The sequence below is a fragment of the Legionella sp. km535 genome (genome assembly GCF_003990085.1).
Classification (GTDB): Bacteria; Pseudomonadota; Gammaproteobacteria; order Legionellales; family Legionellaceae; genus Legionella; species Legionella moravica.
On record NZ_RZGU01000006.1, the window covers coordinates 1 to 115,343 of the forward strand.

A 115,343-nucleotide genomic window follows, 5' to 3' on the forward strand; every position below is an offset into this window, starting at 1 on the left:
ACATATTCAGTCTGATCCATGTTAATCTCCGATAGCGTTAAATACTTGGCGATTATTTATCAATGACCATGCTTGTTCATGCAGGCTTACTTTGAAGGGTGGCCTAAGATACTGTTCGGTCTATAGATAATTGGGGAGAAGGTCCTATTCTACGCCACAGGCTTTATGCCTTGCCTGGATTCAAGATCTCTTCTCCCATCCCAAGTGCCCTTGAGATTAAGCTTTCTTGCTTACAATTTAAAGATACAAGCCTGGGAGTACGCCCAAAGGGCCGTATCCCAGGTTTTCATTTTACTTCCAAAGCCCAATAAATCCCTATAAAATTCCCTTCACAGGAAATCCAACTTCACAAACAATTATGGTTAATTTTCGCAGAGACTATACGCCGGGCGGTACTTATTTTTTTACTCTTGTTTTGAACAATCGTAAATCTCAATTATTAACCAGCCAAATTAACCTATTGGGTGAGGCATTCCGGAAAGTTAAACAAAAATATCCTTTTTGTACGGAGGCTATAGTCGTATTGCCTGATCATATACATACAGTGTGGAAATTGCCTGACAATGATTTTAATTACTCTTTACGTTGGCATCAAATTAAATCGAATTTTACAAAAAGTTTAATAAAGGAACACGTAAAAATAATAAAAGATCAACGAGGAGAGTATTCTCTTTGGCAACGTCGTTTTTGGGAACATCGAATACGTGATGAATCAGATTTACAATCACATATCGATTATATTCACTTTAACCCAGTTAAACATGGATATGTCACCTCAGCAAAAGAATGGCCATACTCCAGTTTTCATCGATATGTTCAGAATGGAACATTGGCAGAAAATTGGGGATCTGATGGGGTTCATGGGGAGTTTGGAGAGTGAATGCATGAGAATGTAAACCTGGGATTCGGCCCTTTGGGCCTACTCCCAGGCTACGTTGATAATAGTACTCATTGGCGACGGCTCTTCGCTGAGGAAATATGCTTGCACTTTAATCAATACAGAATGTAAACCTGGGATTCGGCCCTTTGGGCTTACTCCCAGGCTACGTTGATAATAGTACTCATTGGCGACGGCTCTTCGCTGAGGAAATATGCTTGCACTTTAATCAATACAGAATGTAAACCTGGGATTCGGCCCTTTGGGCCTACTCCCAGGCTACGTTGATAATAGTACTCATTAGCGACGGCTCTTCATTGAGGAAATATGCTTGCACTTTAATCAATACAGTTTATGACAAGAGAATAGAATCTATGTTTAATGAAGAAAAATCAAAACTCATCAGAAATACCGAACTTGCTGCCTTGGGAATGGATGAAATTAATAAAAGATTCCCTCTGGGCGCACTAAACAGAAAAGATGTAGTCGCTAGATTGCCTGCAGAAGTGTATAAGGAGCAACTGCTCTTGTTGTTTACCATTCGGAACATGATAAGAGATAAAGATTTTAAGGCAGATCATTTATTTCAGTTTTTACAAGCCGCTCAATGTGGTGAAATGACGTTTTTTGCAGTTTGTAAAATTGAGGAGGCTTGCCCGGAAGCAAAGGTCGAAGCGGTAAGCCTGAAGCATCATGAAATGGTCGTTATTGGTCGAAAAAAGAATTCAGATCCTAAAAATATTCTTACCTGGGGTAAGAACGCAGTCATTTGTGACCCTTGGGCTAAAATGTCTTATATGGCGACATCATTTTTTAAAGTTCGTGACGAAACGCCTCACATTCCTTTTTTTGTGAAGGAGGACGAGGAAATTCAGGAACATTTTCTTGCAGGTAATCCGAGTATCATTTGACTGAATAGCTTTTATTATTCTTTGATTTTTATTGAATAATTCATTATTTAGTATAGAATCGCCGACCGCACGGAAAAATAAATAAGTCCATCTACTTTGTTATAATTAAGGATGTATTATGGAAAAAATAATAAAATCAGGAATTCAATCTCTTGTCTGTGGTTTAACTTTACTCTCATTAACTGCTTGTTCATCCTTGGGCAGAGTTCCATTAGATGTCAATCAACGCCAAACAATTCATCAGTCAAAACAAATCCTGGCTACCAATCAAAAAAATCTGGAACTCGAGCTACTAAAACCAACCAATCTAGCGACTACTGGAGGGACTACTAGTATCGTAGTTGGTGGGGTATTGGGAAGTATGTATGCATCCCATGAAAATGGTCAAGCGGAACAATTATTTAAACCTTTGCGCCAGAATCTTTCTAATGTTCATTTTGAGCAGCTAGTGAATCAACAAGTATCTCAAAAGCTAAAGTCAATTAAATGGCTGCATCTTAACCAACACGACCTGATGTCAGAATTGTCTAATAAACAAAAAATAACTTTTGCTGATAACGCAACAACTATTGGTGATGCGATCATTTATGTTGATTTATCTTATAAATTCTCCAATCGTTTAGCTGCACTGAAGGTAGTAGCTGACGTAGCTATTTATAAAAAGGAATTACCCAAAGCTGTATTGATTTATAAAAATCAATTTCAATATATGGATCTGTTGAAGTTTTCAAAAACACGACAAGAGAATATTCGCACCTGGTCAAAACATAATGCAGCAAGAATGCGACAATCAATGAACACTGCAGCCTTGATGTTATCCAATGAAATAGCAGAGGACATTCAAGATCCAGTACAACACCACCAATCAAATCGTCCGACTAATGTGTGGTATACCGATGCGATATCTGGCGGTGGCGGATCGGCATATCTTAAAGAACAATCAGGTAATAAAAATATTATCCGACTTAAAGACGGTGAAATAGTTGTGCTTAACACTTTTTTGGTGGAAAGAAAATACAATTGGCGTGAATGATTTTTTATTTTTAATAGTTGTAGAAAAGCCCCCGCTTCTGTAACTAATTATGTTTCACCTTAAAAAGAAAAGGGTATTATGTACCCTTTTTTTCTTGGACGCTCCGAGTGTCTGCTCTAAATCAAATCCAATAACTAATAGCGATCACGATATTATTGGTATTGAGAGCAATTCGAGAAGTACCGTCAGTATCTATCAAGCCATAAACACTGGGTATTTTCAGGTTGATAGAGTTTCCATAATGTACGTAATTATATTCTGCGCGTAGTGTCCAGCTTTTTATCATCTCCCACTCGATACCTGCTCCGATAAGTGAACCAGTGGTGTTCTTTTTTTGTGAATAATAATCATTTCCTTCATTAGTGTAGGTCAAGTGTAGCTTTGCAAAGCTGGCTCCAGCTGTTAAGTAGGGAAGAAACTGATTTTGATTCCAATTTAGTATTTGTCCTAGTCGAGCCTTGATAGAAGGTTGTATCTGATTCTTTAAAACGAATCGATCAGAAACCTCAGGGTTATTTGGGCAGTTACAGTCTAGTGTATTATTTTTTCTTGTGTTAAAGATGAGATTTGCTTCCAAACCGGATACAAGAGTATTTGAGAACTGGTGCATAAACCCCAATTGTAACCCAGGAGAATAGGTAGTAAATCCTTCATTGGTATTACAGGTTCCATCCGGGTTAGAAAAACCCAATTGCTGTGATCTTAATTGAACATCGCTAAAAACAAATCCTTCATTCACACCTACATAAAATCCAGTCCATTTGTTTAGCAATGAGCTTGGGGATGTCAGGCTCTTTGCATAGGTCATATCAATCAAGACCGTTGCAAGCATAACACTCTTTGCTATTATCAAGAGTTTACTCATGGGGCTATCACCTTTAAGGGATTAGAAACGATACCATCTTTTGTGCCTATGATGGTGCAGGAACCGTTTTTGCCATTCATCTTCAGATACGTTTGAGATGTGGTTTGTCCAATATGACATGTGACATTACCCGTCTGATTGATAATGGAATAGGTAGTAGGCCCTGATCCAGGAACTGGTAATGGCCCGAGAATAACGGGTCTTCCACAACAAACAACAGCAGGATTTAGTATTGGCGAGCCATTTACTGTAGCCGGAATATCAACAGATGAAGGAGGAAGGGGATAGCCTAAGAAATTAAATTGCACATAGGTTGGCGCTCCGACAGGCAGGTAGGAGAGGGTATAAAGTGGGGTTTGACCTGCAAATCCGGAGGAATTACCTGTGACGGTGACGGTATCAAAAGTACCTGTGATTCCTGATGAGGTGAGTACAGTGTATTGGCCTGGCTGTGCGTTTGAGTCCAGATTGATTTCTAAAGTACCTGCCAGCGTTGCCGGTCCATTAACGGCAACCAAAGAGGTGCCATTGGAGTTGATTTCGATATGAACAAGGCTTCCTATGCCGCCTCCAGATGTCGAATTTAGAGATAAGCTCCCGAGGCTGAGCGTTGCGCCTGTGTCTGGAGAAATTGTTCCCGAGTTGGCAAAGACATTTCCAGTCAGTGTTCCACTGCCGCTAAGCTTGCCCCTTTGCGTACTGACGCTACTGTTTCTACAGACAAAAACGGGTGCCTGATTGATCTGACCATTGACTTTGAAATTCGCATTATCGACTTTAACAGTTCCTTGATAATCTGATGTTCCGTTGTAAACAACGGTTCCTTTTCCTCTTATTAAAACATTGGTTCCACCGGTGCCAAAAACAGTATCATCTGTGAATGCAACCTGAGCTCCGAGTGTCAAGAGATCCTGGGTATCTTGGGCCATGAACGTGAGAGAAGATCCTGTTCTTAGAAAAATACTGTTCCCTAATGCGGAGCCATCGAAGCCATCAGAACCTCCTGGTCCTCCTGTACCATGAATTCCCGCTTGTACTGAGTTGTTTGGAGTATCGAAGATGGTTGGAATCCCCGATTGTGCTTGTACCGTTAAATTCAAATTGCTGTCCACAAAGACAGCAGCACCGAGACCGCTGCCTCCTCCGCCGCCTCCGCCACCGAAGCCCAGTCCAATGGAATTGGCACCAAATCCTCCAGATCCACCTCCCAGATTTCCTATATCCACACCACCTGAAGCAGTTAGGCCATTGGAGGGACCGCCGCCACCCCCTCCACCACCGCCAAGAGAGTTGCCTCCTTCCGAAGGTGTCGTACTTGATTGATTGACTCCGCCACCACCGCCGCCACCGCCAATACCTCCCGTACCGCCTTGCAACGTATACCCGACATCGTACGCCCCAATGCCAGCAGCACCGCCACCGCCACCGCCATAACCACCAGTTCCGGCGCGTCCATCAAAATCATTAGTTATGGGCCCCAAGGTAACGACTCCACCACCGCCGCTTCCCGCACCATCTCCTCCACTACCCCCGGAAGGTTCTACAGTTTGTCTGCGTAACGGAGGAATTGTTCCTTGAGGTTGCTGCCCATTCATCCCGGCGCTCCCCCCTCCGCCGCCCCCTGAGGGCATGCCGCTGCCTCCACCACCGCCGCCGGCATTTGCTCCTCCGGCGTTACCTCCTCCTCCGGAACCAGCGAGAACATTGAGACCATAACCATTCCCATCCAGCCCTGGGCTCTGATCCGAACCTCCATCTCCCAGGTTTGTTGGAATACCTAAAGTGGCACGAGATCCTATGCCGCCGCCGCCAGCACCGCCGCCACCTGATGGATCGCTGGTTGAGAGAGTGACGTCACCTCCGTTACCTCCAAATCCTCCACCGCCAGCCCCACCAGTGCTTCCTGTGGTTGTTATAGAACCACCATTTCCACCAAAACCACCCCCTCCACCGCCACCTTCACTACCCGTTGACATTAGGCTGAAATAATTTCCTCCATTACCGCCAACCGCAGAACAATTGCGGATTAAGACATTTACTAAGGTGATTGCTGGATTTGAGCCATTTAAAAAAGTTTGAGGTGCGTAAATAGCTCCTCCGGCACCCATGCCACCGCCACCACCAGAAATACCGCTTCCTCCATCGCCTCCTTTTGCGGTCAGATTCTGAAAGATCATATTTTGGATCGTAACATTTCCCATCGGAATGAAAAATCCGCTGTAAGCACCGCTGTTGCCATCTATTGTCACTATAGACGAAGGATCAGAATTACCAATTGTAATGTTTACAGGATTTGATGAGTTGTTAATAATCGGCAGAATTCCATTGAGTTGTATTGTCATCGGATGATCAAAAATAATGGCATAATCATCAGGTATCGTATTTAAATCCTGATTCATTGTATTCAGCCAATACCTTAGTTCCCCAACTGCTCCGAAGCCCCCCGGATTAGAATCAGTGGTTTCTGTAACAATGAGTGTTGTTAAGGCGTATAAAGAAGGTGAGGCGAAAAGAAAGAAACAATAAACCCAATCCTTTAATTTAAGCATGAAAATCCCTGTATTTTTTTGGAGAGCATCGTAATATGTAAAAAAAAATAATTCAATGCTAACTGTCCCAGTGGGAAAAAGTATTTGATTTTCCTTGAATAATTGATTCATACGATAGAGTATAGCCGCGGGGAACAATAAATAATTCCAGTTTAAAAGTTACAAAAAATATTGTTCAGCAGCATGATTCAGTGAGGGTATGTGCTGTTGGTAATTTCTTTTGATTTAAGATACATTGGGCCCTCAGTCATAAAAGACAGTTGGTTTGCTTTTCTTACTTGAATTAAGGATTGGCAGAGTTCATTGGCACAGGATGGTCATTCATGTACAAATCAATAAAGCTTCTCACAGGATGTTTGTTGCTGGTTATTTCAGGAACTTCTTTATTGGCAGCTCACTCTCCGAACATCCCAATGTTGTTTTTTGAGCACGGTGTGCTGTTTGATATGGGGGTGTGCAGCAATATCGAGAGTAAGCCCATTTCAGCCGCCATGATTGACGAGCTGGATTCTTTGTTCCCCAAGATTGCAATAGCCTGGGAGCAGGACGGTGAAAGCTTGTTAACTGCCACCACTCAATTATTTAATATCCCGTTTTCCCGAAAGGAGTTGTCCGTAAATTTTATTTTGTGTGATACTCGTTTTACTGGAATGAGCTATCCGCTTTTGATTAAAATTCGTAATTTTTTAAAATCTGGGAATGACAAGCCATTGTCTGGCAGTTATTTAAATATGGTGATCTATCACGAATTACTGCATCGCTACATTTACAAGGATATTCCAGACCGTTTAGATACTTCAAAATTATTGATTAAATACGAATCTGAAAGTAACGCAGTGAAAGCACATTTGCACTTGTTGGCTATACAAAAATACGTATACCATGAGTTGAATCGTGATAATGAATTTGAAGAAAACATTAAAACGATGTTGGACAACTCCTTGAGTCCTGCCTATCAACGAGCCTGGGATATTGTCAATGAAGAGGGCCACATGGCTTTTATTAATGAGTTGCTGGATTTGAACACGTAACAATAATATCAGACATCCATGTTGTTTATAGTCTGATTTGCCTGAATAAAATTCAAAACAAAGGAGGTTGAAAATGAAAAAATCAATTGCGTTCTGTATGTTTGTTGCACTTAATGTGCAAGCTGCACCGCTTGCAAGTTATGAACAAATTGTGGAGGCAGTGCATAATGGTTTGGGTATACGCTATGTAGTTGACTGGGATCTTTGTAAAACTTCTGTACCTGAAATTCCCCCTGAATTTTCTTCCAGTTATACACCTGATAATGTGATTATCAGTAAAAAAGGCATGCTGGCCTCCCGTGGTATGACCTATACTCATGAAATTCGACAGGCACCAGGGTTGGGTCCTGTGAATCAGGCCTACGTGTATATGCTGGATAATAATAATGTACTCAAGGTCATTAATCGGTTCCTCGATCCTGTTACCAATATTGAAAAAATGAAAGCTGTTGAGGCAACTTGTGTGCTGGGCGAGGGAGTAAAAGTATTTTCGATAGCTTAATGACTGTGGGATGTAATTCTTTGAGCGATTAACAGTCGTTTCGAAATTTAAAAGTGATTCTCTCTTATCTCTTCCTCAATGTTCTTTCGTTCAGAGTATTTCCCATGACTAGGGAGCTATTTTTATATTGATAGTTCCTTACATTGTATGTTTTTTCTTTGATTTTTTTTTATATTTTGATATTCTTCGCCTGTTTTAAAAGAACTAACCTCCGATGGAACTGGTACACATTATGGAAATTAAAATAAGAATTCTAAGCATTTTCTTTTTATCGGCTTGCACTTTAAATACTGCACATTCAACTGCGGAGTCTTTAAACCCTCGTTATAAAAAATGGATCAATCCAATTCTAAAAGTCATTCATCAGCGCGATCTCTCTTTATATGAATTTAGTTTTTGTACACATGGAGTATGCCCCAGTTTTTATTTGAATTTTAAACACTCTCCTATTGGTTTGCTCAATAAGTTATCGATTACCCTTAAGTGTATTTGAACCTGAAAAGCTCAATTCATTTTTAGGTTTGCTCTGTTAGATGTAAAAGATAACTTAAAAATTAATGTTGGTTGGTATGGCGAACTAAGAAGTTTCGAATGTTCGCTCTGAGCATGATTTTTAGATTAATGCACAACCAATATTACATAGAAAATGGAATCGTCAGAACACACTCTGACTAATAAAATCAAGTTCATAGTCAAGGAATATAATATGTTAAAGCAGCGTTTTTTTCTTAGCTTTTTAGTTTTGTTCAATTTGATGCATGCATCAAACTGTTTGGCTGAATCTTTAAAAGCGAATCCTTCGGGCACTAAGTCCCAAACCTATGTGACAAGTTTCAATTGCAATAAAGCCAGAACCAAAACAGAACATGCCATCTGTCATTCAGAAAAACTGGCTGATGCCGATCGGCACCTTTCAAAACTATATTATCATCTGGAGAGTAAACAGCCTGCTGATTTTGTTAATAAGCAAAAAATGTGGTTAAAAGAGCGAGATTATTGCGCTTTTTCGCTGAATATAGAGCATTGTTTGCTGAGTAAATATCAAGACAGGATTTTGCAGCTTAAAATATTACAATCATCTGTTTTATTAAAAGAATTGCACGATGAGGATCCTAAGGTAGTGAATCATCCTGTTTTCCCTATTTTGCAAAAACATAGCATTCTATTAAAAAAGGTAGTGTATTCAAGTGATGGTAAATGTCCTACATTTCATGTGAAATTTAAAATCTACCCTCTAAGCACCCAACTTAATGAATATTCTAAAAAAGCTTACACTGAACTATTGGATGCTAACTCATCTTTGCCTTATGCGCTGGTCGATGAGGATAATGATTTTAAAGTCAACGTTGGATTTAGTGATAAAGCAAAAACTCGGATTATTATTCGCTCAGCAGAGGTTTCTTCTCCTACTACGTGCCTGGATGGAACTGTAAGTCCTGATGCGGAACATTATACGGTAATTGCTCAAATGAAAAAGCAGATTTTAAATTCACCATTTAAAGCAAGAATACACCAGAAGAATGGCGGAGAGCTTATTGCTTATCTTTATGCAATAGACGAAAAAACTATTCCATATGAATATTATGGCTGCACTAATGGCATCAAACTTAGAACTAATGCAAAAACAGGCAATTATTACATCTATTTATACGATGAACTTACAGACTATTTTTATCCTACTCGAATTCCTGTTTGGAAAGGTGACAAGCCAGCGATAATGGGCATTGAAGGAGCAACATTTGGTAACGTTGTTGCGAGTAATGATTTGAAGCCGGGTACATTGGTTCTGAGTCAACGAGATACATGCCAAAAAAGTTATTATGAAACCTTCAGGCTTTGGGACGATCAACTGTCATTGCAGAAAATTGCTTCCTTTCAAAGTGACACAGATTGGGATTTTTATCAGCGAAATAAAAATGTTTAAGATGCCGACTATTTTTTTCAAATAGCCCCTTAATTTCCAAAACACATATGGCAAATCCATGGTGAGTCGATCCCACTCAGCATGGATTTTCTGGTTGAATTTCATGGTGACCTTGGATCTTGTGCTGGCGAAATGAGTTAAATTGGTAGTCGCCAAGTAGGGTAACACTCTGGGCAATGCGTGCACAAATGCGATCAACTTGTTACACTAGCTGTTGGATTGAGCTTTCGCAGGTTATTCATTTATTAAATGAGATGAGATTTTATGACGTATTCTTTTCAATGGGCGCTTGTTGATATAGAAACCACTGGATTACACGTTACTCGAGACGAAATTACAGAAATAGCGGTACGAATTGTGACAGAGCGGGGTGTCGTCAGGACCTGGCATCGTTTAATTAAACCCACACGTACAATTTCAGAGGCCATCACTCGCTTAACCGGGATTACCAATGAAATGGTAGACAATGCCCCGTCCTTTGATGAAATTGCGAGTGAGTTGTTGGATGAGTTACAGGGCTGTGTTTTTGTGGCGCATAATGCTCGTTTTGATTATGGTTTTATTAAAAATGCATTCAAGCGAGTAGGAATTACTTATCAGGCTTCCGTATTGTGTTCCATAAAACTGTTAAAACAACTTTATCCTCATCAGAACTCTTATAATCTGGCGTATATTGCCCAATCTTTAAATGTCTCATTAGCACAGCATCATCGAGCAGAAGCTGATGTTGCGGCTTTACATGATGTGATTCAAACGATAGCGGAGCGACACTCCTGGCCAATGGTACTGGCTGCTGCTAAAACGATTTATCAAACGTCCAGTATTCCATCCAAATTAACTACCGATATCTCGCAACTACCCGATAGCCCGGGTGTCTATATTTTTTATGGGGAAAAAAATACCCTTCCTTTATACATAGGAAAAAGTATTCATTTGAAACAGAGGGTGCTATCTCATTTTTCGGGTGATTATACTCATGCAAAGGAATTTGCATTATGTCAACAAGTAGTGCGTATAGAATTTATTCCTACGGCAGGTGAGCTGAGCGCTTTATTGCTGGAGTCGGAGCTGATTAAAAAACACATGCCGCTCTATAATCGCATGCTCAGACGAAAAAAGACTTTGGTAGGATTTAAATTAAGTGAATCTCGAGGATATTTAACTATTTCTATAGTTCGGGAGCAGATCGAAGAGGAGGGGGAAATTCTGCAGCATGGAATTTATGGCGCATTTCGTAGCGTTGCCGCAGCCAGACGCACCTTGCTGAAGTTAATAAAAAATCATGATTTGTGTCCGAAGCTGTGTGGAGTAGAGCAGGGGAGCCCTTGTTTTTCTTATCAGCTTAAACGTTGCAATGGAGCGTGTTTAGAGGAAGAGGATGTTAAAGACTATAACATGCGCTTATTAGAATCATTAAAGGAGTATGAGGGAGCGGTATGGCCGTATAAAGGAGCTATAGCGATAAAGGAGCATTGCCCCATAAACAAAATAACCCAGTTTAATGTGTTTCATTTCTGGCGACATCTCGGGGCTGTGGCGCATGAAGCTTCCTTAACTCAATGGAGAACGTGTTTTAATTCTGAAACCCAATCACGCTCTACTTATGATGCTTACAAAATTTTACTGGCTTATTTGAAGGATAAAAATGGCAAGGCTCAGATCATTGAGTTGTTCTGATTGAATGAACACAGCATTTTTCAATGTTTACCCGGTAAAGAATTTTTAATTTTTGAAAAATGAAAAATAATGCTCGTCAAGACTGTTTTTTTATTTTTTTTATTGCTAATATCGTTTTCGCGATTACTACGTGCCTCCCTTTCTTCCTGTGGATATTTTTCAACACTCTTTGATTGTTCTACTGAATTTAAAATCAATTTTTTTGAAAAGCCTACACCATGTAAGGATTATTCGTGGCTTATTGTGCCATTCAGAAGGATTACTTATCCACATTTTCTGTGGATATCTCTGTGAATAGGCTCTTGGTTATCGTTTGTGTTGAGCCAGTTTGTTAGATGTATTGATAGTTATTTCTACCTTCTGACTTTACCCGATAGAGTGCTTTATCGGCTAGTTTGATAAGTGTGCTCAATTCTTGGCCATCCTTTGGGTAAATGCTGATACCAATACTGACGGTAATGACAAACCGATGTTTTTTTATTTTTATTGGCTTACTTATCTCGGTTAAAATTTTCTTGGCAACGGCGTTAATTTGATTATTATCAGAAATCTCAGTGAGCGTGATTATAAATTCATCTCCTCCTTGTCGGGTAAGAATATCCGTTTCACGTATGATTTTTTTTAATCGAGATCCTATTTCTATTAGCAAGAGATCTCCAACATCATGCCCCAGGGTATCATTGATCCCTTTAAAATTATCCAGATCCATGAACAGAATTGCCAGTTGATTTTGATGCCGTTTTGCAAAAGACATTGCCTGATGAAAGGATGATTCCAACTGTTTTCTATTAGCTAATCCTGTTAATACATCGTGATATGCGATGTATTTTAGCTCTTGTTCCGCTTTTTTTTGGGCATCGATGTTTTGAACCTGCGCGATAAAATAGAGTGGCTTATTCTCCGCATTTCGTATTAGGGAACCGCTGAGTAATATCCAAATGATCGTACCGTCTTTTTTGATGTAGCGTTTTTCCAGGTTGTAGGAACTGATTTCACCATCTAACAATTGATGGGCATAATTTAAATCGAGATCCAGATCTTCTGGATGGGTGATAGTCTGAAAGTCAATCCTTAGTAATTCTTCTTCAGTGTATCCCACAATTTGGCACATTGATTGATTGACCTTTAACCACCTACCTTCCAGAGAAACTAACGCCATACCTATTGCAGCAAAATTAAATGCAGAACGAAATCGAGATTCACTTTCTTCTAAAATGGCATTGTTGCTTATGAGTCTATTGATTAAATCCAGATTTTCATACCGTAAATTAAGGTTACTATTTAAAAGTTGATTACCTCTCCACGATACCATGATAATGAAAAATAAATAGATGGCCAAAGCCATTCCAAGCGACAAATAGATTGAGCTATGCTGGATGAATAGCCAGAAATTTATTGGTGTAATCAAAAATATTAAAAATAAAAAACTTGCGGTCAAATTAGGCTGAAAAGTAAGCAGACCCCCAGCAGAAACCCCTAAGGCAACAATCATGATCAGCATTTGAGATTGTTGGTTGTCATCAGGCATGAGTATTGAACCGGATATTCCCCAGAGTGTTCCATAAACGGCAGCCATTATAATCAAAAATTTTAAATATCCTTGTGAAGGTAACGCATGAATTCGATTAATGAGGTAGGCGCTGCCATGCACAATAAAAGTTAATAAAGCGCATACAAACCACATCAAAGGATAGATGTGGTTCATTTGGGCATAGAGTTCTTTAAAAACGATGAGGCAACAGACAAAGTTGGGAGGGATGCTAATCAGTGAGTTGTCATTGAGTAACATTAGTTTGTCGGCACGAATTTTTTGCCTTATTATATTTTCTAATTTATTCCTTTCATCTGTCATGCAAATCTCTTTAGAGAGTATCACTTCCTGGCTTTGGTTGATTTTACGGTCTAAAAAGTAACCCAACTACTTTATCTTATCCCACAGTCTCTATAATATTCAGTATATTCTCGAGTAATGAAAAATGCCAAAATATAAGCATTGTTTGCTGTAAAATCATCTTCAGATTATTCAAGAACAACATGCATTCAGGTGTTTTTTGTCTGTAGACACAGCAACGGAACGTTCTGGTTTTTAAGGGAGTAAAATGAAATTATTCTTTGCACAACATAAAACAACTCAATCAGTTCAAGCCCCTGAGTATCCCAAAATTAGTGATGTTAGTGCCTCATTTCTCCTTAAAACTATTACATCTGTATTAACGAAAGCAGTTACGACAAACTCCTCTAAATCTCATGCAAAAGATGTATTTACTGGAGCATGTGTGCCTCAAATATCAATTGAAAAGTATTTATTACGATTTTATGAATTTCTTGACGACGACCCAACTATCTATGTTTCATCTTTGATTTATATAAGTATGTATCTTGAACTGACTCCTGATTCTTCACTAAACGAATTGAATGTACACCGATTAATAGCCTGTTCTATACTTTTGGCTTATAAGCAATTAATGGATTTCCGACATAAGAATAAGCGGTTTGCAGCGATTGCAGGCGTTAATTTATCTGAACTTAATTCCCTGGAAATAAAATTTCTGACGATTTTTGATTTTGCCACACATGTTTCACCAGAACATTTTGAAGAATGTTATCATTGCTTATTAGATTCGGTAACTTTGGAATATGAAATAAATAGTTCTCCAGGTTAATCATTCAAAAAAGGGAAGTGAACGTGTAAAACAGGACTGCATTGCTTGAAGTTTAAATTCTATAATGAACTGAAAATGCCCTATGATTAAAAAAGAAAAAATTGTTAAATTGACTGATAGGATGAATGCCTTGCGCATTCAAGAACAGGATCTTATCGAAAAATTCATACTGGGCAGCGGTAATGGCGGGCAAAAACTGCAAAAAACTGCTTCAACAGTTTATTTAAAGCATATACCGACGGGTTTGGAAATAAAGTGCCAGGAATCCAGAAGTCGAGAAGACAACCGATATTTTGCACGAATGAGGCTTTGTGAACAATTTCAAGCCGCCTACAGTAATGAAAAAACCAAAGAACAACTTCGTATGGAACAAATAAGGCGGCAAAAAAAACGACGTGCGAGAAAATCCAGTAAAAGTCGCTGTCTTTCTCGCACTTCAACCCCTGAATAAGTCCCTTCAAACCATTTAAAATCCGCCTGGGTTCCAAGCGATGTTATCCACAAACATGAGCAAATATTTGAATTGCCCAGTAGGCACATTTTTACTGTTGATGGGTTGCAGATCGTAAGTCAACAGTTCTTTCGATAATTGCGGATTGGTCATGATGGCCACAAAATCCTGGCGATTACCTTGTGCATCAACTAAAACTATTGCGGCATTGGGGGGATTGCTTTTGAAATCATTTTTAATATTTTTGTTCGTCCAGAATGAATTAAATTCATTAAGATTAATGATGCCGGTTGTTCTAGCTGGTCGTTCTGAAAAATAATTCACATATTTGGGGGCCTGTTTTATTGTTAAAACATAATGGTTATTATTCATTTTTTCGAGGCTTCCATCTGTAGCTGTCTGAAAAAACAGATAGCTTTTATCAGCAGAAAATGCAACGCCACAAAAAATCATCAATGCAAGCAAAAGCAGTCTGTTCATAGTCGTTTCCTTTAGTGTGACTTTGAATCTTGTTGTGATTACATAACGCACTTTCATTATAGTTCAATGAAAATAAATTGTACCAAGGAATAAAAGAGTTGATTGCTTATAAATACTTGAACTTAGTATTGCTCTCCTTCATAGTAAGCCTTTTATTATTAAGGTATACAATTTTATGGCTCGGTATTTAATTATTGCAGCAAGTAGTGCGATTGGTCAGTCAGTGGTTGAGCTTCTTAAAAAACAGGGTGATGAAGTGGTGACTACAGCGCAAACCAAAGACAAAATCATCCCCGATTTTTTACTTGATGCATCGGACTTTAACGCTGTTGATAGTGTATTTGAACAAGCAGGTCCTCTTGATGGAGTGGTTAATTGTGCCGGCTCTTTATTACTTAAGAGTGCTCATGCGACACATTTTGAAGAGTTTCAAAAGACCATTAATGCGTCTTTGACCACTTCATTTGCGACTGTACGTGCGGCAGGGAAGAGAATGACTCAAGGAGGATCGGTAGTTCTTATTTCTTCGGCAGCAGCGTTGACTGGATTGGCAAACCATGAGGCCATAGCTGCGGCCAAAGCCGGAGTTATTGGTCTGGCGCAATCCGCTGCGGCGACTTATGCCTCTTCTCGTTTGCGTGTTAACGTTGTAGCGCCTGGAATGGTTAAATCCTCTCTGACTCATTCTTTACTCAGTAATGAATTAGTCGCCAAGGCCTCTGTTGCAATGCATGCATTAGGGCGTGTTGGTGAACCTGAGGATGTAGCACGAGCTATATTGTTTTTTCTAAATCCAGAGAACAGTTGGATAACAGGACAGGTGCTTGCAGTAGATGGTGGTTTAAGTACCATACGCCCCAAGCTTAAGATGTAATTTTTTATCTATTGGGGAAAATGATGACGAGATTGTGCTTTATTTTGGGCGATCAACTGAGTGAATCTCTTTCCTCACTAACTGCTATCGACAAGCAGCGTGATGTGGTTTTGCTTTGTGAGGTGATGGAGGAAGCGACTTATGTCAGACATCATCCTAAAAAAATCGCATTTATATTTTCTGCCATGCGTCATTTTGCAGAACGCTTAAAATCGCAGGGTTATCGAGTCCGCTACATTCAATACGACGATGCTGATAATACCGGCTGTTTTGAGACGGAGTTGTGCCGGGCTATAGATAAAGAAAATATCTCAGAGATACATGTAACTCATCCCGGTGAGTGGCGTGTTTTGCAAAAATTAGTTTCATTGAACGACAAATTGTTGGTACCTTTGAATATTCATGAGGACACTCGGTTTTTATGTTCTCTTGATGAGTTTAAATCTTGGGCAAAAGATAAAAAACAATGGCGAATGGAGTATTTTTATCGAATGATGCGTCAACGGCATCATATTCTTATGGATAATCAAGGCAGGCCGGTTGGCGGAGAGTGGAACTATGATGAGCAAAATAGAAAAAATGCAAATCACATTAAATCATTTCCTGTTCGTTTAGAGCATCCTTCAGATAAAGTAACTTTGGATGTTTTAAGATTGGTAGAACGAGAGTTTTCCCATCACTTTGGGCAATTAAGACCGTTCAATTTTGCAGTGACTCGAGAACAAGCCCTCTCTGAAAGCCAATATTTTATGCAGCATTGCCTGGTTAATTTTGGCGATTTTCAGGATGCCATGCGTTCTAATGAAGCCAGTTTATATCATTCAAAATTATCGTTTTATTTGAATACCGGGCTTTTATTACCTTTAGAATTGTGCCACATGGCAGAGGATGCCTGGAAACAGCAGTTGGCTCCTTTAAATGCGGTGGAAGGATTTATTCGTCAAATATTAGGATGGCGTGAATACGTACGTGGTATTTACTGGCTGTTAATGCCCGATTATGCCAATAGAAATTATTTAAATGCCGCAAGATCTTTGCCTGCGCTTTATTGGGGTGGCGAAACTAAAATGTCATGCATGAAAGAGGTGGTGCGACAAACCCAGGTCGAAGCCTACTCTCATCACATTCAGCGTTTGATGATTACAGGTAATTTTGCTCTGCTTGCGGGCCTCAATCCCCAGGAAGTATGCGAGTGGTATCTGGCGGTTTATGCGGATGCATTTGAGTGGGTGGAGTTACCTAATACCCTGGGTATGGCGTTGTATGCCGATGGGGGAGTGATGGCAAGCAAACCTTATGCTGCAAGTGGAAAATACATTCAAAAAATGAGTGATTTTTGTAAGTCTTGCGCTTATAACCCTGCTGATGTGGTGGGGGAAAAAGCCTGTCCCTTCAATTCCCTCTACTGGAATTTTATAGAGCAAAATCAGGTACGGCTCAACAAGAATCTCCGTCTGCGCTATGCCTATCTCAATTGGGATAAAATGACTCAGGAAAAGAAAGCAGCCATCCGATCCAGGGCCGGTCAAGTTCTGGCGGATCTGGAGTCAGGGCAATTATGATCCGAGAGTAGTTTAGCGGATTTATAGAGTATCCTCTGTCGTTTAGACGGCCACGGAATGCAACATTGTTCTTATGATTGGCACCAGAGTATTGCCATTCATTTCCAAGGCATTAAGCCCTTTTTTATGCTAAACTATGCCTATACCTCAGTGAATTATAGGCCGTCTATGCTTGTAGAACTTCTGTCTCGTATTCAATTTGGTTTTAGTATCGGTTTTCATATTTTGTTTCCAACCTTAAATTTGGGACTTGCCGTCTTTCTTGTGATTATGGAAGCAGCCTGGTTGAAAACGAAAAACCCGATTTACCTGGAAATATGCAAGCTTTGGACAAAAATTTTCGCTTTGACTTTTGGAATGGGGGTCGTGTCCGGAATTGTCCTGGCTTATCAAATAGGTACTAATTTTGGGCCTTTTATCACCCAATTCGGAAATGTTTTAGGCGCCTTATTTGCCTACGAAACGCTGACTGCATTTTTTCTTGAAGCCGGATTTTTAGGCGTCATGCTTTTCGGTTGGAAAAAAGTTCCCCCACCACTGCATTTTATTGCTACTCTTCTGGTGACAATCGGTACGACGGTGTCCGCATTTTGGATTATGTCAGCCAATTCCTGGATGCAGGCTCCAAGTGGCTATCAATTAGTCGATGGCAAATACATTGTCGATAGCTGGTGGGCTGTAGTGTTTAATCCTACCTTTATTCCTCGTTTCATACACATGCTGCTTGCATCCTATGTGACCACTTGTTTTGTTGTAATGGCTGTTTCTGGATATTATCTATTAAAAGATAAATTCAAAGCCACGGCCAAAATAACATTAACCTTTAGCTTATGGGCTGCCTTGATTCTAGTTCCTTTACAAATTGGTGTCGGTGATGTCGTGGGTATTAACGTACACCATTATCAACCCCTAAAAACTGCTGCCATGGAAGGGGTTTGGCAAACCCAGAAAGGGGCGCCTTTGGTACTGTTTGCTCTTCCTTCTCAAGAAGAACAGAAAAATTTTTATGAACTTTCCATACCGAAACTTGCAAGCTTCATCAATACTCATGAATGGGATGGTGAGCTGGTTGGTCTTAGTTCAGTGCCTCCTGCTGACCAGCCCCGTATGCTTCCTGTTTTCTTAACCTTTCGCATTATGGTAGGTATTGGTATTTTGATGCTCATCACCGCCATTGTAGGCATTTATTTACGATTTAAAGGGACGCTTTTTCAAAGTCCATGGTTTTATAAGTGGATTTTTGCGATGGCTCCAGCGGGATTTATTGCCAGTATTGCCGGGTGGTTAACTGCGGAAATCGGCAGACAGCCCTGGGTAGTCTACTCACTCTTAAAAACCAAAGATGCCGTATCTTCTATAGGTTATGAAGAGGTGCTTATTTCCTTCATATTACTGATTGTTGTTTACGGAATTGTTTTTGGATTTTACCTTTATTATCTCTTCAAACTTATTGCTCATGGACCGGATAAATTAAAAGAAGATGACATTGAATATCATGCATTCCAGTACATGACCGACATTCCCGAGGAGAAGAAATAATGCTACCCCTTATTTTTGCAGTACTTCTTGGATTTATTATTATCATGTACGTCATCCTGGATGGGTTTGATTTGGGTGTTGGTATTCTTTTTCCTTTTACTTCCAATGAAAAAGAACGCGATGTCATGATGAACTCCATCGCACCGGTTTGGGATGGTAACGAAACCTGGCTTGTTTTTGGTGGAGCCATGCTTTATGGTGCATTCCCCAAAATCTACGGTTTGTTGCTCCCCATACTCTATATGCCTATTATGCTTATGTTGATAGGACTTGTCTTTCGTGGTGTAAGTTTTGAGTTTCGCTTTAAGGCTAAAAAATCTAAAGCAATCTGGAACTGGGCCTTTTCAATCAGCTCTGTGGCTGTTGCTTTTTTTCAGGGCGTTATCCTGGGAGCTTTTGTTCAGGGCTTTTCTATTGATGAATCCTCTATGACCATCAATAATCCTGATTGGTTAACTCCGTTTAGTTTGTGCACGGGAATTGCTCTGGTGTGTGGCTATGCTCTTTTGGGAGCAACCTGGATGATCATCAAAAGCTCTGGAAGAATTCAGCGTAAAATGATTCATCAATCCAGAGGTTTATTAGTCCTTGTCAGTTTGTTCCTGGTATTTGTCAGCATCTGGACCCCGTTACACAGCGATGAAATTTTTCATCGTTGGTACAGTATTCCTAATGTGTTTTTACTAAGCCCATTACCTTTGTTGGCGCTGTTTTCCGTCTATCAAATATGGCAAAACCTCAACAGCGGTAATGAATACAAGCCTTTTCTGTACAGTATTGTTCTGTTTTTGTGTTCTTATATTGGAATAGGAATCAGTGTTTATCCCTATTTAATTCCACATCAGGTAACGCTTTGGGAAGCTGCAGCACCAGACTCAACTTTAGTGTTTATTTTAGTTGGCGTGGTCATCATGCTTCCCATACTCTTGGCTTATACACTCTATGCCTATTATCTGTTTCGAGGAAAGTCAGCAGAAAATTATCACTAATTTAACCATGCAATAACCCCATTGAGATAACAAGCAAACATCAGCCAAATCAGGTAAGGAATTAATAACCAGGCAACCATTGGGGCCTTATTTCTCGCTTGAATGATTAAGATCCCATTCAAAGCGGTTAGGCCAACAAGCCAAATGGCACTTAACATGATCCAGTGCAAGCCAAAAAACAGAGGGGTCCACGCCCAGTTCATCAGCATTTGCAATACAAACAGCATCATCAGTTTGTTATTAGAAGATTCTTTATCCCGGTGAAACAGTATCACAGCAACCAGAGAAAGAAGGGCATACAACAAACTCCAGACCACTGAAAAAACGAATCCTGGAGGGGTTAGGGAAGACTTATTAAGGCTCTCATACCAGGGATATATATTAGCCTGGGTCAGCATGCCAAGTAAAAAACCAATGCTTTCAAAAAGTAAGAACCAGAACATTAGTTTCAATAATTGATTCAGGCGCATGGTCAGCTCTCCAAATTAAATTTAATCTATTCTTGTGTATGAGTTGTTTATCAGAATATCGAGTATATTAATTTAATGTTCTTTTTTTAATTGACTGTAATACTCCAAAGCTTTGGCTCGTGCTTCGCTGTGATTGATGATGGGTTTCGGATAATTGATTTTGCGGTACAACAATGCCGCATGAGCAGACTCCCAGGGCGCATGAATGATGTCGTTATTCAACGAGGCCAGCTCAGGGACCCAACGACGTATATAAACCCCATTAGGATCAAATTTTTGGCTTTGTAAAACGGGGTTAAAAATACGAAAATAAGGAGCTGCATCAGCTCCACAGCCAGCGACCCATTGCCAACTGGCACTATTATTAGCTAAATCAGCATCCACTAAAGTATCCAGAAACCAATCTGCCCCTAAACGCCAATCAATGAATAAGCCTTTGGTGAGAAAAGAGGCAACGATCATCCTTACTCGATTATGCATGTATCCGGTAGCCCATAGTTCTCTCATTCCTGCATCGACTATGGGATAACCTGTTGTTCCCTGTTGCCATCGTTTTAATAAAGATTCATCGTTATGCCACGGAAAGGCGTCAAATTCGGATTTAAAATTTTTATAGGGCAGGGTGGGTACATGGTAGAGCAGATAATAGGAAAATTCCCGCCAGCCCAGCTCGGATAAAAAGTGTTCGGCTCCTGCTAAATCACAGTGAGGATTGATTTTTGCGTTTTCAACTGCTCTTAAAATAGTCCAGGGACTGATTTCACCGAAGTGTAAATGGGGGGATAAAGAGGACGTGGCTTGTTTTTCAGGAAAATCCCTATTTGTTTTGTACCCATTAAGATGGTGCGAGATGAATTCTTTAAGCCGCAGTAAAGCCCCATCTTCGCCTGGTGTCCAAAAATCAGGAAATTGAGACGCCCAATTCAAGTGGGGCAGAAGACTCCAGTCTTGAAGGTCGTCACTGGCCACATCAACTGCTTTGGGCTTATAGGTTATTAACGGTGCAGGTTTAGAGATAAGTCCTTGGCGACAGGTTTTCCAATAAGGGGTAAACACTTTGAAAAAATCGCCGTTTTTATTTTTTATTGTCCAAGGCTCATTGAGTAAGCTTCCATTAAAACTAAATACATCAAGTCCAGTTTCTTGAAATGCTGCTTTAATTTTTTTATCCCGCTCGATACTCGTGGGTTCATAGCAACGATTCCAATAAATTGCATTGAATCCTGTATGACCTTGCAAATCAGACAGAATATCCAAAGGATTCCCCTTACGCAGAATAAGCTTTAACCCAAATTGTGTGGTGAGTGAATTGCTGAGTGCCTGCAGGCTGTGATGCAGCCACCAAGCCTGTGCTTCGCCCAGAATACTGTTTTTTTCATCCAGGATATAGATTGGTATCACTTGGTTATGTTGGGTGATGGCTTCAAAAAAAGCAGGATTATCATTCAATCGTAAATCCTGTCTGAACCAAACTAATGCAGTGCTCATACTGTCCTTATTTCATTTGTTTTATAACGGTGTTTGTTGTCAGGGTTGAGGCGAAAAAGCGTGCCCTGGCCTTTAATTCTTCTAATTGAACTTGCGCATGCAAGCTATTGAGCTGCACTTGAGTGGTCGATTGTTCGCGCTGATTGACCAAAAACAAAGTACTGTCTCCTTGATAAAACTTTTTTGTTTCACCCTGTTGTACCTGTAATGCCAAACTGAGTTCCTTTTTTAACAGACTGACTTGCCGTATTCCTCTGTTAATGCCAATGAGAATATTGGCGAACTCATTATTTAACTGTTCGAGTAAAAATCTCTTTTCAACGCGGATCTGGCGTAATTCACTCTCTGCCTGGATGAGATTTCCTTTGGCCTGTCTTTGAAATAATGGAAATTTAAATGAAACCCCTACCATTGCTGCCTGGGGAATCATTAAGGGGTAGCCTCCTGTTCCATTTTGTTTAAACGTGTAGGCGGTTGCATCTAATTGGGGTAGAAGTTCATTGCGAGCCTGATTGCGTTTTAGTTTCATCATATTGGCATAAAAATTTAACTTTTTAATTCCTGGGTGCTCTATAAGTGGCACGCTGGAACCTGCATGGGGTACTGCGGGTTTAGCTAAAGCAGGTAAGGAACGTTGATCCGGGATTTGTGGTTTGCCTTTTGGATCTCGAAAATAAAGGGATAAATTAATAGCTGCTTGCTCGAATATCATGTGACCTTGGTTGAGTAATTGCTCTCGTTGGATGATTTGTTGCAGGTTTTCACTGATCGCAAGTCTGGGTAAGTCACCTTGTTTTGCTTGTTGTTCAATTGCAATTTGTCGCTTTTGAGCCAATTGCAGCAATTGTTTAAATGTTTTTAATTGAAGTCCTGCTTCAACCCATTGCCAATAGGCTTTGATGGCTTCCTGATAAATTTTAATTTTAATTGCTTCAGAATCCTGTTGTTTCATCAGGATTAGTTGGGCTGAGGACAGTAAGCCAGTTCGTTCTTTATCAATGAGTCGGTCGCGAGCCAGGGGCAGGGATAAACCGGCTCGATATTCTCCACCAGAGTTAGTCAAATAGTTTTGATAGTAAATGGGCCAGTTCCCTTCACCATTTCTGTATCCAGCAAAAAGTTTGACACCATTGTAGAGTGTAGGAACAGTTAATTGAGTATCTCCGTAATTATTAATATATCCACCAGCAGGTTGTGATCGCGTAGTCGCTTCCAGGGTAGGGTCAAATTGTCCCTTCGCATTGGTTAGCGCTCCACTGGCTTTTACTACTTCAAGATGAGCAATTTTTACCTGAGGATAGTGGTTGTCTATGCTTTTGAGTACGTCGATTAAATTTAATTGTTGTGTTTTTTCTGAAGCATAGACGGACGCCGAAGTGCATAGTAAAACGCTCAGTCCAATAAGAACAAATAATGGCTTACTGAATTGTGCTGTACTCATGAGCTTTCCTTGTCTGTCACGCTTTCAGGAGGAAAACCATTAAATTGACGCCATAACTCATACCATAAAGGGACTTCTCCGAGTTGTACCCAACCATGGACGCGCACGCCTTGTCTTAAAAATGTGGGTTGGGGCCAAGGCTCATCAGGAACAATTACGGCTCGAAACTGTCCCATGCCATTATCAGTAGGATCTATAAAGGCCACTTTCCCACCAAAAGTACCTACCGCAATTTGCGGCCAGCCTCTGAATTGAATTGCAGGCCAGCCCTCAAATTGAAGGCGTGCTTTTTGATTCAGGCGGACGAATGGAATGTCATTCCCATCAATCCAAAGTGCTACTGCTCTTGATTGAGTTTCTGGAATAATTTGAGCTAATATTTCGCCCTCTTTAACGACAACGCTTTCTTGTCCTGTCAAACGTTTAAAGATGATTCCTGGTACATGAGCCTTAATCAATTGGGTCTGCTGTCTGGCAATACGTACATCGATATTGACTTTATCAATATTGGCCTGTGCTAATTCATTTTGATATTTTGCATATTCAATTTGGGCTAATTCGTATTGTCGTTTTGAATTGATCCCTTGCTGGTATAAGTTCTTTTGGCGATCAACGTTGGCTTTTCCTGCACTTAATGATTGTTTTGAAGCCTCTATGCGAAGTAATATTGCCTTTTTTTCCAACTCCAATCTTTTGAGTAATTCAGGATCATTATCAGAAATCTCTACAATGGGATCGCCCGCTTTTACTCGGACTCCTTCATCAACGTACCATTTTTTAATTCTGCCATAAACGGGCGAATTGACCGTATGTAAACGTTCATTAGGCGAAAAGGCAATGACTTTTCCGCTTCCGAGTGCAAATTGCTGCCAAGGAGTAAAACTCAGAAATACAATTAAAATCAGCAGTACTAAAAAAATGATCTTGGCGATTTTTCGTGGATTGGGTAATTTGCCAATCATTTGATAGGCGTGGAGTTTCATGAGAGCACCAGACAGTTAGACAATGGAATAATATCGGGGTATTGCGTCACAATAATGAGTAGCGTTTGATTCAGGGTTCTTAAATGGTAAAGCAGCAATTCAATATCCTGTCTGGTCAGTCTATCAAAGAGATGATCGACGATAATGAGTTGCGGCTTTGCAAGTACAGCTCGAATCACCATGAGTTGGATGAGCTCGAGTTCAGTAAACACGCTTTCCCAGTCGTAAATGGTACTTTTTAAGCCATCAGGTTGGTTCATTATTTTGTCCATAAGTCCAAAAGCTTTTAAAAGTTCTTTTAATTGATGTATAGAAAAAGACGGTTGATTAAGACGTAAATTGTCATAGATGCTGCCAGCAAACCAGTCTTTATCTTTAAGTAACAGAGTATGCTCACGAAGGGAGCGTCTGTACTCTTCGTTGCAGAGGGTCTCGTTGATGTATACTCGAAATCCGCTATTCGGTTTAAAGCCCAAAAGAAATTCGGTGAATGAGGTTTGTTTTTGCATTTCGTTGACGCAAACAACTAAAGGGTTGTCAGGAGTTGCTGATGCTTTGTTTTGCTGTTTAGTGAGTACTGTGATGGTGTGAATAGGGATAATAAGTTCACTTAATTCTGTTTTGATGGGTTCTATTGGCAGATTTAAAACCGCGTCAATTTTGTGTTCCGAAGCAACCAGATCGTAATAATTTTCCAAAAGAACACCAAAACGCTTAAATGCATAGATTAAAGCACCGAGCACAATCTCGGCAGCCACAAGCTGGCCTAAACTTAATTGGTTTTGAATCACCAGATAACCACCTAAGCCGAGTAAAAGACTGCTGGCCATTGCCGAAAGGAGATAAAATCCAATTTGATGTTTGATGAGTTGTTTAAAATGCATATTACGTGCTTTTAAAAATGCAACAAGCCGTTTATCGGTTTGCTGGGTAGAGTAGTGATGATAACGATTAAAGCGAAATAAAAAACGATTGGTAAGCAACTCTTCCAACCAGGCACCAATTCGATGTTTTTCAGCGCACTCATCTTCGGCACTCGCTAATCCTTTGCGATAAGGCAAAAACACTATCAAAAGAATACTTAATATAATGAATCCATCAAATACAAGAAAGAGCGGATGGTAAAACAGAAGCAAAATCAGACCAAAAATAAGTTGTAAACTTAAATTCACTCCATACAGCAACAGGCTTGCTAATGCTTTGTTGATGGTGACCACTTCGAAGAATCGATTAACGAGTTCTGGTCCATGATGCGATGAAAAATTATCTAGTGACAAATGAGTAAACTGACGAGACAGGTTAAGGCTTATTTTTACCATTAATTTTTGCTGGATGACTTCGATGATAATTATTTGCCAAATGTTGAGTGCTCCCAGAGCCATCATTAAGACAAGCACCATAATGCTTAAGGTGACGACTGGTTGCAGTAATTTTCCGAAGGCAATCAGATTAACTAAAGTTTGAGCTGCTATGGGGATACTTAAGGTAAGCAGGCTTACTATCACGCTTATCATAATAATCGATAAAATAGTCGCTTTATCTAATACCTCAAAAATTGAGTTCATTTCTTGCTTCATCAACCGCCTCATATCCTTTGCTTAATGTTTCAATTTGTCCATGATAAAAAATTCCAGGGAGTCAATTGCCTTATTTGCCGCTTCCTTTTTTATTAAGGATACATGGATGTCCTTTAAAGAGGGTAAAAAATAATCGTCCAATCGATCCAGATAGTTAGGAATCATACTGCGTTGAATCGCAGTGATCCCTAGGCCTGCCCGCACTGCTGCCATTTTTCCCGCATAGCTGGTGCTGCTAAATGCAAGGCGCCATTTGAGGTGATGTTGATTGAGTGATTCAATAACGTTTCCTCTATAGACACACGGAGTAGGAGAAAGTATTAATGGAATGATTGCTTTTTCATTCAATTCTGGAAGCAGTTCCTTTTTACCAATCCATTCAACTGGTTCATTCCAAAAATTGATGCCTTCAGTAATTTGATCTTTTTCATTGGTTTTTATCAAAATTAAATCGAAATCCCCCTGATGAAACCGCTCGATTAAATTCAGGGTTAAATCGCACTCTACATTAAGCATCACTCTGGGATGGAGTCTTGAAAATTCAACCAGAACATCGGAGAGCATCATCGATGCGAAGTCTTCAGGTAAACCAAAACGAAGCTCACCCTGTAGTTCTGGTGTTTTGAAGCGGTCGAGCGATTCACGGTGCAATTCATAGATTCGCTTGGCATAGCCTAAAAAAAGCTCACCATCAGGGGTTAGGGATAACTCTCTTCCTCGGTTAATCAGTTGTTTTTCAATTAGATTTTCCAGCTTGGCAATTTGCTGACTTATTGCTGATTGAGTTCGTCCCACTCGAATAGCCGCCTTGGTGAAACTTTGCGTTTCAGCCACTGCTAAAAAACATTGTAAGGTTACCGTATCCAGCGACATTAGAATTCCTTATGGGAAGTGTAAATATTTTTAATTTCACTTATATCAGTATATCTAATATATTTTCATTGTAGCAAAACAATTTCTAATGGGGAATGATGTGAATACCATGTTTCTATTTTTTTTAAGTTTAATGTTAACCTGCCCAATTATCGCGCTTGCCATTAACTGCATTTTAATTTCCCGGCTTGTATTTGCAGCACGCTGTGCCGGATATTTGATGGGAGCAGGGTTTTTGATCGGAGTTGGCTTGCTCACATGTTCATCCTTATCAATATATCCTGAGACAAGTTCATTAATCAATCCTGATGCACTGAGTTTGTTGTTATGCAGCCTGGTGTTATTGGTCAGTTTCGTCGTGCATCGATTTTCCTTAAGGTACATGCATGGTGACAGACTCTACAGACGTTTTTTTCTTCTTTTATCAGCACTCACTTTAACAGTACAGTTGATGATTCTTGCCGATAATTTGTATCTATTCTGGAGCGCATGGTTTATTTCCAATTTGCTTCTTGTGGTCCTGATGGTACATAAAAATGAATGGAGTGCAGCAAAAAATTCAGGCCTTTTAGCCTTTTACACGCTCGGATCAGGAAGTCTGTTTTTATTAGCTGCTTTCGTTTTGTTGACAATAAATTATTCGACGAGCTCTATTGCCTTATTGAGCCAGACGCCCGCTTTTGGCGACTTATCGATGCTCTCTCTCTCTATTGGTTTTATTCTGCTTGCCGCACTTACCCAATCTGGTTTATTTCCTTTTCATCGCTGGCTTATCAGCTCTTTGAATTCTCCAACTCCAGTCTCTGCTTTAATGCATGCAGGATTGGTCAATGGGGGAGGAATTCTTGTTGTTAAATTTGCGCCCCTGATGATGTTGCATCCAGGATTGTTAAATCTTCTTTTTATAGTAGGGGCTTTTTCTGCACTACTTGGCACTGTCTGGAAGTTGATGCAGCATGATGTTAAAAGGATGTTAGCGTGCTCCACCATGGCGCAAATGGGTTTTATGATGATGCAATGTGGTGTGGGCTTATTTGCCGCGGCTATAGCACACTTGTGCTGGCATGGATTATTCAAGGCCTATCTGTTTTTAAGCTCAGGATCTGCGGTCAAACAGAACCAATCAGAACTTAAGCCTGTGCACCCTTCGTTCATGATGATCTTTTACTCACTGCTTGGCGGGATGATTGCGATGTCTTCATTTGCTTTCGTTACCAATAAGCCCGTTTCATTCTCTGAGGCCAGTGCCTTTGTCTTATTTTTTGCCTTTATAGCTGGTGCACAACTGATGCTCAGTTGGGGACGTACACACCAAACACTTCTGAGTTTAGTATCAGGATTAGTGTTTGCTTCATTTTCTGGCCTTATGTATGGCGCAAGCATACATCTTATTGAGTGGTTAATTCCGAGTATATCCAATCTACAAGCACCAACGCTTGCATCAATTCATTGGATCACCATGAGTTTATTTGGCGTCTTGTGGCTGGCATTTAATTTTGGAACGCATAAAAAAATGGGGCAATCAAAATTAGGCTGCTGGCTTTATATGAACTTGTTTAATTCAAGTCAGCCCGCCAGAAAAACTGTGACGGCATTTCGAAGCGATTACAACTACTAAACGAATTAAGGAGTATTTATGACCAGTGCAAAAAAGTTAACGAAACACGACATTTCAAGAACTGAGATTAAAAGTGTTGGTATGACCTGTCATCAGACAAAAAGTAACGATATCGAAATACATGCCCTGGTGCACAATGCCGCAAAGAGCATCGCTCCTGTTTGGCCTCTTGAAACCTTTATTGCGTGTAATCCCTTGCAAGGGCTTGAAGCGCAATCTTTTGAGGAGGCGCTTGCTCAAGGTGGGTTCAGGCGTCAAAGAGGCGAGCGTAACCTGCAATTAGAAGATGTTAATCTTCAGATGATTAAATGGTGCGGTGGCTTTTTTGATGCAGGTCAGGGCAGCATTGACATGCCTTATCGTGAAAAGGGGTTTTATTATGGCTTTTTAAAATTAGCTTATTTTGACAAGCAACTGCACCATAATAAAAGAGACGCTAAAGACTTTATGCGGCACTTACCCGCGTCCCCGGAAGAGGCAATCAAAATCTGTCTTTCACGACTTGAAGTCCCTCTGGGTCAAGAAGAAGCCTTTCTTTCACAAACACTTCGTTATTTACCTGGTTGGGCAGGTTTTGTGAAATGGAAGACTGATTGGCAGAACACCAAAAAACCAATAGAAAAACAGGTTACCCTAACTGATTTTCTGGCCGTGCGTTTAGTACTGACTTGCATCCTTTGGCCTGATGCAGCCAGGGAAAAAAAAAGCGTCGAAGATGGCTCTTTGGTTAAAAAAATATTGGGCCAAATAAAAAACAATGAGGAAGAGTACCAGCAAAAGTTATTAGGTCTGCTTTTACCCGAGTTAAATAAAGAAGAGGCTCAAGGGGGGCGCAAAAAGGCTCAGTTGGTTTTTTGTATTGATGTTCGCTCTGAGCCTTTTCGTCGTGCCATTGAGTCCCTGGGGCACTATGAAACATTGGGTTTTGCAGGTTTTTTTGGTCTTCCTGTGCGCATTAATGAATTTGATACCAATAGAAATAAAGAATGTTGTCCTGTCTTGTTAAAGCCGAAATATTCGATTAAGGAAATGGCAGCTGCTGCCAATAAAGATGACTTTGATCGGTATCAGCGAGGAAAGGTGTTCATAAACCGATGTAAGAATCTCTATACGCAGCTTAAACAAAACATTTCCACTCCTTTTGCCCTGGTCGAATCGTTAGGTCTTTGGTGCGGTTTGAATATGACTCTTAAATCCTTATCTCCAGAATTGAGTAACTCGTCATTATCAGCAATTAATCGTTGGTTGAAGCCTCCTGTGCCAACAAAAGTGGTTTATGAATTAAGTGAAACCGATGCGGAGCAGGGTTTGTCGTTGCCAGAGCAGATTAGTTATGCTGAAACGGTATTACGTCTCATGGGATTGACTTCTGGTTTTGCCAAACTGATCGTTCTTTGTGGTCATGGTAGTGCTACGGAAAATAATCCCTACGCTTCTGCTCTTGATTGTGGTGCTTGCGGTGGGAATCATGGTGGTATTAATGCTCGATTATTGGCATCCATTTTGAATAAACCTGAGGTTCGACGTGGTTTGGAAGATTGCGGCATGCACATCCCGTTAGATACTCAATTTTACGGTGCATTGCATAACACAACCACTGACTTGGTTGAGCTGTATACAGATGACGTCGCTAAACCCATCTATCCTGAACTCCTTAGTCAATTACAAAAGGATTTAAACGAAGCCAAGTGCATAACCAATCAAGAACGAGGATTGAAAATGCATGGCGGCACTGCTCCTGGAGACATTACACGAAGAAGTTTGGACTGGTCTGAAACTCGTCCTGAATGGGGATTAGCACGAAATGCTGCGTTTATTGTAGCGCCTCGTCAACTTACCAAAAATATCTCTCTTGATGGCCGCTGTTTTTTACATTCCTATCGTTTTGAACAAGATAGGGAAGGGGCATTGCTCGAGACGATTTTGACCGCCCCTATGGTAGTAGCTGAGTGGATCAATACCCAGTATTTGTTTTCTACCCTGGATAATGTTGCCTTTGGAAGCGGAAGCAAGATTACGCACAATGTGGTTGGAACCATAGGGGTCATGCAAGGAAATGGAAGTGATTTGATGAATGGGCTTCCTCTGCAATCAGTCATGAGTTCTGATAACGAAGCCTATCACGAGCCTCAACGTTTATTGACAGTCGTTTATGCGCCTAAAGAGTTGGTTTCTCAAGTGATTGAAAAGCACTCCATCTTAAAAACCTTATTTTTTAACCAATGGGTGCGTTTGCTCGTTATCGAACCGAGCAAGCAAGGTGTTTATCAATTAAATCAATTGGGTCAGTGGATTTTAGTAAAACAGTCTGGAGAGTAAAATGAGTGTGATTAAAGTTCAAGAAAGAAAAGATATTGGCATTAATTTGCATCCCATGAAAAAAATCGAGATTATTGTTGCTGGAGAACATGAGCATTTTATCAATTCTATGATGGAAGAAGCTTCCGTTACGGGATTTACCCTCATCAGAAATGTTTCAGGAAAAGGGCATCATGGTTTTCATGAGGGAAAAATGATGTTTAATGACAAATCGTCATTAGTTCTGTTTATCGCTGTTGCTCCTGAGGAGGTAATCGTTTCCCTTGCCTTGGGGATGAAAACTTTGTTTCAGAACGAGTCGGGAGTTATGTTTGTTTCTGATGTTTCAGTGGCACGACTTGATTACTTTCACATTATGAATACTTAATTATGTATTATAAAAATCAAGATGTTTTATTAGCATCCAAGCATGAAAAGGAACGGGCAATTGCTCCACCTTTTAAGGCAAGATTATCGTGCACTCTGAGGGTGCACGATTTTGACACGGATCAGTTTGGCATGTTTACCGGAGAGATTGCCCGCACTCAGGGGCCTTATGAGACTTGTCTTTTAAAAGCCAAAACAGCAGCAGAGCACTATGATTATGCTCTTGCTGTGGCTTCTGAGGGAAGTTTTGGGCCTCATCCTGCATTTCCCTTTGTGCCAAGTGCGCATGAGTTGATGGTTTTTGTAGATAGAGAACACGATTGGGTGATTGCGGAGCAGCTGGTGAGTTCAAAAACAAATTTTGCGATGATTACGATTAACCAGAATACACCTGTTGATGCCTTTCTCAGTCAAGTTCAGTTTCCATCTCATGCACTGATTGTGCAAGCCAGTTCTGATAACCGTGTTCTTGCTAAAGGGATTACCAATTTTAATACCTTGAACCATCATTTAACTATGGGTTTTAAAAATGAGAAGGACCTTCGTTTAGCAACCGATATGCGTGCCATGATGAATCCAACCCGAATGGGAGTGATTGCTGAACTAGCTGAGAAATTAGCATTAAGAATTGCTAATGTCTGTGCTCGATGTACCTGTCCAGGGTTTGGATTCAAATCAACCCGTGGCAAACTACCTTGCTTTTTTTGTGGATCTTCAACCTCATTTTATGAAGAAGAGGTTTGGGGGTGTATTGCTTGTGATCATCAAGAGTTTAAAATGCGAAAAGATGGGTTGTTGAAGGCCGATCCTGCGTACTGTGATTATTGTAACCCTTAAAATGCATGAAGTCGCGATGATGAGAGGGGAACTTTTAATCTGAATAAAAGGCCTCAAAATGAGGCCTTGGTTGACTATTCTTCGACGAGTATTTCAATTTTTTTCTCAGTTGCGGCTTCTTTTTTAGGAATTTTTATTTCAAGAACCCCATGAGTATAACGTGCTGTGATTTTAGCATCATCCGCAGTTTGGGGGAGGCTAAAGCGACGATAAAATTGCCCTTGAGCCCGCTCTCTTCGGGTATAAATTTGGTGTTGTTCTGTTTTTTCAAACAGTCGCTCACCTTTTATAGTGAGAACATGTTGCTCTAAAGAAATACTGATGTCCTCTTTTTTTACTCCAGGAACGTCTGCGATGACTAAAAAGCAGTCCTTTTCTTCTGTAATATCCACCAAAGGTGACCAAGTGCTTGTTTCAATGTAAGATGAGTCATCCTGCTTTTGCAGGTTAAAAAAATCATCAAGTAAATGGCCCATATCACGGTACATGGGCATAGTTCTTCTTAATGTGTTCATGCTGTCTCCTTAGAATATGTTTTTGGTTGGATATTTAAATAATGGCTTTTGAACAAAATTCAAGGCAGACATCTAAAATTTTTTGTGGGTTATTCTTTCTATTTTTCGATAATATTTGACAATATTGTTATAAAAATTTGCATTTGATAGATTTTTTCACTATATTAAATCCAATTTTTGAAGCAGGTTTTTATCATGTGTATTAAAAATTCCAGCTGCAGATGCGGCAATCTGGAAATCGCTATTAAGCAAGATCACGAACAAAAGTTAAAGCAGGTTTTTGAGCGATATTTTGTTGTGGAGTTGTATCATTTTATATCGGATGCTTATAAAGTAATCGAACTTAAGGATGAGCATCATTACTCCAAAAGGATGAATCACTTAGTACAAGAATATCTACTGGATAATTCCCCAAATTCAATTAATGTCAAAAATGAGCGCTTAAAACTGGAGTTTATGAGCTTATATGATGAGCATATCGATGATTTGGAGTCAGCAAAAGTTACGCTTGATAATAAACTTGCTGAATTAACAAGAGATGTTCAGTTCCTGGCATATCAAAATCTTTCTCATGATGATTATTTTATCAAAGCTATGGAACCGGTTGATAAATCAAATAGCATGAAAGAAAAAAATGACAAATCCAGCAAATGTTCTGGATGCACTATATTATAATTGCAAAAGTGGCACTAGCCTTGCGTTATTCATTTACCAATTTAGGGGGTATTGGGCGCAATGCCTTTAATGGTTCTGATTAATGAAATCCATTATTATCGTCACTGATTCATGGACAGAATATTCAGATGTGTCTAATGTCATAGATTTGGATTGCCATGGCTCATAATCTCGATGTAGTACATCAATCCATTGAGGTAATTTGTGCCCTGGTATATCGGCTTCTCTGCTTTCAATTCGGTGCTGATGCTCTTGGGGATCAGAACAAACCAGTTCAATTTCGATAACAGGGTGGTGTGCATCTTTCGCTACTTTTTGCCAGTCATTGCGGGTAATTGCAATGGAATTAACTGAATCAGCAACAACAGAAAGTCCTAACTTTAGATTATCTAGCGCAATAGCATAACAGACCATATAACCCTCTGGTCCTGTGACATGGTCTGGGTTAGAGCATTTTTTCAGAGCTTGCTCTACGGTATCAACACGCAGATATACCGCTTTTAATTGTTTCGCAATCAGTTTTGCTAGTGTTGTTTTCCCAGTTCCAGGAAGCCCGCCAAAAATAATTAACATACTTCAACCTGATTATTAAAATATAACGACTAATGAATGAGTGAGTATAGCTCGATTAAGATGCCATATAGCTTTTTTCATTTGTTTTTTGTGGTTCGATAACCCGTTCCTTTACCATTAAAATAATCACAATCGCGCATAGAGCTATGAATGTCTGGAAGTGATACATTTTTTGGATATCAAACAGATCAGTACGGAATGTAATGAGCAAGTATATTGCCAGAACTCCTAGTCCTGAAATGCTATTAAAAGTCGATTGCAGACGCCCTTGAAATGCCTTATCGGCAAGAAGTTGGGCTTGAGTGAGAGACAAGGCCCAGCTTGATAAACCAAAACCAATAATGAAATAGAATACATAGCTGATTATTATATTCTCATTAATTGAGAATACATGCAGACCTATTGCCATGCCCGTCATGAGCAGCACTAAGGTTCGTTTTATTTTGATTAATCTGCATAATATGGGCGAAATCAGACAACCAATAAAAATTCCCATAGAGAAAAGAGCTTCTAAAATTGCAAACATATCGGCACCAACCTTAAGCACTTCTTTTGTGTAGGGAAGCAAAAGGATGGGAATAGTCATTAACAAGATCATGATGCAGGTTTGGATTGAGTAAATTCCAAGAAGACGCTGATTGTCTTTTAGGTAGTAGATGGAGCTTACAAAGTCCTCTATAAAACTACTTTTTTCTTTATCTGGTGTGCCATAGCAGTGTTCTGGTTTACATTTCATGCGCCAATTGAATACCCCAGCCAATAAAAACAATAATCCACCAAGAGCAAGAGTGTTCATCAGACCTAAATATAAAACTAAAAAGCCACTCATCCCCATGCCAATTATAGTTCCCAGTTCATAGAGCATATCGACAGTGGCATTGGCATTCATCAAGTCATGTTCAGGAACAATACTGCTGATCATAGGCACGGCTGCCGGCATATAAAAGGACACAAAAATACCGAGAAATGTGGCCAGGATAAATACATTGGTTGGTAGATTCAGGTAGTAGCCTACTACAAAACCAATAACAAGCAGTCCACGTATCGTGTTGGACATTATCATTAAATTTTTACGGTTGTATTTATCAGCGCATACACCAAAAAAAGGACCCAATAATATAGTGGGCAACCAAATACAAAACATCATTAAAGCTATCCCGCTAATTGATTGCATTTTTTCATAAGCAAGCCAGGAAACTGTGATATAAATCAATCCATTTCCTAAAGTTGCTGAAATGCCGCTTAAGGCAAAATAGAGATAGGGCTGAATAGAAAAAAGCTTAAGGCGTGTTTTTAGTTCATTTATAATCATAATAAAAATTCTCAGGTCCATCCAGTTATTAGTAGGCCAGCTAATGGGGAAGAGCCATTTAAGTTCAAGCCAGGGGAATTTAAAAATTGGCGTGCTTTGACAATTCGAACCCTGGAAAGAGTTTCATTGTACACAAGGTCATTCATTTCTCAAATTCCAGGACAATGAAGCCAAGAATGCCTGTAACTCCTATCCCAATGGTATGCCAATGATTCAGGGAATCTGTGTCCCTCGAAGTTGAAAAAGCTATATTCGTTTTGCTTCATTTAATTTCAAGTTTGGCTATGTAGTAATCTGAGAACGGCAGGAATTTTATCGCCAGCCTGTATGTGACTAAATCATCAGTAACTTATCCCAAATTATGAAAAAGATGATTGCTATTTTTTTTGATTTTAATAGGCTTTTACAGGAAAAATAAATCCCTGTGGTTTAAGTGCCCAAAGTGAACAATTGATTTTTTGTAGAATATTTTCGGCAGTATTACCAATAAAAAAGCCAGATATTCCTGTTCGTGCGACAGTCCCCATCACTAAAATATCAATTTTATTCTCATTTACGCATGAAGGAATAAGCTCTGCAGGTCGACCTTTCAGGTGATAGATGGTTGGTTGATCTTTCAGGCCCGATTCATGAATCAGCACACCCAATGCACTATAATGAGATCGGCTTTCTTTCATATTGATTGTAAGCAAAATCAGGCTCTTTTTTTATCAGTAACACCGGAACAGGGCTTTGCCTGATAATTGAGCCAGAAGTGGTACCTACAACATACTCATTAATATAGTAACGACCATGTGCATCAATACTTAATTGACCTGTTAGTATTTGGTTAAGATAGACATTTAATTTATGATTTTTCATTTTCGAATTCAGAATGAGGCAGGTTGAGTTGAATCCCAAGTACTTGTAGTGCTTGCAGCATTTTTCCAATTTGGCTGGAAGCATCATTTGACTAATTTAAATACTTCTACTATTCTGGAATTATGGACATAAAAAATTCACTAAAAATATTTGATACCCTTTCTCAAGAAACGCGTTTACGAGTGTTTCGACTCCTTGTTCAAGCGGGACCGGAAGGATTACCAGCAGGCGCAATCGGCGATGAGTTAGGTATTTTACATAATACCTTATCATTTCACTTAAGCCATTTGTCCAATGCCGGAATTGTCACGTCCTATCGCCAAGGGCGTTATGTATTTTATTCTGCAAATTTTGAGTTAATGCGTGATTTTATCGCATTCATGGTTCAAGACTGTTGCAGTAAACAACAAGTTCAAATTCAACAATCAGGAGCAAGAGATTGTCTGGTTATTGAATTAACTGATTGCTGTAATTCTAAAAAGGAGTAAATTATGAAACGTTTTCATATTCACATTGGTGTTAACAATCTTGCTGATAGCATTCGTTTCTATAATGCCTTGTTTGGAGCCGAACCGGTAAAAGTAAAATCCGATTATGCCAAATGGATGCTGGAAGATCCTCGTATTAACTTTGCTATTTCAACTCGCACAGCCAAACATGGTGTGGAACACTTAGGCATACAAGTAGATGATGCTACTGAATTAGATGCCTTGAGAAAGCAGTTTTCTCAAGCCAATATTTCAACTCATAGTGATGGTGAGACGACTTGTTGTTATGCCAAATCGGAGAAATCTTGGGTAAATGATCCTTCAGGAATTGCATGGGAAGCCTATCATACTATGGAAGACGCTCAGTTTTTTTCTGGCGACAAGATATCCGAGGGTTCTTGCTCAATACCCAGTCAAAATACCTCGACTGCTTGTTGTGATACCAAACCCAAAAAAACTGGCTGTTGTGGGTAATGAATACTAAGCCTATAAAGTTACTATTTCTTTGCACCGGAAACTCATGTCGGTCAATTATGGCGGAGGCGATAACCAACCATTATTCTAATGAGCGCTATCTGGCTTTTAGCGCAGGTAGCGCTCCGACTGGTATCGTGCATCCAAAAGCGATTGAAACTCTTGCACGCCATGGAATCCAATGTAACGCGGGACACAGTAAATCATGGAATGAATTTGAATCACAATCAATTGATTTAGTTATTACAGTCTGTGACCAGGCAGCTAGTGAGAGCTGTCCCATTTTTCCAGGACAACCTAAGAAACTCCACTGGAGTATCCCTGATCCTGCTAAAATAGAAGGATCCGAAATTGAAATCAACGCAGCATTTGAGGCGGTATTTAATCAACTTAAGCTACGAATAGAACAGGAGTTGTTATCATGACCACTTGTAGCACTCGTCGACTTTCATTTTTAGATCGATATTTAACCTTATGGATTTTCATGACGATGGCTGCTGGTGTCGTTATCGGCTCACTCTTTACCAGCGCATCGCAATGTTTGAACTCCCTGTCAATTGGCTCCACCAATATTCCTATTGCGATTGGTCTGATTTTAATGATGTATCCTCCATTAGCCCGGGTAAAATATGAAGAACTTCCACTGATATTCAAAGACTGGCGAATTCTCTTGTTGTCATTGCTTCAAAATTGGCTCATCGGACCATTTCTCATGTTTGGTCTCGCCGTTTTGTTTCTACATGGGTATCCCGAATACATGACTGGGCTTATTCTTATTGGTTTGGCACGGTGCATTGCTATGGTGATTGTCTGGAATCAGTTGGCAGAAGGGGATAATCAGTACGTTGCAGCTTTAGTGGCATTTAACAGTATTTTTCAATTGCTGTTCTTCAGTGTCTATGCCTGGTTTTTTCTAACTGTTTTGCCACCTATTGTTGGCATGAACGGGCAAATAGTCCACATCAATTTTATGACGATTGCTCAAAGCGTCTTTATTTATCTGGGCATTCCTTTTTTTGCAGGATTTCTGACTCGTTTTGTATTGATTAAAAGAAAAGGGTTAACCTGGTATGAAACCATTTTTTTACCCAAAATTTCTCCCATTACCTTGATTGCTCTGCTTTTTACGATTCTTGCGATGTTTTCTTTGAAAGGCGCTATGGTATTGCAACTTCCACTTGATGTCCTACGCATTGCCATTCCATTGGCCATATATTTTGTGGTGATGTTTTTTGTCAGTTTTGCGATGGGTAAGCTCATTGGTGCCAGTTATGAAAAGACAACGGCAGCTTCATTTACCGCAGCCAGTAATAATTTTGAATTGGCCATTGCTGTTGCAATTGCCACTTTTGGACTTAATTCTGCCATTGCTTTTACAACGGTCATTGGGCCACTTGTTGAAGTGCCCGTTCTTATTTTACTGGTGAATGTTGCATTTTGGTTACGAAAGCGCTGGTTTTTAAGAACAACTAATAAGTAAGCGCTCTAATCTAATATTGAAATCATTCAGTAGCTGCTCCAGCAGTGGTTATTGAAACAGGGAGGCAAGCTGATGAAATTTCTACAACACCCCCGGGTTTCCTATTCTTTACTGGTAAAGGTGGAGTAGGAAAAACCGATAGCTTGCGCCACTGCAGTTCAACTTGCTGAAACGAATAAGCGTATATTTCTGGTCAGTACTGATCCTGCTTCCAATGTGGGGCAAGTTTTTGGTGTCAGTATAGGTAATCAAATCACCGCAATCCCAACAGTAGCAAGCCTCTATGCGTTGAAAATTTTAGGTAGCATGATTTAAGACATACTTGGGCTAGCTGGCATGTTCAAAATGGAACGAGTTTAAAAGAGTTGCAACAATTAAGTGGATGGTCAAGTTTTGACATGGTTTTGAGGTATGCTCATTTGTCAGGCGATCTTCTAAGAAGCGTAGCTAATTGAATTAATTCGTTAGGTGTAACAAGGCAGGTTCAATGATTTTCTCAACTCATTTCGTTATCCAAATGGGTTGAGATATTTGGAGTACCAGATATTTCAATAGTGCTGAAGCACATTTTTTTTAGTCTGCTATACTGAACATAGCAATTGCAATGGAAGTATTCATATTCTAATAAGGAGACTTAATTTATGATCATTAATAAAATGTTAATATTAAGTTCCCTGATGCTTTTATTCAGCGGAACTTTATTTGCAACGAGTTGTCCTTCAGTTGGTGGATATACGGTGAGTTCTCATAATGCAAACAATACCCGCTGCATATATCGATCCAATGCGACAGTTAAATTGAACCTTGCTGGCCAACGTGTACAAAATCCAAATTGTCCTCGTTTTACTTTAACAGACCCTGGCTTTCGATTGGTGAATTGTGCTCATAATTTACTTCTTAATAAATGCGTATGCACCATAGTGAGTAATTGATAAGGTCATTCATCACGATTTGTCTTGTCGTGGTGATACCCCAGGAATGGTGAGATAGATCTGGCCACCTTAGTTTTGCAAATAATAGAGCCGCATGTTGTCGCTGGAATAAGCACTAAGATAACCAAGTTCTCTAAGGTGGCGGATGGTTGTGTAACTTATTGATTTTAAAGCGATTTAAATGGCGCGCTCGGAGGGACTCGAACCCCCGACACCTTGGTTCGAAGCCTGATACTCTGGTTTTAAATTCGTTATAAATCAATGCCTTGTGAAGCGTCAAATTCACCAGGAACTGCCTAAAACTGCCTATTACAGCGTAGTGCCGCCACAGTTGAGACACTTTTGGTCACAGAATAAAATTAACCTTTTTGTTTTAAATAAAATCAATAGTAGATTTTGAATATTCAATTTACAAGGTGCTAATTTTTTCGATTGCCCCCAAAACAATATTTCTAGAGCGTTCAAGCCGAGCGATTGCTTTTATCGCCTCTAACCATTTAGGATCTTCAATGAGCTTTTTAAAGTATCCTGAAATAAATTGGACAACATCTTTTGGTGAATTCATTATTTCTACTAATAATTCAGGCCTGCCATTAATAACATTGATGATATCTTCTAAATCCTTACAATCCCAATAATCATTATTCTTGTAGGCTCTATCAGTGAATGCTTCAAGCTTTGTAGCAATGAAATAGACGGCGTTGAGTATCTTGATTTTTTTGTCTTTAATTTGAATCTCAATTGCATTGTCAAAACCTGCTTGATACCAATTTGAATTGATTCCTTGTAAAACACCATCAGTGTACATGACATCAATCATAAAATTATCTAACACATATCTGCAATTGACATTCCCATCCGGCTTAAAACCTAAGCTTTCCAGCTTTTTCTGTAAAGAATAATGGGCAACAACATCAGTTTTTCCTAAATCCAGAGCGACATCAATATCATAGGTTGGTCGTACATCATCTTCTATCAAGTCAGTGATTAATAGCCCAACGATTCTGCCACCGACATAAACAACGTGTTCGTTCAGATCTTTTAAAAGAGTCGCTGCCTTATATAGTGCTTCATTATTTTGTTTAACTCTTATTGATTCCATACAAAGTGTTCCAATAGTTCTTTTGCAATTTTATTTTCTCGCTTCCCACCTAATCGGATCAGATCAAGTGCACTAATAATGGCATAAAAATTTTCATCAGGGTTTCTATCCAAAGCATTGGGTAATGTTTTATATATAGGAGTTAGGGCCAGTCCTTTTGTATTTCCATTCATATAAGGCCATACATAGGATTCCTCACTCAAAATTAAATTTTTAAAATAAGGGGAGCTATAGGCTGCTGGCATGCCTCGTGTTGCTATATTAATTTCCGCTGGAAAATGATACTTCACACTATGGACAAAAAACTCCATAAGCTCATGCTTATGGAGTTCAATGCTATCATCCGAATAACGCGTTAAAAGCTTCGTAATCTCTAGCCTTTTAATACTTTTGGTTACTTCAGATTGGCTGATGTAAACCTCATGAGCGATGCTTTTAAATTCAATTTTTTCTTTAGTGTTATTTTTTAAAAGCAATTTAATGAGAATAGCTATGTCTTGCCCTTTAAGCATGAAAAGCTCCAGTCTACTTTAATGGGATTATAGCATATGAGTTTCCGATTTCCAAATTGGAAACTGGAAATCTTGAATCCGTCATTCCCGCCCATTCTGAGTTACCAACGAAGCCATTACTTGCAAGCGGGAATCTATAACCAGACTTGAACGAGAGTCATTCTCTGCTGCCTCTCTTTTATTTTCAGCCTGCCGTGTTTTTTTAAAAAACTTGACACAGATCTTTGATTTTGATCTATTACTCACTTTTGGTGAAAGAAAAGTGACTCTTCAAGCTTATACATCCAAATCTGTTGATCACCTTGGTCTGGTTTCTGCTCTATGTCAGGAGCTTGGAATTGCAGAGTTTGTTGATAACCAACTCCCCAACAAATCACAGCATCGCCACATTAGTTATGGGCAACTACTGGTTGCGATGATATTAAATGGCCTGGGCTTTGTAAGTCGAACTCTCCACATGTACCCGGATTATTTTGCAGATAAACCGGTGGAACGTCTTTTGGGCACTGGAATAAAGCCTGAACACATCAATGATGACGGCCTTGTACGTTGCAGAAACCCTTCAGACCCTTCAAGAACAGAAGCAACTTTTCATTACCCGTGTTCCACAAAAACTGGTTGAAGCAAAAAATCTGATAAAAAATCAGGAACAGCTGTTGTTTGAACCTGTGGTTGGAGCAGCAGGACTACACGCTGGCATTCGATATTGAAATTATCAAAGACATTAGTTATCAGGGTCGAGGCCGCCCCGGAGCCAATGCGATAGGTGATATTCAATATCAGGTAACGGCGAAGCTTGCGACCAGCCTTCAAAAAAAGGAAACAAAAGAGGATGAAACCGGCTGTTTTATTCTTGCAGCGAACGACATCAGTGACAAACTGACCATGAATGAATTGTTATCTCACTATAAATCTCAACAGGTCGTTGAGCGTGGGTTTCGCTTTTTGAAAAGCCCGGATTTTTTAACAGCATCGCTTTTCTTGAAAAAACCAGAGCGTATCGAGGCATTACTCGTGGTTATGACCTGCTCATTAATGATTTATGCAGCCCTTGAGCATCTTATCAGAACCAGGCTTCGTGAAAAGGCTCTGTTTTTTCCGGATATGAAGAAAAAACCAACACAAAATCCAACAGCCAAGTGGATCTTTTCATGTTTCACTGGCGTTCATGAACTCACTGCTGGCGTCGATGTAAAGGTCATTTTAAATCTGAATGACAGGCACAAAATTATTCTTGATTGCCTTGGAGAACGCTACTGGAGAGCTTATTTATTAAAAACAAAAGCAGAAAGCCGCTTCGTTCAAGTGTGGTTATAGATTCCCGCTTGCAAGTAATGGCTTCGTCTATGACTCAGAATAGGCGGGAATGACGTAATTCAGAATTCAGGTGCGGAATGTGGGCTCTATGAGTCCAAAGGCCTTAATCTGGTTGACTCTCATCAATGATAAGTTAAGAGTAGGGCACGTTTTGGCCACAATGATGCATAAAACCAAGTGATTTACTTACCACCCAATGAATGTAACCTATTGATATTAAATAACTTAAATGGCGCGCTCGGAGGGACTCGAACCCCCGACACCTTGGTTCGAAGCCAAGTACTCTATCCAGCTGAGCTACGAGCGCAATGGGTGATTTTTTATAAATCGTTGTGCTATTTTGGTCTATATCAGGAGGGTTGACCAAAATGGTGGGCCGTATAGGATTCGAACCTATGACACAGAGGTTAAAAGCCTCCTGCTCTACCAACTGAGCTAACGGCCCTCTACAGGGTATTCTTTATTTAAACTACTTTGTTGGTATCAGTTTATAAAACTGGTGGGCCGTATAGGATTTGAACCTATGACACAGAGGTTAAAAGCCTCCTGCTCTACCAACTGAGCTAACGGCCCTAAAGAGGCTGAAATCATACCGGATTAGCGAATAATTTCAAGTGTTTTATTAATTTTTTTTGAATTAAATTTAATCTTTATGAAAATTTTACATGTAAAATGCTTTAAATGATTTAAAATTGAATGGATTTAGATTTAAACGAAAAACCAACATGTTGCATCATCGTTTTTTTCATCGCTGCAGCAAAAACATCTGTTTGATTTGATGCAAGATGATTTTAAAATTGTAAATACTCCACATGATAAGAGCTTAAGATATTTGGAAGTTGCTATTGTCTTCATGACTTAATGTATTGTCATCCTGATCATCACTACAATGAAAAGCAGCTCTTTGTTCTTGTATTGCTCGTCGTGCATCTTTGGTCTTATTACTTAATTTCTCTATTTCGCTTGAAGTTCCATTAAGACCATTTTGACTGTCGTTTTTTGCTGAATGTATCCTCTCAATTGTAATATCTAGGATGGCTCTGTTCATTGCGTCTCTAATTCCATTTAACCCGCAGGTGATAAACTCTGTTAAAGGCTTTAAGCCCAAACTGTTTTTAACTGCAAATCCTATTCCTTCCATTGTATAGGCTGTAGCAGAAATCACAGCTTTTAGTGGGTTATAGCCAATGGGACCTAGAATTTCATTGATTCTTCCGCCAAGTTCCTGAATGGAATGACCTACAGCAAACAATGCACCACCGCCAATATATCCCAGGTTGCCTACAAAACTGATTAATTCTTTTAGTAAGCTTAGTGCTGTATGGAGCACACTGGATAACAGAGCCCTGACTTCACTGGGATCCTGGATTTTGTATTGACGTCCGTAATTGTCTAATAACTTTTTCAGCATGACTGATAGTTCTGAGGTGCTTGCTTGTTGTTCCATCACTTTGTAATGGTTCTCAGCTATATCCAATATGCTGTGATATTTTTCATCATTTGATAGGCTCTTATTATTAACTAACACATTAATTTCTTTGATAATATTTTCTGCGCGTGCATTCTCTGTCCTTACACTAGAGAACTGCAAGAGCGATTTTTCTCTTTGATATTTAAAAATAAGGCGGTAAACATCCATTTCCAGGAGGGCTAATTTGTCTGGCGTTTTTTGAAGTATCAAGTCATTGGTGATTAGATTCGGGAATATTTGAGCTACGGTAGCACAGGGCTCCAAGTGGTAGAGTCCTCCTGGAGAACCAACGGTGATAATACCATTAATTTCCTTTACACCTCGGGATTGTAATCGCTCAAATAATTTAGGATTTCCCTGTTTTAAGGAATTCAATTCATGTTGAACTTGTTCCTGGGTAACATGACTGTCTTCAGGAAAGCGGATATCGAATTGATTTTGTTCAAATAAATAATTAAAGGTTTTAGGATAGGATATTTTAAAAAGTTCGCGCTCTAATTGATTGATAAAAAAATCTGGATTTTTAACATAAAAATCCAAGTGGTTATTTAAAGATCTTTGTACTCTGGGAGCTGGTATGCCATCAGCTAGATTCGTTTTCATCCCGGATTTCAGATAAGCATCGCGTTCCTTATGATGCATACTGAATAATTCGAGTAACTCCTTGGCAGTTGGATTTTGTGGTAAATCAGCAGGACTTTTATAATCATTATTGTAAACGATTTGTGGTATTTGGTCGTTTTTAAATCGAGTTCCATGTTGGGTTAAAAATTGATGCATAGAATACCAGGCAATTTGGGGGCCGGAGGTCATTTGATCATTTTTAATTTTGGTGGTGTCTGAATGATTACCGTACATAGGCAACATGGATACTTTTGTGACTTTTGGGGATTGGATAATGATACGGGTTAAATCTTGGGGTTTAAAATCGCGACGCATTTCATCCATTTGCAATACAGCAACGTAATTTTTGACATTATCAGGGACTACACGCCCATCCATTACACTTTTATCACTTAGTCCAGCTACTGGATCCATGAGAAACAGATTTAAATTAATGTTTTGCAATTGGGTTAATAGTTTTTTCTCTGAACTGTTTAAAGCTTTTCCTGCCCGTAGCAAACGCTGCTCTCTTGCTGCCAATGCCTCTTCTTGTCGTTTTAAAATATTTGCAATATGAATTGTGGTTACTGATCCGCGACTAAATCCTGCCAGATTAATAGTATTAGAATCATCTGGTTGGCTATTTAACCAGCTAATGATGTGCTTTGCTGCTCTGAGGGCATTCGCCTTAACTTCAGTACCTAATAAACTCGGACCATCTACATGGATGGAATGTTCCTGGTCACAGGCTTTGGAAAATTGGGAAATAATATTATTGGTTTTCTGGTGATTTTCACCAGTCCCATAACAAAATACAGTAAATATAGCCATGTTTTGCCCATACTGTCGCTATACTTTTATTATAGATGTTATTTATAAAAGTTTGGTACAGAGATGTTGTAAGAGGTGCTGTTCATGGTTTAACTGGTGAGCTCTTCTTCTGATGCGACAATTTTCCACCCTTCATCTTCCATTTTTTTTCTCAGGGTTTGCAGATTCTGACGTTTGGTTAGAATCAGCAGGGTATCTGAGCCTAATGCCCCGCAACCTTTTATTGCGATTATTTCAGAGTTTGCTTTCAGGGCATTGATCATGTTCATGCTGTGTTCGGCAACCAAATTCAGACTTGATAGAATTTGGTGATACTGATTTATAGCATTCACTAATTGTTCACTATCCTGGTGTTCAAATGCCAGTTTCGCTTCATCAACCACACGGGACATGTCATTTATTTCAGTTGGAAGGGCGGTGTGCAAGAGATGTTGATGGGTCGCAAGTTTAACTCCGGTATGAAGGATCAGAAATGAAAGATCCTTAAAGGGCCAATGGTAGGATTGCACGGTATTATTGAGCTTATTAATGTACACACATCCTTTTCGAGCTTGAGCTATTACATCGTAGCCACTTGGTCTTAATCCTTCACCTGACCAGGAGCTTTGATAATATGCTTCCAACATAGATTGCTCATCAGGTATTTTCTGATGCACATGACATGCAGCCCAATAACTTCCAAGAAACTGGGCACTGGAGGCTCCAAGGCCGCCGCGCTCTTGATAAGGGTCGTGCCACCTCAAGAAAGTGTCTTTGCATTGAGCTTTACTCCACCATTTTCCTGCTGGTGAATCAGGATGAATGGAGGATTGTTCTTCTCGTTCCGTTAATGAGAGTTTAAAACAGGGCGCAGTGGTGAGTATGATTGCAGAACCTCCTGTTATTGCAACGTACTCGCCTAGTAAGAATGTTTTAGCTGGAATGAGCCATTTCATAGAGCCACAGGAGCCTGTCTGATGGCTGCTAACAGGTCATGTGCATTATTAAGGCTGACTCTTTTGTTAGTATCCAGCCATTCCTGTAAACGCTCTTTGAGTATGGGCATTTCATCTTCCTCGGCACCAGCAACCAGCAGCAGATTATCAATATGTAACTTCATATGGCCCTGAATGATGCCATCGGTGCATAATGCTTTAATTGCACCAAGGTTCTGAACAAGACCTACAGCTGCAATAACCTGCGACAGTTGGTTTGCAGAACTAATACCCATCATTCTCAGGCACATTTTGGCTGTTGGATGCAGGGAAGTAACCCCACCGACAGTGCCTACTATGATTGGAGCGGTGAGTTCACCAGTCAGTACATCATCCTGATAACGCCATTTGGTAATTGCTTGATATCGTCCAGAGCGGGCTGCGTAAGCGTGTATACCTGCTTCGACCGCTCGCCAATCATTACCAGTAGCAATTAAAACCGGATCAATACCATTCATTACGCCTTTATTGTGAGTCGCTGCTCGATAGGGATCCATTTCCGCAAAAAGGGATGCCTCTTGCAGTTTGTGCCCTAAAACAGGATCAACATGACGCAGGATTACTTGTGCAGTCGTTAATTTTTGGTCATTTAAATTAGATAGAATGCACATGGTGACTTCTTCACCAGTTAATTGTTCTATGGGAGACTTTAGGTATTCTAAAACCTGATTAACGATGTTTGCCCCCATGGCATCACAACTATTCATGGTTAAATGAATAACAGCCATATCCAGGCCATCTTCTCTTTTTAAATGGCGTAATTGTAAATCAATAACTCCGCCACCTCGTTTTACCATATTCGCAGCAACATCTTCATTTGCTTTTTTTATAAGATTAAGGCGATTATCTTCAAAAATACGGGAAAATCGTTGAAGATCGTGTATTTTGGCTAACTGAATTTGCCCAATTATACAATCACCCTGTATTTTGGTGTTGATTTCACCGTGTTGCCGAATCCATTTTGCTGATTTGGATAAAGCAGCAATAATCGATGTTTCTTCAACCGCTAAAGGGATTACGTAATCACGGCCATTGATATTAAAATTTGTAGCAACGCCCAAGGGTAGTTGAAAATATCCGATTACATTTTCAATCAATTTGTCTGCGAGATTCAGGTCTTTTATACCGCCTTGCTGAAGAAAGGCGATGTCCTCTAGAGTCATAGCTCCCAATTCTAACAACCGGTTAAAACGATCTTGTCTGGACAGTTTTGAGAATCCACGAAATAATTCATTGGCATTGGAGACTAAAGACATACTTTCTCCTTTAAATCGCTAAGTATTTGACTACCTGTACAGAACATGGCGGTTTTTAACTCATATTCTGTTGTAGCCATTTTGTTAAGCACGTGCTCTGTTGAGCTCAGTGCTGCTTCTAACATGGGTTTGGCAAATCCGATAGATGTTGCGCCGAGTGCGATTAACTTGGCTGCATCCAGACCATGACGCACTCCTCCTGAACCCCAGATTTCAAAAAGAGGATTTATTTGCATCGCATTTTTAACACTTTGCAGTGTATCGATGCCCCAGTTCCTGAAGGTATTTGCCGTATTGTGGCGAATTGAATTTTTATCCGCGCGCTGGCCTTCTATACGTCCCCAATGAGTACCGCCAACTCCGCTGACGTCAACAGCTGCGACACCGGTTTCATTAAGGCGAGCAAGAGTATTTTGGGAAAAGCCACATCCAGTTTCTTTAATGATTACAGGGACTTCCAGACTTTTAACTAATTCGGTTAGAGCCTTCCAACATCCTTTAAATTCAGTCGTTCCTTCGGGTTGAATGGATTCCTGAAGTGGATTGCAATGAATAATTAATGCTTCTGCCTGCAGTGAGTCAATTAATCGCTGAATCGATGATAGGGGCGTATTGATTATTTGAGCAATTCCGAGGTTGCTGAATAATGTTGCCTTGGGAAAATCACGACGCAACGGTTTCCACTCGAAAGCGGCCTGGTTATCCGTCAGTTCTCTCCGTTGCGAGCCTACGCCCATTGCCCATTTCGATTCAGTGCAGGCTTCAATGAGTCTTCTGTTGATGTCTATGGCATTCGAATGACCTGCTGTCATGGAACTGATAAAAAAAGGATTTTCCACAAATTGATTAAATCTTTTGCTTTGAATGGAAATATCCTGAAAATTAATATCGGGCAGTGCTTCATGAATTAAAGAAAACTGATCGAATGGGTTTAATTCACTGCTTTGATTCGCAGGCATCAGGGCAAGTTCAATATGATCTCGTTTGCGTTGTTCAAACTGGCTGTAGTCGTTTTGCATGCCTGAATATAGTTTTGTGAAAAATAGGGTTGATTTTATCATAAAGAAAGAAACCAAACTACCTGATTTAAAATGTATCACCAGTCGTATGCGTCTACTGATGCTAAAAATACCGGAATGTAATGTGATTACGCTCCGGTATTTTGATGATGTACTGATTATCCAAATGTACTGTTATCTATTACCAGCGGTAATAGTATCGGTAGGGTCGATAATAACGATAGGGATAATAGTAGCGATATGGGTGATAATATCGATAGGGGTAATAATAACGGTAAGGCCTATACCCATAATAAACATACCAGGAAACCTGAGTAGGGATGACTTTGGAAATGGGGGCATTTAATTCCCTTGAATCTGCTCTTGCCGGTGTTACTAATACCAACGCACCAATGAATAACGATAAGAGTGCAATGAGTCTGATTATCGAGGTGCTTTTAGGCGTGTAGTTATCCATGTTTAACTCCCAAACGCGTATACCTTTATTAGTATAGTTCAATTTTTAGTCATGTGGCATGATATTGATAAATTGACGAAAGCTTATTTTGTTGTATGGATATACGTTTTAACGAGCATGACCAATAAACAGTGAGGATCATTCAGGGACAAACCTTATTACATAGGGGTATAGCAAAATGGTTAATAGACCCAGATGATCGCGGATTTTATGTTTATTCAGAACGGATTAGTTGATAAAGGTAGGAATACATAATTACGCTCATCCAGAGTATCCTTGCCCAAAGCCTAAGTTTATCAACTTGAATCGGATGTTTTTCACTAATATTTAAACATGCAAACACTTGATTTTAGCTCATTATGACTTGCTTGTTACAAAAGTGACCAAAATTTTTACTTAATTTTCACAAAATGTCTGTTCTTTTTATGAAAAGTGGTGTACAATGTGGCTACTATTTGATCATTGACTTTGAGGTGTAAAAAATGGCCAGAAATCATAAACGTGAAGCAGCCGCTTTTAATAAAGCTAATAGAGCACTTGAGCAAACGATTTTAAGCTTGAGGGCGTGTAATTCATATGAACGATTACAAGCGATTTTAAAATCAATTGATAAAGCGAAAAAAAGCACTCAAAGTCCTTATTTTCCACAAAATTTAACTGTACAACATCACACCATTATATTAGGACAGAAAGAGACTATTAACTCTTTGGTAAGAGAAAAGACTTTAGCATTTCCAGCGCCAGTTGTTCCTGTTGCTCAGGATGTTCCTGTTGCTCAGGATGTTCCTGTTGCTCAGGATGTTCCTGTTGCTCAGGATGTTCCTGTTGCTCAAAATGTTCTCGTTGTGCGATATGCTCCTGTTGAAGAAGCTAATGAATTATCTGATCAGCCACAACATGAAAACAACCGCGTAGAGTTTGATAGAACCAGATTTAGTGATTTACAGAAAGTTTTTGTTCAGATGATGTTTTTAAGTGATAAAGTAGAGGAATTGTATACAAAACATGAATATTATGTAGCTGAAAACAATGATAAAGAAGCTTCTTATCGCAAAGCCGCTGATGCAGGTAGAGCACTGTATGATCAAATTTCATCATTGTGCTCGCAGTATGTCAAGAAGGAAATTGATCTGGATGCATTTAAGCAGCAATCAACAGATTTGTTGAAGAATGATAATCCAAACGTCGCTGAGTTGAAAACTCATCGTGAGTATAAGGATGTGTTGGTTAATCTGTTAATCGCGCTTACTGGCGTGGGGCTTTTAGCTATTGCCGCAATGTCTGTTTACAATGGTCGTTTTACAATGTTCAAAACCAATACAGATTCTGGAAGCAAAATAGATGCGTTAAAAGACACTCTTGAGCACGTACAAACAACTGTAAATCCTAATTAATTCTTCTTTGATGAACTGCTCTGGTCAATCATATTGCCAGAGCAGTTTGTTTTTGTAGTGTTCATCTTCAGATTCATTTTGATTAGGTAATGCAAACATGTTCTGTTAATGATTAAAGAAATGACCTAATCTTTTTGCCGATGCACGTAATTCAAGTTGTTCTGTTTGACTATGTTCTGCGGCCGGTTTGAATAATCGTTGTTGCGCGGGATTGTAGTTAAAAATTTTAAGATTTTGATCTGCTGATTGCACAGTATCATTGAGTTGAAACGCTGCATTCAATGTATTCTGTGGTCTTGCGTCGAGGCTTTGGATTAAGACCAATCCATTTTGCAGGGCTTGATAAAAGCGTGATACAGGACCTTGTAGGGCAGCAATGTGATCATAAATGACACCCGGTTGCGGAGCGCCTCCAATATCTTCAAGAGCCAGTTTTAACTCATTCATGTTCATTACAAAAGATTTTTGCTTCTCGATTACTTTGAGCATGATATCAATCAATTTTATATTTTTTGTGCGCTCTAATGCTTTTTTCTTATCAAGAACCTGGTTGAGTTGACTGTGGGCAATCATTCGGAGTAATGAGTCAACAAGCTGGTTTAGCATGGCTAAAACATAGTGCAAATCATCGCTTCCCAAAGCAAAAGCTAAACGCTCTCTGTTTATCAAATCAGAATGTTGAGGTTCAATCCCGAGTAATTGCAAGAGATACTGTTGCAAACCGGATAGTTGATATAAGGCATTTTGTGTATCCAGCCTGTATTGTAATACCAGTTGCATGGTGCGTATAACTTCAGGATCATTCAAGGAGTGTGGATTGGTTTGATCCCATCCGCGCATAAACTCTTCCAAAAGTTGGTTGGATTCATTTAAATTCTGTTCTGCTTGATCAATCAGCTTTTGTTGGTCGTTTATAAGCATATTAATTAATCTGAAGAATGAATAATATTATGGTACCATGATTTATTAGTTTTGCGGATTCAGGGTTTTATGTATGATGTTAGCACTATTTAATTTTAATCATAGTCTATGGAACAAATAAGCGCTCAAATTGTATTTGATAAGGATGAAGCCAAATTTCAGTGCTCGGGTGCATGGTCTGTTTTGGCACTTGATGGTTTGACAAAAAAATTCCAAACAAGCGAGCTGCCAAAATCACAAAAAGTGGTTATAAACGGCGAATCCATATGCCATTTTGATAGTGCAGGGGCCTTGGCCTTGATGAAATGTGTTGATGAACTTAAAGAAAGGGATAATCAGATTGAATTGACCAATTTCTCTGATACCCAAAATCAACTTCTGCAATTGGTCGAATCAAAACGAGACAGCCTGACTTATCAGATCCCGCCTCAACCCCAAGAGGGTATGCTGTATCAAATAGGTAAAGAAGCTGAAAATAAATTATTTCAGGTCGATGGTTTGATTATTTTAATCGGTGATTTGAGCACCAAAATTTTTCAAGCCTTGGGGAATTGGCGGCGGTTTCAATTACCCAGTATTGTATCGAATATCGATTCAGCGGGTCTTAAAGCATTGCCCATCGTGGCTTTACTTTCATTTCTGATTGGTGTGGTTCTGGCGTATCAAATGGGTTTGCAGTTAGCTACTTATGGGGCAAATATATTTATTGCCTACTTATCGGGAATGGCTATTTTTCGGGAGTTTGCTTCATTAATTACCGCGATTATTGTTGCCGGAAGAACCAGTTCGGCATTTACTGCCCAGATAGGCAGCATGAAAATTAATGAAGAAGTTGATGCCTTGTTGACTATGGGGCTGTCCCCAACTGAATTGCTTGTGGTTCCCAAGGTTATTGGCTTGCTTATCGTGTTCCCATTATTAATATTTTGGTCAGATATCTTTAGCATCTTTGGGGCAATGATTATGTCCAAACATATGTTGGGGATTGGGTTTGACGACTTTCTTGTGCGTTTAAAGAATGATGTTGGGCTTTCTCAGTTAATGCTCGGCTTGTATAAAGCACCTGTTTTTGCTTTGTTGATTGCTTTAGTCGGTTGCTTTCAAGGGTTTAAGGTTAAGGCAACAGCGGATAGTATTGGCAGTCAGACTACCAAGAGCGTGGTTCAGGCATTATTCCTGATTATTATCGCAGATGCTGCGTTTTCGGTGATATACAGCTGGATGGGACTCTAGATGAGTGAACCGGTTATCGAAATCAAAGGATTGAAAAATTATCTTGGTGGTCAATGGGTGCATACTGATGTGAACCTGACAGTGGAGCAAGGTGAAATACTGGCGATAATTGGTGGTTCCGGAAGCGGCAAGACAACTATATTACGAAGTTTGTTGATGTTATTGAAACCTACTGCTGGTAGTATTAAAGTATTCGGAGAGGATGTTTTGAATCTTGATCCGGAAAAGGCATTTCTGCTTCGTCGGCGATGGGGCATGCTGTTCCAGCACAGTGCTTTATTTTCAGCCATGACGGTTTTGGAAAATGTGATGTTTCCAATGAAGGAGTTTACCAATCTGGATCGGGACTTTATTGAACAACTGGCGCGGTTGAAAATATCCTTGGTTGGATTGCCTAATGAAGCTGCAGGTAAATTGCCCTCGGAATTGAGCGGTGGAATGCAAAGGAGAGCCGCTGCAGCACGAGCGATTGCCATGGATCCTGAGTTATTGTTTTTGGATGAACCAACCACCGGTTTGGATCCACGAGGCGCCAGGTTATTTGATGACCTGGTGGTTTTTTTAAGGGATTCTTTGAATCTGACTATTGTCATGATCAGTCATGATATAGAATCGTTAAAACGAACTACTGACAGAGTCGCATTTGTTGGTGATGGGAAAATTCTCAGTGTGGAACCGATTAACGAATTAATGAAGAATAAAAACCCGTTGATTGCTGATTATTTCAGCAAATTTTAAGATACATACTGGATACAGTATCAACATAGAGGACAGGTTACTTGGAATCAAAAACCAATTACACCATAGTCGGTCTCACCGTACTTATTTTGATGGCGGCACTTTTGTCCACAGCATTGTGGTTGTCTGTTGGCTTTAATCAGAAAGTATATTCTTTTTATACAGTCTATCTTCGTGAATCGGTTTCAGGACTAAGTGAGGAATCACCTGTAAAATATAACGGGGTACAGGTTGGATTTGTTAAAAAAATTAAATTGAACATAGATGATCCTCGACAAGTTGAATTAACCTTGAGTATCGAAAAAGGGATCCCCATAACGACCAGCACTTCCGCTACTTTAATTTCACAAGGGATAACCGGAGTAACCTTTATTGGGTTATCTGCAGGTTCTTCTGATTTGACCCCTCTCCAAAAAATGCCGGGCGAACCTTATCCAGTTATTCCTGCAAAACCATCATTATTCAATCAATTGGACACTATATTAAAAGAAGTCTCTGAAAACGTGAGCAAGGTCAGCGATCAGGCACAACGTATTTTTAACGAGGAAAATGCGGCCTATGTTCGAAATACTCTGTCGAATATCGACAAATTTTCTAAAGTGATGGCATCTAACAGCAAAAATATTGACAGCAGCCTTAAGAGTGCGGATGTATTTTTGGCCAATATGGCTAAAGTCAGCAAAGATTTTCCAAAAATACTCAATGAGTTAACGGTTGGTGTTAAAAAGTTTAATGCAATGGCAGAAGACATCAGTGTTGCCGGCAAGAGCGTATCTAAAACTATGAATGCGAGTAAAGTTACAGTGGATAAAATATCGCAACAGACACTTCCGCCTGCGGTTCTGTTGTTACGTAGATTGAATGCTATATCGGCAAATCTTGAAAAGGTTAGCAATGAAATGCGCCAAAATCCATCGGTAGTGATCCGTGGAACCAAACCACCTGAACCTGGCCCTGGAGAATAGCCATGAGAATTCTCAGTATTTTTATTTTGAGTTTTGGACTAATCAGTTGCTCTCCAGTTAAAACGCCTGTGACCAGCGAGTACCAGTTGAGCTCGTTCAGTGCCAAACAATGGGTTGCGAAACCGCGCCATGTTTCCATTTTAGTGACTGCTCCAGACGCCGTTGCCGGATTTCAGACCGAACAAATGATGTATGTTAAAAAACCATACCAATTAGAGGCGTTTGTAAAAAATGCCTGGACGTCACCTCCAGCAGACATGTTATTTCCTTTGTTGGTTCAAAGCCTGCAAAGAACAGGTTATTTTTATGCAGTAACTTCAAGTCCTTATAGCGAAGAAGCGGATTATCGTCTGGATACTCAACTATTAACCCTGGATCAGAATTTTTTGAAAAAAACCAGCGTGCTTGAGTTCGATGTAAAAGTCGTCTTGACCCGAACTTCAGACAATAAAGTAATAGGCTCACGAATTATTAGTCAACATATTCCCTGTTTGGCAGATACTCCCTATGCAGGTGTGGTAGCCGCAAACAAAGCCTCTTTACAGTTCACAGCACAAGCAGTCGATTTTGTTATTTCGCATATAAAAACTGACTCAGTAATAGCCAAAAAATAAAAAGAATTGTACAATGGCCCTCCATGAACATTATGTGTGATTTTTAATAATAAAAAGAACTAAAGGAGATTGAGGATGAAAGCCGGATCATTATATAAACTGGGACTGCTTATAGCGAGTGTGCTGTTAGTTGCTTCTTGTTCCAAGACACCAGGCAGTGCCGATGGTGCAGCATTGAGTGATGGTGATGCTTCTGCTCAGGGCTTAGGTCAAATGACCCATTTCGCTGGACAGGAACCAGGTGAATCCTATACTACTCAGGCTCCTCATAATCAGTTGTATCTGTTCTCTTACGATGACAGTACTTTAGCATCAAAATATTTGCCTTCTGTTAATGCGCAGGCTGAATATTTGAAAACCCATTCAGGCGCTCGTGTTTTACTTGCTGGTCATACTGATGAACGCGGTAGTCGTGAATACAACGTTGCTTTAGGTGAGCATCGCGCAAATACAGTTGCTGACATTTTATTTATGGCTGGAGTCAGCAGACAACAAGTACGTGTAGTGAGCTACGGTAAGGAGCGACCTGCAAATTACGGCCATGATGAAGGATCACACGCACAAAATCGACGTGTTGATTTTACCTACGAGGCAACAAGATGATTCACTGCAAAAAAACCATTATCGCTGCTTGTTTTACAGTAATGCTCCCTCTGACTTCTTGGTCAGAGGCACCTGTGGTAGATGATAGTGACAATTTTGCAATTATTGATGGACAACAGATGGCTGATGAGTCTTCTGTTGTCAATCCAAAGTACGATGACCCCCAAATTGAAAACGCTGAACTGGATGGACCTCGGAACCAGAGATATTCAATGGATGATTCATCCTCTGATGACGGTCCGGCATTGGTTAAAGACGATCAATCCAGTGATACTAACAATATAAACAACAATGCCAAATTAATAGAAAAGATATTGAGCCTTCAGCAGGAAGTTCAGGAGTTACGTGGTCAACTGGAAGTTCAGGCACATGATTTAAAATTATTGCAACAACAACAGATTGCATTCTATAAAGATTTGGATGCTCGGTTAGGTAATGCCGCGGGTAAATCGGTTCAGAATAAACCAGTAACTGATCTCAGTGCAGGCTCTAGTACCGCTGCCGTACAAACGAACGCCTCAAACAGCGCTCAAAATAAACCAGTAACGATTCCAGTAACAACCAAACCTGTAGTCGCTGTCTCAAGAGCTAACCCGGCTGATGAACAAATCAGTTATTTAGCTGCATACGAATTAGTAAAAAACAAGCGTTATGATGACGCCATAGGCGCCATGCAAACCTTTGCCCAAAAATATCCGAACGGTGGTTATACGGCAAACGCAGAATACTGGTTGGGCGAATTGTATCTGGTAAAAAGAGAGTACCCTAAAGCAATAGAACATTTCGAAACCGTACTGCAACGTTTCCCATCATCCAGCAAATCAGCAGCAAGTTTGTTAAAATCGGGATATGCATTCGCTGCAAAAGGGGATACTCAGGAAGCAAAACGAAGATTTCAACAAGTGGTAAAAACTTATCCTGGTACTCCAACTGCTCAATTAGCTCAATCCAAATTGGACGCACTATAATCTCTATGAAACGCCTTAATAATCAATTGAGAATAACGGAAATATTCCATTCATTACAAGGAGAGTCAGTTACTGTGGGTTTACCCACGGTGTTTGTCCGCTTAACAGGCTGCCCATTACGATGCCAATATTGTGATACTGCCTATGCTTTTAACGGTGGAGCGGTTCAAGAAATTGATGATATTCTGGAAACTATCTCCTCCTATAATTGCAACCGAGTGTGTGTTACTGGTGGTGAACCACTGGCTCAACCGGGTTGTCTCTCACTATTAGAACGCTTATGTGAGAGGGAGTATCAGGTTTCAATAGAAACAAGTGGTGCTCGCGATATTTCAGAAGTCGACTCTCGTGTCATGATCGTGATGGATTTAAAAACTCCTGATTCGCTGGAAGCGGATAAAAATCTGTTTGCTAATCTGGATTATTTAAAATCTACCGATCAAATCAAATTTGTTTTATGCAGCCGTAAAGATTATGAATGGGCCTGTGATTTGATAAAAGAGCATCGTTTGGCAGAACGTGTTCAATTGCTGTTTTCGCCCAGCTGGAATCAACTGAACCCTACCGATCTCGCTAACTGGATCGTGGAAGATAATCTCCCCGTTCGTTTTCAGCTACAATTACATAAGATTTTATGGAATGATGCACCCGGTCATTGACCACAAGGAGAACTTCTATGCATTGGCTTGCTCAGGCACCTTCTAATATTGCTTTGATTAAATACATGGGTAAAAAGGATGGAAATTCAAACCTGCCTGATAATTCTTCATTGTCCTATACCTTAAATCATCTATTAACGACAGTTAAACTGGAACAAATCCCAACCAAAAAAGACATGTGGGAACCGCTCAATATACCTGGTGCACCAGAGTTTAAATTATCCGCAGCCAGTCAGAAAAGATATACAGAGCATCTGGGCAGGATAAAAGATTATTTCGGTTATACGGGAGGTTTTTTAATCCAATCCAGTAACAACTTTCCACACAGCAGCGGATTGGCCAGTTCAGCATCCAGTTTTGCAGCATTAACCAAGTGCGCTGCCAATGCACTCAGCGAATTAACCAATAAACCTTTGCCCTCTATTGATGAGCAAGCTCAACTCAGTCGGTTAGGATCGGGTTCTTCATGCCGTTCTTTTTATTCCCCATGGGCACTTTGGAAAGAGAATGAGGTTAAAGCCATTGATCTGCCTTATAAAAATCTGATTCATCAGGTTATCGTGGTCAGTAGTGAGGAAAAAAAGGTATCTTCCAGCGAGGCACATCAACGAGTGAAATCCAGCCCTTTTTATGCTGAAAGAAATCACAGAGCTGAAGAAAATTTGAGCTTATTACTTGATGCATTTATGGATAAAGATTGGCAGCGTATTTACACCATTTGTTGGCGTGAATTTCAGGACATGCATAACTTATTTAGTTCATGTGAACAACCATTTTTCTATATGTCTCCGCATTGTTTGGAAATTTTAAAAATCCTTGAGGCCAACTGGAAAAAAGAAGGGGATGGGCCAATTGTAACAATGGATGCAGGTCCTAACATTCATTTACTGTATCGTCCTGAGCAAGAAGACCAAGCACGTCAATTTAAATCACAATATTTGTTGGGTAACTACGATGTTTTATGATTTTGAAACAACGACCTATGGTAAATGGATTCTCGCTGGAGAGCATGCGGTAGTTAGAGGGCACGAGGCTTTGGTTTTTCCTATTAAGGAACGGCAGTTAAAACTGTACTACAGTGCTCAATCTCCTTCATTGAGTGCTGATTACACAGGAACCAGTGGTCAGGACATGCATTTATTGTTTTGGAGCGTCCTGGAACAAGGAATGAAGTTATTAGGCCGATCTTTGAATCAAATTGGCGGCCACTTTGAATTGGTAAGCAATATTCCGGTTGGTGTCGGAATGGGGGCTTCGGCTTCTCTTTGTGTTGCAATGAGCCGATGGTTTTGCGCACAAAATTTGGTTGAAGAAAGCCAAATTAATCTATTTGCCAAAGAGTTGGAACATCTCTTTCATGGAAAAAGCAGTGGACTTGATATTGCAGGGGTTTCTGCTGAAGAAGGAGTTCATTTTAAAGGAGGGGAATGCAGCCCCTTAAAACAAAAAATGAAGCCACAGTGGTATTTGTCTTCGTGCGGTCAAATTGGAATTACCTCTCATTGCATTCAGCAGGTTCAAAACCTTTGGAATACAAATCCTGTATTAGCTCAAAAAATTGATCGGGAAATGGTTGATGCTGTTCAACAATCCCGAATTGCTCTTGAATCCGGTGGTGACGATTCAATTACGCTTTTGGCCAAGGCAATGAATAAAGCGGCGAACTGCTTTTTTCAATGGGGTCTGGTAAGTGAAAGTTTGCAACAGCATATGAATACTTTGTTTGATGATGGTGCAATCGCGGTGAAGCCAACGGGCTCAGGCGACGGGGGATTTGTTTTAAGTCTCTGGGACAAACAACCCTCTGGATTTCAGGAATTTATTGCCGTTTAATTGTCAACAGACTCTAATCAACAAACTGATAATAAACCTCATACTCTTTAATCATCCCTAACTCGGATCGAGCTTGTTCTTCAAGAGCTTGATCACCGCGTTTTAATTCTTTAATGTCCGCTTCCAGCGCTCTGTTGCGAGCAGCCAGTTTTTTATTTTCACGCTGATGATCTTCCAGTTTTTTTTCGAGATTAATCCATTGAATAACATTTCCATCACCCAGCCAAAGCTTATGTTGTAAAACAACCAAAGCAATTATCAGGATGATGAATATAGGGCGCATGGTATTTGCCTATTAATGTATCTATTAATATTGTATTCCCTTATGACCAGATGGGGCAATATCTGGTAGAAGTAATTATGTATTTAATTTGTTTATAATTGATAAATGAAATAGTTCATGACGTTAAATTAGCTAGAGGTGGGTTTTTCATTCTCATAATGATAGTGCTAGATTAGTTTTGCTTATTTTCAATAAATGATCAACATAAAGCTTGGATAGAGTTTCAAGATCAGTGTTCAGGATGACGAATAAAAACCTTCATTCCGAGTGATATGCTGAATCGTTAGCACCTCTTCAATTTGCAGTCCAGCTCTAAAGGATGGATCAATTATGTCTCAGTTAATTAGCCTGTTTGCTCGCAAACAGGATTTTATGAACAAACTATAAGCTTCGATTTAGAAGCTAGAGAAATTATGATCCTGTTTGCGAGCAAACAGCTCTGAACCTTTTTAACCTCTTCAATTTGCAGTCCAGTTTTGAGGTATGGATTCCGCGGTCAAAGCCGCGGAAATTCGAAGCATGGTCATGCGAATTCCCGCGGCTTTGACCGCGGGATCCACTGGGTTAAGCCAATGCTCTTATCAAGAGAAAGAGTGAGATGAACGATCTCTTGAGGGTATTGCATGACCACATGTTAAAAAATCTCAATGTTATCGTAATAATATCGATTTTCCAGCATAAGGAAGATCAGCCGTTTCATTAATACGCAGTAATTGATTGTATTTGGCTGTTCGGTCAGTACGGCATAAGGAGCCGGTTTTAATTTGTCCACATCCCGTAGCTACAGCAAGATCCGCTATAAAGGTATCCTCAGTTTCACCAGAACGATGTGACATAACACAAGTATAGCCGTTTTGCTGTGCTAATTTAATGGCTTGTCGTGTTTCACTTAAGGTACCGATTTGATTGACTTTAATCAAAATGGAATTAGCGATCTGCTGAGCAATTCCTTCTTGTAGAATTTTGGGATTCGTTACAAAGAGATCATCTCCAACCAGCTGTATTTTTGAACCAAGACGTTCAGTTAAATGCTTCCATCCAGCCCAATCTTTTTCATCCAGACCGTCTTCTATGCTGACTATCGGGTAACTTGCCACCAGATCAGCATAATAATCAATCAATTGAATTGAATTAAAATTCAGACGTTCTGAAGCCATATGATAATTGCCTTCATCATATAATTCTGATGCAGCGACATCTAAAGAAAATACAATATCCTCACCCAGACGGTAACCTGCTTTTTCAACAGCCTCACTAAGCATATCCAATGCTTGTCGATTGGATTTTATATCCGGAGCAAAACCACCCTCATCTCCTACCGATGTATTTAACCCCTGTTTTTTAAGCACGGCTTTAAGAATATGAAAAATTTCGGCACCCATACGAATCGCTGTTGGAAAATCAGGCGCACCTACAGGCATAATCATAAACTCTTGAATATCTACATTGTTATCCGCGTGTGCTCCGCCATTTAATATATTCATCATTGGCACTGGCATGGACATTGTTTCGCCATGATTCAAAAGGGTATATAGGGCTTTATTTTGATAGATTGCATTAGCTCTGGCGCTTGCCAAGGATACGGCAAGGATCGCGTTTGCACCCAGACGAGATTTATTTTCTGTCCCATCCAGATCACACAGAACACGGTCCAGTTGTTCCTGATCATCAACACTGGCTCCCTTTAGCACCTGATTTATTTCAGTATTAACATGCGAAACGGCTTTAAGTACTCCTTTCCCGTTATAACGTTTTAAATCATTATCTCTCAACTCACAGGCTTCTCGAGTTCCAGTAGAAGCTCCGGATGGAACGCTTGCTCTTCCTATCATTCCATTGCTTAAAATCACATCTGCTTCAACCGTAGGATTTCCACGGGAGTCTAAAAGTTCACGTGCTTGGATTTTGGCTATTTGCATATTCATTCCTGATTGTGATTAAAATAATTAAATCGAAACAGCTCCGAGGTCAATTAAGGCATTCGCCAGAGGAACCAAAGGTAAACCAAGAATCGTGTCTTCATTTCCTTGTACGTCCTTAAATAACCATTTACCTTGGCTTTCATATTGGTAAGCACCACAGCTATGGTAAGGTTGTTCATTTTGTAAGTAAGCTTCGATGTTCCTTTCGCTTAGGCAGTGGAGCGTTAGATAAGCTATTTCATGATGTTGCCATAATACGTGATTGTCTTTTGCGATACAAAGACAGGAAATTTGTTGGTGTTTTTTTCCGCTTAACAAACGCAGATGCTCAATTGCTGTCTGATGATTCAGTGGTTTATCTAAAATCCTTTTATTTACAACGCACAATTGATCTGCTGCAATAACGTAATGATCCGGGTATTTTTTACTCACTTCAAGCGCTTTAGCGGTTGCCAGGGCAAATCCTAAATCAGTCAGGTTGCTGGATTGATGGATATTCTTAATTGCTTCTTCATCACAATTGGAAGGTATAACTAAAAATTCCAGTCCAAGGGAGTGGAGTAATTTTTGCCTGATAGAAGATCCTGATGCCAGAATCAAAGGTTCTTGTTGCAAAAATCTAGACATAAATAGCTACCGATGCCATCAGGAGAAAGCCTATAATAACGAAGCTGAAATCAGTAAGATTACAGCAACGCTCTACCATGACGCAACGCTCCAATCCATGCAAAGTTCCCAAGTAGAGGAAGGTTCCCGCCGAGGCGGCTATTAATATAGGATCGAAGAGAGAGCGGGTTTCAATTCCATGACCGAAAAACCAGCCAAGATAGATTCCTAACGGCGTCATGAAGCTGAACAAAATAAAAAAGATCATGCTTTTATTGGTAGTCATGGAACTTTTGTTTAATTGAACTGCAATGGCAAAACTCTCTGCCCATTTATGCGTGATTATAGCTAAAAAGAGCATGATTATCATGGAGTTATAATGAGCTAGTCCTAGCGCAGCCCCTAACATAACAGAGTGTACTGAAAGCATGGCCCAGGCCAAAATAGCAAAAGCAGGGTGTTCGGAGCTGTGATGGTGATACAGTTCCTTTCCTAAATGTTCAAACCATAAAAAAATCAGGAATACAGCGCCTGTAATAATAAAGGCAAATGGATAGTCATAGCCCATGCTTTTAAATAAAGAGTTTGACTCGGGTAGCATATGAAGCAAAGCAGCTCCCAAAAACACCCCTGTAGCCAAAGTTTCACCGATAGGGAAATCGATATGTTTATCGTCTTTAATTCGCTTTCTAAATGGGTACCAGCCTGCAATAAGTATGACAATAAAAATGGATATGGCGAAAATAATTTTTAAACCCGTAGCCGAAAACATGAAGTATTCCTACTTTATTATGAGTTATATCTCTGTATGCCATCCTATACCGAAAAAGAGGGTACAGTCAGGGATGTTACAAAAGGAGTATGATATCCCAATTGCTGATTAATTTACCAGATCCTATTTGCTGTGATGCATTATTTCATGCAAACTTAATAATCGTACCTCTTCAATATCTGCTTGCAGTTTTAATGCAAGAACAATTCGATCATGCAATTCCTGCCATTGAGTAAAGTCTTCCGTACATGCAATATCAATACTGATTTTTCCATCTAAATAATGCAAATTCCAAAACAGGATTTGTGGAAAATCAATATGCACTTCATTTAATAACTGTTCTTGAATGACTGACCGGCAGGGCAAATGTAATGAAGGACTACACACTTCATCGTCTTCCGGATCGACATGAACAATGACGTCCTGAACGCTGGCAATTTGCTCGACTAAAGCCCGATGTACGTGTTGCGCTATATAATGACCTTCTGAAACGGATATTTTAGGTGAGACCAGTATATGGACGTCAATCAAAACATCATTACCCATGAAACGGCTACGTAATTGATGTATTTTTTGTACGCCGTCAATACTTTGAATGACCTGTTCAATTTGGGATAACAATTCAGGGTCTACAGCCGTATCAACCAGTTCTTTTATGCTATTCCAACCATAATCCCATCCCATTTTAACAATCATCAAACCTACGATAATTGCAGCTACTGCATCCAGATAAACAAATCCAGCCAAGCTCCCAATAAGACCGATCAATACAACTATTGATGATGCAGCATCAGAACGATGATGCCAGGCATTTGCAGTAATTAATGGTGAGTTGATGCGCTTCCCAACGAGTTTTGTATAATGAAAAAGCAGTTCGTTGGCTATGATGGAGCAGCATATTATAGGTAAAGACAGCCAATTGGGCATGGTATGTGTCGAGTTAATTAACTCATCCAGGGCATCCCATGCAATTCCAAATCCTGCGAGTATGAGTAATTGTGCTAATAGCAGAGTGGCGGCAGTTTCAATGCGTTGATGACCGTAGGGATGTGTGTCGTCAGCATCAAGGCTTCCATATTTTGAAGCAAACAGCACCATGACATCAGTGATTAAATCCGAAAAAGAATGCACACCATCAGCTACCAAAGCATGAGAATGGTAGACGATACCGCCAATTAATTTAATGAACCCGAGTAGTGCGTTTACTAATGCTCCAATCAAGGTTACTTTTTTGGCCTGCCAATACCGATCGTTTTGTATCATTATTAATCCTTCTCAGGTCAAAATTAAAATGACATTGGATTCTTTATAAAAGCGCATCATATCATGATATCAGGTGGGGAGGACAATTTTGACTGTTAGACCGCGCTATGTGTTTCTGGGCGCTCGTATTGTTCATCTGTCATCGCTGAGTTCGCTCACTTGTGTGCGGAGAAATTGGTTTCTTTTGATCATATCTCCAGGCGTTCACCTGAATGAGCGAACTTTTGCACACAAGTATTGAACCCCCTCACCATAAACCTTCTCCCCAGAGCACATTGGTAAGTTCTGACGCATGTGAAAAATGAACTGATTTTACAAGGTATTCTAAGTACTACTCACAGGGTTATCCACAGATTTTGTGGATAAATGAGTTGCGTAATTACCGTTCAAAAAAATACAAAAGTCCTTATCCAAAAAGGATAATATGAAACACCTAAGCGTTATTTTGGCTGGAGTGAAAATAGAGGGAGGATTTTTTATCCACAGGAAATTGGTGGATATGTATAAAATAAACTTGTGTATCTTAGCAAAGAAATAATTAAAAAACAGTCTTGACATTCATATTATTGAAACTATTTTTTATCCTTGTAAAAATTGTTCAAATTGACCTAACCACCGCTGAGTAATGACTCGGGCGATTTCAGGTCTTTCAGCCAGTAATTGTTTCGCTATGGGTGGCAAAAGTGCAATTAGTGATTTATCTCGTTGTAAATTAGCTAATTTAAATTGCCTGTAACCGGTTTGCTTCGTTCCTAATAATTCCCCCGCACCTCTGAGCTCCAGGTCTTTTTCCGAAATGATAAACCCATCATGAGTGGAACGCATGACTTTTAGACGCTCTGAACCGTTTTGCGATAAAGGGCTTTGATAGAGAAGAAGGCAATGCGATTGAGCATTACCTCGACCCACGCGACCTCGTAATTGATGTAATTGTGATAATCCCAACCTTTCTGCATTTTCTATAATCATTAGACTGGCATTAGGAACGTCTACTCCAACTTCAATAACCGTAGTTGCGACCAGCAGATCAATTTCTCCTGATTTAAATGCAGCCATAGTCGCTTCTTTTTCCAATGATTTCATTTGCCCATGAACTAATCCTACCCGTACAGATGTTAATTGTTCTTGTAATTTTTGGGCTGTTTCTGTTGCAGCCATGCATTGTAATTTTTCTGATTCTTCAATTAATGTGCACACCCAATATGCTTGCCGGCCGCTGGTTATTCCAGCCCGCAATCGTTCAATAATTGCCTCTCTTTTTTCTTGATTTAGTACAGCTGTACTCACTGGAGTTCTTCCGGGGGGAAGTTCATCAATGATCGAGATATCCAAATGGGCAAAATGGGTCATGGATAAGGTTCTGGGAATAGGGGTCGCCGTCATAAGCAGTTGATGTGGAATTAATTGATCCTTTTGTCCTTTTTGCTGCAATAGCAAACGTTGCTCTACTCCGAATCGATGTTGCTCATCAATGATCACAAGACCCAATTGTGAAAATTCGACGTCCTCCTGGAATAAGGCATGTGTTCCAATAATTAGTTGGCATGAGTTATCTCCAAGAGCAGTTAATGCTTTTCTTCGCTCGGCAGCCTTCATTTTACCGCTTAGACGCAATACGGAACAATTTAAGGGCTCTAGCCAGCTGCGCAAGGTATTAAAATGTTGCTCACTTAAGAGATCTGTAGGGGCCATCAGAGCTACTTGAAACCCTTGGGCTATTGCCTGAAGCGCAGCCAGGGCCGCGATCACGGTTTTACCTGATCCTACATCTCCCTGAACGAGGCGCAGCATGGGTTTGGTTTGACTTAAATCCAGAGCTATTTCTTCAGAAACCCGTTGTTGTGCCTGGGTCAGGCCAAAGGGAAGGGCGCTTAAAAAATGAGATGTTAATTCGTTATTGACTGGTATGCATGGAGCACGTAGCTGACTACGGGATAACCTCGCGAATTGCATGCTTAATCGTTGCGCCAGTAACTCATCGAATACTAATCGTTTTAGCGCAGGATGTTCTCCAATTTCCAAAGCGTGTAATGAAGTTTCTGGGGGGGGATTATGTAATAATTTGATGGCAAAACCCAGATTGGGGAAATGATGTTCCTGTAGTTGATGTTCGCTCATCCATTCCAGCTCATGAAGCTCCTCTTCGCAACATGCCAGGGCAATCTGTACCAATTGCCGTAATCGGGTTTGGGTTAAGCCCTGCGTGGTCGGGTAAATTGGCGTTAATGTTTCATTCACCCGAAACTCGGCATCTTGATCAAGAAGTTGATATTCTGGATGGATCATTTCCAAATGATTATTGAATTCGCGAACTTCACCGAAGGCATGAATTTTTCCGCTGTTATTCAAAGCAGCGACTTGTTGTTTGTTAAAATGAAAAAATCTTAGTTTTACTACTCCTGTTTTATCTTCTACGAAGCAATTCAGCATCATTCTCTTGCCGTATTTGATCTCTGTCTTGCAAACATATCCTGAAATGACGCACCAGTCATTGGAGCGTAAATCCTGAATTGGTGTTATTCTGGTTCTGTCCTGGTAGCGATAGGGTAAGTGAAACAGCAGATCGTGCACTGTAAAAATGCCGCATTTGGCGAGTTTTGCCGCAAGGGTTGGGCCTACGCCAGCTAAGGATTCACAAGAGTTGAACAGCACGGTATTATAATTCTGTAAAAAAATGAATGATAACAGGAAAATACATGCTTTGCGACTGAGCCAGAACTTATGAACATTTCGTGGTCCGGGTAGAAGGAATTTTTAATGAGGGCGTTTTAGATACGTCTTGTGAGCATCAATCAAGAATGGGAGTTCAACAGATGAGCCGCATCATACATTTTACGGCAGCACTAATTTTAGTCTGGATATGTGGCTATTTATTAATCGCAGGTCGTGGGTTATTGATACCTATAGTGATTTCAATATTTATCTGGCATTTATTGAATACTATAAACAGCGGGATGCAGAGGATACCTTTTGTAGGATTTCGATTTCCAAACTGGATCAGTATGATTTTGTCCCTTATTGTTGTTGCAGTTATGGTGAAAATATTACTTAACATCATCAGCAATAACGTGAATGATGTGATCGAGGCAGCACCTCGCTATCAGGACAATTTAATTGCGATTTTTAATAATCTGGAAAAGCGATTCCACATTAAAGCATTTGCTGATTTTGATAGCATTATCAAGAATTTAAGCATTCAGTCTATGGTTCTTAATATTTATAGTGTATTTACAACATTAACCAGTTCGGCTGTTTTAATTTCCTTGTATGTTGTTTTTCTTTTTGTAGAACAACATTATTTCAGTCAAAAAATGGATGCATTTTTCCCTCAAAAAGAGCACAGAAAACTCGTTAAAAATATTGTTTCTCATATTACAAAAGACACACAAACGTACCTTGGTATTAAAACTTTATTAAGTTTTATTACGGCAACTGCCAGTTGGCTCATTATGAAATGGGTGCATTTGGATTTTGCTGAATTTTGGGCTTTATTAATTTTCTTTTTAAACTACATTCCCAATATAGGCGCAATTGTGGCTACTGCATTTCCTGCGGCTTTGGCTTTGATTCAATTTGAAAGTTGGTGGCCGTTTGTAGAAGTTACCTCAGGGATCGTGACGATCCAGTTTATTGTAGGAAATTTTCTCGAACCCAGATTGTTGGGAAAATCACTGAATTTAAGCCCTTTGATCATCTTGTTTGCTTTAGGTTTGTGGGGAGCCATCTGGGGTATTTTGGGGATGTTTTTATCAGTGCCTATAACCGTCATGATGATGATAGTATTCGCTCATTTTGATTCGACCAGGCCAATCGCTATTTTATTATCTCAGGATGGCCATATTAATAAGTCTTATGAGGCGATTGATTAATTTAACTTTATGGATAACCTTTCCATCTGGCATGAAAAAGAGCATAATAACAGTATTTTTGACGGAAATATGAGTCGTATGAAACATACAGTGGAGCATCTTTTAAAACACTCTTTGACTGCATTACAACAATCAGGTGCAATTCCCTCTGATCTTGATATTGAGATCAAAGTGGATAATGCAAAAGACCCTGTTCATGGTGATTATGCCAGTAATCTGGCATTAATCCTGGCAAAGCCATGTCGTCAGGCACCCAGGAAAATAGCAGAGCTTTTAGTACAATCTATGCCTGAGGATCCTTCTGTAGAAAAAATTGAAATTGCTGGTGCCGGGTTTATAAACTTTTTTATGCACAGCAGTGCCCGATCTATGATTGTCGGTGAAATACTGAAGCTTGGTAAGGAGTTTGGACGCAGTAATTTAGGTAAAAATCAAAAAGTTTTGATTGAGTTTGTATCTGCCAACCCAACAGGACCCTTGCATGTAGGTCATGGACGAGGAGCGGCCTTTGGCGCTACTCTGGGGAATGTACTAAGCGCTGCCGGTTATGATGTCACTTTAGAATATTACGTCAATGATGCCGGGCGGCAAATGAATATATTGGCGGCCAGTGTCTGGTTGCGCTATCTGGAATTATCTGGTGAGCCCGTCGTATTTCCTGCAAATGCTTATAAAGGTGAATATGTTTATGAGATAGCAAAAAAAGTACACACAGAGCACAGCACCGTTTATGTGCGTCCCTGGCAAGATGTTATCGCCGATCTTCCTGCTGATGAACCTCAGGGTGGGGATAAAGAACTGTTTATTGATGCTGTTATTGAGCGAGCACAAACATTATTAGGAACAACGGGTTTTGCATTGTTTCACTCCTACGCCTTGAATACCGTCCTGGATGATATCAAAGATGATTTATCGGGATTTGGTGTTGAATATAAAAGTTGGTTTTCAGAGCAATCTTTATTTGAAGACGGTTCAATTGAAAAAGGAATTCAGGCGCTGAAAGATGGCGGGCACACTTTTGAAAAAGAAGGGGCGCTTTGGTTTAAAGCCACAGATTTTGGTGATGAAAAGGATAGAGTGCTCGTTCGAGCCAATGGACAAACCACTTATTTTGCTTCTGACGTTGCCTACCACTGGAATAAATACGACCGAGGTTATGATCGCGTGATTGATATTTTTGGTGCTGATCATCACGGTTATATAACCCGGATCCGATCTGCGGTTAAAGCTTTGGGTCATGATGAGAATGCATTAACGGTACTGTTAGTGCAATTTGCTATATTGTATCGAAGTGGTGATAGAGTGCAGATGTCTACACGTAGTGGATCTTTTGTCACTTTAAGAGAACTGCGGGAAGAAGTCGGTAATGATGCGGCTCGCTTTTTCTATGTAGCTCGTAAACCCGAACAGCACATGGATTTTGATTTGGATTTAGCAAAATCTGAGTCAACAGACAATCCGGTTTATTATATTCAATACGCTCATGCACGAATTTGCAGCGTATTGAAACAATTAAACGAACGGGGGATGAACTGGGATCGATCTTTGGGGCTGAAGCACATCAACCTCTTAGATAAGTCTCATGAAACTGCTTTAATTACCTTGGTATGCCGATATCCTGAGATTATTGAATCATCTGCGGCAACATGTGAACCTCATCAACTGGCATACTATCTCAGAGAGCTGGCTAACGGTTTGCACAGTTACTATAACGCAGTTCAGCTTTTATGCGAGGATGAGCAATTACGTTGCGCGCGTCTGTGTTTACTTGAAGCAGTGCGTCAGGTTTTAAATAATGGTCTGGATTTATTGGGCGTTTCAGCTCCAGAGAGTATGTAATGGCAAGAGATTATGGAACCAAGCGCTCCACTCATCATAGAAGAAGCGCTCCTCATCAATTATTGGTAATTGCAGTTACTTTCCTGTTGGGCTATCTGACTGCTACCTTTTGGGATCCACAAACGATAAGTACCTGGATGAATACTCAGGTGCTTGCTAATCATGAGAAACCCCAGGTAGCTGCTAAATCTGAACCTCAGCGAGCACAGGTACCGCCAAAACCCAAGTTTGAGTTTTATACTTTATTGGCTAATGAAAAAGGTGCATCCCATCCGGCAGCAACTACTAATTCAACTGCGGCTCGTCCGACGCCTGCAACTATTACTTCAACTCCGGCCAAGCCAACCCCTGTTTCTAATGGGACTGCAGCGATAACAGCTGCCGCTAATACTTCAGTAAAACCCAAAACACCAGGAACCGCTCAAACTGCTTCTGTAAAAGTTGCTGAAGGAAAGCCATTAACAGCTGCTCAAAGTGGAAAGGGGTCTTTTTTAGTTCAAGTGGCGGCCTTTAAAGCCAGGCAAGATGCTGAACATTTGAAGGGTTTGCTCATTCTCAAGGGGTTCGATGTTCGCGTTGTACCTGTAACCAATGCTCAGGGAAATTGGTTCCGCGTCGTAGTTGGTCCTTATGCAAATCGGGTTTTAGCACAAAAAGCGCAAATTACTTTAGCCAAAAACGAACGACTTCGTGGAATGGTTACACCTGCTGGTGGATAGACATTATCTATTCACCGTCACCTGAATAGTGCCCGCATTTTTTATGGCATGCGGTTTACTCACTGATATTGTTATTTCTTTCAGTTTAAATTCTTTTTTAATTAATTCAGATACTTTATTGGCTACAGTTTCAATGAGTTGAAATGAATTGGATTCAACGAATTGAGTGACTAATTGGCATAGAGCATCATAATCCAGAGTATCCTCCAGATTGTCTTTACATCCAGTAAAGTCGGATGGGATGGTGATGTCGATGAGTAATTGTTGCTTAATCCGTTGTTCCCAAGCATGCACACCAATCTGGGTAGCCACGTTTAGGGCTGATATTTTTAAGTAATCCATCTGCTTGTCCAAGGATGATAAACAATAAACTGGATTTGATTTTACACCAGCGCCATGAATGTATTCAAGAACAGATACCACTGCATTGAACGCTCTATCGTGTTACCATAAGGTTAATTTTATAACGTAATTGAGAATTCATGATGTACGATATCAACCAATCTCTGTTTCTTCGAGCTTTAAGGCGTCAACCAGTTGAACGGACTCCGGTATGGATAATGCGTCAGGCTGGACGATATTTGCCTGAATACAGAAAAACAAGAGAACAGGCAGGTGATTTTTTAAGTTTGTGCAAAAATCCGGAGCTGGCTTGTGAGGTTACCCTGCAACCTTTGCGTCGATTTCCCTTGGATGCTGCCATACTGTTTTCTGATATATTGACTATACCCGATGCAATGGGTTTGGGGTTGTATTTTGCAGAGGGTGAAGGGCCGTGTTTTACTCATCCTGTTCGGGATCCAGAATCAATTGAATCTTTGGTCGTTCCGGATATGGCTGAATCATTAAGTTATGTAATGGATGCTGCGCGTTTGATCCGTCGCGAAATGCCTGAGAATTTACCTTTAATTGGTTTTTCTGGCAGTCCATGGACTTTGGCCTGTTATATGGTTGAAGGTGGTAGTAGCAGAGATTTTAAACGCATTCTCAAACTGGTCTATACTGAAGAGAGAGCCGCTCATATCTTATTGAATAAATTGGCTAACTCGGTGAGTCAATATTTAATTGAGCAAATAAAGGCAGGGGTAAATGCCGTGATGATTTTCGATACCTGGGGTGGGATTTTAACCCCGAAAAATTATCAGGATTTTTCTTTGCAGTATATGCGGCAGATTGTCCGTGAAGTTAAAGCTTATAGTCCGGAAATTCCCATTATTCTTTTTACCAAAGGTGGCGGACAATGGCTGGAACTGATGGCCGATACAGGTTGTGATGCGCTTGGGATTGATTGGACTTGCGATTTAAGATCAGCACGTCAGCGAGTAGGCGAGAAAGTAGCGTTACAAGGGAATCTGGATCCAACCGTTTTGTTAAGCACGGACCAGTGTATTCGCAAACAAGTGGGAGATGTACTGGAATCTTTTGGGCATGGAGCCGGACATGTGTTTAACCTTGGGCATGGAATTACACCCGATGTGCGTCCAGAGCAACTTGCTGTGATGATTGAGTCCGTACATGATCTGAGCCCGCAATATCACTCGAGGTAATTATGATTATTGAAAGTCAATTCAAACCTGCGTGGTGGCTTTCAAATGCTCATGCTCAAACTATTTATGCTTCCTTGAGACATCCTTTGCCAGCACCAGTGGATAAAGTGGAAAAACTTGATTTACCTGATGGTGATTTTTTGAATTTGGCCTGGAGCACGGCCAATCTACCGGATAGTTCTCCCTTGATTGTCATTTTGCATGGATTGGGTGGGTGTGTGAATTCCAGTTATGTTGCTCGATTTATGAATGCTTTTAATCAGCAGGGCTGGCGTGCAGTATTAATGCATTTTCGTGGTGCAGGTCAAGAAATCAATAGATTGCCGCGAGCGTACCATTCTGGTGATACTGCTGATTTGGATTTTTTGATGAACACGTTAACCACTCGAGAACCGAATACAAAAAAAGCCGCTGTAGGTGTGTCTTTGGGGGGAAATGTGTTACTTAAATGGCTGGGCGAGCAGCGGATTCAATCGAAAATTGAAACAGCGGTTGCGGTATCCGTTCCCTTTCAATTGAATAAAGTCGCCGATAAAATGAATACCGGATTTTCTCGTGTGTACCAAACACATCTACTCAATCAGTTTAAATCCGTTTTTGCACGCAAAGTAAATTATTTAAAAAATCCCCCTGAAGTTTTGAAAAGGGCTGCGGATTGTACTTGCTTCTGGACTTTTGATGATAAAGTCACCGCGCCGTTATATGGATTTAATAATGCCCATGCTTATTATCGGGAATCCAGCTCCAGACAGTATTTACGTTATATTGATATCCCGACACTTGTGATACACGCAGAGGATGATCCTTTTATGACAACTGATGTGCTCCCTGCAGAGCATGAATTATCTGACGTCATTACTTTAGAGGTGAGCAAAAAAGGTGGCCATGTTGGCTTTATTGCCGGAAATAAAATATGGGAGCCAGTATATTGGCTGGATCAACGTATTCCGTCGTATATAGCCCAACACTTTAATGTCTAAATCTAAGTGATTGTTTTCGAACAGACTACAGGCTTTGAGAAATAAACCCCCAACCTGCAATCTGATACTGGATTACTCTTACGCGTTTCTAAATTGCCTGCTTAATTGAATGGCCATCTCTATCGATTGCTCGTAATTTAATCTGGGATCAACCAGGCTATGGTACGCTTTTTTAAGATCATCAGCTGCTAAACCTCGAGCGCCTCCAATACATTCCGTTACATTGTCTCCAGTCAGTTCAAAGTGGACGCCGCCCAGATAACTTCCCATGGAATTGTGGATTTCCAACGCTTGTTCCAATTCTGAAAGGATGTTGTCAAAATGGCGCGTTTTAGTGCCGTCGGCAGTAGTTTCTGTATTACCATGCATGGGATCACAAGACCAGGTAACAGGTATTTGAGTTTTTTGTACTGCTTCAATAAGTGGAGGTAATAATCGGTCGATATGTTTGGCTCCCAAGCGCGTAAAGATCAGAACTCGGCCTTCTTCACGATGAGGATTGGCTATTTGAAGTACTTCAGCCAGCCATTCTGCGGTTGCTCCTGGGCCTACCTTAATACCAATTGGATTTTCAACGCCACGCAAAAATTCGAGATGCGCGCTATCAACCTGGGCTGTTCGCATGCCAATCCAGGGGAGATGCGTTGACAGATTGTACCAACGGCCATCTTTTAATTGACGTGTTAAAGCTTGCTCATAATGTAAATGTAAGGCTTCATGAGAGGTATAGAAATCCACTTTGCTCAAATTACTGGAACGGATTCCATCAATTGATTTTAAAAAATCCAAAGCATCGGCGATTGAGTCGACAATGTGCTGATATTCATCTTTTTGTGTTGAATGTTCAACAAATCCCAAATCCCAACGGTCAGGATGATGCAGATCAGCAAAACCTCCATCGAGCAAGGCACGAATGAAGTTAAGGGTCATGGCGGAACAACTGTAGGCCTGCAACAATAATTTGGAATTCGGCTCCCTGGCTGATTGGCTAAATTCAGGGGAGTTGACTATATCCCCTCTATAGCTGGGTAAGGTAATGCCATCAATGGTTTCAAAGTCAGATGAACGGGGTTTTGCATATTGACCAGCAATTCGTCCAACTCGAATGATGGGCTTACGCAAGCCGTACAATAAAATCAAACTCATCTGCAAAATGATTTTCAATTTATTACTAATGACTTCAGAACGGCAATCATTAAAGGATTCAGCACAGTCACCGCCTTGAAGTATAAATGCTTCTCCTCGTCCGGCTCGTGCAATTTCACTTTTTAGGTTCTTGACTTCACCACTGGTTACCAGTGGAGGTAATACACTTAACTGCTCAACTACTTTATTTAATAATTCCTGATCTACGTAAGTTGCCGCTTGCAAATACGAATACCGTTGCCAGGACACTGGCGACCATTCTTGCATAATACACTCATCTGTTTTTTTTGATACCTAAGTATGGAATAAATGAACATTTACTGCAAGTAAGTAAAAAATCTGGTCTATATTTAATTCTTGAATAAGGACTTGAAAAACAAATGAATCGCCCCCATGTGTAACGGTCAGGTTTGTCAGGAGCATATTGATGAGTAAACATGATAAAAAAGATTGGAATAAATTTAAGGAAGAACACACGAACCATGACGAGGATTTCGCTGAAGAAATTCCTGAAGAAGAGGTTCATTCTGAGCCAGCACTTAGTCATCCAAGTTATTTAGCGTTAGAAGAGCAATTGACTCTGGCGGAGCAAAAAGCTCATGAAAACTGGGAAAAATCGGTACGTGCGCTCGCCGAGTTGGATAATGTGCGTCGCCGTATGGAGCGCGAGGTAGCAAACGCACACAAATACGGTATGGAAAAATTGATTTCCGCTTTGTTGCCTGTTGTGGACAGTCTTGAGCAGGCATTGCAGCTTGCAGATAAAAATACAGATGCTGCTATGCATGAAGGACTGGAATTAACCATGAAGCTCTTTACTGATGTATTACAAAAATTTGATACAACCCCAATCGATCCTGTGGGTGAAGCTTTTGATCCTCAAAAACATGAAGCAATGTCCATTCAGGATGTTCCTGGAACTCCTCCGAATTCAGTTATCGCTGTGGTTCAGAAGGGGTATCTGTTGAACGAACGAGTAATTCGACCTGCTCGCGTTATTGTATCCAAAAAATTATCAGCTGAATGAGGCAATGAATCGTGATGATTTTTGCTGTAAAAAAACAGATTTTTTATAAAAAAGCTTGAAATTGGCGTGTTACGCCCCATATGACAATTATCGCATTAGAAACTACTTATTTGGAGCAAGAAAGAATGGCTAAAATTATAGGAATAGACTTGGGTACCACCAACTCTTGTGTTGCTGTAATGGAAGGTGACAAACCCAAAGTTATTGAAAACAGTGAAGGTCATCGAACCACACCCTCTATTGTTGCGTTCACCGATGACAATGAAGTATTGGTTGGTCAGTCTGCAAAACGCCAATCAGTAACTAACCCGGAAAAAACCTTATTTGCGATTAAGCGTTTGATTGGTCGTAAATTTGATGATGCCGTTGTTCAAAAAGACATCAAAATGGTTCCCTATAAAATTGTTAAAGCAGACAATGGGGATGCCTGGGTTCGTGTAAAAGATCAAGACAAGGCTCCACCACAAATCTCTGCTGAAGTATTACGTAAAATGAAAAAAACAGCCGAAGATTATTTGGGTGAAGAAGTTAAGGAAGCGGTAATCACCGTACCTGCATACTTCAATGACTCTCAAAGACAGGCTACCAAAGATGCTGGTCGTATTGCTGGTCTTGAAGTAAAACGTATTATTAACGAACCAACTGCCGCGGCTCTTGCCTATGGTATGGATAAAAAACGTGGTGATTCCATTATTGCGGTATATGACCTTGGTGGTGGTACTTTTGATATTTCTATTATTGAAATTGCAGAAGTAGACGGCGAACATCAATTTGAAGTATTGGCTACTAACGGTGATACCTTCCTGGGTGGTGAAGATTTTGACCTGGCGTTGATTGATTACCTGGCAGCAGAATTCAAAAAGGATTCAGGTATTGATTTACACAACGATCCCTTAGCATTACAACGTCTGAAAGAAGCAGCAGAAAAGGCCAAAATTGAACTGTCATCTGCTCAACAAACTGACGTTAATTTGCCATATATTACTGCTGATGCATCTGGACCAAAACATTTAAACATCAAATTGACTCGTGCTAAACTCGAATCATTAGTTGAAAAACTGGTTGAGAGAACCGTAGCTCCCTGCAAAACAGCATTGAAGGATGCGGGTCTTACTGTGTCACAAATTAATGAAGTGATTTTGGTTGGCGGTCAAACCCGTATGCCTTTGGTTCAAAAGACTGTTGAAGAGTTTTTTGGCAAAGAACCAAGAAGAGACGTGAATCCTGATGAAGCAGTAGCAGTTGGTGCTGCAATCCAGGCAGCAGTATTGTCTGGTGAAGTGAAAGATATTTTATTACTTGACGTAACACCTCTGTCTTTAGGTATTGAAACAATGGGCGGTATTATGACCAAGCTTATTGATAAAAATACTACTATCCCGACTAAAGCCAATCAGGTCTTTTCAACTGCCGATGATAACCAGACTGCAGTGACTGTTCATGTACTTCAGGGTGAGAGAGAGCAAGCGTCAGCAAATAAATCTCTTGGCCGTTTTGATTTGGGTGATATTCCTCCTGCACCACGAGGTGTTCCGCAAATTGAAGTGACTTTTGATATCGATGCCAACGGTATTCTGAATGTATCTGCCAAGGATAAAGCTACTGGTAAAGCGCAGTCTATTGTTATTAAAGCGTCCAGTGGTTTGAGTGACGAAGAAGTTGAAGCAATGGTAAAAGACGCACAATCTCATGCTGAAGAAGATAAGAAATTTAAAGAAATGGCAGAGCTTCGTAATCAGGCAGACACCATGATTCACAGTTGTGAAAAATCCATGAAGGATTTAGGTGCTGAATTGGGTGAAGATGAGAAAAAAGGAATTGAAACCGCAATTTCTGAATTAAAAGAAGCCATTCAGGGAGCCGATAAAGCTCATATCGAAGAGAAACTGAAGGTGTTGACTGAAGCTTCTGGTAAAATGGCAGAGCGTGTTTATGCTAAAAAATCAACAGAAGGTCAGGCTTCATCTGCAGACGCAACACAACATCAGGAATCTTCAAAACCTGCTGATGAAGGGGTTGTGGATGCTGAGTTTGAAGAAGTTAAAGACGACAAGCAATAAAATTGCTTCTGTATTATTGATTCGATTCTAGTCAATAATTAATTGGGTCGGGGCGATTTTATCGTCCCGTTTGTTTTTGACCGCTACTGGTACTTAATCTTTTCAAAAGCGTACTGGTAATGGTCAGTGATTTATAAAAAATGTGAGCAGTTATGGAACAGCGGGATTATTATGAACTCTTAGAAGTTAGTCGAGGCGCTAGTGATGCGGAAATTAAAAAAGCCTATCGCAAACTGGCGATGAAGTATCACCCTGATCGTAATCCCGATGATGCCTCTGCAGAAGAAAAATTTAAAGAAATTCAAAAAGCGTATGCTATTCTCTCCGATTCTCAAAAACGAGCGGCTTACGATCAGTTTGGACACGCTGGTGTTGACGCATCCGCTGGCGGTCATGGTGGTTTCGGTGGATTTGGCGGCTTCGGTGATGTATTTGAGGATATATTTGAAAACATATTTTCGGGAGGACGGGGTCAAGGCCGTCAGTCACGAGGACAAAGAGGTTCCGATCTGCAATTCAACGTGCAACTGACACTTGAAGAAGCGGCAACAGGCAAAGAAGTGGAAATTACTGTTCCACGTCACGGCTCCTGTACGGTCTGCTCCGGTTCTGGAGCCAAAAAAGGCACCAGTCCGAAAACATGCGAAACATGTAATGGAATAGGCCAGGTCAGAATTCAACAAGGATTTTTCTCCATTCAACAAACTTGCCCTAGTTGCCATGGCGAAGGGAAAACCATTTCAGATCCCTGCACCAATTGCCACGGCCAGGGGCGAATCCGTGAGAGCAAGAAATTAACAGTCAAGATTCCTGCTGGTGTTGATAATGGCGATCGTGTTCGGTTAAGTGGCGAAGGAGAGGCAGGGATACATGGTGGAGGTCCTGGAGATCTGTATGTCCAAATAAACGTTAAAAACCATTCGATATTTGAACGCCATGAAAATGATTTGCATTGCGAGGTACCCATTAGTTTTGTTACTGCTGCACTAGGCGGTTCAATAGAAGTACCTACTCTTGAAGGCCGAGTCACTTTGAAAATTCCAGAGGAAACACAAACTGGCAAAGTATTTCGCTTAAGAGGGAAAGGAATGAAGTCCGTTCGTGGTCATGGACAAGGCGATTTGCTGTGTAAAGTTGTTGTGGAAACTCCAGTCAATTTATCGCGAGAACAAAAGGAATTACTGACCCAACTTCAAGAGTCTTTGGAAAGTGCCAAATCGAATCATTCTCCGCGATCCAGCTCCTGGTTTGCCGGTGTGAAAAAATTTTTTGAAGACATGAAATTTTGAAATAAGTAAGTTACAATTGCTGGATTTGTCAAAATGTGCATGGAATGCACTGCATAATTTGTCCTATATGAAGCAATGAGTGACTTATATTGAACATAAAAGAGCATATACATGATTAATAAACCAGCAATTCTAGTGTTAGCTGATGGCACAATGTACGAAGGGGTTTCAGCAGGCGCTGATGGTGATTGTGTTGGAGAGTTGGTTTTTAATACCTCTATGACGGGCTACCAGGAAATGCTAACCGATCCCTCTTACGCCAGACAAATTATTACTTTAACAGCAGCGCATGTTGGTAACACTGGCTGTAATGACGAGGATCTGGAGTCGAATAAAATCTGGGCTGCTGGTTTGGTGATGCGAGACTGTGCCATTTTACACAGTAACTATCGGGCTCAGCAATCACTTCCTGACTGGCTTAAGAAGCACGGGATAGTGGCTATATCTGGTATTGATACTCGTGATTTAACTTTGAGATTACGTGAACATGGTGCGATTGGCTCATGCATCACAACAGAAGTGAATGATCCTGAAAAGGCTCTTGCCAAGGCCAAAGCCTTTTCCGGATTGGAAGGAATGGATCTAGCTCAGGAAGTGTCAAGACAAACCATTGAGCGATGGCATGAGGGCCTGGGCCATTGGGGCTCTGGATCCCAACCCAATCATTTTCATGTAGTGGCTTATGATTTTGGTGTAAAAAATAATATCCTGCGCATATTACATGATAAGGGATGTCATTTAACGGTAGTTCCAGCTAAAACTACTGCTTCAGAAGTGTTGGCAATGAATCCAGACGGTGTCTTTCTGTCTAATGGACCAGGTGACCCAGAGGCTTGCGATTATGCGATCAAAGCAACTCGAGAAATTTTAGAGAGCACAATTCCTGTTTTTGGAATTTGTCTGGGATTCCAGATATTGGCTCTTGCTTGTGGTGGAACAACTCAAAAAATGAAATTTGGACATCATGGGGCAAATCACCCGGTCGTTGCAACTCAAGGTGATAGAAAAGTGTACATTACCAGCCAGAATCATGGGTTTGCCGTTGAAGAAGAAAGTCTTCCTGATTGTTTGGAAGTAACCTACCGCTCATTATTTGATAATACTTTGCAGGGCATCAAACATAAAAGTAAACCCGCTTTTGGGTTTCAGGGGCATCCGGAAGCAAGTCCAGGACCACATGATATCGAAATACTATTCGATGACTTTATACAATTAATGAAAGAAAATCAGGCTAACCGCTAGACTTGTCTGAGAACTGAAAATGAACATTATAATGTAGAGGATTTTCAATGAGTGAATGTTATGTTTTTACCTCCGAATCTGTATCCGAAGGACATCCGGATAAAATAGCCGATCAAATTTCAGATGCTATTTTAGATGCTATTTTAAAGCAGGATCCTGTAGCACGAGTTGCCTGCGAAGTTTTTGTAAAAACAGGAATGGTATTGGTCGGTGGGGAAATAACAACTAAAGCCTGGGTTGATGTTGATGAAATTACCCGTAATGTAATAAAAGAAATAGGTTATAACAGTTCACAAATGGGGTTTGATTGGGAGTCGTGCGCGGTACTTTCTGCAATTGGCAAACAGTCACCGGATATTGCTCAGGGTGTCGATAATAAAACAACCCAAATTATGGGAGCAGGGGATCAGGGGCTCATGTTTGGCTACGCCAGTCGTGAAACCGACGTCTATATGCCTGCACCTATAGCCTATGCACACCGATTAATGGAACAACAGGCCAGTTTACGTAAATCCGGCAAATTACCCTGGTTAAGACCTGATGCCAAGAGTCAATTGACTTTAAAATATGAAAACGGAGTGCCTGTAGAGGTCGATACTGTAGTGCTTTCAACTCAGCATGCCCCAGAGATTAGCCACAGCGAATTAACAGAAGCTGTGCGTGAAGAAATAATTAAAACGGTTATCCCTGCTGAATGGTTAACCAGTAAAACACGTTATTTTATTAATCCAACCGGACGATTTGTTATAGGCGGTCCTCTGGGTGACTGTGGTTTAACCGGACGAAAAATTATTGTAGATACTTATGGTGGTATGGCCAGACATGGTGGCGGATGTTTTTCAGGTAAGGATCCATCAAAAGTAGACCGCTCCGCGGCCTATGCAGCACGCCATGTCGCTAAAAATATAGTTGCGGCAGGATTAGCAGATAAATGTGAAATTCAGGTTTCTTATGCTATCGGTATTGCTGAACCTACCTCAATTTCTGTTGAGACTTTTGGAACTGGCCGTTTAAAAAATAGCGAAATCATTGATTTGATTCATACTCATTTTAATTTAACTCCCCAGGGCATTATTGATCACCACGATTTACTTCGCCCTATATATCAAAAAACAGCTACTTATGGCCATTATGGAAGAGAACAATTTCCATGGGAACGTTTGGATAAAGTGGATGAGCTGAAAAAAGCATTATAATTAAGGAAAATCATATGAACTCAGTAACGGAAGCAACAGTGAAAGAAACTAAAACCCAGGATTTTAAAGTAGCGGATATGTCTCTTGCTGCATGGGGGCGAAAGGAAATAGCGATAGCAGAGACTGAAATGCCAGGTTTAATGGCGTTGCGACAAGAGTTTGGTCCATCTCGTCCTTTAAAAGGAGCTCGAATCGCTGGTTGTTTGCATATGACCATCCAAACCGCTGTACTTATAGAAACACTTATTGCTTTAGGGGCTGAGGTTCGTTGGTCTTCCTGTAATATTTTTTCAACTCAGGATCATGCGGCATCGGCTATTGCTGATGCCGGTATTCCCGTATTTGCCTGGAAAGGGGAAACCGAGGAAGAATACTGGTGGTGTGTAGAACAAACACTTACTGGTCCTAATGGATGGACTCCCAATTTATTATTGGATGATGGTGGGGATTTGACTCAGATTATTCATCAAAAATACCCTCATCTTTTAGCAGGGCTAAAAGGTGTTTCTGAGGAAACGACAACCGGGGTTGCCAGATTGTATGAAATGGCGAGACATGGGCATTTGAAGATCCCTGCAATTAATGTGAATGATGCGGTTACCAAATCCAAATTCGATAACCTTTATGGTTGTCGTGAATCTTTGTTGGATGGCTTAAAACGAGCTACTGATGTGATGATTGCTGGTAAAGTGGCATTGATTCTGGGTTATGGTGATGTGGGCAAAGGATGCGCGCAGGCTTTGCGGGGTCAAGGAGCTTCTGTTCTTATTGCAGAAATTGATCCTATTTGTGCCTTGCAGGCAGCAATGGAAGGTTATCGGGTCGTAACTCTTGATGATGTCGCGGAACAGGTCGATATTTTGGTTACTGCAACAGGTAACTATCATGTAGTGACTCATGATCACATGAGACGCATGAGAAATCAGGCCATATTGTGTAATATAGGCCATTTTGACTCTGAAATTGACATCCACAGCCTGAAACAATATCAATGGGAAAACATTAAACCTCAAGTGGATCATGTTATATTCCCTGATGGCAAAAGGCTTATTATTTTAGCTGAAGGTCGTCTGGTTAATTTAGGTTGTGCAACCGGACATCCAAGCTTTGTGATGTCAGCCTCCTTCACAAATCAGGTTTTGGCTCAAATCGAATTATTTATTAACTCCAATCAATACCAAAATCAGGTGTATGTACTACCCAAATTATTAGATGAAAAGGTCGCTCGCTTGCACTTGGGACGAATTGGCGCCAAATTAACAGAATTAACGGCTGAACAAGCGCAGTACATAGGGGTTAACAAAAATGGCCCTTATAAACCGGATCAATATCGGTATTAAGAATAGCAGGGGCTGTTGTCAGCTCCTTCTAGCCTTGTTTTATGCCCGAGAATTCCTCATTTATTAAAAAGGCACATTCTGCATTGTGACTTATAGATATCGGTGGGGATAGATGAGTTCGTGGGCATTACATGTTTTTTTGTTGGATGCAGAAGCATTATTAAATCAACTTTAAAATGAGGCACCCCTTTGTGGAACGGGTTATTGCTGCTAATTATCTTGTCAGTTTAGAAAAATGCCTTGAGCAATTTGGGGTCTTTCAATTTTTATACCAAATTGGCATCGATCCCGTCAGAGTTCATGATCCATCCCTATATTTATCTATGGCAGAATTTAAACGGGTAATCGAAGCGGCCTATAAGCTCAGCAATTGTCCTCATTTGGGTTTGGTGTTTGGCCAAAGCTTATCCATAGTGAATCATGGCTTTCTTGGATATGCTGCCATGAGCAGTCCAACATTAGAAACAGCGATTCAGATCATGCTCAGTTATCTTAATACTCGAACCAGTCTGTTAAGTCTTGAATTACATCAGGAAGCCAATCTAAATAGAGCGTACATACAAATTATTTCTTTAACAGAAGATCCCTTAATTTCTCGTTTTATGACGGAATTGGCATTGATTCACTTCATCAACATGAGAGCTTTTTTGATTAACAGTTCTGTACCTTGTCCTAGGATCGACGTTGATTACGCTAAACCCGGATATGCTGAGTATTATGAACAGTTATTTCAAACCCAGGTGGTCTTTGCTGCCCCATGCAGCCGAGTGTGGCTTGAAGCAGGGGAGTTAAATGCTCCAATTCATTTTGCTGATGATGTAAGTTATCAGTTAGCCAAAAATCAATTACAGGAAATTGCAAAAAACTTGAGTTTAAATGAGGATTTAATTAGTAAAATAAAGGCAATCATACTGCACAGTAATTTAAATCATCTTAGTATGGATGAAATTGCCAGTACATTATGCATGACCTCACGTACATTAAGACGTCATTTACAAAAACTAGAGGTAACTTATCAAGAACTATTGGATGAAGTTCGGGAGCAAAAGGCTAAAACTTTTTTACTAAATAACGGTATTTCGATAACGGAAGTAAGCTTTTTGTTAGGATTTAATGATACCTCCAGTTTTACAAAAGCATTTAAACGATGGACAGGATTAACTCCTTCTGAATATAAAGATCAACAGGGAATCAGCTGAACAGGGCTGGTGTTACCAATCAATTTGTAATTACTCACGTCATCCAGTAGCTCTCTCATTTTATTCGGGTTAGGTTATCCTTGGTTATTGAGAAGTTAATTCTGATCCTTGTGTTGCTATTTGTTCTCCTGCATACTGAGTCCTGCTGTTATTTTTTAGATTTTGATAAGGAGTATCACACATGGGTTTAAAATCAAGCATTCTGGGATTGAGTCTTTTATCCGTTGCGCATGGTATTACAGCTGCCCCTGCCAATGACACTGTACGAGTGATTATTAAATACAAACAACAACCTGCTGCATTGTCTTCCTTGAAATCACAAGTATTTAAATCAATCCAGTTGCCAGTTAAAGAAATGAAGCCAATGGCCAATGGAGCGTATTCACTCATATTGGATGCCTCGAATGTACCTTCTATTAAAGGTCATGATGGAGACAATACAGATCTGGTTTTGGAGAAACTACGTAAGAACCCTAATGTATTGTATGCAGTTAAAGATCGAATTGGATATTTTAAACCGGTCCCCGATCCTGTGGTCAGTTCGGAATTAAGCCAACTATTATCCCATGAAAGCCAGTGGGATGAGTTTCAGCGTCCTGCAGGAATCATGCTGGAATCAAAAGCGGGATTAAGAGATGGTGCGTGGGCATATACTACAGGTAATGGGAAAAAGCCTATAGTGGTAGCTGTATTGGATACCGGAATTGCATTGAACGACAGTCTGGTGAATAACCTTGTCAAAGACACGGAAGGGAATGTCTGGGGTTGGAACTTCGCAGGTAACAACAATGATTTAAGTGATGAAACCAAGTCGTACCACGGAACTCACGTTTCCGGAACAATCGCTGGATATGGTCAGGTCATGACTGGAGTTGGCGAGGATCTAAAGATTCTGACCGTCAAAATTCCTGCTGCATCCGGAATGTTTTATGAAAGTGCTGTGGTGAATGGAATTTATTGGGCTGTCGGAGGCGAAGTACCCGGAGTTCCAACGAATATGCATCCAGCGAAAGTTTTGAATATGAGTTTTGGGGTAGATGAAAAACCGGGTAAAGAAATTGATTATTGTGATGAAGCACTCCAGGAAGCAGTCTTTTTTGCCCGTAAAAAAGGAGCAGTGCTTGTAGCTGCTGCCGGGAATGATAATCTATGGGAGCATTTTAATGCCCCGGGTGTCTGTAATGGAACTATAAAGGTTGCTTCTACTGGCCCTGAAGGTTTGCGTTCCTACTTTTCTAATTACGGTCCCAGTGTAACTCTGGCTGCTCCTGGTGGTGATAAACGTTATGGTACTGCTGGCGGTATTTTATCAACAGTTAATCCCGGCGGAGGATACAATTCGTCTGGCTTTGATTTTTATCAAGGAACGAGTATGGCATCTCCGCATGTTGCTGGTGTGGCGGGATTGGTTTACGCAGTCAGTGAAAAAACATTGAACGCAGAGCAGGTGGAGCAAATTTTATACATTACCACTCATGATTTCGGCAAAAGTAATGATACAAATAAATCCTGTGTTGGCAAAAAACCCTGCGGTCATGGAATCCTGGACGCAGAAAATGCAGTAAAAACATCGTTAGCAGGGTATGATATTTTATTTTCTGCACCATCAGTGCCTGAATTATCCGTTAAAGCCTGTGGTACTCATTCATTAAAGCCGGAACAGTCTACCGTCAATGTGAATGGAGTTGTCTGGAATCTCAATAAATCAGCTTGTGAAGCTGAAACACAGTATCAAACGCCTCATGTTGCGCTTGGCAAGGATGGACGAATCTATGCTGAGTATGGCGCTGTGCGTTATGTGCTGGATCAGTCTTCTTATAAAGAATGTCATGTCATAGGCTTTGATGGGGTTGGCTGCTTTAAGTAGGAGTTATATGCTTTATTGTAACCGCCAGGTTCTGTGTACGAATTTTTAATTCATTGTAATAAGTCGTCGTTGCGAACAAAATGAAGCAATCCAGTCCAGAATGTAAGCGAAGACTCGATCTGGATTGCTTCGCTAACGCTCGCAAAGACATGTTATTGGAACCTAAAGAGGAGGTCATCCTGGACGTAGTGATAGGTTAAACTTGACTGAAGAATCAGTATCGTGCCAGCTCGGGGATATCCTTTTCTACGTTCAGGATGGCGCATTCCAGGTGATCGTGACAATAAGCCATCCTGAGTGAAACAAGTGATCTCCTTAAGGTGACTGTAAAACAAATACAGCCCTATTTTGAGGAGATCGCTCACTGGGTGAAATTTGACGTGGTTTCAGTTTGTATGTTTATTTTAACCAGTTATTCAGGATATCAATGATTTTTTGTGCTTGATCTGCACTGGAAATATTAAATTTTGATTTTTGCCAATATTGATTATTTCGTTTTTGGTAACGACGAATGGAAAATTTTACCGGACCATAATCATTTTTTGCATTATCCCATTCCTGATACTTGAACATGATTGTGGTCCAAGCACCTTTTGATAATATTTGTTTGTCCAACTCTTTTGTTGTTTCGGTACCATTTTCAGAATAGGCTATGGTGATATCATCTACAGTTTCAGTCATCTGGATTGTTTCCTTAATTAATTGTTGATGGATTGTAGTTTGCCATCAACAAAAGTCAAGGATACTGAAGGTTGATATTGTCCGGGCTGGTAAATCCATATTTGAGGTTTGGTGGCGGTTGGCACAGGCATATTAACAAAAGTGTTGTTGACAACGTCCGGGCTGCCACATGCACCATAAACCTTACTGACAGGATCATTCATCTGGATACTGGTGCCGCTACAAAGGCTGGTTGCATTACTGTTACCGCCATTAATCTTGATTCCCTTTACTTGATTATTAACTACATCGATTTCCATTTGAGCACCGCCACTTCCTGTTTGAACATTCCAAACACCATAAAAGGCAGTACTTGTACCTTGATTGTTATAGATGAGTTGCTGTACCGGTATTTTTTGGGTGAGCGGTTGTTCCGAGTCTTGTTTACTTATTGGTTGCCCGCAGGCTGCTATAACCTCATTAGTACTCATACCCAGATTAATGTAGGCATGGTTTTGAGGACAATAGTATGATTGAGCAGCCAAGAGATTTAATGGCAGCATCAACAATGCGGCACTGGCACAATATATAAAGTTCATATGTTCAATCCGGCTATCCTTTCAAAAATAAGTATAGTCCATTTAGCCAATTATTCCTCAATTATATTAATCGCCAAGGTAAGGATGCACTGATAAATAAAGTAATTACTTTTAAAATGATCATAATTATAAAAGGCGAAAAATCAAAGCCTGATATATCCGGAACTATTTTTCTTCCCAGAATTAATAATGGTTCTGTTAATAAGCGTAGAAAATCAGCAACAGGATGCTGCCAGCCTGGTTTTACATAACTCATAATCACTCGAATAAGTATCGCATAAAAAAGTAAATCACAGGGTTGGATGATTAAATCTGCAGCGATGTAGAGAAGCAGATATCCAATAGGGATGAGTGTGTGGAAAGCAAGCAGGCTCAGGATGGTTATTTTTAGAAATTCAACAATGATTAGAATAATAAAAGCCATCCAGTCGTATTTTTGCCCTGGCTGGTATGTTAATTTAAAAAGGGTTTGTATGGGCCTGATCACGGGATCAGTAACGGATAAGACTACTTGACTTAATGGGCTTAGCGCGCTGACTTTAAAGTAGCGAAGAGCGATACGTAACCATAAAGTCAAGATGACCAAGCCAAAAAATAAAGATGTTAAAAAAATTCCTACAGCAGTAAATCCAGACATTTTTTCCCCTATTGATGCTACTGACCTAAGTTACAGATTGGGTAATTCACGGTGAATTACCAAGGTTTTCATTTTATATTTCAAGAGCCTCTGGAATGGTAAGGTCTCATTACACCCCTCCCAATTCATGTGCACGTTGTTTTGCAGCACTCATTGCCTTAAAAACCAGGGTATGTAATTGCTCCTGCAGTATGTTTACAGCAGCTGCTGTTGTTCCTCCCGGTGATGTTACCCTTGTTCTTAACTGGGATAAACTCAAATCGTTATTATGAGCTAAATTAACCGCGCCCGTAAATGTTTGCAGGGCAAATGTTTTGGCGCTTTGCGGATCCAATCCCAGGTTTACAGCTGCATCTATCATTGCTTCCATAAAGAGGAACACATATGCAGGGCCACTTCCGGACAAAGCCGTGTAGGTATCCATTTCATCTTCGTTAATCGCCCAGGTGGTTAGGCCAATTTTAGAAAAAATCAGCTCTGCCCATTGTTTCTGTTCATTTGTAGTTGCTTCATTAGCGATCATTGGCGTTGCCGCAAGACCAATTGAAGCTGGGGTATTGGGCATGGTACGTATTAAAGCCTGGCTACTCGCACAGTATTGAGCAAACCAGGAAAGGCTTAATCCGGCAGCTACAGAAATCAAAAGGCAATTTTGCGGTATAAGAGGAGTTATTTCTTTTAGAACGGTGCTCATTTGTGTGGGTTTGACAGCCAAAATGATAACGTCTGCATTATTGACCACTTCTTTATTATCATGGTGGGTGTGAATACCTTCTTGATTCATTCCTGTGGTTAATGAAGGGGATGCGGCGGATAATGACCATGACTCCTGTTGACTTAAACCACGGGCAATAGCTTTTGCCATATTGCCGAATCCAATAAAACTGATCTTCATGCTGATGCTCCTCGACGTTCACCAAAAATTGCTCTGCCAATACGAACTATGGTTGCTCCTGCCTTGATTGCCGGAACCAAATCATCGCTCATTCCCATGGATAGTGTATCCATTTTTAGATCGAACTCTTTATTTATGTACTGCATCAGTAGATTTAGTTCATGAAACAGCTGGTATTGTTCCTGAGGATTCCTTATGGGAGGTGGAATGGTCATTAAACCTCTCAGGTTTAAATGAGGTAATTGACTTACAGCAAAAGCCAGATCTGGAGCTTCTTCGCGAGTTACTCCTGACTTGGTTTGTTCCCCCGCCAGATTAATTTGCAGACATACATTCAGCGGCGGGTGTTCTGGGGGTCTGAACTCATTGAGCAGTTTGGCTACTTTAATGCGATCGACACTGTGAACCCAATCAAATAATGACGCAATGCCTTTGGTTTTATTACTTTGAATAGGACCAATGAAATGCCAGCAGATGGGCAGTTGTTTTAATTGGGATATTTTTGCTTCAGCCTCCTGAAAATAATTTTCACCAAAATCCTTGATTCCATTGTTAAACGCTTCCCTGATTGACTCGATACCCTGTTGTTTGCTCACTGCCAGTAATAATACAGAACCCGGAGTTCTGTTTTCAGAAATTTCAGTTTGGCAGATCTCATCATTAATTGCTTTAATACGTTCACTCAGATTCATAGTGTCATCACAACGAGTATAAAAGTGTAACCATATCAAAAGAGCAGGTACTCCTACAATGTTTGCCGTGTAACCATTACTGAGCTAATCTACTAATTAAGAGTCGATTGATTGATTAGGGACAATTGAGTATGGATATTGCGGAACTGCTGGCTTTCTCGGTTAAAAATAAATCATCAGATTTACATATATCCGCAGGATTACCACCAATGATTCGTGTAGATGGTGATCTGCGTAAAATTAATTTGCCAGCGTTGGATCATAAAGACGTTATTAAAATAATTTACGACATTATGAATGACAGGCAAAGAAAAGAATATGAGGAGTTTTTGGAAACGGATTTTTCTTTTGAAATTAATAATCTGGCACGTTTCAGGGTTAATGCATTCAATCAGTCACGAGGTGCTGCGGCAGTATTTCGTACAATTCCTTCGAAAATATTGACTATGGACGATTTGAATTTACCGCCAATTTTTAAAGATATGGCGGGATTTTCCAGGGGGTTGGTTTTAGTTACCGGACCAACGGGGTCTGGTAAGAGTACTACTCTGGCTGCAATGATTGATTACATTAATGCCTCACGCTACGAGCACATCCTGACTGTGGAGGATCCTATTGAATTCGTACATCAGAGTAAAAAATGTCTGGTGAACCAAAGGGAAGTTCACAAGGATACCTTGAGTTTTAATGCCGCATTACGCTCTGCCTTGCGTGAAGACCCGGATATTATTCTGGTCGGTGAGTTACGTGATTTGGAAACCATTCGCCTGGCAATGACGGCAGCAGAAACAGGGCATTTGGTCTTTGGAACCTTGCACACCAATTCGGCAACCAAAACCATCAACAGGATCATTGATGTGTTCCCAGCAGAAGAAAAATCCATGGTTCGCTCCATGTTATCAGAATCGCTACAGGCTGTAGTCGCCCAAAGTTTATTGAAAAAAAATAATGGGGGCCGGGTCGCAGCCCTGGAGATTATGATGTGCACAGGTGCTATTCGTAATTTGATAAGAGAAGATAAAGTCGCACAAATGTATTCTTCAATTCAAACGGGGCAGGCCAAAGGGATGCAAACGCTGGATCAGCATTTGACTGAATTGGTAAATAATAACATCATCTCTCGGCATACTGCCCAGGAAGCGGCTATTAACAAAACTTTATTTTAAACGAGCGCGATCTTTCGAATCATTTTAGTTCGTCCTGTATTTCGTGAGGAATAGTTATTTTTCGACATGAGCTTTACGTTAATGCTGCTACTCATTCATATGAAACATCGAGTTAATAAATATATCATTGTGACTTCATTATTCGCATGATGTTCTATAATAATGAATTATACTCTCTGGTTATATTATGAATTTAAACGAGATACTGGAACGCCTTTTAGCTATAAGAAAACTTACTTCACGTACTGATATAAGCAGATTGAGTGAAGAGCGTGTAGCTGCTCGGCTAACTGAGGCCAGGCGGCAATTGAATGATTTATTACAGCGAGTTAATTATGAATCAGGCTCGGTTGCTGCAGGCTATATCAGCGAGATTTGTTCTGATTGGAACATCAGCGATTTACGGCAAGAGAGCTCGGCATCAAGCAGTCGCGATGTATCTGATTTTCATCCTCAGGCATCTCAATATAAGGGGCACTACAACAATGAGTTATATCAAAAGATACTTCCCTTGTGCCGCCTCGCCCGTTTGAACGAAAGGAACGGTATTCCTGAAAGCCATGCTTTAAAGTTATCCTTGATTTTTGAAGACGAACAATCGGTATATCATTACCTGATCAATTTTCCTAAAGGCAACAGGGTAAACAATTTGGTGCATGACGCTTGTTTGTTTGATTTGCCAGATTTTGATTTACCCGATTCTGAATTGTGTGATTTTTCACAATGGAAAAAGATTGCGGCCAAGCGCGATAACATGCTTAACCCACGGTTTAGAAAATTATTACCACATGCAGGTGCAATAGAGCGATTGAATCGATCTATTGTGCCTGTGGGCGTAATCTCTGGCAAGGTTAAAGCAGAAAAAATTAAAGCCAAAGAAAAGGAGTTGGCAAATGCAATGAAACAACACAGAGTATTGGTGGAAAGGCCTTTAGATGACCCAACTGAAGCAGGAAAGGCTGATCGACAAAAAAATCTTTCCCTATGGAGCCAAGAGAAATCACGAATTAGTATGGAGTTGACCGATTTGGCTGCTGGTATTCCTTTAGCTGATGCGTCATGTCTTGTGTTGCAGGCTTTTTAAGAACGATATAAGGCAACCAGCAATCTCGAGCATCGAATACTAATACAATATGGTCTGGGGGAAAAAAGTATTGCCACATTTTATTCCTTACAACGAAACAATGACGATGAAGCCATCCCGGCAATCACCATCAAAGGATCGGATCTTGGCTATGACCATTGCTATCTGACCAAGCTTGATATTCAAAGTGACAAAGGAGCGACTCTTGCTGCTTGTCTTGGAAAGATTACCCGTTGCTGTCAGTACTTGGGAGGAGCAGGGGATGCGTGTGCGCGTCATGGCATTGAGTCACCCAATGGTGGTTTTTATGTGCTTTTTCAAGGGGATGAGACCAATCCCAGCCTCAATGACAAAATATTAGCTCAGGGATGGGTTTGGAGAAGTCTTGAGGGCAATCTGTGCATTGATTCTGTAGAAACAACATATTCGGATATAACCCAAAAAATTGTAGACATGTACCGTTATTTGGGAATGTTGTTGTGCGAGTACAAGGACATTCAAAGAGTGCACATCGGAGCATTTAGTGGTGTGTCACATCATGTAGGACACGATGACTATTCGGTGGGAGCTTTAACTGCTCTTGATCACCCTGGTTATAACGATTCAATGGCGCAGTTGTTTTTAGCTGATGCCTTCATGCCTTATATCTTTTATGGAAGAAAAGATGCGGCTCGACTTGGGGAACTCATTAAGGAGAAAACCCGATCCTTATTTGCGAATTTTTTTGTTCAGCCTGATGCCCTCAAACAGAATGAGCAATTGAAACAGGCTACTGCTTATTTGATCGCTTCAAATCACAATAAAGTTGACAGCCCCATTTTTAAGGTAATACTTGATGCCGCAGGTGAGCGAGCTGATGAGTTTCTAGAGTTAGTCGAAGTCAATCGTCGTTATGCCAGGATTTTGGAATTTCCCTATACCCAATCGCATTTTGAGGATTTGTGTCTCATGCTTCATCAAGGAGCGTGTATTAATGTGACTAATGAATCGCGCAAAACGGCACTTCATTGGGCTGCAGGAAACTTCGAATTGTTGAGGGTTTTGCTCGAATTGATTCCAGAAAAACAAAAGCTTGATGTAGTGAAAGCTGTTGATGGATTTGGTAAAACTATATTGCATTATACTGTAAAAAATTCTGAATTTTTGAGGACCATACTTCAGATTTATCCTGAAAGTCAAAGGCTTGATGCTGTTAAGGTGATTGATTACAGTGGAAAAAATCTGCTGCATCTTGCGGCAATGAATATCAACTCCTTGATGATTCTGTTGGAACTTTATCCGGAAGATCAAAGGCTGAGTGCCGCAATGATGAAAGACAATAATAGGAAAACAGTGTTGCATTTTGCTGCAAGTAATTCAGAGTCTTTGAAAGTTATACTCTTGTTGTATCCTGAAGCAAAACGGTTTGATGCTGTAAGAGAAGGGGATCGATTTCACCTGAATCCACTTTATTATGCATCAAAAAATACCAAGTCGTTTATCATCCTGCTTGAGTGCTTATTAGAGGATGACAGGATTGAAGCAATTAATGAGCTTAAAAAACATGATGAACAACTCTTGCACGACCTGGTCAAAATCCCTGAAACGCTTAGAGTTATGCTGGAACTTCTTCCTCAAGAACACAAGCTCCTAGCGATGAAACCTGTTGGGAGGCATGGTAGAAGGGTGCTAGGTTATGCATCATCTAATCCAGAGTGTTTGAATGTACTTCATCAACTTGTGCCTGAGCTGTTCAGGGCAGGAGAGGCCAGGAAAAGCAGCTCATCAAGAGCGGCATCCTCTTCCGAAAGTCGGAATGCATTTTTCGGTAGTGGTCTGTCTACTGAGGAAGAAAGAGTGACTGCGGAAACAAAAAAAAATACTGGTCTGGATTTAAAAGGTACAGGTATATAAGGGGTAACCAGGGGTGTTGTTCTATTTTAGTTTTTGCAACAGTTTATGTTCCCCTGGTACTTTTTGTTCAGCGCTTTTCCTTCCCCAGCTTATTTTTTATATATGCCCAGGAGACATCGATTCAATATGTGCGTCTATATCATTTGCCAATTCATTTAATTCTTCAGCTGTTTTAGTCTTTGGTGGTTGAAACATTCCGTAATAAGCCAGCTTGGATCCCTTATCTTTAGAGGTATTAACAAGAAAAATAATGATGTTGCTCAGGATGTTGGATAGAGCATCCAAACACATTAAAATTTCTCGGACTAAAGGAGTATTGCGTAAAGTACTTCTATGGGAGTTTAATAATTCCTGATGCTGATTTTGGAAACCTTTAAAATCATTTTGGCACTCAACGAGTGTGTTTAACAGGATTGAAGATTCAACACCAGAATATCGTTTATCATGGACATTAAATTGCTCCGATTGGAATTGTAAACTTCGGATTTTTTTACTGACGCAATCATACAGTTCTTGCATTTCGATTGCTAAAATTTGGTACTTGGGATTTCTAATCGCTTTGTCTTGGAGGCCATAAATCAATTGTTTAAAGTCCTCAAGGGAACTAAATAAAGAGTCGAGGGCAATTAATAGTTTTGGTTGTTCTTCTAGCGGATTGTCTTCTTCATCAAATGATTTGAGAACATAACTGTAGGTAACCAGTTTGCGGCGTGTTTCGAATTTATATGAACCTGAATAGCTTAGTTCCCATTTTTCTGAGTCTTTATATGATTTTGATTCATTTTGATGCAACAACTCATCATAAACAGCTCGCTTAAGCGGATCGATTAGAGTTGTATACGCTTGATTAAGTGTGCTGATGTACGCTTTGGTTTTTTTCTTGTCTTCCTTGGTTTCCTGCGTTTTTATAGGGTGGAAAAATTGTGATTTAGTATGGTAAGCATTTGTTATTTCTTCATCATTTGCATTTAGAGAAATACCTAAAACATCATAAAACGTCGTCATTTTTTCCCCAATTCAATATTGAAATCAGCTATCAATTGATGTTAATAACAGCGATCCAGTTTAATTAAAAATTCATATTCAACAATAGACAAGGCTAGAAAAGCTCATTTATTGTACATTAGTGATATAAAAAGACAAGGGGCTGTTGATATTTCATTATTTTCAAACCTACTTTCCGTGACTTGTACGCGGAATCGATAGATCTTGCGGAAAACAAGAATATATTGCGCCTATAAAGATTGAATTGGATCCCGCGAACAAATCGCGAGACGTCGAAACTTGAATTGTCAACAGACCCTAATCAACTCATTACCTGGAGCTACATCAAGAAAAAATTGCCCGTTTGCACGGGCACGATTGATGGTCAGCAATGGTTGTATTGATAAACATCTGTCTCGAGGTATCAGGCGTTCTTTTGTAATTCGATTAATTGCGGTATACCACTTTCTGCAAGTGCAAGCATGCTATTGAGCTGATCACGATTAAAAAATCGATCTTCTGCGGTTCCCTGAACTTCAATAAAATGTCCGTCTTCATTCATGACCACGTTCATATCGGTTTCAGCGAGTACATCCTCAGCATAATCCAAATCCAGTACGGGTTGACCTCTGTAGATTCCCACGGATACAGCAGCAACGTAGTTAAAAGTTGGCATTTTGCGTAATTTTTCACGCTGCACCATCCATTGAATCGCATCTCTCATTGCCACACAAGCGCCAGTAATTGCCGCAGTTCGGGTTCCGCCATCGGCTTGAATGACATCACAATCCAGAGTAATGGTATTTTCACCTATAACTTTTAAATCCATGCAGGCTCTCAGTGAGCGGCCGATCAATCGTTGAATCTCAAGTGTTCTTCCCCCTTGCTTGCCTTTGCTGGCTTCACGCTCTGTTCTGCTGTGAGTTGCTCTGGGTAGCATTCCATATTCAGCAGTCACCCACCCCTGGTTTTTACCTTTAAGAAAACGAGGAACACCTTCAATTACCGAGGCATTACACAGCACTCTGGTTTGTCCGAATTCAACAAAAACGGAGCCTTCAGCGTGATTTGTATAGTTGCGAGTGATTTTAATAGGGCGAAGTTGGTTCGGTTCTCGATTGCTAGGGCGCATGATTTAATCCTCAAAAAAATGGGAAGTATAGCTCTTAAATAGCCTTGATGCACTCATGAACAAAGAATAGAAGCTAAAATAGCCGATGTCGGCGACTGGGAACCTGGCTTGAAATAACTCCATGCGTTCTCTCTGTCCAATTATCTTGTTTTGAGGTATATTCGCGCAAGGTTTATTCTAAGGTAGTTTTATGATTCATAGTATGACCGCTTTTGCGCGAGGCCAAAAACAGACTGATTCAGGTACGCTGTGTTGGGAAATCAGATCGGTTAATCACCGTTATCTGGATGTTTCATTTCGCTTGCCCGAAGCATTTCGATACATGGAAACCAGTTTAAGAGCATCGCTTCGAGATAAAGTCAATCGAGGTAAACTCGAGTGCCAGCTTAAGTATCAAGATACAAGTTCTGATAATCAGTCTATGCTTATAAATACAGGAATGGTCAATGCTTTAGTCGAATTAAGCAGTACATTATCTGCTTCGCATCAGCTGGCTAATGATATGACTGTAAGTCATATACTGTCCTGGCCAGGTGTCGTTCAGGTTGGTCAAATGGATATAGAAGTATTGGGACAACAGGCGCTTCTGGTATTTCAGGATGCTCTTGAAGACTTACTCCAAGTTCGGGCAACTGAAGGCAAGGCATTAAAATTGCATGTTGAAGAGCGGTTGCATGCTATGGAACAAGAGATCAATCGAGCGCGGAACATCGTAAGCGATTTGGCAAGTCTGACTAAAGACAGATTGTTGACTCGATTACAGGCAATACAACTTGAAGTTGCTGAATCGCGAGTGGAACAGGAAATCGCAATGATTTTAGCGCGTATGGATGTCAGCGAAGAACTAGACCGGTTGCAAACCCATGTAGCAGAGGTACGCCGTACTCTGAGTACTGACAAAGTGGCAGGCAGAAGACTTGATTTTTTAATGCAGGAACTGAACCGGGAGGCGAACACTTTGAGTTCAAAATCAGATTCAGTGGATTTAACACAGAGCGCAGTAGAAATGAAAGTATTAATTGAGCAAATGCGTGAACAAATACAAAATATTGAGTGAGTACTATGGCAGGTAATTATTCCGGAAATTTATATATAGTCGCGGCACCCTCAGGTGGGGGTAAAACCAGTTTGGTTCGAAATTTAATCACGACACTTGATGATATCGAGGTATCCATCTCCCACACCACACGACCCATGAGGCCAGGGGAACAAAACGGAGTTGATTACTTTTTTGTTAGTGAACATGAATTTATTCAAATGGTTAATGACAATGCTTTTATAGAACATGCTCAGGTTTTTAACCATTTATACGGAACTTCCGTTGAACAAATCAAGCGACGATTGCAGCAAGGGATTGATATTGTTTTAGATATTGATTGGCAAGGAGCAGAACAAATCAGACATACATTTCCTGATGCAGTGAGCATCTTTATAGTCCCGCCTTCATTAGACGAGCTAAAACAAAGATTAATGAACAGGCGTCAGGATAAAGATGAAGTTATCAGTGACAGAATGAAAAAAGCCCAAGATGAATTGAGTCATTATCCTGAATTTGATTACTTGATAGTGAACGATACTTTTGAACATGCAGCCATGGATTTAAGAGCAATAGTGACTGCAGATCGGTTGCGAATTGACCGTCAGGTAAATAAACAATCAAAATTGCTTTCATTCCTGATGTCATAGCAGTAAAATGAGGGGTTTGAGACAGAAACAAGTATTGTGGATGTCTGCACATGACGTTGTGTTAAGCCTGGGTTCCTGTCTCTGCAATTCAGTTGGTTGTGTGAGTTACAGATTAGACCTAAACTTAGATGAAATGGGCTAACGGTCAACTTGTTCTTTAACTTAAGGGTGGATTTTATGGCACGAGTAACAGTAGAAGATTGTTTGGAGCACGTTGCAAACCGATTTGAATTGGTTATGGTTGCTACCAAGCGCGCACGACAAATTGCAGTTCGTGGCGATCAACCAATGGTTGAATGGGAAAATGATAAACCGACAGTAGTCGCTTTACGGGAAATTGCAGAAGGGTATATAACTGCAGATATTTTGGACAAAGAGTAAACGTATTTGTTGACTTTGCAGTAAGACGATTTGTCCTTTAAATACATACTACTTGAAGAACAAGTTATGGTATTGATGCAAAGCACAGGAAACACTAGCGAAGCATAAGAACGTAACTTGGGCAACGAGAGGTATTAATGGCCATGTTGGACATTAGGGAGTGCTGCGTGAGCTACTTTAAGGAGCTCGATGAAGAGCTTAAATGCTATCTTGAGCAGGCGCAAATTGAAAAATGTTACCAAGCCTATGTGGTTGCTGAAAGAGCCCATCATGGCCAAATGCGCCGTTCTGGCGAGCCCTACATTACTCATCCCGTAGCCGCGGCCTTAATTCTTGCCAGAATGCGTTTGGATTATCAAACCATTATGGCTACTTTACTGCATGACGTTGTGGAAGACACGTCAATTAGTAAAGAAGATTTAACGAAGCAGTTTGGAGAAGACGTCACCGCCTTGGTTGATGGTGTAACCAAACTGACCAAAATCAAATTTGAATCCAAAGCAGAGGCCCAGGCTGAAAACTTTCGCAAGATGGTTCTTGCCATGGTTAAAGACATTCGCGTGATTATCGTGAAGCTTGCCGATCGCCTGCACAACATGCGTACTTTGGGAGCCATGCCTTATGCCAAGCGCAGACGGATTGCTATAGAAACACTTGAAATTTATGCCCCTATAGCCAATCGATTGGGAATGCATTCGATTTATGTAGGCCTTGAGGATCTGGGTTTTCAGGCTTTATATCCCATGCGATACAGGGCTATCAAATCAGCAGTTGAAAAATCCCGCGGTAATCGAAAAGAGTTAACCCAGACTATTGAAAAAGACTTGCAGCACGCATTAGCTCAGCTAAAAATTCCCTACGAACAAGTGTTTGGCCGACAAAAGCATTTATACAGCATCTACAGAAAAATGCGGCAAAAAAAGGCATCTTTTACAGAAATTACGGATGTTTTTGCATTTAGGGTAATCACAGAGGATATTGATTCCTGTTATCGAATTTTAGGTGCCTTGCATTGCACTTATAAACCAGTTCCCCAGCGATTTAAAGACTATATCGGCATACCTAAAGCCAATGGATACCAGTCACTGCACACCACTTTATTTGGTCCATTTGGCGTTCCACTTGAAGTACAAATACGTACTCGGGAAATGGATAAAGTCGCGGATAATGGAGTTGCAGCGCATTGGATTTATAAATCATCCGGCCTTGAAGTAAATGAAGCGCAGTTAAGAGCCAGGGAATGGGTGCAGAGTTTGCTGGAGATGCAGCGCAGCACAGGGAATTCGCTTGAGTTTATTGAAAACGTTAAAATTGATTTGTTCCCGGATGAGGTCTATGTTTTCACACCCAAAGGCCATATCATGGAATTACCTAAAGGTGCCACGCCAGTTGATTTTGCTTATACGGTGCATTCGGGAGTGGGTAACAGCTGCGTCGCTGCCAAAGTAAACAGACGGCTTGTTCCTTTAAGCATCCCTTTGTCTAATGGCCAGACTGTTGAAATCATTACAGCACCTGGTGCTCATCCTAACCCGGCCTGGTTAAATTTTGTCGTGACGGGTAAAGCCCGATCGAATATTCGTCATTTCCTGAAAAGTCAGCAACATGCTGAATCTATAGTTCTGGGTAAACGTTTGTTAGAACAGTCGCTAATAGAACTTTCAAGTGACTATGCCAAAATACCACCAGAATCCTTACAGGCGTTATTGAGTGATTTGCACTACAAGACAGTAGATGATCTTTTGTATGCCATCGGAATTGGGAATCAAATGGCCATGGTCATTGCCAAACGCCTGGTAGTTACCCAGGATACCAATGAACTGGATAAAGTGAGTAAAACACGTCCCTTGGCTATCAAAGGTACTGAGGGTATGGTGGTTCACTTTGGTGAATGTTGTCAGCCTATCCCTGGGGATAATATTGTCGGAAAATTCCAGCAGGGTAGAGGAATTATTGTGCATGCCAGTGACTGCGCATCATTAAACAGTTCACGCAGCCATCCTGAGCAATTTATTGCTCTGCGCTGGGACGATCAGGTTCAAGGCGAATACTGGGTTGATATTACAGTTGATGTTGCAAACGAACGTGGTGTTTTGGCGGCTTTGGCAACTGCAATTTCAGAGGCTGACTCTAATATTGGCAATATTAACGTAGATCCAAGAGACGGTCGGCATAATGCCGTTACTTTCTCTATCAGTGTAACTGACCGAACTCATTTGGCACGAGTGATGCGACGGTTAAGAGCAAATAAGGTCGTCATGCGTCTTTACAGAAAAAAACAAGGGGATAATTGATGCAAGCAATCCACACCAAATTAGCACCAGAAGCTATTGGCACTTACAGTCAGGCAATACGTTGTGGGCAAACGGTATATCTTTCTGGGCAAATTCCGTTAGATCCCGAAACGATGCAGTTATGCAGCGATGACATTAAATTACAGATCACACAGGTTTTGGAAAATTTAGCTGCGGTATGTGAAGCTGCAGGAGGCAGTTTGGCGAACATTGTCAAACTTAATGTGTATCTAACGGATTTAAGTCATTTTCCATTAATTAATGATGCAATGAGTCGTTATTTTATTGCGCCGTATCCTGCAAGGGCTGCGATTGGGGTTTCAGCCTTACCACGTGGTTCCAAGGTTGAAATGGATGGTGTGATGGTTCTATCTTCTTCAAACAGTTAGCAGTATGAGCGACGATCAATACGCCCGTGCCGGGCGTGTGATGTTTTTATTAGTCTGGATCATTTTATTTACAGGCTTGTTTTTGTTTTTTTATTATTACGATAAGTCTGATAGCACTGTATTTGTTGCTAATCGCAGTGAATTTATATTGAGCGCAGATAAAGAAGGTCATTATCGGATTAATGGCAGGATCAATGAATATCCCGTAGAGTTTTTGGTGGATACTGGCGCAACCTTGGTTGCCATACCTCAAACGATTGCAACACAATTACACATCACTGGACGATATCCGGTTACCATCTCAACTGCAAATGGCGAGATAACCGGTTCCTTAACTCGTTTACAGCAATTGTCTTTTGGTGAATTTAATCTTAAAGACATTAAAGCGGTGATTATTCCTGGTGCTGCTGATGATACTGTTTTGCTGGGAATGAATGTATTATCACAATTTAATATGGTACAGGAAGAAAATCGGCTGGTGTTAAAGAAACGAGTAAAATAAACGGCCTTCGTTATTTATTGAGTCACGAATTGGGCTTGGGAGATTGCGTCTAGCGTCCGAGATGACGTGTGTCGGATTTAATGAAAAGAAACAAAATATGTTATAAACCCATTAATTTATAGCTCCGGTAGTTCATACACTCACTCGGACTAAATACACTATACAATACAGAGTTTATTTATGAGTATTATTTCGCTTCATGGGGCCACACTGATTGTTGCTGGCAATAGAATATTGGATCAGGCTGATTTACAAATTCAGCCCCAGGACAGGATTGCCCTGGTTGGACGTAATGGTGCAGGAAAGTCGACCTTGTTAAAATTATTACAAGGAGATTTGGTTCTTGATAGTGGGCAGATGCAACAGCTTTCAGGGGTGCGAATAGCCGGTTTAATTCAGGAGGTTCCTGTTACAGGGAACGAATCTGTTTATCATTTTCTTGTAAAAAGCCTGGGAGAAGTGGGGGAGGTATTAACTCGTTTTCATGAGCTGTCTCAGCAAAACGATATGGATAAACTGGCGGCAATTCAGCAACAAATGGATAATTTAAATGCTTGGGATTTGCTGCCTAAGATTGAAACTATGGCTACCCGTTTGGGGATTGCGATTAATGAACAGATGGTCAGTTTGTCTGGTGGTATGAAACGTCGTGTTTTATTAGGGGCTGCGCTTTTAGCCACTCCAGATGTCCTTTTGCTGGATGAACCAACAAACCATTTGGATATTGAAGCAATTGAATGGCTTGAGTCGTACTTAAAAACATTTAATGGCAGTGTTGTCGTGGTCACTCACGATAGAGAATTTTTGAGCCAGGTAGCGAATCGAATCGTTGAAATTGATAGAGGAAAGCTCTATTTTCATGAGTGCGATTATGAAACCTATCTGGACAGGCGTGAGACCATCAGATTAAGCGAACAAAAGCAAAACGATTTATTTGATAAAAAGCTGGCTGAGGAAGAGGCCTGGATACGCACGGGAATTAAAGCCAGGCGAACGCGAAACGAAGGCAGGGTTCGCGCTTTGAAAGCGTTAAGGGATGAGTATAAAGCCCGTCGCAATCAATTAGGCTCGGTTAAATCGCTCACTTTGGACGTAACTCGTTCTGGTTCTGTAGTGATTGAAGCGAATCATGTACATTATTCGATTGGCAATAAACACTTATTAAAGGATTTTTCTTTATTGCTTACACGCGGCGATAAACTTGGGATCATTGGTCCCAATGGATGCGGTAAGACAACTTTGGTTCGCTTGTTACTGGGTGAAATTCAACCTGATTCGGGAACTATAAAGCAGGGCACTTCACTGAATGTTGCCTATTTTGATCAGTTGCGCCGTCATCTTTTGGAAGATCAAACCGTGATGTTCAACGTGGGCGATGGCGCTGATTACGTCACAATTAATGGCAAGCAAAAACATGTAGCCAGCTATTTGAAGGATTTCCTATTCTCTCCAGAGCGCTTCAACCAACCTGTATCTTCTTTGTCTGGAGGGGAGCGAAATAGATTATTACTCGCTAAACTGTTTGCTAAGCCAGTTAATCTTCTGGTAATGGATGAACCCACTAATGATTTGGATATAGAAACTCTTGAGCTATTGGAACAAATGCTGATGGAATATCCTGGAACATTAATCTTGATCAGTCATGACCGGGCTTTTATTAATCAGGTAGTAACCAGCGTTTTGGTTTATGAAGAAGAGGGTAAGTTTAGTGAGTTTGTTGGTGGATATGATGATTATAAGACGTATAAAAAACAGCAGCGTGACGTTGCAGTAAAAACGCCGACTATAAAACGAACGAATGTCACAAATAAATTAAGTTTCAATGAGCAGCGAGAATTGTCAAAATTACCCCAGCAGATAGAAGTTCTGGAGAAAAAAATTGAGGCTTTGCATCAACAGATGGCTACAGCAGATTTTTATCAGCAAGATGCACAAACTATAGCCGACGTTACTAAAAAGCTGGCGAGTGAAGAGGAGTTATTATCAAGGTACTTTGCTCGGTGGGAAGAACTGGAGGCGCGGCAATAAAGAGGGGTACACAGGTTAAAACCCTCGGGGAATTTGGCAGGATTTTTTGCTTGATAAGATTATGGCTTATTGATTGTGTAAGAAGTTCTATCATTCTATTGTGTTCGTTGTTGATGAGACAAAGAATGATTGGTAGCCGGTATTTGGATGACGCCCTGTAGTTTTGTTGCAATTAGATCTAAATTTGAGGAATAAAAATGTTATTAACTTTAGCTTTGGTTGTTTTTGCTGGTGCCATAATGATTTTATTTTCTCAGGAGTTTATCAGAACGTTTAAAAAAATATTCGCTATTAAGGGAGCTAAATTATTTCTTCCATTGATTATAGGTTCATGGTTGGTTCTCAATTTTGATTATTTGTGCTTATGGGGCATCTATTATTATCGGGAAGTATTAAATTCGATTGTGGATTTTTTAGCGGGATTCATTCCTTTTCCCTCCATCGGGCGCCCTGTCGTTTTAATTATCGTATTGACAGCAATTTCGGTTGTTCCTGTCGTGTTGCTCGATGTGTATCTCGTAAAGAAAACATTTAAGCGGTATGAATATCCTTATTTAACCAGTACGTTGATATGGATTGTTACAGCCACTATGTTTCTTGTGGTTAGTTAAAATCATGCATTAGGCTAAACGTCAAATGATATTCGGTTAAACAGGTTCTCTTGGAATTCTTCAACAAAGCCCGCTGTAGATGACAAAAAAACAGTCATGCCCACGCAGCCATGACTGCGTACAGGACAAAAAAAACGGTCTTGCCCGCGCGGGCATGACTGCGTTCAGGACAAAAGATCTGTCTTGCCCGCATAGGCGGGCAACCATTTTTTTTGTCTTGTACAGAGAACAAACCCAGGAAAAATGGTTTAATTCGTACAGAACAGTGTATAATTCCAACACTTTATTTTCAGGTTGTATTATGAATAAGCACGACTTTTATTTTGATTTGCCAGAAGAGCTGATCGCTCAATATCCCTTACCCCAAAGGAGTGATTCAAGATTATTAACTTACAGTCGTGAGACAGGTGAGTATGGGCATTATCAATTTAGAGATATCGCAGATTTTTTAAATCCAGGCGATTTATTGGTTATGAATAACAGTAAAGTGATCCCTGCGCGACTTTACGGTCATAAATTAACTGGAGGGAAAGTGGAGTTACTCGTTGAACGAATCACTGGCCCTAATACCTTTCTGGCTCATATTAAAACCAGCAAAGCATTGAAAGCTGGAGGCATCATTCAGCTTGAGCAGGGAAATCAATTGGAAGTATTGGATAGAAAGGATGATTTATTTATCTGTAAATCCAATTGCGAGACATTGGATCTTTTAAATACGCAGGGACATATTCCGTTACCACCTTACATTTCTCGTAATGATGAATCATTGGACGAAGAACGGTATCAGACCATTTATGCTAAATATGAAGGCTCTGTTGCTGCACCAACTGCAGGGCTGCATTTCGATGATGCAGTCATTTCCAGTTTGCAATCACGAGGGGTGAACATTGCCTATGTCACGTTGCATGTTGGCGCAGGAACATTCAGACCCGTTCGTTGTGATAATATAAAAGAACATAAAATGCATAGTGAGCAATATACTCTAACGCCGGAATTATGTGATGAAGTTAAGGCGACAAAAGCAGCCGGGAACAGAGTGATCGCTGTAGGCACAACCACGCTTCGCAGTTTGGAAAGTGCAGCCAGAGAGGGGGAGTTAACTCCTTGCACCAGAGATACGGATATATTTATATATCCTGGATATGAATTTAAGATCTGTGATGGTTTAATGACGAATTTTCACCTACCAGAATCTACATTACTCATGTTGGTGTCTGCATTTATAGGCCATCAACAGGCGATGGATCTTTATCAGGAAGCAATCAATAAAAGGTATCGATTTTTTAGTTACGGCGATACAAGTCTATTAGTCTAGTTGGAGGATAGGGGATGTCAGGCAAAGTGAATCATTATGTACCAGTGGTTACAACAGAAGCGGGTTCCTGCCTGACCTCGGCCAATTGGCAAGAGGCAAAGGCAACAGCAGTTGCATGCTATCTGGATGATTTATTATTAAAACCTGGGGTTAATCTTTTAAAAAAAATTGATAGTCTGGCTGGATATCTGGGTTGGCCTGGTACCGTAATTTTAAATGCATCCCGCCTTTCGGCTAATAAGGAGGGTGTATTTGTATTGGTTTCTCCTTTTGATGGAGCCAGAATAAAAATTAATTATGCCGAACTGTTTGAACTCGTAAACGCATTAAAGCCCGATGTATTCCTAATGCCTGAACAAGCGTTAAACGATGCTCCTGATTTGTGGGAAACATTGAATGATTCTATTCTTCCGTTCATTCCAGTTACTGATTTGATCAATCAGGGTTGCCAAAAAAGACATGGAGTCTATTTTAAGTATGAACAAGAGGATCACCAATCCCTTATCGAATTGATGTCCAAATGGTCTCATCTGCCACGGTACCTAAGTGGTACCCTGGATTTGAATTTAATACACAATCTTTGTGACGCCGGGATTGATTACATAGAGTCTGATGAACCGGCACATGCTGCCTATCAGGGCAGAGTCTATTCTGGTGCTGAAACGGTAGACTTAACCAATTCGTCCACTGAGTTGCAGTTTGATGTTATCGATCCTGATTGCCAATGCCCGACATGTTCCCAACGACTAACCAAGGCATATTTGCACCATCTTTATCTTCATACCCCTCTGTTGTGTCAGCGATTCTTAATTCAACATAATGTCTTCCAGGCACAATGTTCAACTTGAAAATAAACGGAAATTGATTCCTTTCATTTACCTTAGGTGCAATTCGCTATATGATGTCACGCTGTTGAACAATAGACTTTAATACAACAGTCAGTAGATCTCTTATCGGAGTTTCAACAACTTTGGTGAATAAAGTTTAGGGTCTGTTGACAAGCGCTCTATAATCACTACGGGCCTTGGATAATCCAGGGTATGCAGCTGTTTATGGGTAATTGAACAATCGAATGGTCAATAAATCTTATTGCAATAAATTAATGGTATATTTGAGGAGATTTTATGAGTTTTTTTATTAGTGATGCATTAGCCGCAGCCACAACTACTGCACCCGCTGCACAAAATGATGGAACATTTTCGCTAATTATGATCGCTGCAATCTTTGTATTGTTTTATTTTATGTTAATCAGACCACAAAATAAAAAAGCGAAAGAACACCGTGAATTAATCAGTCGCTTGAAAAAAGGCGATGAGATCATTACTACGGGAGGTATGTTAGCCAAAGTGGTTAGTTTGGATGAGCAGTACATCAAAATCAGCCCTGCTGAAGGTATTGAGATTAACATGCAAAAAGGCGCAGTAAGTACCGTATTGCCAAAAGGCACTTTAAAATCTCTTTAAGTTTGTCATAGGGACACGCAAATGCAAAATAAATACCCTCTATGGAAAAATCTGATGCTGATTCTTATTGTGGTCATCGGATTTATTTATGCCATACCTAATTTATACACTGAGCATCCTGTCGTTCAGATTTCAGCTGAGGACGCTGATGATAAAGAAGCTTTAAAAGCCAAGGTAGAAGAAGCATTGAAGGCAGCCAAGGTTGATTACACTTCTCTTATTATTGAAAATCAGGGCGTTGAAGTGGGTTTTTCTTCAACTGATGCGCAATTATTGGCTCAGGATGTCATCAAAAATGCACTGGGAAATAAGTATACAGTGGCATTAAACCTGGCATCAACTACCCCACAGTGGATGGCAACAATACATGCTGATCCAATGAAACAAGGTCTTGATCTTCGAGGCGGGGTTCATTTTCTTCTTGAAGTCGATGTGGAAAGTGTGATCAGTCGTCGCTATGAAGGTATTATGAAGAATATTGGCCAGGAACTGAGAGAAATTGGTGTTCGGTATTCGGGTATTCGTTATGTCCCTGACAAAGGAATTGATTTGCGCTTCCGTGATTCAGAATCCATGGAAAATGCATTGGCTGAACTCAAACAAAAAATACCGGAAGTGGTCTTCATCAAGAGCAAGGTTAAAAATGGAGTCCTGGCTTCAATTTCTCCTGCCGAGTTAAACAGCATTAGACAGAATACTATAGAACAAACAATGAGTATTCTGCGAAACAGGGTTAATGAGTTAGGTGTGGGTGAAGCGGTTGTTCAACAACAAGGTGCGACCCGCGTTGCTGTTGATTTACCCGGTATTCAGGATGCGGCCAGAGCCAAACAGATTCTGGGCGGCACCGCGACCTTACAATTTTATCTGGTTGATCAAGATAATGATCCTCAGATTGCCAAACAAACAGGAGTAGTGCCTGTTAGTGATAAATTGTATTCGATGGATGGACATCCCATACTCTTGAAACGTCAGGTTGTATTGAGCGGTGACTCGATTACCTCCGCGGTATCCAGTTTCGATCAGCAAACAGCAACTCCTGCGGTTCAAATTCAATTAGGCGGGGGTGGTGAAAGTCTATTTACTAAAGTGACTCGTGAGAATATTGGAAAACGTATGGCAATCGTGTACGTTGAAACCAAAAATACCATACAAAATGTTAATGGCGTTGAAACACGAGTGACACATCGAGAAGAGCGGGTCATTAGTGCTCCTGTGATTCAGAATGCTTTAGGAAGTAATTTTCAGATTACAGGACTTACTGACAGTAAAGAAGCCAGCAATTTGGCTCTGTTACTGAGGGCCGGGGCATTACCTGCTGCTATTTATCCTATTGAAGAGCGTACAGTTGGCCCCACTTTAGGTAAAGAAAATATTCGTCGCGGAATCATTTCTTTGGAAGTTGGGATGGGGTTAATTTTAGTGTTGATGCTGGTCTACTACCGCTTGTTCGGATTGATCGCTAACTTCGCTTTATTACTTAACCTGGTACTTCTTAGCGCGTTATTATCAATCATTGACGCAACGTTGACTCTGCCGGGAATTGCAGGGATCGTTTTGACAGTGGGTATGGCCGTAGATGCGAACGTATTGATTTACGAGCGTATTCGCGAGGAGTTGCGTTTAGGATTATCTCCTCAAGCTGCAATTCATGCAGGATATGAGCGTGCTTTTTCTACCATTCTTGATGCGAATGTGACTACCCTGATAGTCGCCATCATTTTGTTTGCGGTAGGTACTGGTCCAGTTCGTGGGTTTGCTGTGACTTTGTCCTTAGGTTTATTAACTTCAATGTTGACAGCCATTACGTATACCCGGGCAATAGTCAATTGGTATTATGGCGGTCGTACCGTTAAAAAATTATCTATAGGCATATAAGGCGAGGCTCAGATGGAATTTTTTAATCCAAATTCAAAAGTGGACTTTATGGGAGCACGCCGCTGGACGGCGCTGTTCTCTATATTAATTTTCGTTGTTTCTATTGGAGCCCTGTTAGTGAATGGGTTGAAATGGGGACTTGATTTTACCGGCGGAACACAAATAGAAGTCACCTACACCACTGCCGCAGATTTGCCCTTAATCAGGGAGAATCTGGCTAAAATTGGCTTTAAAGAAGCCCAGGTTGTAAGTTATGGTACCTCTAAAGACGTACTGATCAGTATTGCCCCACGTGCTGATAAAGAACCAGCTCGTCTTGTCGATGAGGTCATGTCTGCTTTACCCGGTGCTACCAAGCAGCGAGTTGATTTTGTAGGGCCTCAAGTAGGCCAGGAGCTTGCAACAAAAGGAGCCTTGGCTATTATTGTTTCCTTATTAGCTACCATGATCTACATTGCCATGCGTTTTGAATACCGACTCGCTGTAAGTTCTGCAGTCGCTCTGATTCATGATCCGGTATTAATCCTTGGTATCTTTGCATTATTTGGTATTGAATTTGATCTTAAAGCATTGGCTGGATTGCTCGCTGTGATTGGCTACTCTTTGAATGATACCATCGTTGTTTTTGACCGGGTTCGCGAGAATTTTGTTAAAATTCGTCGTACCAGTCCTGTTGATATCATGAACATCTCGATAAATCAGACTTTATCCAGAACCATTATGACGTCCATGTTAACTTTATTTGTTGTCGTGGCGTTGTTTGTTTATGGTGGTGAGACTATTCATGGTTTCTCTTTAGCCCTAATTATTGGAATTGTTATTGGTACTTATTCATCAATTTATGTGGCTGGAGCTCTGGCGGTCGCTATGGGATTGGATAGAAAAGACTTTTTACCCAGTCAGCGTAAAGATCTGGATGATCGTCCTTAAGTGATGAGTAGAGTAGATTGTCTTGTTTGAGTACTTAAATAAGACAATCTACTGTTTATAAAAATCAAGGTGGGCTAATGGATATAATCCAGGCTACTTTGGTGAAGAAAGGTTATTCCTCAAGTAATTTGTCAATTTTAGCAGCACATATAAAATCATTATGAGTTAACCCATTCAGTGCATGCGTCATAAAACTCACTCGGCAGTAATTGTATCCAACTTCAAGATCAGGATGGTGATTTTCAACATTGGCTGTCCATGCTATTGCGTTCACGAAGGCCATAGTTTCATAAAAATTATTGAATGAAAATGAGCGCTTGATTATTTTGTTGTCTGATATGACTTCCCATTGTTTATTAAGCTGCGGCATTAAGTTTTTAATTTGCTCTGCTGTTAATGCTGCACCTATGCCTTCACAGGATTCACAGTGTTTGCTGCTTAAATCACTTGTCATTTTTTTTCCTTTAATTATAGATAATAGTTATTCAGGGCGGCTAGAAACCGAGAATTTTGCTCTTTGGTTCCTATAGTGACCCTTATATAATTGTTCATTTTATAGGCATGAAGCGGTCTTACAATAATACCATTATTCAGTAGATAATTATAAAGCCCTAGGCCATCTTCTTTGCAATCAAAGGTAAGAAAATTACATAAAGAAGGTAAATAATTGAGGTGTAACCGTTCAAAACCATCTTGCATCTGAATCATTCCCTCGTTATTGGTCTGGATGCTTTTTTGAATAAACTCCTCATCATCTAAAGCTGCTTGGGCGGCTGTCAGCGCTGCCTGGTTTACAGTAAAAGGCAATTGAACTCGGCGCAGGATGGAAATAATATCGGGATTTGCAATGGCATAACCCAAACGCAATCCAGCCATTCCGTAGATTTTTGAAAATGTGCGGGTAATTACTAAATTCGGATGTTTTTTCAACCAATCAATACTGTTGCAACTCATCACCCGAGCAGCGTATTCATAATAGGCTTCATCAAGAACCAACAAGGTAGAAGCGGGGATCTGTTCTAGTAAATAGTTGATTTCTTCCTGGCTGGTTAATAACCCCGTTGGATTATTGGGGTTGGCTAAAAAAATCAAAGCCGTTTGATCGGTGCAGGCATTGATAAGATTCTCGCAATTGATTTGCCAATTGTCTTTGACAGGGACACTATGGACAGGAATGTTTAAGGTATTGGCCTGAATGGCATAGGTACTGAACGCGTAATCATGAGTCAGAATATGTTTGTTTGTGTGCAACGCAAAACTATTCAATAAGATGCTGACTATGAAATCAGAGCCATTACTAAGAAATAATTGATCAGTACTTATACCCAGTTGAGTTGCCAGCCTTGGCATTAATGGGTGATTGATTGGTGAGGGATACGTCGCAATGATCTGAGAGGGCATAGTTCGTAATGCAATTAATGCTTGAGGACTGCAACCGAGTGGATTTTCATTCGAGGCTAACTTGATTATATCGCTAATCCCTTTTTCGCGAGCCAACTCCTCTATGGACTTTCCCGGTTTATAGGGAACTAGAGAGCGTATTCCTGGATGGGGTAGTTGTTGAAAATCAATGGCCATAAAGAGTTCCTTTCCAAAAAATTGAATTTCATCTTACCTAAGCCAGCCCTTGCTGTCACGAATGAATTTACTTTAGTCAATTCTTGAACGAGGCTCTCATTTTAAGCGTAGGTAGTGCCATTAGGCCAGGGCCCGACCTGCGCGTACTTTTTTAACACACGCCTTCAGGCATCAATCCTCGCTTTTGTGTGTATGAAGATTCATTATTGTTGCATTTTAAATAAGAGGGCGTTAATCTTGCGCCGGCATCCAACCTCAGGAAGAAGTATCATGAAGCATCTTAGGGGCTTTTCCCTTATTGAAGTGCTGGTTTCTTTAATGCTGGTGACTACTATTGCACTGGCCTTATTACAACAGCATTGGAACATTCGTCAATTCATCAACCAATTAATAGCCCATGCAGAGGCATTACAGATTATTGATTGTGTGACGGAATCACTCTACGGTCAAATGAATAAAATACCCTCAGTGCCATCTCCCTATCTTCTTAATGTTCGAAATGAAACAGACTATTTGATTGTGCGCGTTGAATGGTTCAATCGCTCAGAATCCATAAACCGAAAAGTAAGAAAAAGAGGTGTGGCCTAATGAACAGACAAACTGGTTTCAGTTTATCTGAGCTGCTAATCAGTCTTTTTTTGGCCAGTATCATTTTAACGACCCTGATTCACATGTATTTAATGACTAAACGTCAGTATTTGGAGTATCAAAAAGTTCTTGAGGAGCGTTTTGAGTTGCAGTGGGTCTCTGATTTGTTAACTGACAGCATTAGAAGAGCCGGATTTACTCCATGTCTGGGTATAGAGCAATTAAAGACAGCCGACAGGCGCAAGATAGGTGAAACTCTTTGGGGTATTAAAAGTGAAAATAATTCGAGATCCTTTATCCGCATTAATCGAATGAGTGATGTATTTTCTGAACGTGCTTCATTCTTAAGTCCGACAGAGTTGATTGTTCATTCCTCTGTCGTATTCAATGAGCGTCGACCATTAGTTATTGCGGATTGTACCCACGCTGAAGTACATCAGATTTTAAAAGTCGAACAGCGAGAAGGAGGGCAGCATATTACTTTAGTCAAACCCAGGAGGTTCAATTACAAACAGCCTCTGTACGCAGGTGAATGGCTCGAAGAACAATGGTTCATTAAATCGAATCCACAACATATTAATACCCTGCATTATCAGTTGGCACAGTCCGAGGAGCTATCCCCGCTTATTCATTCACTTCGGACTACCCAGCAAAAAATCCGTGGCAAAAACGTTCTTAAGGTAACCATGGGGCTAGAACACGATAAGACGCATGAGTTCATCGTTGTGGTTCGCGGAACATGAGGGGGCGTTGTGATGGGTTTATTTTTTTGATGACGCTGTGTACGCTCCTGGTTATCAGTTTGTTGATTCTTACCAACATGCAGCATGTACTTTTATACAGTAAAGCCTTAAACCGACAGGAATATCAGCATCAGAACTTTTATCAGATGGAAGATATTCTGATGCGGTTGACGGAAATTCAAACGCAACATATCGATAAGAATTGTTTTATTTCTGAGAAAGGTGCAAATCAGGTGATTGGGAAATTAGTGCGTGATGATGGCTGTTTGGTGGATGGAGACACGTTACGATACAGGTATTTGATTGAAGACTTGGGGGAATTTCCTTGTCTGGTTGTAAAGAAAGAAGGGGAGTTGCGTTCAACTCATCATATTCGAATCACATTATTGCAGCGCTCTAACGAGCACAATTCTGCCATATCTGTTTTACAGGTCAGGGATATAAAGGCTATTGCCTCTGAATCATGTCAGGGGGAGGCGCATCGAGTCTCTGCGGGTATCAGCAGTTGGCGCTATATCCCCGACGTGCAATACCAGTAGGATCAGTGTTCGTCCCTGGCCATTATGCCTCTGGATTCGCTTGAGTATGTAGTGGCAAGGTTGTATTGTTATAAATATAAATAATAAAAAGGTTTCATGGATGCGTTTATTCAATGTTTCCGAATTTAAATATTGGCCACAAATCAGTGTGGCTTTATTATTGATGGTCGGATACGGCTGCTATCGATATTTTGCCTATTATGATACTCGTTCCAACGATTCATACGTTTCTGCAAATTTAGTCAATATGGCTTCTTTAGTTGCGGGTCCCGTGACTCGACTATACGTCAGAGAAAATCAGACCGTTAAGAAGGGGGATAAACTCATTGAGATAGATCCCCTTCCCTATATTTATGCCGTCGAGCAAGCAAAAGCCAAATTGAATATAGCCAAATTAAATTATGAAAACGACAAGTTAGCTGTAATCAAGGCAGAACAAAAATTAAAGCAAAGCAGAATCATGTTGAATTTAACTCAGGATCACTATAAACGTTATCGACCATTAGAATCGAAGGGGGATGTTCCTGAAATTACTCTTATTAATCTGATGGATAAAATGAAGGAACAGGAAGCGGCGATTGCCGAAGCAGAACAAGAGTTAAAAATTGCGCAAACGAATTTGGATGACAATCAGATTTTAGCGGCACAGGCAGAGCTGGATCAGGCTATTTACTTAAGAAATCACACCACGCTCATTGCGCCTGAAGACGGATACATTACCAATTTTAATTTGCGTATTGGTCAATACATCACCGTGGGTGAAGGTTTGTTCGCTTTAATTGAAACAAAACAATGGTGGGTAGAAACACGCTACCGGGAAACTGTAATTCGTATGATTAAGCCCGGGGATAAAGCTGAAATCATGATTGATATGTATCCCGGTAAAGTCTTTCATGGTCATGTAAACAGTATCGGTTGGGGGATTAATCGTGTAGCCCAGGGGAATGTTGCCAATTCAACTTTGGTTTATATGAAGGCCACTGAAGATTGGATCCGAATTGCTCAGCGCTTTCCTGTACGCATCTATATCGATGATCTGACCGATGACTATCCCATGCGAATAGGGGCCAGCGCAACAACAATAACCTATAGGTGAACGGGTGTTCTTTTGGCCTCAGAGCGTTGAAAATCGGGCTGCTTTAAGAACTGCCATAGCAGCATTGGTTGCTATTTTGATTTCTTTTAAATTTCATTTGGAGACTCCGTATTGGTCAGGAATGACCGTTGTTATTGTCTCCAATTTGTATACAGGCAGTATTATCGATAAAGCAACGATGCGTATTCTTGGCACTATTGCCGGTGCATTTCTTGGGTATTTTATTGCAGGGCTTGTTGTAAACAGTTTTCTTTTGTATTTGGTGTGTTGCTTTCTGGTTATTGCGGTCAGTGTCTATTTTTTTAATTACAGCAAACACGGTTATGCTTATTTGTTAGGTGCTTTATGTATTTTTATTGTTATTTCACAGCTTGCATTAAATCCTCAAAATGCTTTTTTTGTAGCAATCTGGCGACCTGTTGAAATAGGAATAGGGGTTTTTGTCGCAGCTGTAAATGCTTATGCTGTTTTTCCCAATCATATCAAAGACAATATGGTGGTACAGGTCCATGATATTTTTGATGAGTTTTTAGCTGAATTTAAAGCATTGCATCAATTGTTAATTCATCCCGATGTCAATTCTTCTGAACTGGCTGAGCGCAATTTAAACATTAAGAAAAAAATACGCACCGCGATTGAGTTGATCGGCGCATTAAATCAGGAAATTGGTGTTAAAAAAGAGCATGTGGATAGATTTAGAGCCTATATGGATACACTGTATGCCATGTCGCGCCAGTTTCAGTACCTCATTATACTTCAACCGCAAGTTACTGAGTTAAATTCATTAAAAAAATTGGATATCGATCCATTATTTGCTGCTATTGAGCATGATTTAATAGAATTTCAAACTAAATTTGACCTTCGTCAAACAGAGGCTATTGTGTTGCAAACAAGCGATGCCTTGGCTGATTTTGAACAAAGATTTAATAGGAGAAAAAATAATTTATCAGTAAAAAGTGATTTTATTTATTCTTTTATTAATTATGTGAAACAGCTCAATCAAAATTTCATTCTCATTAAATCACTATCCTCACCTGAACCTGTAGCAATTACTCCAAAATACAAAGTCATTAGCAAACAACAGCGCTTACGTTCGGATTATGACTTGATTAAACATTGCATTAAAGCAGGATTATCCGTTCTATTGGCTTTGGGATTTTGGTTTGTCAGCAATTGGCCTGGTGGATTAAATGGAATCATCTCCAGTTTGGTTATATCAATAAAAGGCAAAAATCTTTTTGATATGAAACACGTGAGTATTCATCGGTTTATGGGATGTTTTTTAGGTGGAGGAGTCGGGTTAATTTCATTAGCTGTATTTGAGATGAATTTGTATGAGTTGATTATTATCTTATTGTTTTTTGTCTGGGCGTTTAGCTATTTCATGTTCAAGATGACTGAATATTCATACATTGGTTTACAGGCCAATATTGCGTTAATCATTACACTAGCCCAACAGGGCGGTCCACCCATAGGACTTGATCCGCCGTTACAAAGACTTGCTGGAATTATAATCGGAATTACGGCAACCATTATTGTCGCCAATGTGTTGTGGCGTTCTGATGTTTGGACTATTTTAAAACGTTATATAGACAAATTGTATCGTTTTATTGCCTTCAATTTAGAACAAGTTATTCTGGTTACAGAGGATCAACGCTCACTTCATGATTTGGCTAATCTTTTTTGGCTGTCCAGGGGGTTAATCACGTCATTGAGCAATGAGCAATTAAGTCTTAAGAAACAAAACCTCTTAAGTGCTTTAACTCAGCGCTTTGAGTCTCTGGTTATTGTTCAGGCAACTATCAGTCATATATTGGTTACCATAGATTTGAAAAAGGCTCACGAAACCGCCTTATTGTTCGAGTTTGATCTGCTTTCTCATGAAAAAAAACTGATTGAGTCCTTTAATCTCCATGACAGTACAGCTGGTTTGAATTTAAGCCAGATTTTTGGTGACTTTGTAACAAACATTGATCATCACGCTGCTTTTGCAAGTACAAATGATGAATCCATTCGTAACTTATTAGCCTATGTGAATGCTTTGAAACAGGTGTCATTACACATTAATTGACTGCTATTTTTCAAGAAAATGACTTTGAAAAAAATTGAATAAAAACAATAAGGCCGAAAGCATATTTTATGCTGCTTGCAACCATCTTTTGTAAAATTAAGTTGCAATTTTCTCCATCACGTGTAAAATTTGAACTCTTATGAAATCAAAAATTATCTATTTCACAGTAGCCCTGGTACTCATGGGCATTGGTGTTTCGGTATGGTGGCTTGAGTCACCTAAACCCGCTTTTCGTCAGGTGAATTTTAATCAATTACCGGGTTGGGAAGCTGCCGAATTCAAAAAATCCTTGACGGCATTCCAGACGTCTTGTCGTGCGTTTATCAAACAGGATCCGGAACGCGTTGTTGGAACCAATCAAATTGATTTGCAAGCTAAGGATTGGCAACCAGCATGTCAAGCTGCGCTTAAACTCAATCCGGTTAGCGAAAAATCGGCAAAATTGTTTTTTCAGAAATGGTTTTCTCCAGTTGAGTTCTATGATGGAGAACCGGTAAAAGGTTTATTCACTGGTTATTATATGCCGTTGTTAAAAGGCAGTTACAAGAAATCTGATGAATTCAGTGTTCCTCTTTATGAATTGCCTTCTAATTTAATGACCATCGATTTGGGACTTTTTATCTCTCATATGAAAAACCGCAAACTGGTTGGACGTATCTCAGGT

At 40.3% G+C, this 115,343-nt stretch carries 107 protein-coding genes, 3 tRNA genes and 5 pseudogenes (1 of these 115 running past the window's edge); 72 read left to right on the forward strand and 43 right to left on the reverse strand.

Annotated features, from left to right (window positions below; all coding sequences use genetic code 11):
- Positions 1-358: 358 nt before the first annotated feature.
- From ELY21_RS04715 to ELY21_RS04725, 3 genes are all read left to right on the forward strand, one after another.
- A complete protein-coding gene (locus ELY21_RS04715; protein WP_127107358.1) occupies positions 359-880 on the forward strand; it encodes a transposase in 522 nt (173 codons plus the stop codon).
- A 371-nt stretch (positions 881-1,251) separates the two neighbouring features.
- Positions 1,252-1,788, forward strand: a complete 537-nt coding sequence (locus ELY21_RS04720) for a hypothetical protein (protein WP_127107360.1) — start codon at positions 1,252-1,254, stop codon at positions 1,786-1,788.
- A gap of 118 nt (positions 1,789-1,906) precedes the next feature.
- Complete coding sequence (locus ELY21_RS04725; protein ID WP_127107362.1) at positions 1,907-2,821, forward strand: hypothetical protein; 915 nt, start codon at positions 1,907-1,909, stop codon at positions 2,819-2,821.
- Positions 2,822-2,942: 121 nt separating this feature from the next.
- On the opposite strand, the gene ELY21_RS04730 is transcribed toward ELY21_RS04725, so the two are convergent.
- Complete coding sequence (locus ELY21_RS04730) at positions 2,943-3,686, reverse strand: outer membrane protein (protein WP_127107364.1); 744 nt, start codon at positions 3,684-3,686, stop codon at positions 2,943-2,945.
- The gene (locus tag ELY21_RS15910; RefSeq protein WP_199741637.1) at positions 3,683-6,235 is read right to left on the reverse strand and encodes a hypothetical protein; all 2,553 of its coding nucleotides are present in this window, start codon (positions 6,233-6,235) and stop codon (positions 3,683-3,685) included. The genes ELY21_RS04730 and ELY21_RS15910 overlap by 4 nt, the downstream gene beginning before the upstream one ends.
- A 323-nt stretch (positions 6,236-6,558) precedes the next feature.
- Between ELY21_RS15910 and ELY21_RS04750 the strand changes: the two genes are divergently transcribed.
- From ELY21_RS04750 to ELY21_RS04770, 5 genes and pseudogenes are all read left to right on the forward strand, one after another.
- Positions 6,559-7,266, forward strand: a complete 708-nt coding sequence (locus ELY21_RS04750) for a hypothetical protein (RefSeq protein ID WP_127107370.1) — start codon at positions 6,559-6,561, stop codon at positions 7,264-7,266.
- Positions 7,267-7,339: 73 nt separating this feature from the next.
- Positions 7,340-7,768 carry a hypothetical protein gene (locus ELY21_RS04755; protein ID WP_127107372.1) on the forward strand — a complete coding sequence of 143 codons (429 nt, stop codon included), beginning with the start codon at positions 7,340-7,342 and terminating at the stop codon, positions 7,766-7,768.
- Positions 7,769-8,474: 706 nt separating this feature from the next.
- On the forward strand, positions 8,475-9,692 hold the full coding sequence (locus tag ELY21_RS04760) for a lysozyme inhibitor LprI family protein (protein ID WP_158618512.1): 1,218 nt from the start codon (positions 8,475-8,477) through the stop codon (positions 9,690-9,692).
- Between the two features lie 173 nt (positions 9,693-9,865).
- Positions 9,866-9,988 (forward strand): annotated as a pseudogene (locus ELY21_RS15990) (hypothetical protein); the annotation flags it as partial.
- Complete coding sequence (locus ELY21_RS04770; protein WP_127107378.1) at positions 9,957-11,369, forward strand: 3'-5' exonuclease family protein; 1,413 nt, start codon at positions 9,957-9,959, stop codon at positions 11,367-11,369. The pseudogene ELY21_RS15990 and the gene ELY21_RS04770, both read left to right, overlap by 32 nt.
- 331 nt (positions 11,370-11,700) lie before the next feature.
- On the opposite strand, the gene ELY21_RS04775 is transcribed toward ELY21_RS04770, so the two are convergent.
- Positions 11,701-13,221 carry a GGDEF domain-containing protein gene (locus ELY21_RS04775; protein ID WP_127107380.1) on the reverse strand — a complete coding sequence of 507 codons (1,521 nt, stop codon included), beginning with the start codon at positions 13,219-13,221 and terminating at the stop codon, positions 11,701-11,703.
- 247 nt (positions 13,222-13,468) lie between these two features.
- Between ELY21_RS04775 and ELY21_RS04780 the strand changes: the two genes are divergently transcribed.
- The gene (locus ELY21_RS04780; RefSeq protein WP_127107382.1) at positions 13,469-14,032 is read left to right on the forward strand and encodes a cyclin family putative virulence effector; all 564 of its coding nucleotides are present in this window, start codon (positions 13,469-13,471) and stop codon (positions 14,030-14,032) included.
- Positions 14,033-14,114: 82 nt separating this feature from the next.
- Entirely contained in the window at positions 14,115-14,483 is a 369-nt protein-coding gene (locus ELY21_RS04785; RefSeq protein ID WP_127107384.1) for a peptide chain release factor-like protein, read from the forward strand.
- Between the two features lie 15 nt (positions 14,484-14,498).
- Here ELY21_RS04785 and ELY21_RS04790 read toward each other — a convergent pair whose 3' ends face one another.
- Positions 14,499-14,963 (reverse strand): hypothetical protein, encoded by a 465-nt coding sequence (locus ELY21_RS04790; RefSeq protein ID WP_127107386.1) that lies wholly within the window; start codon positions 14,961-14,963, stop codon positions 14,499-14,501.
- 175 nt (positions 14,964-15,138) lie between these two features.
- Here ELY21_RS04790 and ELY21_RS04795 point away from each other — a divergent pair, with 175 nt between their 5' ends.
- The 4 genes from ELY21_RS04795 (at position 15,139) to cydB (ending at position 19,927) form a co-directional block, all read left to right on the forward strand.
- Positions 15,139-15,837, forward strand: coding sequence for an SDR family NAD(P)-dependent oxidoreductase (locus tag ELY21_RS04795; protein WP_127107388.1), 699 nt, complete (start codon positions 15,139-15,141; stop codon positions 15,835-15,837).
- Between the two features lie 23 nt (positions 15,838-15,860).
- Complete coding sequence (locus ELY21_RS04800; RefSeq protein ID WP_127107614.1) at positions 15,861-17,399, forward strand: cryptochrome/photolyase family protein; 1,539 nt, start codon at positions 15,861-15,863, stop codon at positions 17,397-17,399.
- Between the two features lie 168 nt (positions 17,400-17,567).
- On the forward strand, positions 17,568-18,938 hold the full coding sequence (locus ELY21_RS04805; protein ID WP_127107616.1) for a cytochrome ubiquinol oxidase subunit I: 1,371 nt from the start codon (positions 17,568-17,570) through the stop codon (positions 18,936-18,938).
- Positions 18,938-19,927 carry a cytochrome d ubiquinol oxidase subunit II gene (cydB, locus tag ELY21_RS04810; RefSeq protein WP_127107390.1) on the forward strand — a complete coding sequence of 330 codons (990 nt, stop codon included), beginning with the start codon at positions 18,938-18,940 and terminating at the stop codon, positions 19,925-19,927. Before ELY21_RS04805 ends, cydB begins: the two co-directional genes overlap by 1 nt.
- Here cydB and ELY21_RS04815 read toward each other — a convergent pair.
- From ELY21_RS04815 to ELY21_RS04840, 6 genes are all read right to left on the reverse strand, one after another.
- Positions 19,924-20,397 carry a TspO/MBR family protein gene (locus ELY21_RS04815; RefSeq protein ID WP_127107392.1) on the reverse strand — a complete coding sequence of 158 codons (474 nt, stop codon included), beginning with the start codon at positions 20,395-20,397 and terminating at the stop codon, positions 19,924-19,926. The genes cydB and ELY21_RS04815 overlap by 4 nt on opposite strands.
- Before the next feature lie 72 nt (positions 20,398-20,469).
- Positions 20,470-21,885 carry a deoxyribodipyrimidine photo-lyase gene (locus ELY21_RS04820; protein ID WP_127107394.1) on the reverse strand — a complete coding sequence of 472 codons (1,416 nt, stop codon included), beginning with the start codon at positions 21,883-21,885 and terminating at the stop codon, positions 20,470-20,472.
- 7 nt (positions 21,886-21,892) lie between these two features.
- Positions 21,893-23,326: a TolC family protein gene (locus ELY21_RS04825; RefSeq protein ID WP_127107396.1), complete on the reverse strand. Its 1,434-nt coding sequence runs from the start codon at positions 23,324-23,326 to the stop codon at positions 21,893-21,895.
- Positions 23,323-24,309, reverse strand: coding sequence for an HlyD family secretion protein (locus ELY21_RS04830; protein ID WP_028383531.1), 987 nt, complete (start codon positions 24,307-24,309; stop codon positions 23,323-23,325). Before ELY21_RS04830 ends, ELY21_RS04825 begins: the two co-directional genes overlap by 4 nt.
- Complete coding sequence (locus tag ELY21_RS04835) at positions 24,306-25,874, reverse strand: ABC transporter transmembrane domain-containing protein (protein WP_233588665.1); 1,569 nt, start codon at positions 25,872-25,874, stop codon at positions 24,306-24,308. Before ELY21_RS04835 ends, ELY21_RS04830 begins: the two co-directional genes overlap by 4 nt.
- A gap of 33 nt (positions 25,875-25,907) precedes the next feature.
- A complete protein-coding gene (locus tag ELY21_RS04840) occupies positions 25,908-26,759 on the reverse strand; it encodes a LysR substrate-binding domain-containing protein (protein WP_127107400.1) in 852 nt (283 codons plus the stop codon).
- Between the two features lie 109 nt (positions 26,760-26,868).
- Here ELY21_RS04840 and ELY21_RS04845 point away from each other — a divergent pair, with 109 nt between their 5' ends.
- Genes ELY21_RS04845 through ELY21_RS04860 form a run of 4 tightly spaced genes read left to right on the forward strand, consistent with a single transcriptional unit; the run spans position 26,869 to position 31,899 of the window.
- Positions 26,869-28,377 carry a proton-conducting transporter membrane subunit gene (locus ELY21_RS04845; protein WP_233588669.1) on the forward strand — a complete coding sequence of 503 codons (1,509 nt, stop codon included), beginning with the start codon at positions 26,869-26,871 and terminating at the stop codon, positions 28,375-28,377.
- A gap of 18 nt (positions 28,378-28,395) precedes the next feature.
- Positions 28,396-30,696, forward strand: a complete 2,301-nt coding sequence (locus tag ELY21_RS04850) for a DUF2309 domain-containing protein (protein ID WP_127107404.1) — start codon at positions 28,396-28,398, stop codon at positions 30,694-30,696.
- Position 30,697: 1 nt separating this feature from the next.
- A complete protein-coding gene (locus ELY21_RS04855; RefSeq protein ID WP_028383526.1) occupies positions 30,698-31,063 on the forward strand; it encodes a P-II family nitrogen regulator in 366 nt (121 codons plus the stop codon).
- 2 nt (positions 31,064-31,065) lie between these two features.
- Positions 31,066-31,899 carry a DUF6671 family protein gene (locus ELY21_RS04860; protein ID WP_127107406.1) on the forward strand — a complete coding sequence of 278 codons (834 nt, stop codon included), beginning with the start codon at positions 31,066-31,068 and terminating at the stop codon, positions 31,897-31,899.
- A gap of 74 nt (positions 31,900-31,973) precedes the next feature.
- Here the strand turns inward: ELY21_RS04860 and ELY21_RS04865 are convergent, their stop codons facing one another.
- On the reverse strand, positions 31,974-32,414 hold the full coding sequence (locus tag ELY21_RS04865) for an Hsp20/alpha crystallin family protein (RefSeq protein ID WP_127107408.1): 441 nt from the start codon (positions 32,412-32,414) through the stop codon (positions 31,974-31,976).
- Between the two features lie 195 nt (positions 32,415-32,609).
- Here ELY21_RS04865 and ELY21_RS04870 point away from each other — a divergent pair, with 195 nt between their 5' ends.
- Entirely contained in the window at positions 32,610-33,089 is a 480-nt protein-coding gene (locus ELY21_RS04870) for a hypothetical protein (RefSeq protein ID WP_127107410.1), read from the forward strand.
- Between the two features lie 66 nt (positions 33,090-33,155).
- Here ELY21_RS04870 and ELY21_RS04875 read toward each other — a convergent pair whose 3' ends face one another.
- From ELY21_RS04875 to ELY21_RS15805, 4 genes and pseudogenes are all read right to left on the reverse strand, one after another.
- The gene (locus ELY21_RS04875; RefSeq protein ID WP_127107412.1) at positions 33,156-33,662 is read right to left on the reverse strand and encodes an AAA family ATPase; all 507 of its coding nucleotides are present in this window, start codon (positions 33,660-33,662) and stop codon (positions 33,156-33,158) included.
- A 55-nt stretch (positions 33,663-33,717) separates the two neighbouring features.
- Positions 33,718-34,974: an MFS transporter gene (locus tag ELY21_RS04880; RefSeq protein ID WP_158618514.1), complete on the reverse strand. Its 1,257-nt coding sequence runs from the start codon at positions 34,972-34,974 to the stop codon at positions 33,718-33,720.
- 392 nt (positions 34,975-35,366) lie between these two features.
- Positions 35,367-35,651 (reverse strand): annotated as a pseudogene (locus tag ELY21_RS04885) (universal stress protein); the annotation flags it as partial.
- Position 35,652: 1 nt separating this feature from the next.
- Positions 35,653-35,775 (reverse strand): annotated as a pseudogene (locus ELY21_RS15805) (universal stress protein); the annotation flags it as partial.
- 182 nt (positions 35,776-35,957) lie between these two features.
- Here ELY21_RS15805 and ELY21_RS04900 point away from each other — a divergent pair.
- The 7 genes and pseudogenes from ELY21_RS04900 to ELY21_RS04930 all read left to right on the forward strand — a co-directional run bounded on the left by ELY21_RS04900 (position 35,958) and on the right by ELY21_RS04930 (position 39,209).
- The gene (locus ELY21_RS04900) at positions 35,958-36,323 is read left to right on the forward strand and encodes a helix-turn-helix transcriptional regulator (protein WP_127107416.1); all 366 of its coding nucleotides are present in this window, start codon (positions 35,958-35,960) and stop codon (positions 36,321-36,323) included.
- 3 nt (positions 36,324-36,326) lie between these two features.
- Positions 36,327-36,797: an ArsI/CadI family heavy metal resistance metalloenzyme gene (locus ELY21_RS04905; RefSeq protein WP_127107418.1), complete on the forward strand. Its 471-nt coding sequence runs from the start codon at positions 36,327-36,329 to the stop codon at positions 36,795-36,797.
- Positions 36,797-37,222: an arsenate reductase ArsC gene (locus tag ELY21_RS04910; protein WP_127107420.1), complete on the forward strand. Its 426-nt coding sequence runs from the start codon at positions 36,797-36,799 to the stop codon at positions 37,220-37,222. Before ELY21_RS04905 ends, ELY21_RS04910 begins: the two co-directional genes overlap by 1 nt.
- Positions 37,219-38,277 carry an ACR3 family arsenite efflux transporter gene (gene arsB / locus ELY21_RS04915; protein WP_127107422.1) on the forward strand — a complete coding sequence of 353 codons (1,059 nt, stop codon included), beginning with the start codon at positions 37,219-37,221 and terminating at the stop codon, positions 38,275-38,277. The genes ELY21_RS04910 and arsB overlap by 4 nt, the downstream gene beginning before the upstream one ends.
- 189 nt (positions 38,278-38,466) lie before the next feature.
- The gene (locus tag ELY21_RS15965; protein ID WP_305036014.1) at positions 38,467-38,592 is read left to right on the forward strand and encodes a hypothetical protein; all 126 of its coding nucleotides are present in this window, start codon (positions 38,467-38,469) and stop codon (positions 38,590-38,592) included.
- Positions 38,583-38,732 (forward strand): annotated as a pseudogene (locus ELY21_RS15915) (tyrosine-type recombinase/integrase); the annotation flags it as partial. The gene ELY21_RS15965 and the pseudogene ELY21_RS15915, both read left to right, overlap by 10 nt.
- Positions 38,733-38,918: 186 nt before the next feature.
- Entirely contained in the window at positions 38,919-39,209 is a 291-nt protein-coding gene (locus ELY21_RS04930) for a hypothetical protein (protein WP_127107424.1), read from the forward strand.
- Between the two features lie 409 nt (positions 39,210-39,618).
- Here the strand turns inward: ELY21_RS04930 and ELY21_RS04935 are convergent, their stop codons facing one another.
- Positions 39,619-40,311: a hypothetical protein gene (locus ELY21_RS04935; RefSeq protein ID WP_127107426.1), complete on the reverse strand. Its 693-nt coding sequence runs from the start codon at positions 40,309-40,311 to the stop codon at positions 39,619-39,621.
- Positions 40,299-40,823 (reverse strand): LysR family transcriptional regulator, encoded by a 525-nt coding sequence (locus ELY21_RS04940; RefSeq protein ID WP_127107428.1) that lies wholly within the window; start codon positions 40,821-40,823, stop codon positions 40,299-40,301. Before ELY21_RS04940 ends, ELY21_RS04935 begins: the two co-directional genes overlap by 13 nt.
- 262 nt (positions 40,824-41,085) lie before the next feature.
- Between ELY21_RS04940 and ELY21_RS15995 the strand changes: the two are divergent.
- Positions 41,086-42,140: pseudogene (locus ELY21_RS15995) on the forward strand (IS1634 family transposase).
- A 230-nt stretch (positions 42,141-42,370) separates the two neighbouring features.
- Here the strand turns inward: ELY21_RS15995 and ELY21_RS04950 are convergent.
- From ELY21_RS04950 to ELY21_RS04985, 8 genes are all read right to left on the reverse strand, one after another.
- Positions 42,371-42,447, reverse strand: a tRNA-Arg gene (locus ELY21_RS04950).
- A 62-nt stretch (positions 42,448-42,509) separates the two neighbouring features.
- A tRNA-Lys gene (locus ELY21_RS04955) sits at positions 42,510-42,585 on the reverse strand.
- Positions 42,586-42,637: 52 nt separating this feature from the next.
- Positions 42,638-42,713 (reverse strand) — tRNA-Lys (locus ELY21_RS04960).
- A gap of 250 nt (positions 42,714-42,963) precedes the next feature.
- Positions 42,964-45,045: a DUF5621 domain-containing protein gene (locus tag ELY21_RS04965; protein ID WP_127107430.1), complete on the reverse strand. Its 2,082-nt coding sequence runs from the start codon at positions 45,043-45,045 to the stop codon at positions 42,964-42,966.
- A gap of 89 nt (positions 45,046-45,134) precedes the next feature.
- A complete protein-coding gene (locus tag ELY21_RS04970; RefSeq protein WP_127107432.1) occupies positions 45,135-45,980 on the reverse strand; it encodes a mevalonate kinase in 846 nt (281 codons plus the stop codon).
- On the reverse strand, positions 45,977-47,275 hold the full coding sequence (locus ELY21_RS04975; protein ID WP_127107434.1) for a hydroxymethylglutaryl-CoA reductase, degradative: 1,299 nt from the start codon (positions 47,273-47,275) through the stop codon (positions 45,977-45,979). Before ELY21_RS04975 ends, ELY21_RS04970 begins: the two co-directional genes overlap by 4 nt.
- A complete protein-coding gene (gene fni / locus ELY21_RS04980) occupies positions 47,266-48,294 on the reverse strand; it encodes a type 2 isopentenyl-diphosphate Delta-isomerase (RefSeq protein ID WP_127107618.1) in 1,029 nt (342 codons plus the stop codon). Before fni ends, ELY21_RS04975 begins: the two co-directional genes overlap by 10 nt.
- Before the next feature lie 181 nt (positions 48,295-48,475).
- Positions 48,476-48,751, reverse strand: coding sequence for a hypothetical protein (locus ELY21_RS04985; protein WP_127107436.1), 276 nt, complete (start codon positions 48,749-48,751; stop codon positions 48,476-48,478).
- Between the two features lie 482 nt (positions 48,752-49,233).
- On the opposite strand from ELY21_RS04985, the gene ELY21_RS04990 reads away from it, so the two are divergent.
- Entirely contained in the window at positions 49,234-50,145 is a 912-nt protein-coding gene (locus ELY21_RS04990) for a hypothetical protein (protein WP_127107438.1), read from the forward strand.
- A 105-nt stretch (positions 50,146-50,250) separates the two neighbouring features.
- Here ELY21_RS04990 and ELY21_RS04995 read toward each other — a convergent pair whose 3' ends face one another.
- Positions 50,251-51,066, reverse strand: coding sequence for a hypothetical protein (locus tag ELY21_RS04995; RefSeq protein ID WP_127107440.1), 816 nt, complete (start codon positions 51,064-51,066; stop codon positions 50,251-50,253).
- A gap of 108 nt (positions 51,067-51,174) precedes the next feature.
- Between ELY21_RS04995 and ELY21_RS05000 the strand changes: the two genes are divergently transcribed.
- The 9 genes from ELY21_RS05000 (at position 51,175) to ELY21_RS05040 (ending at position 58,679) form a co-directional block, all read left to right on the forward strand.
- Entirely contained in the window at positions 51,175-52,299 is a 1,125-nt protein-coding gene (locus ELY21_RS05000) for an ABC transporter permease (RefSeq protein ID WP_127107442.1), read from the forward strand.
- Positions 52,300-53,037: an ABC transporter ATP-binding protein gene (locus ELY21_RS05005; protein WP_127107444.1), complete on the forward strand. Its 738-nt coding sequence runs from the start codon at positions 52,300-52,302 to the stop codon at positions 53,035-53,037. It begins immediately after the preceding gene.
- 41 nt (positions 53,038-53,078) lie between these two features.
- Entirely contained in the window at positions 53,079-54,002 is a 924-nt protein-coding gene (locus tag ELY21_RS05010; protein ID WP_127107446.1) for an MlaD family protein, read from the forward strand.
- A 2-nt stretch (positions 54,003-54,004) separates the two neighbouring features.
- Positions 54,005-54,616, forward strand: coding sequence for an ABC-type transport auxiliary lipoprotein family protein (locus ELY21_RS05015; protein ID WP_127107448.1), 612 nt, complete (start codon positions 54,005-54,007; stop codon positions 54,614-54,616).
- 75 nt (positions 54,617-54,691) lie between these two features.
- A complete protein-coding gene (gene pal, locus ELY21_RS05020) occupies positions 54,692-55,219 on the forward strand; it encodes a peptidoglycan-associated lipoprotein Pal (protein ID WP_127107450.1) in 528 nt (175 codons plus the stop codon).
- Positions 55,216-56,187: a tol-pal system protein YbgF gene (gene ybgF, locus ELY21_RS05025; RefSeq protein ID WP_127107452.1), complete on the forward strand. Its 972-nt coding sequence runs from the start codon at positions 55,216-55,218 to the stop codon at positions 56,185-56,187. The genes pal and ybgF overlap by 4 nt, the downstream gene beginning before the upstream one ends.
- A 5-nt stretch (positions 56,188-56,192) precedes the next feature.
- The gene (gene queE / locus ELY21_RS05030) at positions 56,193-56,846 is read left to right on the forward strand and encodes a 7-carboxy-7-deazaguanine synthase QueE (RefSeq protein ID WP_127107454.1); all 654 of its coding nucleotides are present in this window, start codon (positions 56,193-56,195) and stop codon (positions 56,844-56,846) included.
- A 17-nt stretch (positions 56,847-56,863) separates the two neighbouring features.
- The gene (locus tag ELY21_RS05035) at positions 56,864-57,811 is read left to right on the forward strand and encodes a diphosphomevalonate decarboxylase (RefSeq protein WP_127107456.1); all 948 of its coding nucleotides are present in this window, start codon (positions 56,864-56,866) and stop codon (positions 57,809-57,811) included.
- On the forward strand, positions 57,801-58,679 hold the full coding sequence (locus ELY21_RS05040; protein ID WP_127107458.1) for a mevalonate kinase: 879 nt from the start codon (positions 57,801-57,803) through the stop codon (positions 58,677-58,679). Before ELY21_RS05035 ends, ELY21_RS05040 begins: the two co-directional genes overlap by 11 nt.
- A 13-nt stretch (positions 58,680-58,692) precedes the next feature.
- Here the strand turns inward: ELY21_RS05040 and ftsB are convergent, their stop codons facing one another.
- The 6 genes from ftsB to recG all read right to left on the reverse strand — a co-directional run bounded on the left by ftsB (position 58,693) and on the right by recG (position 66,177).
- The gene (gene ftsB / locus ELY21_RS05045; RefSeq protein ID WP_028385260.1) at positions 58,693-58,962 is read right to left on the reverse strand and encodes a cell division protein FtsB; all 270 of its coding nucleotides are present in this window, start codon (positions 58,960-58,962) and stop codon (positions 58,693-58,695) included.
- 650 nt (positions 58,963-59,612) lie between these two features.
- Positions 59,613-60,887 carry a phosphopyruvate hydratase gene (gene eno / locus ELY21_RS05050; RefSeq protein WP_233588667.1) on the reverse strand — a complete coding sequence of 425 codons (1,275 nt, stop codon included), beginning with the start codon at positions 60,885-60,887 and terminating at the stop codon, positions 59,613-59,615.
- A 21-nt stretch (positions 60,888-60,908) separates the two neighbouring features.
- Positions 60,909-61,511 carry a nucleoside triphosphate pyrophosphatase gene (locus ELY21_RS05055; RefSeq protein WP_127107462.1) on the reverse strand — a complete coding sequence of 201 codons (603 nt, stop codon included), beginning with the start codon at positions 61,509-61,511 and terminating at the stop codon, positions 60,909-60,911.
- Positions 61,504-62,262 carry a ZIP family metal transporter gene (locus tag ELY21_RS05060; protein ID WP_127107464.1) on the reverse strand — a complete coding sequence of 253 codons (759 nt, stop codon included), beginning with the start codon at positions 62,260-62,262 and terminating at the stop codon, positions 61,504-61,506. Before ELY21_RS05060 ends, ELY21_RS05055 begins: the two co-directional genes overlap by 8 nt.
- Before the next feature lie 123 nt (positions 62,263-62,385).
- Positions 62,386-63,525 (reverse strand): cation diffusion facilitator family transporter, encoded by a 1,140-nt coding sequence (locus tag ELY21_RS05065; protein WP_127107466.1) that lies wholly within the window; start codon positions 63,523-63,525, stop codon positions 62,386-62,388.
- A 579-nt stretch (positions 63,526-64,104) separates the two neighbouring features.
- Positions 64,105-66,177 carry an ATP-dependent DNA helicase RecG gene (gene recG / locus ELY21_RS05070; protein ID WP_127107468.1) on the reverse strand — a complete coding sequence of 691 codons (2,073 nt, stop codon included), beginning with the start codon at positions 66,175-66,177 and terminating at the stop codon, positions 64,105-64,107.
- A 161-nt stretch (positions 66,178-66,338) separates the two neighbouring features.
- On the opposite strand from recG, the gene ELY21_RS05075 reads away from it, so the two are divergent.
- The 3 genes from ELY21_RS05075 (at position 66,339) to ELY21_RS05085 (ending at position 69,952) form a co-directional block, all read left to right on the forward strand.
- Positions 66,339-67,394: an AI-2E family transporter gene (locus ELY21_RS05075; protein WP_028385266.1), complete on the forward strand. Its 1,056-nt coding sequence runs from the start codon at positions 66,339-66,341 to the stop codon at positions 67,392-67,394.
- A gap of 78 nt (positions 67,395-67,472) precedes the next feature.
- Positions 67,473-69,233, forward strand: coding sequence for an arginine--tRNA ligase (argS, locus tag ELY21_RS05080; protein WP_199741639.1), 1,761 nt, complete (start codon positions 67,473-67,475; stop codon positions 69,231-69,233).
- Positions 69,233-69,952, forward strand: a complete 720-nt coding sequence (locus tag ELY21_RS05085; RefSeq protein ID WP_127107470.1) for an SPOR domain-containing protein — start codon at positions 69,233-69,235, stop codon at positions 69,950-69,952. The genes argS and ELY21_RS05085 overlap by 1 nt, the downstream gene beginning before the upstream one ends.
- Positions 69,953-69,955: 3 nt before the next feature.
- Here ELY21_RS05085 and folB read toward each other — a convergent pair whose 3' ends face one another.
- On the reverse strand, positions 69,956-70,294 hold the full coding sequence (gene folB / locus ELY21_RS05090) for a dihydroneopterin aldolase (RefSeq protein WP_127107472.1): 339 nt from the start codon (positions 70,292-70,294) through the stop codon (positions 69,956-69,958).
- A gap of 143 nt (positions 70,295-70,437) precedes the next feature.
- Here folB and hemE point away from each other — a divergent pair, with 143 nt between their 5' ends.
- Positions 70,438-71,499 (forward strand): uroporphyrinogen decarboxylase, encoded by a 1,062-nt coding sequence (hemE, locus tag ELY21_RS05095; protein ID WP_199741643.1) that lies wholly within the window; start codon positions 70,438-70,440, stop codon positions 71,497-71,499.
- A 2-nt stretch (positions 71,500-71,501) separates the two neighbouring features.
- Positions 71,502-72,479: a hydrolase gene (locus tag ELY21_RS05100; protein ID WP_127107476.1), complete on the forward strand. Its 978-nt coding sequence runs from the start codon at positions 71,502-71,504 to the stop codon at positions 72,477-72,479.
- Positions 72,480-72,557: 78 nt separating this feature from the next.
- Here the strand turns inward: ELY21_RS05100 and ELY21_RS05105 are convergent, their stop codons facing one another.
- A complete protein-coding gene (locus ELY21_RS05105) occupies positions 72,558-73,892 on the reverse strand; it encodes a 3-deoxy-7-phosphoheptulonate synthase class II (protein ID WP_028385272.1) in 1,335 nt (444 codons plus the stop codon).
- Between the two features lie 160 nt (positions 73,893-74,052).
- Between ELY21_RS05105 and grpE the strand changes: the two genes are divergently transcribed.
- The 8 genes from grpE to ELY21_RS05145 all read left to right on the forward strand — a co-directional run bounded on the left by grpE (position 74,053) and on the right by ELY21_RS05145 (position 84,845).
- On the forward strand, positions 74,053-74,652 hold the full coding sequence (gene grpE / locus ELY21_RS05110) for a nucleotide exchange factor GrpE (protein ID WP_199741640.1): 600 nt from the start codon (positions 74,053-74,055) through the stop codon (positions 74,650-74,652).
- 125 nt (positions 74,653-74,777) lie between these two features.
- Positions 74,778-76,712 carry a molecular chaperone DnaK gene (gene dnaK, locus ELY21_RS05115; RefSeq protein ID WP_127107480.1) on the forward strand — a complete coding sequence of 645 codons (1,935 nt, stop codon included), beginning with the start codon at positions 74,778-74,780 and terminating at the stop codon, positions 76,710-76,712.
- A 152-nt stretch (positions 76,713-76,864) separates the two neighbouring features.
- Positions 76,865-78,001 (forward strand): molecular chaperone DnaJ, encoded by a 1,137-nt coding sequence (gene dnaJ / locus ELY21_RS05120; RefSeq protein WP_127107482.1) that lies wholly within the window; start codon positions 76,865-76,867, stop codon positions 77,999-78,001.
- A 114-nt stretch (positions 78,002-78,115) separates the two neighbouring features.
- Positions 78,116-79,243 (forward strand): glutamine-hydrolyzing carbamoyl-phosphate synthase small subunit, encoded by a 1,128-nt coding sequence (gene carA, locus ELY21_RS05125; protein WP_370272508.1) that lies wholly within the window; start codon positions 78,116-78,118, stop codon positions 79,241-79,243.
- 47 nt (positions 79,244-79,290) lie between these two features.
- Positions 79,291-80,439, forward strand: coding sequence for a methionine adenosyltransferase (metK, locus tag ELY21_RS05130; protein WP_127107486.1), 1,149 nt, complete (start codon positions 79,291-79,293; stop codon positions 80,437-80,439).
- Between the two features lie 14 nt (positions 80,440-80,453).
- The gene (gene ahcY, locus ELY21_RS05135; RefSeq protein WP_127107488.1) at positions 80,454-81,779 is read left to right on the forward strand and encodes an adenosylhomocysteinase; all 1,326 of its coding nucleotides are present in this window, start codon (positions 80,454-80,456) and stop codon (positions 81,777-81,779) included.
- A gap of 191 nt (positions 81,780-81,970) precedes the next feature.
- Positions 81,971-82,978: an AraC family transcriptional regulator gene (locus tag ELY21_RS05140; RefSeq protein WP_199741641.1), complete on the forward strand. Its 1,008-nt coding sequence runs from the start codon at positions 81,971-81,973 to the stop codon at positions 82,976-82,978.
- A gap of 181 nt (positions 82,979-83,159) precedes the next feature.
- Complete coding sequence (locus ELY21_RS05145) at positions 83,160-84,845, forward strand: S8 family serine peptidase (protein WP_127107492.1); 1,686 nt, start codon at positions 83,160-83,162, stop codon at positions 84,843-84,845.
- Between the two features lie 399 nt (positions 84,846-85,244).
- Here the strand turns inward: ELY21_RS05145 and ELY21_RS05150 are convergent, their stop codons facing one another.
- The 5 genes from ELY21_RS05150 to ELY21_RS05170 all read right to left on the reverse strand — a co-directional run bounded on the left by ELY21_RS05150 (position 85,245) and on the right by ELY21_RS05170 (position 88,328).
- The gene (locus ELY21_RS05150; protein ID WP_028385282.1) at positions 85,245-85,526 is read right to left on the reverse strand and encodes a hypothetical protein; all 282 of its coding nucleotides are present in this window, start codon (positions 85,524-85,526) and stop codon (positions 85,245-85,247) included.
- 17 nt (positions 85,527-85,543) lie between these two features.
- Complete coding sequence (locus ELY21_RS05155; RefSeq protein WP_127107494.1) at positions 85,544-86,104, reverse strand: DUF2845 domain-containing protein; 561 nt, start codon at positions 86,102-86,104, stop codon at positions 85,544-85,546.
- Between the two features lie 61 nt (positions 86,105-86,165).
- Entirely contained in the window at positions 86,166-86,741 is a 576-nt protein-coding gene (locus ELY21_RS05160) for a YggT family protein (protein WP_127107496.1), read from the reverse strand.
- A gap of 109 nt (positions 86,742-86,850) precedes the next feature.
- Positions 86,851-87,636 carry a pyrroline-5-carboxylate reductase gene (gene proC, locus ELY21_RS05165; RefSeq protein ID WP_127107498.1) on the reverse strand — a complete coding sequence of 262 codons (786 nt, stop codon included), beginning with the start codon at positions 87,634-87,636 and terminating at the stop codon, positions 86,851-86,853.
- Entirely contained in the window at positions 87,633-88,328 is a 696-nt protein-coding gene (locus ELY21_RS05170) for a YggS family pyridoxal phosphate-dependent enzyme (protein ID WP_127107622.1), read from the reverse strand. Before ELY21_RS05170 ends, proC begins: the two co-directional genes overlap by 4 nt.
- A 131-nt stretch (positions 88,329-88,459) precedes the next feature.
- Between ELY21_RS05170 and ELY21_RS05175 the strand changes: the two genes are divergently transcribed.
- The 3 genes from ELY21_RS05175 to ELY21_RS05185 all read left to right on the forward strand — a co-directional run bounded on the left by ELY21_RS05175 (position 88,460) and on the right by ELY21_RS05185 (position 92,471).
- Positions 88,460-89,494 (forward strand): type IV pilus twitching motility protein PilT, encoded by a 1,035-nt coding sequence (locus ELY21_RS05175; protein ID WP_127107500.1) that lies wholly within the window; start codon positions 88,460-88,462, stop codon positions 89,492-89,494.
- 187 nt (positions 89,495-89,681) lie between these two features.
- Positions 89,682-90,578 carry a hypothetical protein gene (locus ELY21_RS05180; protein ID WP_127107502.1) on the forward strand — a complete coding sequence of 299 codons (897 nt, stop codon included), beginning with the start codon at positions 89,682-89,684 and terminating at the stop codon, positions 90,576-90,578.
- A 309-nt stretch (positions 90,579-90,887) separates the two neighbouring features.
- Positions 90,888-92,471: an ankyrin repeat domain-containing protein gene (locus ELY21_RS05185; RefSeq protein ID WP_127107504.1), complete on the forward strand. Its 1,584-nt coding sequence runs from the start codon at positions 90,888-90,890 to the stop codon at positions 92,469-92,471.
- 96 nt (positions 92,472-92,567) lie between these two features.
- On the opposite strand, the gene ELY21_RS05190 is transcribed toward ELY21_RS05185, so the two are convergent.
- Positions 92,568-93,476: a J domain-containing protein gene (locus ELY21_RS05190; protein WP_127107506.1), complete on the reverse strand. Its 909-nt coding sequence runs from the start codon at positions 93,474-93,476 to the stop codon at positions 92,568-92,570.
- A 403-nt stretch (positions 93,477-93,879) separates the two neighbouring features.
- On the reverse strand, positions 93,880-94,587 hold the full coding sequence (gene rph, locus ELY21_RS05195) for a ribonuclease PH (RefSeq protein ID WP_028385290.1): 708 nt from the start codon (positions 94,585-94,587) through the stop codon (positions 93,880-93,882).
- Between the two features lie 190 nt (positions 94,588-94,777).
- On the opposite strand from rph, the gene ELY21_RS05200 reads away from it, so the two are divergent.
- The 13 genes from ELY21_RS05200 (at position 94,778) to secF (ending at position 108,064) form a co-directional block, all read left to right on the forward strand.
- The gene (locus ELY21_RS05200; protein WP_127107508.1) at positions 94,778-95,644 is read left to right on the forward strand and encodes a YicC/YloC family endoribonuclease; all 867 of its coding nucleotides are present in this window, start codon (positions 94,778-94,780) and stop codon (positions 95,642-95,644) included.
- Between the two features lie 5 nt (positions 95,645-95,649).
- Entirely contained in the window at positions 95,650-96,273 is a 624-nt protein-coding gene (gene gmk, locus ELY21_RS05205; protein ID WP_127107510.1) for a guanylate kinase, read from the forward strand.
- A 177-nt stretch (positions 96,274-96,450) separates the two neighbouring features.
- Positions 96,451-96,654, forward strand: coding sequence for a DNA-directed RNA polymerase subunit omega (gene rpoZ / locus ELY21_RS05210; RefSeq protein ID WP_028385294.1), 204 nt, complete (start codon positions 96,451-96,453; stop codon positions 96,652-96,654).
- A 143-nt stretch (positions 96,655-96,797) separates the two neighbouring features.
- Positions 96,798-98,948, forward strand: coding sequence for a bifunctional GTP diphosphokinase/guanosine-3',5'-bis pyrophosphate 3'-pyrophosphohydrolase (spoT, locus tag ELY21_RS05215; protein WP_115343588.1), 2,151 nt, complete (start codon positions 96,798-96,800; stop codon positions 98,946-98,948).
- Entirely contained in the window at positions 98,948-99,337 is a 390-nt protein-coding gene (locus ELY21_RS05220) for a RidA family protein (protein WP_028385296.1), read from the forward strand. The genes spoT and ELY21_RS05220 overlap by 1 nt, the downstream gene beginning before the upstream one ends.
- Positions 99,338-99,341: 4 nt before the next feature.
- On the forward strand, positions 99,342-99,839 hold the full coding sequence (locus ELY21_RS05225; RefSeq protein ID WP_127107512.1) for a TIGR02281 family clan AA aspartic protease: 498 nt from the start codon (positions 99,342-99,344) through the stop codon (positions 99,837-99,839).
- A gap of 180 nt (positions 99,840-100,019) precedes the next feature.
- Complete coding sequence (locus tag ELY21_RS05230) at positions 100,020-101,867, forward strand: ATP-binding cassette domain-containing protein (protein ID WP_127107514.1); 1,848 nt, start codon at positions 100,020-100,022, stop codon at positions 101,865-101,867.
- A 197-nt stretch (positions 101,868-102,064) separates the two neighbouring features.
- Positions 102,065-102,478 (forward strand): hypothetical protein, encoded by a 414-nt coding sequence (locus ELY21_RS05235; RefSeq protein WP_028385299.1) that lies wholly within the window; start codon positions 102,065-102,067, stop codon positions 102,476-102,478.
- A gap of 301 nt (positions 102,479-102,779) precedes the next feature.
- Positions 102,780-103,793 carry a tRNA preQ1(34) S-adenosylmethionine ribosyltransferase-isomerase QueA gene (gene queA, locus ELY21_RS05240; protein WP_127107516.1) on the forward strand — a complete coding sequence of 338 codons (1,014 nt, stop codon included), beginning with the start codon at positions 102,780-102,782 and terminating at the stop codon, positions 103,791-103,793.
- Between the two features lie 14 nt (positions 103,794-103,807).
- Positions 103,808-104,641 carry a queuine tRNA-ribosyltransferase gene (locus tag ELY21_RS05245; RefSeq protein WP_127107518.1) on the forward strand — a complete coding sequence of 278 codons (834 nt, stop codon included), beginning with the start codon at positions 103,808-103,810 and terminating at the stop codon, positions 104,639-104,641.
- Positions 104,642-104,917: 276 nt separating this feature from the next.
- Positions 104,918-105,256, forward strand: coding sequence for a preprotein translocase subunit YajC (yajC, locus tag ELY21_RS05250; RefSeq protein WP_028385302.1), 339 nt, complete (start codon positions 104,918-104,920; stop codon positions 105,254-105,256).
- A gap of 21 nt (positions 105,257-105,277) precedes the next feature.
- A complete protein-coding gene (gene secD, locus ELY21_RS05255; RefSeq protein WP_127107520.1) occupies positions 105,278-107,134 on the forward strand; it encodes a protein translocase subunit SecD in 1,857 nt (618 codons plus the stop codon).
- A 12-nt stretch (positions 107,135-107,146) separates the two neighbouring features.
- The gene (secF, locus tag ELY21_RS05260) at positions 107,147-108,064 is read left to right on the forward strand and encodes a protein translocase subunit SecF (RefSeq protein WP_127107522.1); all 918 of its coding nucleotides are present in this window, start codon (positions 107,147-107,149) and stop codon (positions 108,062-108,064) included.
- 112 nt (positions 108,065-108,176) lie between these two features.
- On the opposite strand, the gene ELY21_RS05265 is transcribed toward secF, so the two are convergent.
- Positions 108,177-108,518 carry a 4a-hydroxytetrahydrobiopterin dehydratase gene (locus ELY21_RS05265; RefSeq protein WP_127107524.1) on the reverse strand — a complete coding sequence of 114 codons (342 nt, stop codon included), beginning with the start codon at positions 108,516-108,518 and terminating at the stop codon, positions 108,177-108,179.
- A 14-nt stretch (positions 108,519-108,532) separates the two neighbouring features.
- Positions 108,533-109,642: a histidinol-phosphate transaminase gene (gene hisC, locus ELY21_RS05270; protein ID WP_127107526.1), complete on the reverse strand. Its 1,110-nt coding sequence runs from the start codon at positions 109,640-109,642 to the stop codon at positions 108,533-108,535.
- Between the two features lie 270 nt (positions 109,643-109,912).
- Between hisC and ELY21_RS05275 the strand changes: the two genes are divergently transcribed.
- The 6 genes from ELY21_RS05275 to ELY21_RS05300 all read left to right on the forward strand — a co-directional run.
- On the forward strand, positions 109,913-110,230 hold the full coding sequence (locus tag ELY21_RS05275; protein WP_158618515.1) for a prepilin-type N-terminal cleavage/methylation domain-containing protein: 318 nt from the start codon (positions 109,913-109,915) through the stop codon (positions 110,228-110,230).
- Positions 110,230-110,973 carry a PilW family protein gene (locus ELY21_RS05280; RefSeq protein ID WP_127107530.1) on the forward strand — a complete coding sequence of 248 codons (744 nt, stop codon included), beginning with the start codon at positions 110,230-110,232 and terminating at the stop codon, positions 110,971-110,973. The genes ELY21_RS05275 and ELY21_RS05280 overlap by 1 nt, the downstream gene beginning before the upstream one ends.
- A gap of 29 nt (positions 110,974-111,002) precedes the next feature.
- Entirely contained in the window at positions 111,003-111,512 is a 510-nt protein-coding gene (locus ELY21_RS05285) for a type II secretion system protein (protein ID WP_127107532.1), read from the forward strand.
- Between the two features lie 100 nt (positions 111,513-111,612).
- Positions 111,613-112,608 carry an HlyD family secretion protein gene (locus ELY21_RS05290; RefSeq protein ID WP_028385310.1) on the forward strand — a complete coding sequence of 332 codons (996 nt, stop codon included), beginning with the start codon at positions 111,613-111,615 and terminating at the stop codon, positions 112,606-112,608.
- A gap of 4 nt (positions 112,609-112,612) precedes the next feature.
- On the forward strand, positions 112,613-114,679 hold the full coding sequence (locus ELY21_RS05295) for an FUSC family protein (protein ID WP_127107534.1): 2,067 nt from the start codon (positions 112,613-112,615) through the stop codon (positions 114,677-114,679).
- A gap of 139 nt (positions 114,680-114,818) precedes the next feature.
- Positions 114,819-115,343: the start of a murein transglycosylase A gene (locus tag ELY21_RS05300; RefSeq protein ID WP_127107536.1), read on the forward strand. 669 nt of this gene lie beyond the right edge of the window; 525 of the gene's 1,194 nt are visible here — the first part of the coding sequence; it begins with the start codon at positions 114,819-114,821; the stop codon falls past the right edge of the window.

Bases quoted from the DNA above. Each gene is read 5' to 3' on its own strand.
- ELY21_RS04840 (WP_127107400.1), bottom strand. From the start codon at position 26,759: ATGTCGCTGGATACGGTAACCTTACAATGTTTTTTAGCAGTGGCTGAA.
- ELY21_RS05230 (WP_127107514.1), top strand. From the start codon at position 100,020: ATGAGTATTATTTCGCTTCATGGGGCCACACTGATTGTTGCTGGCAAT.
- ELY21_RS04855 (WP_028383526.1), top strand. From the start codon at position 30,698: ATGAGTGTGATTAAAGTTCAAGAAAGAAAAGATATTGGCATTAATTTG.
- ELY21_RS15910 (WP_199741637.1), bottom strand. From the start codon at position 6,235: ATGCTTAAATTAAAGGATTGGGTTTATTGTTTCTTTCTTTTCGCCTCA.
- ELY21_RS04830 (WP_028383531.1), bottom strand. From the start codon at position 24,309: ATGAAACTCCACGCCTATCAAATGATTGGCAAATTACCCAATCCACGA.
- ELY21_RS04965 (WP_127107430.1), bottom strand. From the start codon at position 45,045: ATGGCTATATTTACTGTATTTTGTTATGGGACTGGTGAAAATCACCAG.
- ELY21_RS05005 (WP_127107444.1), top strand. From the start codon at position 52,300: ATGAGTGAACCGGTTATCGAAATCAAAGGATTGAAAAATTATCTTGGT.
- ELY21_RS04930 (WP_127107424.1), top strand. From the start codon at position 38,919: ATGATCATTAATAAAATGTTAATATTAAGTTCCCTGATGCTTTTATTC.
- ELY21_RS05225 (WP_127107512.1), top strand. From the start codon at position 99,342: ATGAGCGACGATCAATACGCCCGTGCCGGGCGTGTGATGTTTTTATTA.
- fni (WP_127107618.1), bottom strand. From the start codon at position 48,294: ATGCAAAACGACTACAGCCAGTTTGAACAACGCAAACGAGATCATATT.
- ELY21_RS05105 (WP_028385272.1), bottom strand. From the start codon at position 73,892: ATGCAAGAATGGTCGCCAGTGTCCTGGCAACGGTATTCGTATTTGCAA.
- ELY21_RS04760 (WP_158618512.1), top strand. From the start codon at position 8,475: ATGTTAAAGCAGCGTTTTTTTCTTAGCTTTTTAGTTTTGTTCAATTTG.
- ELY21_RS05245 (WP_127107518.1), top strand. From the start codon at position 103,808: ATGTCAGGCAAAGTGAATCATTATGTACCAGTGGTTACAACAGAAGCG.
- ELY21_RS04900 (WP_127107416.1), top strand. From the start codon at position 35,958: ATGGACATAAAAAATTCACTAAAAATATTTGATACCCTTTCTCAAGAA.
- queA (WP_127107516.1), top strand. From the start codon at position 102,780: ATGAATAAGCACGACTTTTATTTTGATTTGCCAGAAGAGCTGATCGCT.
- queE (WP_127107454.1), top strand. From the start codon at position 56,193: ATGAAACGCCTTAATAATCAATTGAGAATAACGGAAATATTCCATTCA.
- dnaK (WP_127107480.1), top strand. From the start codon at position 74,778: ATGGCTAAAATTATAGGAATAGACTTGGGTACCACCAACTCTTGTGTT.
- ELY21_RS04715 (WP_127107358.1), top strand. From the start codon at position 359: ATGGTTAATTTTCGCAGAGACTATACGCCGGGCGGTACTTATTTTTTT.
- ELY21_RS05145 (WP_127107492.1), top strand. From the start codon at position 83,160: ATGGGTTTAAAATCAAGCATTCTGGGATTGAGTCTTTTATCCGTTGCG.
- ELY21_RS04990 (WP_127107438.1), top strand. From the start codon at position 49,234: ATGGCCAGAAATCATAAACGTGAAGCAGCCGCTTTTAATAAAGCTAAT.
- ELY21_RS05160 (WP_127107496.1), bottom strand. From the start codon at position 86,741: ATGTCTGGATTTACTGCTGTAGGAATTTTTTTAACATCTTTATTTTTT.
- grpE (WP_199741640.1), top strand. From the start codon at position 74,053: ATGAGTAAACATGATAAAAAAGATTGGAATAAATTTAAGGAAGAACAC.
- ftsB (WP_028385260.1), bottom strand. From the start codon at position 58,962: ATGCGCCCTATATTCATCATCCTGATAATTGCTTTGGTTGTTTTACAA.
- ELY21_RS05170 (WP_127107622.1), bottom strand. From the start codon at position 88,328: ATGAATCTGAGTGAACGTATTAAAGCAATTAATGATGAGATCTGCCAA.
- dnaJ (WP_127107482.1), top strand. From the start codon at position 76,865: ATGGAACAGCGGGATTATTATGAACTCTTAGAAGTTAGTCGAGGCGCT.
- ELY21_RS05155 (WP_127107494.1), bottom strand. From the start codon at position 86,104: ATGAACTTTATATATTGTGCCAGTGCCGCATTGTTGATGCTGCCATTA.
- ELY21_RS04970 (WP_127107432.1), bottom strand. From the start codon at position 45,980: ATGAAATGGCTCATTCCAGCTAAAACATTCTTACTAGGCGAGTACGTT.
- ahcY (WP_127107488.1), top strand. From the start codon at position 80,454: ATGAACTCAGTAACGGAAGCAACAGTGAAAGAAACTAAAACCCAGGAT.
- folB (WP_127107472.1), bottom strand. From the start codon at position 70,294: ATGGATTACTTAAAAATATCAGCCCTAAACGTGGCTACCCAGATTGGT.
- ELY21_RS05290 (WP_028385310.1), top strand. From the start codon at position 111,613: ATGCGTTTATTCAATGTTTCCGAATTTAAATATTGGCCACAAATCAGT.
- ELY21_RS04815 (WP_127107392.1), bottom strand. From the start codon at position 20,397: ATGCGCCTGAATCAATTATTGAAACTAATGTTCTGGTTCTTACTTTTT.
- hisC (WP_127107526.1), bottom strand. From the start codon at position 109,642: ATGGCCATTGATTTTCAACAACTACCCCATCCAGGAATACGCTCTCTA.
- ELY21_RS04935 (WP_127107426.1), bottom strand. From the start codon at position 40,311: ATGGAATCAATAAGAGTTAAACAAAATAATGAAGCACTATATAAGGCA.
- ELY21_RS04910 (WP_127107420.1), top strand. From the start codon at position 36,797: ATGAATACTAAGCCTATAAAGTTACTATTTCTTTGCACCGGAAACTCA.
- proC (WP_127107498.1), bottom strand. From the start codon at position 87,636: ATGAAGATCAGTTTTATTGGATTCGGCAATATGGCAAAAGCTATTGCC.
- ELY21_RS04995 (WP_127107440.1), bottom strand. From the start codon at position 51,066: ATGCTTATAAACGACCAACAAAAGCTGATTGATCAAGCAGAACAGAAT.
- ELY21_RS05190 (WP_127107506.1), bottom strand. From the start codon at position 93,476: ATGACGACGTTTTATGATGTTTTAGGTATTTCTCTAAATGCAAATGAT.
- secF (WP_127107522.1), top strand. From the start codon at position 107,147: ATGGAATTTTTTAATCCAAATTCAAAAGTGGACTTTATGGGAGCACGC.
- ELY21_RS04725 (WP_127107362.1), top strand. From the start codon at position 1,907: ATGGAAAAAATAATAAAATCAGGAATTCAATCTCTTGTCTGTGGTTTA.
- ELY21_RS05275 (WP_158618515.1), top strand. From the start codon at position 109,913: ATGAAGCATCTTAGGGGCTTTTCCCTTATTGAAGTGCTGGTTTCTTTA.
- ELY21_RS04860 (WP_127107406.1), top strand. From the start codon at position 31,066: ATGTATTATAAAAATCAAGATGTTTTATTAGCATCCAAGCATGAAAAG.
- ELY21_RS05285 (WP_127107532.1), top strand. From the start codon at position 111,003: ATGACGCTGTGTACGCTCCTGGTTATCAGTTTGTTGATTCTTACCAAC.
- ELY21_RS04750 (WP_127107370.1), top strand. From the start codon at position 6,559: ATGTACAAATCAATAAAGCTTCTCACAGGATGTTTGTTGCTGGTTATT.
- ELY21_RS05060 (WP_127107464.1), bottom strand. From the start codon at position 62,262: ATGTTTTCGGCTACGGGTTTAAAAATTATTTTCGCCATATCCATTTTT.
- ELY21_RS04755 (WP_127107372.1), top strand. From the start codon at position 7,340: ATGAAAAAATCAATTGCGTTCTGTATGTTTGTTGCACTTAATGTGCAA.
- ELY21_RS05265 (WP_127107524.1), bottom strand. From the start codon at position 108,518: ATGACAAGTGATTTAAGCAGCAAACACTGTGAATCCTGTGAAGGCATA.
- ELY21_RS04805 (WP_127107616.1), top strand. From the start codon at position 17,568: ATGCTTGTAGAACTTCTGTCTCGTATTCAATTTGGTTTTAGTATCGGT.
- ELY21_RS05075 (WP_028385266.1), top strand. From the start codon at position 66,339: ATGAGCCGCATCATACATTTTACGGCAGCACTAATTTTAGTCTGGATA.
- ELY21_RS04820 (WP_127107394.1), bottom strand. From the start codon at position 21,885: ATGAGCACTGCATTAGTTTGGTTCAGACAGGATTTACGATTGAATGAT.
- secD (WP_127107520.1), top strand. From the start codon at position 105,278: ATGCAAAATAAATACCCTCTATGGAAAAATCTGATGCTGATTCTTATT.
- arsB (WP_127107422.1), top strand. From the start codon at position 37,219: ATGACCACTTGTAGCACTCGTCGACTTTCATTTTTAGATCGATATTTA.
- hemE (WP_199741643.1), top strand. From the start codon at position 70,438: ATGTACGATATCAACCAATCTCTGTTTCTTCGAGCTTTAAGGCGTCAA.
- ELY21_RS04975 (WP_127107434.1), bottom strand. From the start codon at position 47,275: ATGTCTTTAGTCTCCAATGCCAATGAATTATTTCGTGGATTCTCAAAA.
- ELY21_RS05100 (WP_127107476.1), top strand. From the start codon at position 71,502: ATGATTATTGAAAGTCAATTCAAACCTGCGTGGTGGCTTTCAAATGCT.
- cydB (WP_127107390.1), top strand. From the start codon at position 18,938: ATGCTACCCCTTATTTTTGCAGTACTTCTTGGATTTATTATTATCATG.
- gmk (WP_127107510.1), top strand. From the start codon at position 95,650: ATGGCAGGTAATTATTCCGGAAATTTATATATAGTCGCGGCACCCTCA.
- rph (WP_028385290.1), bottom strand. From the start codon at position 94,587: ATGCGCCCTAGCAATCGAGAACCGAACCAACTTCGCCCTATTAAAATC.
- ELY21_RS05000 (WP_127107442.1), top strand. From the start codon at position 51,175: ATGGAACAAATAAGCGCTCAAATTGTATTTGATAAGGATGAAGCCAAA.
- rpoZ (WP_028385294.1), top strand. From the start codon at position 96,451: ATGGCACGAGTAACAGTAGAAGATTGTTTGGAGCACGTTGCAAACCGA.
- ELY21_RS04800 (WP_127107614.1), top strand. From the start codon at position 15,861: ATGACGAGATTGTGCTTTATTTTGGGCGATCAACTGAGTGAATCTCTT.
- ELY21_RS05180 (WP_127107502.1), top strand. From the start codon at position 89,682: ATGAATTTAAACGAGATACTGGAACGCCTTTTAGCTATAAGAAAACTT.
- ELY21_RS05220 (WP_028385296.1), top strand. From the start codon at position 98,948: ATGCAAGCAATCCACACCAAATTAGCACCAGAAGCTATTGGCACTTAC.
- ELY21_RS04775 (WP_127107380.1), bottom strand. From the start codon at position 13,221: ATGACAGATGAAAGGAATAAATTAGAAAATATAATAAGGCAAAAAATT.
- ELY21_RS05040 (WP_127107458.1), top strand. From the start codon at position 57,801: ATGTTTTATGATTTTGAAACAACGACCTATGGTAAATGGATTCTCGCT.
- ELY21_RS04850 (WP_127107404.1), top strand. From the start codon at position 28,396: ATGACCAGTGCAAAAAAGTTAACGAAACACGACATTTCAAGAACTGAG.
- ELY21_RS05055 (WP_127107462.1), bottom strand. From the start codon at position 61,511: ATGTCTAGATTTTTGCAACAAGAACCTTTGATTCTGGCATCAGGATCT.
- ELY21_RS05235 (WP_028385299.1), top strand. From the start codon at position 102,065: ATGTTATTAACTTTAGCTTTGGTTGTTTTTGCTGGTGCCATAATGATT.
- ybgF (WP_127107452.1), top strand. From the start codon at position 55,216: ATGATTCACTGCAAAAAAACCATTATCGCTGCTTGTTTTACAGTAATG.
- ELY21_RS05150 (WP_028385282.1), bottom strand. From the start codon at position 85,526: ATGACTGAAACTGTAGATGATATCACCATAGCCTATTCTGAAAATGGT.
- ELY21_RS05085 (WP_127107470.1), top strand. From the start codon at position 69,233: ATGGCAAGAGATTATGGAACCAAGCGCTCCACTCATCATAGAAGAAGC.
- argS (WP_199741639.1), top strand. From the start codon at position 67,473: ATGAAACATACAGTGGAGCATCTTTTAAAACACTCTTTGACTGCATTA.
- ELY21_RS04795 (WP_127107388.1), top strand. From the start codon at position 15,139: ATGGCTCGGTATTTAATTATTGCAGCAAGTAGTGCGATTGGTCAGTCA.
- ELY21_RS04780 (WP_127107382.1), top strand. From the start codon at position 13,469: ATGAAATTATTCTTTGCACAACATAAAACAACTCAATCAGTTCAAGCC.
- ELY21_RS04770 (WP_127107378.1), top strand. From the start codon at position 9,957: ATGACGTATTCTTTTCAATGGGCGCTTGTTGATATAGAAACCACTGGA.
- ELY21_RS04825 (WP_127107396.1), bottom strand. From the start codon at position 23,326: ATGAGTACAGCACAATTCAGTAAGCCATTATTTGTTCTTATTGGACTG.
- ELY21_RS05015 (WP_127107448.1), top strand. From the start codon at position 54,005: ATGAGAATTCTCAGTATTTTTATTTTGAGTTTTGGACTAATCAGTTGC.
- pal (WP_127107450.1), top strand. From the start codon at position 54,692: ATGAAAGCCGGATCATTATATAAACTGGGACTGCTTATAGCGAGTGTG.
- ELY21_RS05200 (WP_127107508.1), top strand. From the start codon at position 94,778: ATGATTCATAGTATGACCGCTTTTGCGCGAGGCCAAAAACAGACTGAT.
- ELY21_RS04730 (WP_127107364.1), bottom strand. From the start codon at position 3,686: ATGAGTAAACTCTTGATAATAGCAAAGAGTGTTATGCTTGCAACGGTC.
- yajC (WP_028385302.1), top strand. From the start codon at position 104,918: ATGAGTTTTTTTATTAGTGATGCATTAGCCGCAGCCACAACTACTGCA.
- ELY21_RS05175 (WP_127107500.1), top strand. From the start codon at position 88,460: ATGGATATTGCGGAACTGCTGGCTTTCTCGGTTAAAAATAAATCATCA.
- spoT (WP_115343588.1), top strand. From the start codon at position 96,798: ATGTTGGACATTAGGGAGTGCTGCGTGAGCTACTTTAAGGAGCTCGAT.
- ELY21_RS05065 (WP_127107466.1), bottom strand. From the start codon at position 63,525: ATGATACAAAACGATCGGTATTGGCAGGCCAAAAAAGTAACCTTGATT.
- ELY21_RS04875 (WP_127107412.1), bottom strand. From the start codon at position 33,662: ATGTTAATTATTTTTGGCGGGCTTCCTGGAACTGGGAAAACAACACTA.
- ELY21_RS04720 (WP_127107360.1), top strand. From the start codon at position 1,252: ATGTTTAATGAAGAAAAATCAAAACTCATCAGAAATACCGAACTTGCT.
- ELY21_RS04905 (WP_127107418.1), top strand. From the start codon at position 36,327: ATGAAACGTTTTCATATTCACATTGGTGTTAACAATCTTGCTGATAGC.
- metK (WP_127107486.1), top strand. From the start codon at position 79,291: ATGAGTGAATGTTATGTTTTTACCTCCGAATCTGTATCCGAAGGACAT.
- ELY21_RS04880 (WP_158618514.1), bottom strand. From the start codon at position 34,974: ATGATTATAAATGAACTAAAAACACGCCTTAAGCTTTTTTCTATTCAG.
- ELY21_RS04865 (WP_127107408.1), bottom strand. From the start codon at position 32,414: ATGAACACATTAAGAAGAACTATGCCCATGTACCGTGATATGGGCCAT.
- ELY21_RS04835 (WP_233588665.1), bottom strand. From the start codon at position 25,874: ATGAACTCAATTTTTGAGGTATTAGATAAAGCGACTATTTTATCGATT.
- ELY21_RS05035 (WP_127107456.1), top strand. From the start codon at position 56,864: ATGCATTGGCTTGCTCAGGCACCTTCTAATATTGCTTTGATTAAATAC.
- ELY21_RS04845 (WP_233588669.1), top strand. From the start codon at position 26,869: ATGTTTCTATTTTTTTTAAGTTTAATGTTAACCTGCCCAATTATCGCG.
- ELY21_RS04985 (WP_127107436.1), bottom strand. From the start codon at position 48,751: ATGGATAACTACACGCCTAAAAGCACCTCGATAATCAGACTCATTGCA.
- ELY21_RS05280 (WP_127107530.1), top strand. From the start codon at position 110,230: ATGAACAGACAAACTGGTTTCAGTTTATCTGAGCTGCTAATCAGTCTT.
- ELY21_RS04940 (WP_127107428.1), bottom strand. From the start codon at position 40,823: ATGCTTAAAGGGCAAGACATAGCTATTCTCATTAAATTGCTTTTAAAA.
- eno (WP_233588667.1), bottom strand. From the start codon at position 60,887: ATGAATATGCAAATAGCCAAAATCCAAGCACGTGAACTTTTAGACTCC.
- ELY21_RS04790 (WP_127107386.1), bottom strand. From the start codon at position 14,963: ATGAACAGACTGCTTTTGCTTGCATTGATGATTTTTTGTGGCGTTGCA.
- ELY21_RS04785 (WP_127107384.1), top strand. From the start codon at position 14,115: ATGATTAAAAAAGAAAAAATTGTTAAATTGACTGATAGGATGAATGCC.
- ELY21_RS04870 (WP_127107410.1), top strand. From the start codon at position 32,610: ATGTGTATTAAAAATTCCAGCTGCAGATGCGGCAATCTGGAAATCGCT.